The sequence below is a fragment of the Planctobacterium sp. AWM4_229 genome (assembly GCF_056160305.1).
On sequence record NZ_JBSWWX010000007.1, the window covers coordinates 173015 to 288357 of the forward strand.

General features: G+C 45.2%; 100 protein-coding genes and 5 tRNA genes (1 of these 105 cut by a window edge). 42 read left to right on the top strand and 63 right to left on the bottom strand.

Annotated elements, in window-relative coordinates:
• The 4 genes in view from ACXAGP_RS16600 to ACXAGP_RS16615 are tightly spaced (each overlapping or abutting the next) and all read left to right on the top strand, a layout consistent with a single transcriptional unit that may run on beyond the window.
• Window positions 1-550, top strand: partial view of an ABC transporter permease gene (locus tag ACXAGP_RS16600; protein ID WP_475262678.1) — the 3' portion only. The gene continues 482 nt to the left of window position 1, outside the view; 550 of the gene's 1032 nt are visible here — the last part of the coding sequence; the start codon falls outside the window, past its left edge; the stop codon is at window positions 548-550.
• Complete coding sequence (locus ACXAGP_RS16605; RefSeq protein WP_475262679.1) at window positions 537-1430, top strand: ABC transporter permease subunit; 894 nt, start codon at window positions 537-539, stop codon at window positions 1428-1430. Before ACXAGP_RS16600 ends, ACXAGP_RS16605 begins: the two co-directional genes overlap by 14 nt.
• Entirely contained in the window at window positions 1430-2425 is a 996-nt protein-coding gene (locus ACXAGP_RS16610; RefSeq protein WP_475262680.1) for a peptide ABC transporter ATP-binding protein, read from the top strand. The genes ACXAGP_RS16605 and ACXAGP_RS16610 overlap by 1 nt, the downstream gene beginning before the upstream one ends.
• Window positions 2422-3216, top strand: a complete 795-nt coding sequence (locus ACXAGP_RS16615; protein ID WP_475262681.1) for a peptide ABC transporter ATP-binding protein — start codon at window positions 2422-2424, stop codon at window positions 3214-3216. Before ACXAGP_RS16610 ends, ACXAGP_RS16615 begins: the two co-directional genes overlap by 4 nt.
• A 53-nt stretch (window positions 3217-3269) precedes the next feature.
• On the opposite strand, the gene ACXAGP_RS16620 is transcribed toward ACXAGP_RS16615, so the two are convergent.
• From ACXAGP_RS16620 to ACXAGP_RS16670, 11 genes are all read right to left on the bottom strand, one after another.
• Window positions 3270-5153 (bottom strand): SurA N-terminal domain-containing protein, encoded by a 1884-nt coding sequence (locus tag ACXAGP_RS16620; RefSeq protein ID WP_475262682.1) that lies wholly within the window; start codon window positions 5151-5153, stop codon window positions 3270-3272.
• Between the two features lie 206 nt (window positions 5154-5359).
• Entirely contained in the window at window positions 5360-5656 is a 297-nt protein-coding gene (locus ACXAGP_RS16625; RefSeq protein ID WP_338294813.1) for an HU family DNA-binding protein, read from the bottom strand.
• A 217-nt stretch (window positions 5657-5873) separates the two neighbouring features.
• On the bottom strand, window positions 5874-8234 hold the full coding sequence (gene lon / locus ACXAGP_RS16630) for an endopeptidase La (RefSeq protein WP_475262683.1): 2361 nt from the start codon (window positions 8232-8234) through the stop codon (window positions 5874-5876).
• A 114-nt stretch (window positions 8235-8348) separates the two neighbouring features.
• Window positions 8349-9626, bottom strand: a complete 1278-nt coding sequence (clpX, locus tag ACXAGP_RS16635; RefSeq protein ID WP_475262684.1) for an ATP-dependent protease ATP-binding subunit ClpX — start codon at window positions 9624-9626, stop codon at window positions 8349-8351.
• A 96-nt stretch (window positions 9627-9722) separates the two neighbouring features.
• Window positions 9723-10379 carry an ATP-dependent Clp endopeptidase proteolytic subunit ClpP gene (gene clpP / locus ACXAGP_RS16640; RefSeq protein ID WP_475262685.1) on the bottom strand — a complete coding sequence of 219 codons (657 nt, stop codon included), beginning with the start codon at window positions 10377-10379 and terminating at the stop codon, window positions 9723-9725.
• Between the two features lie 88 nt (window positions 10380-10467).
• The gene (tig, locus tag ACXAGP_RS16645; protein ID WP_475262686.1) at window positions 10468-11772 is read right to left on the bottom strand and encodes a trigger factor; all 1305 of its coding nucleotides are present in this window, start codon (window positions 11770-11772) and stop codon (window positions 10468-10470) included.
• A gap of 257 nt (window positions 11773-12029) precedes the next feature.
• Window positions 12030-12106, bottom strand: a tRNA-Pro gene (locus tag ACXAGP_RS16650).
• 35 nt (window positions 12107-12141) lie between these two features.
• Window positions 12142-12217 (bottom strand) — tRNA-His (locus ACXAGP_RS16655).
• Window positions 12218-12254: 37 nt separating this feature from the next.
• Window positions 12255-12331, bottom strand: a tRNA-Arg gene (locus ACXAGP_RS16660).
• A 19-nt stretch (window positions 12332-12350) separates the two neighbouring features.
• Window positions 12351-12427 (bottom strand) — tRNA-Pro (locus tag ACXAGP_RS16665).
• Window positions 12428-12591: 164 nt separating this feature from the next.
• A complete protein-coding gene (locus ACXAGP_RS16670) occupies window positions 12592-13230 on the bottom strand; it encodes a hypothetical protein (protein ID WP_475262687.1) in 639 nt (212 codons plus the stop codon).
• A 151-nt stretch (window positions 13231-13381) separates the two neighbouring features.
• Here ACXAGP_RS16670 and folD point away from each other — a divergent pair, with 151 nt between their 5' ends.
• Both folD and ACXAGP_RS16680 read left to right on the top strand, forming a co-directional pair.
• Window positions 13382-14236, top strand: a complete 855-nt coding sequence (gene folD, locus ACXAGP_RS16675) for a bifunctional methylenetetrahydrofolate dehydrogenase/methenyltetrahydrofolate cyclohydrolase FolD (RefSeq protein ID WP_475262688.1) — start codon at window positions 13382-13384, stop codon at window positions 14234-14236.
• Between the two features lie 2 nt (window positions 14237-14238).
• Window positions 14239-14787, top strand: a complete 549-nt coding sequence (locus ACXAGP_RS16680) for a DUF1415 domain-containing protein (RefSeq protein ID WP_475262689.1) — start codon at window positions 14239-14241, stop codon at window positions 14785-14787.
• Between the two features lie 58 nt (window positions 14788-14845).
• Here the strand turns inward: ACXAGP_RS16680 and rpsO are convergent, their stop codons facing one another.
• The 8 genes from rpsO to ACXAGP_RS16720 form a co-directional block, all read right to left on the bottom strand.
• Window positions 14846-15115: a 30S ribosomal protein S15 gene (gene rpsO, locus ACXAGP_RS16685; RefSeq protein WP_229528720.1), complete on the bottom strand. Its 270-nt coding sequence runs from the start codon at window positions 15113-15115 to the stop codon at window positions 14846-14848.
• A gap of 116 nt (window positions 15116-15231) precedes the next feature.
• Window positions 15232-16134 (bottom strand): tRNA pseudouridine(55) synthase TruB, encoded by a 903-nt coding sequence (gene truB / locus ACXAGP_RS16690; protein WP_475262690.1) that lies wholly within the window; start codon window positions 16132-16134, stop codon window positions 15232-15234.
• Between the two features lie 5 nt (window positions 16135-16139).
• Window positions 16140-16553: a 30S ribosome-binding factor RbfA gene (gene rbfA / locus ACXAGP_RS16695; RefSeq protein WP_475262691.1), complete on the bottom strand. Its 414-nt coding sequence runs from the start codon at window positions 16551-16553 to the stop codon at window positions 16140-16142.
• Between the two features lie 114 nt (window positions 16554-16667).
• On the bottom strand, window positions 16668-19277 hold the full coding sequence (gene infB, locus ACXAGP_RS16700) for a translation initiation factor IF-2 (protein WP_475262692.1): 2610 nt from the start codon (window positions 19275-19277) through the stop codon (window positions 16668-16670).
• Between the two features lie 25 nt (window positions 19278-19302).
• Window positions 19303-20796, bottom strand: a complete 1494-nt coding sequence (gene nusA, locus ACXAGP_RS16705) for a transcription termination factor NusA (protein WP_475262693.1) — start codon at window positions 20794-20796, stop codon at window positions 19303-19305.
• A 45-nt stretch (window positions 20797-20841) separates the two neighbouring features.
• Window positions 20842-21297: a ribosome maturation factor RimP gene (gene rimP / locus ACXAGP_RS16710; protein WP_475262694.1), complete on the bottom strand. Its 456-nt coding sequence runs from the start codon at window positions 21295-21297 to the stop codon at window positions 20842-20844.
• A 203-nt stretch (window positions 21298-21500) separates the two neighbouring features.
• Window positions 21501-21577 (bottom strand) — tRNA-Met (locus tag ACXAGP_RS16715).
• A 226-nt stretch (window positions 21578-21803) separates the two neighbouring features.
• Window positions 21804-22142 (bottom strand): P-II family nitrogen regulator, encoded by a 339-nt coding sequence (locus tag ACXAGP_RS16720; protein ID WP_475262695.1) that lies wholly within the window; start codon window positions 22140-22142, stop codon window positions 21804-21806.
• 145 nt (window positions 22143-22287) lie between these two features.
• Here ACXAGP_RS16720 and ACXAGP_RS16725 point away from each other — a divergent pair, with 145 nt between their 5' ends.
• Entirely contained in the window at window positions 22288-22854 is a 567-nt protein-coding gene (locus tag ACXAGP_RS16725) for a GspH/FimT family pseudopilin (protein WP_475262696.1), read from the top strand.
• A gap of 13 nt (window positions 22855-22867) precedes the next feature.
• Here ACXAGP_RS16725 and nrtS read toward each other — a convergent pair whose 3' ends face one another.
• The 11 genes from nrtS to ribF form a co-directional block, all read right to left on the bottom strand.
• Window positions 22868-23035, bottom strand: coding sequence for a nitrate/nitrite transporter NrtS (gene nrtS, locus ACXAGP_RS16730; protein WP_475262697.1), 168 nt, complete (start codon window positions 23033-23035; stop codon window positions 22868-22870).
• Between the two features lie 126 nt (window positions 23036-23161).
• Window positions 23162-23656: a type IV pilin protein gene (locus tag ACXAGP_RS16735; RefSeq protein ID WP_475262698.1), complete on the bottom strand. Its 495-nt coding sequence runs from the start codon at window positions 23654-23656 to the stop codon at window positions 23162-23164.
• A complete protein-coding gene (locus tag ACXAGP_RS16740; protein WP_475262699.1) occupies window positions 23643-27716 on the bottom strand; it encodes a PilC/PilY family type IV pilus protein in 4074 nt (1357 codons plus the stop codon). Before ACXAGP_RS16740 ends, ACXAGP_RS16735 begins: the two co-directional genes overlap by 14 nt.
• 12 nt (window positions 27717-27728) lie before the next feature.
• Window positions 27729-28307, bottom strand: a complete 579-nt coding sequence (locus tag ACXAGP_RS16745) for a pilus assembly PilX family protein (protein ID WP_475262700.1) — start codon at window positions 28305-28307, stop codon at window positions 27729-27731.
• Window positions 28304-29176, bottom strand: a complete 873-nt coding sequence (locus ACXAGP_RS16750; RefSeq protein ID WP_475262701.1) for a PilW family protein — start codon at window positions 29174-29176, stop codon at window positions 28304-28306. Before ACXAGP_RS16750 ends, ACXAGP_RS16745 begins: the two co-directional genes overlap by 4 nt.
• Window positions 29173-29823, bottom strand: coding sequence for a type IV pilus modification protein PilV (pilV, locus tag ACXAGP_RS16755; protein WP_475262702.1), 651 nt, complete (start codon window positions 29821-29823; stop codon window positions 29173-29175). Before pilV ends, ACXAGP_RS16750 begins: the two co-directional genes overlap by 4 nt.
• A 210-nt stretch (window positions 29824-30033) precedes the next feature.
• A complete protein-coding gene (ispH, locus tag ACXAGP_RS16760) occupies window positions 30034-30975 on the bottom strand; it encodes a 4-hydroxy-3-methylbut-2-enyl diphosphate reductase (protein WP_475262703.1) in 942 nt (313 codons plus the stop codon).
• A complete protein-coding gene (gene fkpB, locus ACXAGP_RS16765) occupies window positions 30976-31416 on the bottom strand; it encodes an FKBP-type peptidyl-prolyl cis-trans isomerase (protein ID WP_475262704.1) in 441 nt (146 codons plus the stop codon).
• The gene (gene lspA / locus ACXAGP_RS16770; RefSeq protein WP_475262705.1) at window positions 31417-31929 is read right to left on the bottom strand and encodes a signal peptidase II; all 513 of its coding nucleotides are present in this window, start codon (window positions 31927-31929) and stop codon (window positions 31417-31419) included. It lies immediately after the preceding gene.
• Window positions 31922-34750 (bottom strand): isoleucine--tRNA ligase, encoded by a 2829-nt coding sequence (gene ileS, locus ACXAGP_RS16775; protein WP_475262706.1) that lies wholly within the window; start codon window positions 34748-34750, stop codon window positions 31922-31924. Before ileS ends, lspA begins: the two co-directional genes overlap by 8 nt.
• Window positions 34751-34792: 42 nt before the next feature.
• Window positions 34793-35722 (bottom strand): bifunctional riboflavin kinase/FAD synthetase, encoded by a 930-nt coding sequence (gene ribF / locus ACXAGP_RS16780; protein ID WP_475262707.1) that lies wholly within the window; start codon window positions 35720-35722, stop codon window positions 34793-34795.
• Window positions 35723-35908: 186 nt separating this feature from the next.
• Here ribF and ACXAGP_RS16785 point away from each other — a divergent pair, with 186 nt between their 5' ends.
• Window positions 35909-37480: an amidohydrolase family protein gene (locus ACXAGP_RS16785; protein WP_475262708.1), complete on the top strand. Its 1572-nt coding sequence runs from the start codon at window positions 35909-35911 to the stop codon at window positions 37478-37480.
• On the opposite strand, the gene murJ is transcribed toward ACXAGP_RS16785, so the two are convergent.
• Window positions 37477-39045: a murein biosynthesis integral membrane protein MurJ gene (gene murJ / locus ACXAGP_RS16790; RefSeq protein WP_475262709.1), complete on the bottom strand. Its 1569-nt coding sequence runs from the start codon at window positions 39043-39045 to the stop codon at window positions 37477-37479. The two genes, ACXAGP_RS16785 and murJ, sit on opposite strands and share 4 nt — an antisense overlap.
• Window positions 39046-39247: 202 nt before the next feature.
• Between murJ and ACXAGP_RS16795 the strand changes: the two genes are divergently transcribed.
• The 4 genes from ACXAGP_RS16795 (at window position 39248) to ACXAGP_RS16810 (ending at window position 42994) form a co-directional block, all read left to right on the top strand.
• A complete protein-coding gene (locus ACXAGP_RS16795) occupies window positions 39248-39880 on the top strand; it encodes an EF-hand domain-containing protein (RefSeq protein WP_475262710.1) in 633 nt (210 codons plus the stop codon).
• Between the two features lie 261 nt (window positions 39881-40141).
• The gene (locus tag ACXAGP_RS16800; RefSeq protein ID WP_475262711.1) at window positions 40142-41299 is read left to right on the top strand and encodes an ABC transporter substrate-binding protein; all 1158 of its coding nucleotides are present in this window, start codon (window positions 40142-40144) and stop codon (window positions 41297-41299) included.
• Between the two features lie 2 nt (window positions 41300-41301).
• On the top strand, window positions 41302-42186 hold the full coding sequence (locus ACXAGP_RS16805) for a TonB-dependent receptor (protein ID WP_475262712.1): 885 nt from the start codon (window positions 41302-41304) through the stop codon (window positions 42184-42186).
• 10 nt (window positions 42187-42196) lie between these two features.
• A complete protein-coding gene (locus ACXAGP_RS16810) occupies window positions 42197-42994 on the top strand; it encodes a crotonase/enoyl-CoA hydratase family protein (protein WP_475262713.1) in 798 nt (265 codons plus the stop codon).
• A gap of 110 nt (window positions 42995-43104) precedes the next feature.
• On the opposite strand, the gene ACXAGP_RS16815 is transcribed toward ACXAGP_RS16810, so the two are convergent.
• The 12 genes from ACXAGP_RS16815 to ACXAGP_RS16870 form a co-directional block, all read right to left on the bottom strand.
• Complete coding sequence (locus ACXAGP_RS16815; RefSeq protein WP_475262714.1) at window positions 43105-43725, bottom strand: immunity protein Imm33 domain-containing protein; 621 nt, start codon at window positions 43723-43725, stop codon at window positions 43105-43107.
• A gap of 17 nt (window positions 43726-43742) precedes the next feature.
• Window positions 43743-45593: a transposase gene (locus ACXAGP_RS16820; protein ID WP_475262715.1), complete on the bottom strand. Its 1851-nt coding sequence runs from the start codon at window positions 45591-45593 to the stop codon at window positions 43743-43745.
• Between the two features lie 126 nt (window positions 45594-45719).
• Window positions 45720-46271 carry a YkvA family protein gene (locus tag ACXAGP_RS16825; protein ID WP_475262716.1) on the bottom strand — a complete coding sequence of 184 codons (552 nt, stop codon included), beginning with the start codon at window positions 46269-46271 and terminating at the stop codon, window positions 45720-45722.
• A gap of 117 nt (window positions 46272-46388) precedes the next feature.
• Window positions 46389-48827, bottom strand: coding sequence for a zinc-dependent metalloprotease (locus tag ACXAGP_RS16830; RefSeq protein ID WP_475262717.1), 2439 nt, complete (start codon window positions 48825-48827; stop codon window positions 46389-46391).
• 102 nt (window positions 48828-48929) lie between these two features.
• The gene (locus ACXAGP_RS16835) at window positions 48930-51239 is read right to left on the bottom strand and encodes a 7TM diverse intracellular signaling domain-containing protein (RefSeq protein ID WP_475262718.1); all 2310 of its coding nucleotides are present in this window, start codon (window positions 51237-51239) and stop codon (window positions 48930-48932) included.
• 155 nt (window positions 51240-51394) lie between these two features.
• Entirely contained in the window at window positions 51395-52027 is a 633-nt protein-coding gene (locus ACXAGP_RS16840; RefSeq protein ID WP_475262719.1) for a CatA-like O-acetyltransferase, read from the bottom strand.
• Between the two features lie 26 nt (window positions 52028-52053).
• Window positions 52054-52665, bottom strand: coding sequence for a LysE family translocator (locus tag ACXAGP_RS16845; RefSeq protein ID WP_475262720.1), 612 nt, complete (start codon window positions 52663-52665; stop codon window positions 52054-52056).
• A 58-nt stretch (window positions 52666-52723) separates the two neighbouring features.
• Window positions 52724-53164, bottom strand: a complete 441-nt coding sequence (locus ACXAGP_RS16850) for a DUF3106 domain-containing protein (RefSeq protein WP_475262721.1) — start codon at window positions 53162-53164, stop codon at window positions 52724-52726.
• Window positions 53161-53448 carry a hypothetical protein gene (locus ACXAGP_RS16855; protein WP_475262722.1) on the bottom strand — a complete coding sequence of 96 codons (288 nt, stop codon included), beginning with the start codon at window positions 53446-53448 and terminating at the stop codon, window positions 53161-53163. The genes ACXAGP_RS16850 and ACXAGP_RS16855 overlap by 4 nt, the downstream gene beginning before the upstream one ends.
• Before the next feature lies 1 nt (window position 53449).
• Window positions 53450-53857, bottom strand: coding sequence for a hypothetical protein (locus tag ACXAGP_RS16860; protein WP_475262723.1), 408 nt, complete (start codon window positions 53855-53857; stop codon window positions 53450-53452).
• The gene (locus tag ACXAGP_RS16865; RefSeq protein ID WP_475262724.1) at window positions 53841-54446 is read right to left on the bottom strand and encodes an RNA polymerase sigma factor; all 606 of its coding nucleotides are present in this window, start codon (window positions 54444-54446) and stop codon (window positions 53841-53843) included. Before ACXAGP_RS16865 ends, ACXAGP_RS16860 begins: the two co-directional genes overlap by 17 nt.
• Window positions 54447-54584: 138 nt before the next feature.
• A complete protein-coding gene (locus ACXAGP_RS16870; RefSeq protein ID WP_475262725.1) occupies window positions 54585-55193 on the bottom strand; it encodes a hypothetical protein in 609 nt (202 codons plus the stop codon).
• Window positions 55194-55561: 368 nt separating this feature from the next.
• Here ACXAGP_RS16870 and rpsT point away from each other — a divergent pair, with 368 nt between their 5' ends.
• The 5 genes from rpsT (at window position 55562) to olsF (ending at window position 60873) form a co-directional block, all read left to right on the top strand.
• On the top strand, window positions 55562-55825 hold the full coding sequence (gene rpsT, locus ACXAGP_RS16875) for a 30S ribosomal protein S20 (protein WP_475262726.1): 264 nt from the start codon (window positions 55562-55564) through the stop codon (window positions 55823-55825).
• Between the two features lie 193 nt (window positions 55826-56018).
• Complete coding sequence (locus tag ACXAGP_RS16880) at window positions 56019-57401, top strand: M28 family peptidase (protein WP_475262727.1); 1383 nt, start codon at window positions 56019-56021, stop codon at window positions 57399-57401.
• Window positions 57402-57568: 167 nt separating this feature from the next.
• Window positions 57569-57919, top strand: a complete 351-nt coding sequence (locus tag ACXAGP_RS16885; protein ID WP_475262728.1) for a hypothetical protein — start codon at window positions 57569-57571, stop codon at window positions 57917-57919.
• A 194-nt stretch (window positions 57920-58113) separates the two neighbouring features.
• Window positions 58114-58926 (top strand): UDP-2,3-diacylglucosamine diphosphatase, encoded by an 813-nt coding sequence (locus tag ACXAGP_RS16890; RefSeq protein WP_475262729.1) that lies wholly within the window; start codon window positions 58114-58116, stop codon window positions 58924-58926.
• A 165-nt stretch (window positions 58927-59091) separates the two neighbouring features.
• Entirely contained in the window at window positions 59092-60873 is a 1782-nt protein-coding gene (olsF, locus tag ACXAGP_RS16895; RefSeq protein ID WP_475262730.1) for a bifunctional ornithine lipid synthase OlsF, read from the top strand.
• Between the two features lie 133 nt (window positions 60874-61006).
• On the opposite strand, the gene ACXAGP_RS16900 is transcribed toward olsF, so the two are convergent.
• Window positions 61007-64681: an FG-GAP-like repeat-containing protein gene (locus ACXAGP_RS16900; RefSeq protein WP_475262731.1), complete on the bottom strand. Its 3675-nt coding sequence runs from the start codon at window positions 64679-64681 to the stop codon at window positions 61007-61009.
• 171 nt (window positions 64682-64852) lie between these two features.
• Here ACXAGP_RS16900 and ACXAGP_RS16905 point away from each other — a divergent pair, with 171 nt between their 5' ends.
• From ACXAGP_RS16905 to ACXAGP_RS16940, 8 genes are all read left to right on the top strand, one after another.
• Window positions 64853-65800 (top strand): ABC transporter ATP-binding protein, encoded by a 948-nt coding sequence (locus tag ACXAGP_RS16905; RefSeq protein ID WP_475262732.1) that lies wholly within the window; start codon window positions 64853-64855, stop codon window positions 65798-65800.
• Entirely contained in the window at window positions 65797-66564 is a 768-nt protein-coding gene (locus ACXAGP_RS16910) for an ABC transporter permease (protein ID WP_475262733.1), read from the top strand. The genes ACXAGP_RS16905 and ACXAGP_RS16910 overlap by 4 nt, the downstream gene beginning before the upstream one ends.
• A 27-nt stretch (window positions 66565-66591) precedes the next feature.
• Window positions 66592-67686 (top strand): sensor histidine kinase, encoded by a 1095-nt coding sequence (locus tag ACXAGP_RS16915; protein ID WP_475262734.1) that lies wholly within the window; start codon window positions 66592-66594, stop codon window positions 67684-67686.
• Window positions 67679-68290 (top strand): response regulator transcription factor, encoded by a 612-nt coding sequence (locus ACXAGP_RS16920; RefSeq protein ID WP_475262735.1) that lies wholly within the window; start codon window positions 67679-67681, stop codon window positions 68288-68290. Before ACXAGP_RS16915 ends, ACXAGP_RS16920 begins: the two co-directional genes overlap by 8 nt.
• A 371-nt stretch (window positions 68291-68661) precedes the next feature.
• Entirely contained in the window at window positions 68662-70410 is a 1749-nt protein-coding gene (locus tag ACXAGP_RS16925) for an EAL domain-containing protein (protein ID WP_475262736.1), read from the top strand.
• 103 nt (window positions 70411-70513) lie between these two features.
• Window positions 70514-70720, top strand: coding sequence for a hypothetical protein (locus ACXAGP_RS16930; protein ID WP_475262737.1), 207 nt, complete (start codon window positions 70514-70516; stop codon window positions 70718-70720).
• Window positions 70721-70806: 86 nt separating this feature from the next.
• Window positions 70807-72552 carry a methyl-accepting chemotaxis protein gene (locus ACXAGP_RS16935; RefSeq protein WP_475262738.1) on the top strand — a complete coding sequence of 582 codons (1746 nt, stop codon included), beginning with the start codon at window positions 70807-70809 and terminating at the stop codon, window positions 72550-72552.
• A 118-nt stretch (window positions 72553-72670) separates the two neighbouring features.
• Complete coding sequence (locus ACXAGP_RS16940; RefSeq protein WP_475262739.1) at window positions 72671-73252, top strand: cytochrome b; 582 nt, start codon at window positions 72671-72673, stop codon at window positions 73250-73252.
• Between the two features lie 38 nt (window positions 73253-73290).
• Here ACXAGP_RS16940 and dapE read toward each other — a convergent pair whose 3' ends face one another.
• Window positions 73291-74526 carry a succinyl-diaminopimelate desuccinylase gene (gene dapE / locus ACXAGP_RS16945; RefSeq protein WP_475262740.1) on the bottom strand — a complete coding sequence of 412 codons (1236 nt, stop codon included), beginning with the start codon at window positions 74524-74526 and terminating at the stop codon, window positions 73291-73293.
• Window positions 74527-74649: 123 nt separating this feature from the next.
• Between dapE and ACXAGP_RS16950 the strand changes: the two genes are divergently transcribed.
• Window positions 74650-74820: a hypothetical protein gene (locus tag ACXAGP_RS16950; protein WP_338291646.1), complete on the top strand. Its 171-nt coding sequence runs from the start codon at window positions 74650-74652 to the stop codon at window positions 74818-74820.
• Between the two features lie 41 nt (window positions 74821-74861).
• Here ACXAGP_RS16950 and ACXAGP_RS16955 read toward each other — a convergent pair whose 3' ends face one another.
• From ACXAGP_RS16955 to ACXAGP_RS16965, 3 genes are all read right to left on the bottom strand, one after another.
• On the bottom strand, window positions 74862-75995 hold the full coding sequence (locus tag ACXAGP_RS16955) for a sodium ion-translocating decarboxylase subunit beta (protein WP_475262741.1): 1134 nt from the start codon (window positions 75993-75995) through the stop codon (window positions 74862-74864).
• Between the two features lie 13 nt (window positions 75996-76008).
• On the bottom strand, window positions 76009-77793 hold the full coding sequence (oadA, locus tag ACXAGP_RS16960; protein WP_475262742.1) for a sodium-extruding oxaloacetate decarboxylase subunit alpha: 1785 nt from the start codon (window positions 77791-77793) through the stop codon (window positions 76009-76011).
• A gap of 79 nt (window positions 77794-77872) precedes the next feature.
• Window positions 77873-78127, bottom strand: coding sequence for an OadG family protein (locus tag ACXAGP_RS16965; RefSeq protein WP_475262743.1), 255 nt, complete (start codon window positions 78125-78127; stop codon window positions 77873-77875).
• Window positions 78128-78463: 336 nt separating this feature from the next.
• Between ACXAGP_RS16965 and lepB the strand changes: the two genes are divergently transcribed.
• From lepB to ACXAGP_RS16980, 3 genes are all read left to right on the top strand, one after another.
• Window positions 78464-79120, top strand: coding sequence for a signal peptidase I (lepB, locus tag ACXAGP_RS16970; RefSeq protein ID WP_475262744.1), 657 nt, complete (start codon window positions 78464-78466; stop codon window positions 79118-79120).
• 83 nt (window positions 79121-79203) lie between these two features.
• A complete protein-coding gene (locus tag ACXAGP_RS16975; RefSeq protein ID WP_475262745.1) occupies window positions 79204-79980 on the top strand; it encodes a type 2 periplasmic-binding domain-containing protein in 777 nt (258 codons plus the stop codon).
• Window positions 79981-80046: 66 nt separating this feature from the next.
• On the top strand, window positions 80047-80253 hold the full coding sequence (locus ACXAGP_RS16980; RefSeq protein WP_475262746.1) for an NF038104 family lipoprotein: 207 nt from the start codon (window positions 80047-80049) through the stop codon (window positions 80251-80253).
• Window positions 80254-80272: 19 nt separating this feature from the next.
• On the opposite strand, the gene ACXAGP_RS16985 is transcribed toward ACXAGP_RS16980, so the two are convergent.
• Complete coding sequence (locus ACXAGP_RS16985) at window positions 80273-80638, bottom strand: response regulator (protein ID WP_475262747.1); 366 nt, start codon at window positions 80636-80638, stop codon at window positions 80273-80275.
• A 351-nt stretch (window positions 80639-80989) separates the two neighbouring features.
• On the opposite strand from ACXAGP_RS16985, the gene aceK reads away from it, so the two are divergent.
• Window positions 80990-82705, top strand: coding sequence for a bifunctional isocitrate dehydrogenase kinase/phosphatase (gene aceK, locus ACXAGP_RS16990; protein ID WP_475262748.1), 1716 nt, complete (start codon window positions 80990-80992; stop codon window positions 82703-82705).
• 12 nt (window positions 82706-82717) lie between these two features.
• Here aceK and ACXAGP_RS16995 read toward each other — a convergent pair whose 3' ends face one another.
• On the bottom strand, window positions 82718-83119 hold the full coding sequence (locus ACXAGP_RS16995) for an MAPEG family protein (RefSeq protein WP_475262749.1): 402 nt from the start codon (window positions 83117-83119) through the stop codon (window positions 82718-82720).
• Between the two features lie 79 nt (window positions 83120-83198).
• On the opposite strand from ACXAGP_RS16995, the gene ACXAGP_RS17000 reads away from it, so the two are divergent.
• The gene (locus ACXAGP_RS17000; RefSeq protein ID WP_475262750.1) at window positions 83199-84107 is read left to right on the top strand and encodes a 1-aminocyclopropane-1-carboxylate deaminase/D-cysteine desulfhydrase; all 909 of its coding nucleotides are present in this window, start codon (window positions 83199-83201) and stop codon (window positions 84105-84107) included.
• A gap of 26 nt (window positions 84108-84133) precedes the next feature.
• On the opposite strand, the gene ppgK is transcribed toward ACXAGP_RS17000, so the two are convergent.
• From ppgK to ACXAGP_RS17020, 4 genes are all read right to left on the bottom strand, one after another.
• A complete protein-coding gene (gene ppgK, locus ACXAGP_RS17005) occupies window positions 84134-84934 on the bottom strand; it encodes a polyphosphate--glucose phosphotransferase (protein WP_475262751.1) in 801 nt (266 codons plus the stop codon).
• A gap of 92 nt (window positions 84935-85026) precedes the next feature.
• Window positions 85027-85503 carry a DUF192 domain-containing protein gene (locus ACXAGP_RS17010; RefSeq protein WP_475262752.1) on the bottom strand — a complete coding sequence of 159 codons (477 nt, stop codon included), beginning with the start codon at window positions 85501-85503 and terminating at the stop codon, window positions 85027-85029.
• Window positions 85504-85546: 43 nt separating this feature from the next.
• The gene (locus ACXAGP_RS17015) at window positions 85547-86005 is read right to left on the bottom strand and encodes a hypothetical protein (RefSeq protein WP_475262753.1); all 459 of its coding nucleotides are present in this window, start codon (window positions 86003-86005) and stop codon (window positions 85547-85549) included.
• Window positions 86006-86008: 3 nt separating this feature from the next.
• On the bottom strand, window positions 86009-87025 hold the full coding sequence (locus ACXAGP_RS17020) for a 2-dehydropantoate 2-reductase (RefSeq protein ID WP_475262754.1): 1017 nt from the start codon (window positions 87023-87025) through the stop codon (window positions 86009-86011).
• Between the two features lie 261 nt (window positions 87026-87286).
• Here ACXAGP_RS17020 and ACXAGP_RS17025 point away from each other — a divergent pair, with 261 nt between their 5' ends.
• Together ACXAGP_RS17025 and ACXAGP_RS17030 are read left to right on the top strand one after the other, a co-directional pair.
• A complete protein-coding gene (locus ACXAGP_RS17025; RefSeq protein ID WP_475262755.1) occupies window positions 87287-88651 on the top strand; it encodes an Lcl C-terminal domain-containing protein in 1365 nt (454 codons plus the stop codon).
• Window positions 88652-88664: 13 nt separating this feature from the next.
• Window positions 88665-89183: an Lcl C-terminal domain-containing protein gene (locus tag ACXAGP_RS17030; protein ID WP_475262756.1), complete on the top strand. Its 519-nt coding sequence runs from the start codon at window positions 88665-88667 to the stop codon at window positions 89181-89183.
• A gap of 78 nt (window positions 89184-89261) precedes the next feature.
• Here ACXAGP_RS17030 and ACXAGP_RS17035 read toward each other — a convergent pair whose 3' ends face one another.
• The gene (locus ACXAGP_RS17035; RefSeq protein ID WP_475262757.1) at window positions 89262-93440 is read right to left on the bottom strand and encodes a S8 family serine peptidase; all 4179 of its coding nucleotides are present in this window, start codon (window positions 93438-93440) and stop codon (window positions 89262-89264) included.
• Between the two features lie 266 nt (window positions 93441-93706).
• On the opposite strand from ACXAGP_RS17035, the gene ACXAGP_RS17040 reads away from it, so the two are divergent.
• Together ACXAGP_RS17040 and ACXAGP_RS17045 are read left to right on the top strand one after the other, a co-directional pair.
• Entirely contained in the window at window positions 93707-94468 is a 762-nt protein-coding gene (locus tag ACXAGP_RS17040; protein WP_475262758.1) for a hypothetical protein, read from the top strand.
• Between the two features lie 117 nt (window positions 94469-94585).
• Window positions 94586-96451 carry a di-heme-cytochrome C peroxidase gene (locus tag ACXAGP_RS17045; protein ID WP_475262759.1) on the top strand — a complete coding sequence of 622 codons (1866 nt, stop codon included), beginning with the start codon at window positions 94586-94588 and terminating at the stop codon, window positions 96449-96451.
• Window positions 96452-96547: 96 nt separating this feature from the next.
• Here the strand turns inward: ACXAGP_RS17045 and acnB are convergent, their stop codons facing one another.
• Together acnB and ACXAGP_RS17055 are read right to left on the bottom strand one after the other, a co-directional pair.
• Window positions 96548-99160 (bottom strand): bifunctional aconitate hydratase 2/2-methylisocitrate dehydratase, encoded by a 2613-nt coding sequence (acnB, locus tag ACXAGP_RS17050; protein WP_475262760.1) that lies wholly within the window; start codon window positions 99158-99160, stop codon window positions 96548-96550.
• 268 nt (window positions 99161-99428) lie between these two features.
• On the bottom strand, window positions 99429-100616 hold the full coding sequence (locus ACXAGP_RS17055; protein WP_475262761.1) for a tetratricopeptide repeat protein: 1188 nt from the start codon (window positions 100614-100616) through the stop codon (window positions 99429-99431).
• A 197-nt stretch (window positions 100617-100813) separates the two neighbouring features.
• Here ACXAGP_RS17055 and ACXAGP_RS17060 point away from each other — a divergent pair, with 197 nt between their 5' ends.
• Window positions 100814-101617, top strand: coding sequence for a hypothetical protein (locus ACXAGP_RS17060; RefSeq protein WP_475262762.1), 804 nt, complete (start codon window positions 100814-100816; stop codon window positions 101615-101617).
• A gap of 351 nt (window positions 101618-101968) precedes the next feature.
• On the opposite strand, the gene ACXAGP_RS17065 is transcribed toward ACXAGP_RS17060, so the two are convergent.
• Window positions 101969-102289: a hypothetical protein gene (locus ACXAGP_RS17065; RefSeq protein WP_475262763.1), complete on the bottom strand. Its 321-nt coding sequence runs from the start codon at window positions 102287-102289 to the stop codon at window positions 101969-101971.
• Between the two features lie 122 nt (window positions 102290-102411).
• On the opposite strand from ACXAGP_RS17065, the gene ACXAGP_RS17070 reads away from it, so the two are divergent.
• From ACXAGP_RS17070 to ACXAGP_RS17095, 6 genes are all read left to right on the top strand, one after another.
• Window positions 102412-103245 carry a helix-turn-helix domain-containing protein gene (locus ACXAGP_RS17070; protein WP_475262764.1) on the top strand — a complete coding sequence of 278 codons (834 nt, stop codon included), beginning with the start codon at window positions 102412-102414 and terminating at the stop codon, window positions 103243-103245.
• A gap of 70 nt (window positions 103246-103315) precedes the next feature.
• A complete protein-coding gene (locus ACXAGP_RS17075; protein WP_475262765.1) occupies window positions 103316-104056 on the top strand; it encodes a substrate-binding periplasmic protein in 741 nt (246 codons plus the stop codon).
• Window positions 104057-104154: 98 nt separating this feature from the next.
• Complete coding sequence (locus tag ACXAGP_RS17080; RefSeq protein WP_475262766.1) at window positions 104155-105627, top strand: WS/DGAT/MGAT family O-acyltransferase; 1473 nt, start codon at window positions 104155-104157, stop codon at window positions 105625-105627.
• A 6-nt stretch (window positions 105628-105633) separates the two neighbouring features.
• Window positions 105634-106431 (top strand): esterase/lipase family protein, encoded by a 798-nt coding sequence (locus ACXAGP_RS17085; RefSeq protein ID WP_475262767.1) that lies wholly within the window; start codon window positions 105634-105636, stop codon window positions 106429-106431.
• 6 nt (window positions 106432-106437) lie between these two features.
• Window positions 106438-107400, top strand: a complete 963-nt coding sequence (locus tag ACXAGP_RS17090) for an alpha/beta fold hydrolase (RefSeq protein WP_475262768.1) — start codon at window positions 106438-106440, stop codon at window positions 107398-107400.
• A 98-nt stretch (window positions 107401-107498) separates the two neighbouring features.
• Window positions 107499-108203, top strand: a complete 705-nt coding sequence (locus tag ACXAGP_RS17095) for a hypothetical protein (protein WP_475262769.1) — start codon at window positions 107499-107501, stop codon at window positions 108201-108203.
• 557 nt (window positions 108204-108760) lie between these two features.
• Here the strand turns inward: ACXAGP_RS17095 and ACXAGP_RS17100 are convergent.
• The 5 genes from ACXAGP_RS17100 to ACXAGP_RS17120 form a co-directional block, all read right to left on the bottom strand.
• Window positions 108761-109747, bottom strand: a complete 987-nt coding sequence (locus ACXAGP_RS17100) for a substrate-binding domain-containing protein (RefSeq protein ID WP_475262770.1) — start codon at window positions 109745-109747, stop codon at window positions 108761-108763.
• A gap of 367 nt (window positions 109748-110114) precedes the next feature.
• Window positions 110115-110903 carry an SDR family NAD(P)-dependent oxidoreductase gene (locus ACXAGP_RS17105; protein WP_475262771.1) on the bottom strand — a complete coding sequence of 263 codons (789 nt, stop codon included), beginning with the start codon at window positions 110901-110903 and terminating at the stop codon, window positions 110115-110117.
• Between the two features lie 74 nt (window positions 110904-110977).
• Window positions 110978-111235 carry a DUF1289 domain-containing protein gene (locus ACXAGP_RS17110; protein ID WP_338291609.1) on the bottom strand — a complete coding sequence of 86 codons (258 nt, stop codon included), beginning with the start codon at window positions 111233-111235 and terminating at the stop codon, window positions 110978-110980.
• A 126-nt stretch (window positions 111236-111361) separates the two neighbouring features.
• Window positions 111362-112747, bottom strand: coding sequence for a YfcC family protein (locus tag ACXAGP_RS17115; protein WP_475262772.1), 1386 nt, complete (start codon window positions 112745-112747; stop codon window positions 111362-111364).
• Window positions 112748-112972: 225 nt separating this feature from the next.
• A complete protein-coding gene (locus ACXAGP_RS17120; protein ID WP_475262773.1) occupies window positions 112973-115060 on the bottom strand; it encodes a M13 family metallopeptidase in 2088 nt (695 codons plus the stop codon).
• Window positions 115061-115343: the final 283 nt, after the last annotated feature.

Sequence of the window (115343 nt, forward strand, 5' to 3'; positions counted from 1 at the left end):
ATGGTTTCCCATATCCGGTCGCATCAGTTTACTGTATGACATTCCTCCACAAACAGGCTTTATCCTTATCGATATTCTCAGCTCTGATTTGCCTTATAAGTGGGATGCATTTGGCGATGCTTTGGAACATCTGGTACTACCCACCTTATCCATATCAATAGTTACCAGCACGATTATCTTGCGCATAACGCGACGCTCAGTCATAGAAGTAATGAGCAGCGAATATATTAAAGCGGCAAGCGCAAAAGGCCTGAATCGCACCCAGGTCATATTACGCCATGGAATACGCAATACTATCATCCCAATCATGCCGCAACTGGCGTTGCAGTTTACGACACTGCTCACTAATGCCATGATTGTCGAGAGTATCTTTTCATGGCCAGGTATTGGTAACTGGCTGTTACAAGCCATCTATCAAGGTGACTACCCAGCAATAAGAGCCGGTATGCTGGCGGTTTCCAGTTTGGTGGTCATTTTCACTGTATTTATTGATATTATTCACAAAATTATCGATCCAAGAAGGCTGTACAGACAACGTGTTAAAATCTAGTCTTTACCAAGAGGAGCAGTTTCCTTCCCCACTGCGTCAAACCTGGTATGAGTTCAGGAAAAGCCATGTTGCCTTTATTGGTCTTTGTGTTCTTGCTTGTATCACCCTGTTCATTCTGTTTGGACCATTGATAACCCCCTACACACCACTGGTACAAAATACCGATGCCCTACTCGTTCCACCAGCTTGGGATGGCAATGGCGGCATAACCCATGTATTGGGTACCGATGGCTTAGGTAGGGATGTATTAACACGTGTTATCTATGGCAGCCGTGTCACCTTTGGCATCAGTGTCTTTTTAGTTCTGGTAGCCATGATTATTGGTGTCGCCATTGGTGCTTTTGCCGGTATGAATAGTGGTATGCGCAGTAGTATTTTAAACCACTTACTCGATTCAATGATGGCTATCCCTACCCTGTTAATTGCCATTATTATCGTTGCTATTTTAGGTCCTGGCTTAGTGAATTCCATGTGGGCCATAACCCTGGCGCTGATCCCACAATTTATTCATTACACACGAGACTTTGTGCGTGTCGAAATCAATAAAGAGTACGTCATCGCCGCTCGCTTAGATGGCGCGTCCCCCTTCAGAATATTTTTGTTTTCATTACTGCCAAATATGGTAGAGATATTGGTAGTTCAAGGGACTTTGGCACTCTCCATTGCCATTTTGGATATCAGTGCCCTGGGCTTTTTGAATTTAGGTGTACAGGCACCCAATGCCGAATTAGGAGCCATGTTATCCGAAGGGCTTGATATCGCTTATATCGCCCCATGGTGCATTGCCGCCCCCGGTGCCGCCATATTTATTGCAATCATTTCCATCAATGTGGTTGGAGACGGTTTAAGGTCTGCTTTGAGAAACAGGTTAAAGCACTAATGCCATTACTCGATATTAAAAACCTGACATTAGAAATAAACACCACCGGTGGTCGTGTCAAAGCACTGGATAAAGTCAGTCTCACCATTGATGAAAGTGAGATTCGGGCGCTAGTAGGAGAATCGGGTTCGGGAAAAAGTCTGATTGTAAAATCGATTGTGGGTGCCATCAATGACACCTGGCGGTTGACTGCCGATCGCCTCAACTGGAAAGGAAACGATTTACTTTCCATGACGAGAGAGGAAAGACGCAGGGCGATAAAAGATGATATTGCGGTAATATTTCAAAATCCGGTAAGTTCCCTTGATCCGACAGCTTCGTTGGGAGAGCAGTTGGAAGAAACCATTCCAGATCACCTCATAGGCAAAGGCTGGTTTTGGCAACGCCAGCAGAAACGCAAGGAAATGGTGTCCCGACAATTACACAAAGTGGGGATTAAAAATCACGAGCTTTGTCTTTCCAGTTTTCCGCATCAATTATCAGATGATATCTGTCAAAAATTCATGATTGCCATGGCATTGGTATCTGAGCCGAAACTCCTGATTGCCGATGAACCAACGATGGGCATGGAAACTACGGTAAAAAGTCAGATATTAAAGTTACTATCGCGACTTAATCAAAATCGCAACCTTAGCATCTTGTTTGTAAGCCATGACCTTTTAGCCATTTCTTCCATGTGTCACTCCATGACCGTGCTTTATTGTGGGCAAACCGTCGAAAGCGGCTTGATGACGAATCTGCGCAAGCGTCCTTTGCACCCATACACAAAAGCGCTATTGGACAGTGCTCCTAGTTTTAGCAAAGACCTGTTACCCAAATCTAATTTAATTGCGTTGGAAGGTACCATACCGACATTGCAACACTTGCCCATTGGCTGCCGTCTTGGCCCCCGTTGCCCTAGAGCGCAAAAAGAGTGTGTTAAAATTCCAGCGCCGAGACACATACATAACCATTACTACAGTTGTCACTTCCCATTGCACAGGCCTTTAAAATGAGCGCGCTTCTCACTGTCAAAAACCTGAAGTTCATGCGCAAAGAGCGCAAAAACTTGTGGCAAAAACCGGAAAAGTTTACCGTTGGACCGATTAACTTTGAACTAAACGCCGGTGAAACCCTGGCGATAGTTGGCGACAATGGCTCCGGTAAGAGTACCCTCGCTAACTTACTGGCAGGGGTCATTCCACCGGCTTCGGGGCAAATCCTGTTAAATGGTCAAAAACTCAGACACAGGAACCTCAAGCAACGCAGTCTGAACATCCGAATGATATTCCAACACTCTAAGGAATCCCTTAATCCTGCACTCACCATAGGGACGATTCTGGAAGAGCCACTGCGCTTGAACACATCACTGGATGCCAAACAAAGAAAAGACAAAATTTCTTCTACGCTTCGTCAGGTGGGCCTGTTAAGAGAGCACGCCCATTTTTACAGACACATGTTATCTGATGGTCAAAGACAACGCGTAGTGCTCGCCAGAGCGCTTATATTGAATCCACAGGTAATAGTAGCAGATGAGCCATTTGCGGCGTTGGATCCGTCAGTGAGATCGCAAATGGTTAACTTATTAATGCGCCTGCAACGAGAGCTAGGCTTGAGCTATATCTTTATTTCCCACAACCTGGGGATAGTGAGGCACATTAGCGACAGAATACTTATATTGCAAAATGGTGAGGTTATCGAATCCGGCAAAACTGACGTAGTCTTTAATTGGCCGAAAAGTGACTATATGAAGAAACTATTAGACGCTCATCAATCATTGGTTTTGAGCAAGTTACTGGAGAACTGATGATATCTGAGATCCGATACCTAAAGTGGTATCGAATCTCAGTAAAAAGTGAGTTATTGAGTTACTGACTCAACCTCAGCTTGATTATTCATTGCTTCGATTAATGCAGAAAACACTAATTGTCCATTATTCGAACTTAGATTTTGCTTAATTGCATTCAAGTCAGCTTCAGTTGGTGCTTCAGGTTGGTTGATTGCCAACAGCTGAACAACGCCCACATTGCCATTGTTCATTTCAACCGCTTTGGCAGCATCGACACTACCTAACTTAAACAACTCACCACTCAACGAACTGTTTAACTCACCAGAGTAACGCTCAAGTGATGTCAACTGAGTCCAATCGACTTCTTTCGCCTGCATTGCTGCTTCAAGAGCGGCTTGATTAGCAATATCTGCAACAACGGTTTCCGCCCACTGCAAAGCTAATTCTTGCGACTTTTCAGCAGTTAAGCTGGTAACGATTTGCTCTCTCACTTCAGCTAATGGCAGTGTTCTTTCGGGCTCATGTCCGGTCACCCTGAATACCACAAAATGCTCGTCATTAAGCTCGATAACATCACTGTTTAACCGATCTTCAAGCAACTCATCAGAGAAGGCTCTGTTTAACAAAATACTATTGTCAAATGGCGCTTGCACTGTATTTCGGGTAATACCTGTAAGGCTTTTCACCTGAGTATTGCCTGCTGCTGCGACTTCTTCCAGTGAATCGGGGATTTCAAATGCCAGCTGTGACATAGTTTGTTGCACGTCAAGGTACTCGCCTAGTGCAGCTTCTTGCTTCAATTGGGCTTCTATGTCTGCACGAACGGTTTCCAACGGCTCTACAGATTCGGCTTTGACATCTGTCAGCTTAATAATGTGAAAACCAAATTCGCTGCGCACGACGTCACTGACATCTCCAGCTGATTCAAGTGCAAATGCAGCCTCTTCAAAATCAGCATCCATCACCCCGCGAGTGAACCAATCCAGATCACCACCATTTTCGCCGCTGAAAGCATCGTCAGATTCGTTCTTTGCAACTTCAGCAAAGTCTTCACCGGCATTGATACGTGCCAGAATAGCCTCAGCTTTTTCACGGTCCGCCTGCTCATCATCGCCAAATTCAATCAAAATGTGAGCAGCACGTCGTTCTTCTTCAGTTTTGTAGTTACCCAGATTCTCTTCGTAGTACAGCGTAATATCGGCTTCATCTACAACTGCTTCAGCAACAAAATCTTCCACCTTAACTTCAACGTAAGCTACGTCTACTTTTTCTTCAGTATCGTACTGCGCAATGTTTGCCTGATAATAATCATTGATATCTTGCTCTGAAATTTCCACCTCAGCTTCAAACAATGAGGCTGGTACTTCAAAGTAACGTGCATCACGCGTTTGATTTTGGATATTCAGGAAATTTGTCGCTTCAGAAGGCAAAGCAAAGTCAGATTGCCCAAGGGCGGCACTGAGTTGTTGACGCGCCATTTGTCCACGCAGGTAATCTCTAAATTCTGCAGGTGTAAAACCCGCTTGCAGAAGCAATGCTTGATAGCGATCGTTATTAAATTGACCCGCAACTGAAAACTCAGGCATGTTAACGATAGTTTCGCGTAACTCGCTGTCGCTGACACGCAGTCCTAACTCTCTGACCTTTTGATCCATCAGCTTATCGTTGATTAGTCTTTGCAGAACCCCTTCCCTGAAGGTTTTCAGATACTCTGGATTAGCCGCCAGCTGATTAAAGGTTTCCCCTAACTGTGATTCCATACGGCTTCTTTCGGACTGATAAGCTTGCTCGAATGAAGAGGTTGTAATTTCCTCACCATTAACGGTTGCTGCTGCCGTGTCTGTACTGGAGTTGATATAACCACCGACTCCAGCAAATATAAAACTCAAAATGATAATACCGAGAATAATTTTGGCCGTAATTCCCGTGGCCCCTTCTCTTATTTTTTCCAACATTAGGCTTACTCTTTCATCACCTCAAAACTAAATTCGCGCGGGATTATACCGCAACCGCAACAGGAATTGCACATCAGAATCAGGATTAATTCCGGGCAGTTGACTAGAGCCGTAAACGAAATGTATTACTAGCGAATGAGGATTAGATTTTTGGATCAAAAAAGGGCGCTTACACGCCCTTTTTAACTTAAGCTCGAATAACTAAATTAGTTACACGCGTCTTTCAGAGCTTTACCAGCTTTGAAAGAAGGAACCTTAGCAGCAGAAATTTGGATAGTCTCACCAGTTTGTGGGTTGCGGCCACTGCGAGCAGAGCGTTCACGAACTGAGAAAGTACCAAAGCCAACTAGAGCAACTTGGTCGTCGTTTTTAAGAGCCTCTGTAACTGCGTCAGTGAAAGCGTCTAAAGCTCTGCCAGCAGCAGCTTTAGAAATGTCGGCGTTCTCTGCAATCGCGTCGATAAGTTGAGACTTGTTCACAATATCATCCCCTTCAATTGTTATTATTTGTTGTTCCGCATTTGTTGTTGCGGAACCGTTATAACAAGCTTGAACGCGAACTTCAAGCTATGTTTAACAATTTTTTAAAAATTAACGATTTACCGCCACCCCTTGCGTGGCAAGGGTTCTAGCGGGACACGACAAAAGGCTACCACAAGTTTACGGATTGGGAAGCCCCAAATGTGCAATTGTCATAAAAAAATTAAAATATGTACAATAATCAAGCAATATTTGCGGCAACAGGCTCAAATCCTTGCGGATTTTCCTGTAACGCCAGCTCTAAAACCTCATCAATCCACTGTACAGGGTGGATCGACAGATCACTCTTAACATTATCTGGGATCTCTTCCAAGTCTCGCTCATTATCCTTAGGTATGACTACGACTTTGATGCCACCGCGATGAGCGGCCAATAATTTTTCCTTAAGGCCACCAATAGCAAGCACTTCTCCACGCAAGGTAATTTCACCTGTCATAGCAACATCACACTTCACGGGATTGCCTGTTAAACTTGAAACCAATGCCGTACACATGGCGATACCCGCACTAGGACCATCTTTCGGAGTCGCCCCCTCAGGAACATGCACATGTATATCCCGTTTTTCATGAAATTCAGGGTTGATGCGCAACATGTCTGCACGACTTCGCACAACGGTCATCGCCGTTTGGATAGACTCTTGCATCACGTCCCCTAACGAACCAGTAAAGGTGGTTTTACCTTTTCCTGGCACAGAAGTGGCTTCAATTGTTAGCAGATCACCGCCAACCTGGGTCCAGGCTAAGCCTGTTACCTGGCCAATTTGATTGTTCTTATCAGCCTTGCCATAGTCGTGTCTTTGCACACCCAGATATTCTTTGAGATTTTCCTGATTAACGACAACTTTTTCCGACTTTTTGTTGAGCAGGATTTGTTTCACCGCCTTGCGACAGATTTTAGAAACCTCTCTCTCCAGAGCCCTGACACCTGCTTCACGCGTGTAATAGCGAATAATACCGATAATGGCCGACTCTTCGATTTCCAGTTCGCCCTCTTTCAAACCATTGCGGGACATTTGCTTTTTCACTAAGTGCCGTTGCGCAATGTTGAGCTTTTCGTCTTCGGTATAACCCGAAAGTCTGATGACTTCCATTCTGTCTAATAAGGGACCGGGTATATTCATACTATTGGAAGTGGCAACGAACATCACATCAGAAAGATCGTAATCCACTTCCAGGTAATGGTCACTGAAGCTGTTGTTTTGTTCCGGATCCAACACTTCCAGTAAAGCAGACGCAGGATCACCACGCATATCCGATGACATCTTATCGATTTCATCCAACAAAAACAGAGGGTTTTTGACTTCCACTTTAGCCATTTTCTGGATCAGTTTACCAGGCAAGGAGCCGATGTAGGTTCTTCTGTGACCCCGTATCTCAGCTTCATCGCGCACACCACCTAAAGCCATGCGCACATATTTGCGACCTGTGGCTTTGGCAATGGATTGCCCCAAAGACGTCTTACCCACACCAGGAGGCCCTACAAGACACAAAATTGGGCCTTTGAGTTTACGCACACGCTGCTGCACCGCGAGGTACTCTATTATGCGTTCTTTGACCTTATCCAAGCCATAATGGTCCTCATCAAGGATCTTTTGGGCGTTGCTCAGGTCTTTCTTCACCTTACTGCGTTTGAACCAAGGCACATTGATAAGCCAGTCGATATAACTGCGCACCACGGTTGCTTCTGCAGACATCGGCGACATCATCTTGAGCTTATTCAGTTCTGAAGTGGCCTTTTCTTTTGCCTCATCAGGCATTTTAGCGTCATTAATTTTTTTGTTTAACGCCTCAAACTCATCTGGTGCCTCGTCTAACTCACCCAGCTCTTTTTGAATGGCTTTCATTTGCTCATTCAGATAGTACTCGCGCTGACTTTTCTCCATCTGCTTTTTCACGCGTGTTCGGATTTTTTTCTCAACTTGTAACAAGTCGATTTCGCCTTCCATCAACGCCATGAGATACTCAAGGCGTTCCGCGATATCATTCATTTCCAACACTTTTTGCTTTTCAGCCAGCTTAAGCGGCATGTGAGCCGCCATAGTATCTGCCAGGCGCGCAGCGTCTTCGATGCCATTGAGGGATGTTAAAACTTCAGGTGGAATCTTTTTGTTGAGCTTTACATAGCCCTCAAATTGAGACACAGCTGAGCGAATCAAAACCTCTTGTTCAGACTCTGAAAGTGCTTCACTTTCGGACTTGAGCACATTGGCCACAAAATAATCTTCAGTTTGCAAAAATTCTGCAATGCTACCGCGAACCGTTCCTTCAACGAGCACTTTTACTGTGCCATCGGGTAACTTCAACAATTGTAAAATGGTTGCGATGGTGCCTATTGTGTAGATATCTTCTTCTTTAGGATCATCAATAGTGGCATCTTTTTGCGCCACTAAAAAAATTTGTTTGTCATTCTCCATGGCGGCTTCGAGGCATCGAATAGACATTTCGCGCCCTACGAATAAAGGAATGACCATATGCGGATAAACTACAACATCACGTAATGCCAATACCGGCATTTCTATGCGATCTTCTCGCTGTTCACTCATGCTAATTAACTCGTTTACTTTTTTACTTGAATATGGGGCTCGAAAGAGAAAGATCAAATACAGATTGAAGAGCCAACCAAATAAATAACAAAGGCTCCGCAGAGCCTTTAAGAATTATTCCGATGCGGCTTTCTTATCAGCCGTATTGTCATAAATTAGAATTGGCTTGGATTCTCCTTTAATGACACTGTCGTCGATAACCACCTTGCTCACTTCTTTCAGTGAAGGCAGCTCGTACATGGTATCCAACAGGACGCCTTCAACGATAGAGCGCAGACCCCTTGCACCAGTTTTTCTGTCCATCGCTTTTTTAGCAATGGCATTCAATGCATCGTCTCTGAACTCAAGCTCTACATTCTCCAAAGAGAACAAGGCTCCGTATTGCTTAGTCAACGCATTTTTCGGCTCTTTAAGAATTTGAATCAGCGCCTCTTCGTTAAGCTCCTCCAGGCTGGTCACTACAGGTAATCGCCCGATAAACTCTGGAATCAATCCATATTTTACCAAATCTTCTGGCTCAACTTGTTGGAACAGGTCGCTGACAGAACGGCTACTATCGGCACCTTTAACTTGTGCACCAAATCCTATGCCTGTCCCGGTATTAGCTCTTTGCTCAATAATCTTGTCGAGACCAGCAAAGGCTCCACCACAAATAAACAGAATCTTGGACGTATCCACTTGCAAGAACTCTTGTTGTGGATGCTTGCGTCCACCTTGTGGCGGCACTGAAGCTACCGTACCTTCTATGAGTTTTAGCAGAGCCTGTTGCACACCTTCACCTGACACGTCTCTGGTGATTGATGGATTATCGGATTTTCTGGAAATCTTATCGATCTCATCGATGTAGACAATTCCGCGCTGTGCTTTTTCGACGTCATAATCACATTTTTGCAGTAGCTTCTGAATGATGTTCTCGACATCTTCACCCACGTAACCCGCTTCAGTCAGAGTAGTTGCATCAGCCATTGTGAATGGCACGTCTAATAATCTTGCCAGTGTCTCTGCTAACAGTGTTTTACCGCTACCAGTAGGACCAATTAACAGAATATTACTTTTGCCAAGCTCGACGCCTTCATGTACATCGCCATTGCGCAAGCGCTTGTAGTGATTGTATACCGCTACCGACAATACTTTTTTCGCGTATTCCTGACCAATTACATAGTCATCCAAATGACTGTGTATTTCTTGAGGTTTAGGTAAGGCATCTTGCTTCTTCTTCGGAGAAATTTCTTTTATTTCTTCACGAATAATGTCATTGCACAGCTCGACACACTCATCACATATAAAAACAGATGGTCCGGCAATTAACTTTCTGACTTCATGCTGACTTTTACCGCAAAAAGAACAGTAAAGTAATTTGTTATCGCCATCACCACTTTGTTGATCACTCATTTACCACGCCTCTAGAGTCTTAGAGTCTAATTTCTAACATTTACCAAAATTAGGGGCGCTTTACAATCGAGTTGCCCCCTCTAACGAAAGTTTAGTCTAATCTTTCGCTTTTAATACATCTTCTCGACTGGAAAGTACCTGATCGACAATTCCATACTCCATCGCCTGGTTCGCCGACATGAAGTTATCGCGATCAGTGTCTTTTACCACTGTGTCATAGTCTTGTCCGGTATGTTCAGCGAGCAAACGATTTAACTTGTCTTTAATAGACAGCGTTTCTTTGGCATGAATTTCGATATCTGAAGCCTGCCCCTGGAAACCACTTAAAGGTTGATGGATCATAACGCGAGAATTATTCAAACAATAACGCTTGCCCTTGGCACCACCAGATAACAAAAATGCGCCCATACTGGCAGCCTGTCCTATACAAACAGTGCTTACATCGGGTTTAATAAAGTTCATGGTATCGTAAATTGCCATACCTGCTGTTACAGAGCCGCCTGGAGAGTTGATATAAAGATAAATATCTTTTTCCGGGTTTTCTGCTTCTAAGAATAATAACTGCGCCACAATCAAATTAGCCATGTGGTCTTCAACCTGACCTACCAGAAAAATAACGTTTTCTTTTAGCAGTCTGGAATAAATATCGTAGGAACGCTCGCCTTTGGCGGTTTGCTCCACAACCATGGGGACCAAGGCGTTATCAATTGAGGAATTAAGCTGATTCAGGGAGTTCTGAGGATTGTAGATCATATTTTTATACTGTCTCAAAAATAAAAATGCTCGGTATATACCGAGCATTTAAGCAATTTGCTGTTCAGAAAGTCAAACAATAAAACAATTACGCTGTTTTATTCATCACTTCGTCAAACTTTTTAGCAACTTCGGTGACATTCGCTTCTTCTAAGATAATGTCGATTGCTTGATCTTCAAGGGCTAAATTTTGCATTTGCTGCATTAATTCTTGATTGCTCTTGTAGTAGCTAATCACTTCTTGAGGATCTTCGTAAGCTGAAGCATTGGTCTCGATCAACGCGTCAACTTTTTCCTGATCAACTTGTAAGTCCTTAGACTTAATTACTTCACCTAGAATCAAACCGATGGATACGCGCTTCTTGGCGTTGTCCGCGAACAAGTCATCTGGCAGTTCCGGCATGTTTTCAGCTGGTACGTTGCCACCAAAACGCTGTTGCGCCTGACGCTTCAACGCTTCGATTTCTTGCTTAACCAGTGCTTCTGGTAAATCCACAGGGTTATTTTCAACCAAGCCAGAGATAACTTGCTCTTTTAATTGAGCGCGTAAAGTTTGGTCTAACTCACGCTGCATGTTACGAGTCACTTCAGCTCTCAGCGCCTCAACGTTACCGTCTTCAATACCGAACAACTTGGCAAACTCTTCATTGATTTCAGGCAATTCCTGAACTTCAACTTTCTTCAAGGTAATAGCGAACTTAGCGTCTTTACCTTTCAAGTTTTCAGCGTGGTACTCTTCAGGGAAAGTTACCTCAGCAACCAATTCATCACCGGCTTTCTTACCTACGATAGGATCTTCAAAACCCGGGATCATGCGAGACTTGCCCATTTCCAGTACGAAATCTTCAGACTTACCGCCTTCAAACTCTTCACCGTCAATAGTGCCTGTAAAGTCGATAACAACACGGGAGTCCGCAGCTGCTGCATCTTCTGACTCAACCCACTTGCCGTGTTGAGTACGCAGAGTTTGCATCATTGCATCGATGTCTTCTTCTTTGATTTCAACAACGGTCTTTTCAACGTTAATAGCGTCAAGGTTACCCACTTCAAACTCTGGGTAAACTTCAAAAGATGCTACAAACTCAAGATCTTCGCCGTCTTTGTCTGATTTCATTTCGAAAGCAGGCATGCCAGCAGGGTTCAATTTTTCCTGCATAACAGCCTGGTAGAAGTTACGCTGCATAACTTCGCCGGCGATTTCTTGACGAACCGCAGTACCGAAACGCTTTTTGATTACTGACACTGGTACTTTACCAGGACGGAAGCCGTTAATTCTTTGAGTTTTTGCGAGTTGTTGCAAACGGGATTTAACTGCAGAATCGATTGTATCTGCAGGAACAGTAATAGTGAGACGGCGTTCTAAACCTTCCTTTGCCTCGACTGATACTTGCATTCTTCTACCTCTATAGTGCCTGGATGCACATTACTAATTGTTATTTAGGCCAGATTAACTCTGCTCTTCGAAGCTTCGTTTTAATGAAAGTAATGAGCTTAAATTACGGGGAATCCGCATTAGCTTTTACCGGATCTGGCACGTCACCTGATAAAAAGACGCAGCATTATAGCGGCAGACAAGCAGTTAGTCGAGTCTGTAAGCGATTATATTTGCAGTTATTTAAGCAAAGTGTTGTTGAGAAAAAGAAATAAGAGTGGTCGGTGAGATAGGATTTGAACCTACGACCCCTTGGACCCAAACCAAGTGCGCTACCAAGCTGCGCTACTCACCGATGTGTATAGAGTATTATAAAGAGAGGAAGTCAAATGGGGTGGACGATGGGATTTGAACCCACGACAACCGGAATCACAATCCGGGGCTCTACCAACTGAGCTACGCCCACCATTTGGACTTACTTTTTTTGCCGAAGCAACATTGAATGGCGCGTCCGGCAGGATTCGAACCTGCGACCCACGGCTTAGAAGGCCGTTGCTCTATCCAGCTGAGCTACGGACGCACGGTCATTCCGTCAGGAGTGGTCGGTGAGATAGGATTTGAACCTACGACCCCTTGGACCCAAACCAAGTGCGCTACCAAGCTGCGCTACTCACCGTTTCCTGATTTAGCTTAGCATTATCTGCCTTGCTACGGGGGGCGCATATTACTGATTTGCCCCCCACCAGTCAAACGTTTTTTATCACCTTTTTTTCTTATGCTGAAAAAACCGACATTTCGAATATTTACTGTGCAGATTGAGGCTTTAACAAGAACCCCTTATTACTCTCCTAGATAGGTCCAAATTCCTTTGCCAGCCGGTTTAAAATTCAAAGTTTCCAAATACTGTTCGTGCTCCACACTATCTGCCTTAGCACCGATAAGTTGATAGCCAGTTAATTTTTTAAGCGCTTGTTCCTCGCCCAGAGCAAATACCCCCAGACGACAATCGCGATACTGCGGCACCACAAAGTCAAAGTCCACAATGATATGTTTAGGGTTATCAGCAGAATCAACGATACCTGAGATAACCCCGACCACCTTGGTACCGTCCAAAAGTACATAAAATTCACGATTTTCATCTTCCAGGCGCCTGAAAAATTTAGGAAAAAAACGCTTGATTTCAACTTTGTGGTAATCCAGAAAAAAAGTCATGTAGTGAGATCGCGCCTGGGTACGCAAAATCGTGAAATCATGGTTAGTGTGATAGACAAACTTTCTGATATAAAAAATATTTGTCAGGGTAATAAACGCGTTCAGAACAACCACAGGGTAAGCATTGATAACCACGCCATACAAACACATTGACGCAGCGCCAAACAAATTGATCCAACGCAGTTGCACCAAGGAGCTGCGAGTCAACGAAAAAGCAATGACTGCTGATGCACAATAACCAAACAGTTCAGTAAAATTAATTTCCAACTTACTTCCTTAAAATTGAATTCAGCTTGGCACCAGTAAAACCGCTATGTGTCAGCAAATAATTTGCGTTTAACACTGGTGAAGGGTTGGCTAATGACAAGCTATAATGAGACAATATTCCCCATCGTTATTTCTCTAGTATACCAAAAATATGTCAGCTCAATTAATTGATGGAAAACTTCACGCTAAACACATACGTCAAAAGGTCGCCACGCAGGTAGATGCCATTGTTTCTGCCAATAAAAGACCGCCAGGGTTAGCGGTAGTTTTAGTGGGCGCCGATCCTGCCTCACAAGTTTATGTACAAAATAAGCGCAAAGCTTGCGCTGAGGTGGGCTTTGTAGAGAAATCCCATGACTTACCTGCGGATACGACGCAAGAAGAATTGTTGAGTATTATCGATGATTTGAACAACGACCCGGAAGTGGACGGTATTTTAGTACAGTTGCCGCTACCCGCTGGATTAGATTCTAATCTTATCCTGGAGCGCATCCATCCCAATAAAGACGTAGACGGATTTCATCCCTACAACATTGGTCGCTTGGCACAACGTATGCCAGCGCTGCGCCCTTGTACACCTAAAGGTATCATGTCCCTCATTGACTCCACCAAGAAACCGGTCAAGGGCATGAATGCTGTGATTGTGGGCGCTTCAAATATTGTGGGCCGCCCGATGTCGCTGGAGTTATTGCTAGCAGGCTGCACCACCACCGTGTGCCATAAGTTCACTAAAGACTTAAAAAGCCATGTTGCTTCTGCTGATTTATTGGTGGTGGCGGTAGGCAAAGCAGAATTTATTCCCGGTAGTTGGATTAAGCCCGGTGCCATTGTTATCGATGTAGGTATTAACCGCACCGATGATGGACGATTGGTGGGTGACGTTGAGTTTGAAAGTTCCAAAGAGCGCGCGGGTTGGTTAACCCCGGTACCAGGTGGTGTTGGTCCAATGACAGTGGCCAGCTTGATTGAAAATACCCTGGAAGCTTACGTTAATTACCGCAATTAACAATGAGTTCCCAAGCTTATACCGAAGAGTCCAGCGCAGTGTTGCGCTGGCTTGAAGACATTATAATTGGCCTTAACCTTTGCCCCTTTGCTAAAAAGCCCTTTCTTGCCAATGAAATTCAGTTGCTGTTTGAAAGCAGTAATAAACTCAACAAGATTGCAGAACAGGTTTTACTAGCCTGCATTCAACTTGATCAACAACCAGAGATTGAAACCACTCTGGTGGTTTTTCCAAACTCCCTGAAAGACTTTAATCGCTATCTGGATGCCTTAGACTTATGCGAAGCATTATTGGCTCAACAAGGCTACTCAGGTGTCTACCAACTCGCTAGTTTCCATCCAGAATACGTATTTGAAGGCGAAAAATTTGACGACGTCAGTAATTATACCAATCGCGCTCCTTATCCCATTATTCACATTATTCGTGAACAGAGTATTGATAAGGTTTTGAAGACTTATCGAGAGCCTGAGGCGATCCCTGAACGAAATATCGCGCTAATGCAAGAAATGGGATTAGCGCAGATAAAAAAACTCTTTTCTACATTAAAATAGTTTTCTCAAGACGAAAAAAAAGCTGGTGAATACCAGCTTTTTTCTGCAATCAACGTGCTTAGCGACGTAGACCTAAGCGACCAATAAGCGACTTATAACGCTCTTGGTTTTTGCCTTTCAGGTAGTCCAACAACTTACGACGTTGGCTAACCATGCGCAACAAACCACGACGTGAGTGGTGGTCTTTTTTGTGATCGCTGAAGTGAGACTGAAGTTTGTTGATGTTGTGAGTCAACAAAGCAACCTGTACTTCTGGTGAACCAGTATCACCTTCTTTTACACCGTATTCAGCGATGATGTTCGCAGTTTCATTTTTACTTAGTGACATAATATTCTCCAATTAGATTTTAGACTTGCCGATCACTAATTCAGTCAAGTCGAAAAGAGCGGCGATTATAGCGATTTTTAGCTATAACACAAGCCCTGATTAGTATTGCATATAATTCAAGACACCAGTCTTTTGGGCTGCAATTTGCCTTTGTTGTTCTGGGCAACACCTAAGAAGCGTTCGCCGCTATATACTCTGACATCTTCAGCAACTATTGAAGCATCCGACTCAACCGCCTGGCCGTGTAAAAAGCGTTCACTATCCTTATTTGAAATCTCAACTTTCGGCAAATGCACAATGGGTGCATCAACCGCCAATTTGAGCTTGTCCAGGGCTGAGAAATCTCCATCAGCTTTCAAGCTCTCCAGATATTCAGGCGTGTACATGGGTAGTCCGGCGTAACCCGAAACCTCCGTGCGATGTAAACGGGTAACATAAGCACCGCAGCCCAACAATTGTCCTAAATCATCCACCAGCGAACGAATGTAAGTCCCTTTGCTGCACTTAACTTTCATACTGACTTCAGTACCAGTAAATTCCTGTAATAGCAGTTCATAAATAGTGATATCACGTGCCGGGCGGTCTATGGTAATGCCCTGTCTGGCGTAATAATAAAGTGGCTTGCCTTGATGCTTAAGAGCCGAAAACATGGAGGGAATTTGTTTAATCTCCCCCCGGAACGTATCGAGGGCCTCATTGAGCTGCAGCTCCGAGACCGCCACCGGCTTTTCTTCCACTACTTCGCCATCTGCATCAGATGTGGTAGTGCGAATGCCCAATTTGGCTGTTACTTCATAAGTTTTATCAGCGTCTAATGAATACTGAGCAAACTTGGTGGAGTTACCAAAACACACCGGCAACATGCCACTGGCAAGTGGGTCCAATGCGCCAGTATGGCCGGCTTTATTGGCATCAAATATCCAACGCACCTTTTGCAGCACTTGGTTAGAAGAGCCCCCTAAGGGTTTATCAACAAGGATCACGCCATCCAGTTTGCGTCCAGACTTACGTCTTCCCATATTATTTACGACTCACCTTTTTGCTCAGGATCTCTTCCCGACGTGCGGGCCTTTTCTTCATCAGCTTTGATGGTTTGGGTCACAATATTGGAAATGCGCATCCCCTCGGTGATCGAGGCGTCACGCATAAAGTGTAACGCAGGCACGGAACGCATGCGTATGCGCTTCGCTAACAAGCTGCGTACAAAGCCCTTGTTTTCTTCCAGTATCGCTAAATCCTCTTTAATTTTTTCTTCATCATCGGTGAAAAAAGTTACAAAGATTTTTGCATGGGCAAGATCACGTGACACATCAGCACCAGATACCGTGATAAAGCCGATGCGCGGATCGCGGTTTTTAAATTCATTTTGCAGAATACTGGCAACTTCTTTGTGAATTTGTTGCCCTACTCTGTCAGTTCTTGAGAACTCTTTCGCCATAATTTATACCAATTATCAGACACAAACGGAGGCTTATGCCTCCGTTTTATTAAACTTATCTCGAAGCTTTCAACAACACATCACAAGCGACGCATTGTGTCTCAACAGCAAGAATTAAAGCTCGCGCTTCACTTCAACTGTCTCAAATACTTCGATTTGGTCGCCAACCTTAACGTCGTTGTAGTTCTTAACGCCGATACCACATTCCATACCGTTACGCACTTCAGCAACATCGTCTTTAAAGCGACGTAATGATTCCAATTCACCTTCATAGATTACTACGTTGTCGCGCAGAACGCGGATTGGGTTGCTGCGCTTAACGTTACCTTCAACCACCATACAACCGGCGATTGCACCCAATTTAGGTGATTTGAACACGTCACGTACTTCAGCAAGACCAATAATTTCTTGTTTGAATTCTGGTGCAAGCATACCACTCATGGCCGCTTTCACTTCGTCGATAAGGTCGTAGATAACGCTGTAGTAACGAAGATCGACGTCTTCTGCTTCTAACACTTTACGAGCGGCAGAATCAGCACGTACGTTAAAGCCCACAACAATCGCATTAGATGCGGCGGCTAATGTCGCGTCTGTTTCAGTGATACCACCCACACCACTACCGATAATGTTTACACGAACCTCATCAGTAGACAGTTTAGTCAGTGAATCAGAAATAGCCTCAACAGAGCCTTGAACGTCGGCCTTCATTACCACGTTCAATTCTTTCACGTCACCGGCTTCCATGTTGGCGAACATGTTTTCCAGCTTAGCTTTTTGTTGCTTAGCAAGTTTCAGATCACGCTGCTTAGTATGACGCTTATTAGCAATTTCACGAGCCTTGCGATCATCCGGTACCACCATGGCATCCTCACCTGCTTGAGGTACACCAGACAAACCTAAAATCTCTACTGGCTTAGAAGGACCTGCGACCTTAACGTCATGTCCGTTTTCGTCGCGCATGGCACGCACACGACCATACTCGTTACCACATAACAAGATATCGCCGGCTCTCAATTCACCTTGCTGCACCAAAACAGAAGCAACCGGTCCGCGGCCTTTATCCAGGCGAGACTCAATCACGATACCTTTCGCGGCACCTGTTGGAATCGCTTTAAGATCAAGCACTTCAGCTTGCAATAGGATAGCATCCAGTAACTCGTCAACACCCATACCAGTTTTAGCCGATACGTTAACGAACTGGTGTTCACCACCCCACTCTTCTGAGATAACTTCCAGCTGAGACAATTCGGTTTTAACACGATCAGGATCAGCGGCTTCTTTATCCATTTTGTTAACCGCGACAATCAGCGGTACGCCCGCAGCTTTGGCGTGCTGCACAGCTTCTTTAGTTTGCGGCATTACACCGTCATCAGCTGCCACGACCAAAATAACGATATCCGTAGCTGTGGCACCACGAGCACGCATCGCAGTAAATGCTGCGTGTCCCGGTGTATCCAGGAATGTGATTTCACCATTGTCGGTATTTACGCTGTAAGCACCAATGTGCTGGGTAATACCACCCGCTTCGCCTTCGGCAATTTTTGCTTTGCGAATATAGTCAAGTAACGAAGTTTTACCGTGGTCAACGTGACCCATGATGGTTACAACTGGCGCACGTCCAGCTTCATCACCCTCGGCAATATTGGCCAACAATTCATCTTCTAACGCATTGTCATTGACCAGCTCATACTTCTGCCCCAGCTCTTCCAAAACCAGTACCGCTGTATCTCTGTCTAGTACCTGGTTAATGGTTACCATTTCGCCCATTTTCATCATCACTTTGATGACTTCTGTGGCTTTCTTGGCCATCTTGCTCGCCAACTCACCTACAGAAATGGTTTCGCCTAGTCGAACAACGCGGTTAACGGGTTGCGCGGGCATATTAAAGCCATGTTTAAGTTTATCGGTCGCCTTTTTCTTCTTGTGCATCCGACGTCTGGAGCTCTTTTCCAGCTCCATATCTTCTTTATCTTCGGCTTCCTGAGCATAGCGGTTGCTGTGCAGGTGTACTTCGGCGGCTTCTTCTTCCTTGCGCTTCTTCTCTTCTTCTTCCCAGCGAATGCGGTTTTGCTCAGCCAGTTTTTTCGCTTCTTCAGCTGCCTTAGCCGCTTCTTGCTCCAACTTGCGTTTTGCCTCTTCTTCTTGCTGCTGCTTCATTTTTTCAGCTTCTTCACGGGCTTTTGCACGCTCAGCTTTCTCTTCTGCAGTCAACTCAGAATCTGGATGATCATCAGCAGCTTGTTCAGCCTTGCGCTTTTCTTCACGGGCTTTTTGCTCTGCTTTGCGCTTTTCTTCAGCGGCTTTGCGCTCGGCTTCCAAACGCGCCTTCTCTTCAGCCGCTTTACGCGCAGCTTCTTCCGCGGCCAAACGGGCTTGCTCTTCCTGCTCAGCTTTTAATCTTGCTTCTTCTTCAGCAATTCGCGCTTCTTCGACTTCGCTGCGTTTAACGTAAGTGCGCTTTTTGCGAACTTCTACTTTTACCTGTCGAGACTTTCCGGCAGTTAAAGTACTGGTTGTTTTGCGCTGCAATGTCATCTTTTTCGGTGCGGCATTGGCGCTGCCACCATGTTGCTTGCTCAAGTGATCTAACAGAGCTGCTTTTTCAGTTTCTGTTACGTTATCCTGGCGCTGCTTGGGGATCCCGGCATCAGCAAATTGTTGCAGCAATTTCTCTACCGAAATACCGACATCTTCAGCTAATTTTTCTATCTGGACTTCTGGCATGTTGATTTGTGCTCCTATGCTGCTCTTATTCTTCGTTGAACCATACGATATTACGGGCTGCCATGATGAGCTTCCCAGCTTCTTCTTCCGACAACTCTTCTATATCACTGATATCGTCGATTCCTTGCTCTGCCAGCTCTTCGAGATCGGTAATCCCTTTGCTAGCCAACACAAACGCAACATGTCTGTCCATTCCTTCCAGGTTCAACAACTCTTCAGTGGGTTCAGACTTTTCCAGTGATTCTTCATTTGCCAAAGCTTTTGTGGTTAACGCAGCTTTTGCTCGCTCGCGCAACTCTTCAACGACATCTTCGTCCAGGCCTTCTATTTCCAATAATTCACTTACTGGTACATAGGCAACTTCTTCCAGAGACGTAAAGCCTTCATCTACTAACACAGCAGCAAAATCTTCGTCGATATCCAGCCCTTCCATAAACACGGTAAGTACTTCGGCATTTTCTTCTTCGTGTTTGGCTGATAATTCTTCGGTGGTCATCACGTTCAATTCCCAACCCGTTAACTGGCTGGCAAGTCGAACATTCTGACCGCTTTTACCAATGGCTTGCGCCAGGTGGTCGCTTTCAACAGCGACATCCATAGAGTGGGCATCTTCATCTACAACGATAGACGCCACTTCTGCGGGGGCCATTGCGTTAATAACAAATTGTGCTGGGTTTTCATCCCACAATACGATGTCGACACGTTCACCACCCAGTTCACCCGATACCGCTTGTACACGTGAACCACGCATACCCACACAGGCTCCAACCGGATCCAAACGCTTGTCATTAGTCTTTACTGCGATTTTCGCTCTTGAGCCAGCATCGCGAGCTGCAGATCGAACTTCTAAGGTTTCTTCAGCAATTTCTGGCACTTCGATGCGGAAAAGTTCAACCAACATATCCGGATGGGTACGACTAATAAATAACTGCGCGCCTTTTGCTTCAGGGCGAATGTCGTACAACAAACCTCTAACACGGTCACCCGGTCTGAAGGTTTCGCGTGGCAACATATCTTCGCGATACATAACGCCTTCGGCATTGTTGCCTAAATCAATGATGATATTGTCGCGATTCACTTTTTTAACGGCGCCGGTAATTAAGTCGCCAACTCTATCGCGGTATTCATCAATCATTTGCGCGCGTTCTGCTTCGCGCACTTTTTGCACGATAACTTGTTTAGCCGTTTGCGTGGTTATCCGGTCAAACGCGATAGATTCAATTTGCTCTTCAACAAACTCACCAAGTTTAATTTCAGGTTCGTCGATTTGTGCCGCCGACAGGGTGATTTCAGCGTACGGATTTTCTTGAGGTTGGTCGTCTTCGATAACTAACCATCTGCGAAACGTATCAAAATCTCCGGTGTTTCTGTCGATGCTGACACGCACCTCTATTTCACCTTCATTCTTTTTCTTGGTCGCACTTGCAATTGCGAATTCAAGCGCTTCAAAGATCTTCTCTCTTGGCACCTGTTTTTCATTTGATACAGCTTCTGCCACTAACAGAATTTCTTTATTCATTTCCGCCGCCTTCTCACTAATTAGTCGTTATTGTTATTTGAGCCACTAAAATTGAGGCACCAAATTGCCTTTTTCAATATTGCTGATCACTAGTTCAAACTGCTCATTGTCAACTTCAATGGTTAACTTATCTTCGGTAACACTGAGTACTTTACCTTTGAAGTTGCGTCTATTTCCTTGTGGAACGCGTAATCTAAGTGACACCACCTGTCCCGTAACCGCCTGATAGTGAGCCGCTTTAAACAAGGGTCTGTCCATACCTGGCGAAGAAACTTCAAGGTTGTATTCGGTGCTGATGGGATCTTCAACATCCATTACGGCACTCACCTGATGACTCACATCAGCACAATCATCAACGGTAATACCATCAGGATGATCGATGAAAACACGCAATGTCGAATGTTTTCCAGCTCGAACAAATTCAACACCTATTAATTCAAAACCGGCCGCTTCTACGGCAGGCTCTATTAAAGCATTCAATTTATCTTGAAACTGAGACAATTTGTTCTCCAAAAATAAAAACAGGGCATAAAGCCCCGTGATAAAAGTCCTGTATATTGGTTCGCTCAACCTCATTAAAACTAATCAAATGGATTTCCCTGAGCGAAGATAATAAAAAACCCCGGTCTAGCGGGGTTTTTTATTTTTGGACCCAATGTCCTTTTATTTTATTTAAGTTTGAGCAATAAGCCAACCTTAAAATTTGGTTGCGGGAGGCGGATTTGAACCACCGACCTTCGGGTTATGAGCCCGACGAGCTACCAGGCTGCTCCATCCCGCGCCTGAAATCTTCTGTGAAGCGGCTTTGCTGCCTTGCTTCAACGTGGGGCGTATTATACATAGGCATTAACCAGGCGCAACCACAAATATGAATTTTTTATGATAAAAACGTTCGTTTGCTCAAATAGCCAGCAAGGCGTTGCTTTTTCACGCTACCATTAACAAGCTGGCTACATTCCACTGACTATTTGGTCACATTTAAAGTAACCGTGCGATAAAAGCGACAATTACAACGCTTCTTCGTTTTCTTCACTCGTGCGGATTCGAATCGCCCGCTCTACCTCGTATACAAAAATTTTGCCGTCGCCAATCTTGCCTGTTTGCGCGGTATTAATAATTGCTTCAATGGCTTGCTCTGCAATTTCATCAGGGACCACCACATCAATCTTAACCTTAGGCATAAAATCCACTTGATATTCTGCACCGCGATACAACTCACTGTGGCCTTTCTGACGCCCATAACCTTTCACTTCGGTTACTGTCAGCCCTTCTACTCCAGCTTCGGCTAATGCCTCGCGCACATCGTCTAGTTTGAAAGGTTTGATAATTGCTTCTATTTTTTTCATGAGACTCCTCCGAACAACCTTTTAGCCCACGTATGCTGTTTATTGTTAAACATATCACAACCTGACAAGTTTTCAGTTGCTAATATTACAAACACAACCAATATTATTTATACACCACTATACCTTAATAAAGGTTTTGCTAATTTTGATTTCTACCAACCAGCCTCATCGACAATCAGGTGTAACGCTATTCGAACTTATGATCGCGATGGCCATTTTTTTTATAATCATGACTGTAGGTATGCCATCCATGCAAGCAATGTTAATCAGGACTCAAGTAACCTCGCAGATTAATGAGCTAAGTGCAGTGATCCAATTTGCAAGACACACTGCTATAAATGAGCAAGTAACCGCGATAATGTGTCCCACAACTAATTTCTCTACCTGTTCAGTGGATTGGAATGATCCTAAAATGGTGTTTGCAGATTTTGACAATGATGGTTCGCGGGGAACGGATGAGGACATGTTAGCGGGTGCAGGTAATATCCTGGAAAATTTCAATTTGACAGGGCCGAATGTTAGCATTAGTTTTCAAGGGAATGGAACCGTCGCGTCACCAGCAACTTTATTGCTTTGCCATATAGATAACGAAGCCGTTTATGCCAGAGCCCTCACCATTAGTCTACAAGGTAGAGTGAAACTCAGCACGGACTCCGACGAGGATGGCGTACATGAAGACAATTCAGGTGTAGATTTGAGTTGCAGTTCTTAAATTTAACCCATTTTCAATATTGCATCCTGGACTTTACCCCGGCATACGTTGCTACACAATAAGGCACTACGTAGGTCAAAACGACTTTCACATAATCTAAAGTTGCATTGCCAAACAAGGCATCCCACTGATTAATAACATTGAGCAATGACCCCACCACCAAAGCCGTGTTAAGAGACAACTTAACCTGCGAGGAAGAGCATGCCAATTTTAAGAATGTGGATGTGGTTACCAAACACCAGACCTTTTTTGGAAGATTCGATGATTAGTTGACAGGTAAGATACAAAAAGCATTTCAAATTTCATTTTAACACACCCAACAATACTCATTACTACTGATTGTGCCACTGCTGTTGCTATCCCATGCTTTGCGGCCATCACTGTAGTAATAGAGGGTGCCATCGCCTTCCGTAGCCGTACCTGTCACAGGACTTGCTGTCAAAACATAGCTATTCCCGGAATTAGAAACAGAGTTGATGGACAAATTATACTTTTTATTCGCTTCGGGTTCTGTTGAGGGTGACCAATCATTGAAGAATCCCGGAGATCCTGTATCTCCACCTCCTTCAGCAGCTCCGCTGTATGTAAAATTAGACGCCCTATGGCGCTCCATCCCTGCAGCAATGGACATTAGGTCAGATTGAGCACTGGCTCTGGCCGCTGAAGCTATGTACGAAGTATAGGCCGGATATCCGAACGAGATCAGTATTCCAATAATACTAATCGCAATCAGCAATTCCATCAGAGAAAAGCCAAGTTGGACAAATCTGTTACTAGCAAATTTAGAATTACTCTTTCTCATTTTCGCTTTTCCAGCTGCCCCGTCTGAGTCGTTCGTAATCGCCATAAATGTTTTCTGCAAGGCACTCAAAATCGGAACCACAATCACTATCTTCATCATCGACGATAGATGTACATTCAGTTCCCAAACAAATGGTCGGAGTCAGGACATCTTCAATCAGGATTTTTGTATCTGGGGCGATGCCGGTCTGAGCGAGATCCGCATAGCGATCCACATGCTCTAAAATACCGTCATTGTCCTTATCAAGGATAGCGTTACCTGTGACTAATTCAACAACGTATGCTCTACTCGTTCCGGTTGGCGGAGCACAAGCACTTTCAGATGCAGCCGCAGGGATATAGGTGGTAAAAAATAGTCGGTAATTTATGATCAGAGGCGACGCCAGCACTTTTTCGCCGACCCCCAATTCAATTAACCAACCGTGTTTATCGGCAAACTCACTGGCTGCAATTTCTCTCGCGTCGTTATCAGGCGATGTCAGCAAATGGTCTGTTGCATCGTACAAATCATCTTCGGTGTAGGGAGATTCCGGGAAAGTAAACAATCCATTCTCATCAATGAAGAAAACCCCTTCATCTTTCAACATATACATTCTATCTTGTATTGTAGTATCTAAAGGATGCGCTCTAAATCCGGTACCAAAGGCCACCGCATAATAATGTTCATTTGCCAAACTGATCTCTGAGACGTCAGGGCTATAGTAAAATCTTCTGGCGTCACTGGCTGAGTCGCCTCCAATATCGGCGATTAATGCGCCTTTCATAAAGTCAGACCCCGACTCTCCGTTGTAAATATCCAACCTGAATACCTGACCACCCATATCAGTCACGTACAGGTGATCGGCAAGGTCGTCATTATCCCTGTCAACGACTGCAACTCTCGCCGGTATACTGTAAGTCATTTCCTCCATGACCAAATCTGCTGCGCTGTTACTCACAGTCCAGAGCAGAGCACCGGTATCTGCATCAACGATAAAAACAGCATTTCCTGAGGTATCATCACTTCTTACCGTTTTACTATCCTGATCTTCGTTGTAACCCCCGCCGAAGATCAGCACATTTTTTGTCGCCGAGCCAATTTTGATCTTACTCACCACCGGACGGGACCAGGTCTGACCCAACTTTTCAAAGCCCGTACTGCCGCCTTCTATTTTGAAGACTAGTGAAGGGGAGGTTTTACTGGAAACATCAAATGCATAATAGTTCTCCCCACCTCTTCTCATTCCTACATAAAGATAGGTTGTTGAGTCATTCACTGTTCTTACAACCATATCGCCGTCCAGGCCGTAAATGTGGGTATAACTGGATGCATCCTCATAAATATCGTTTAGATTGGCCAGTAGTTCTTTTGGGATAATGGCAAAATTTTGCTCGCCTGTATCGGGATCGAATGAGTGTAAAAAACCGTGATTTGTAGCGACGAAGACGGCACTATCCGTCTCACTATAATTAATAATCACTGGCTGTGAATGAATTGGATCTCCCATTTGTTGCCGCGCATCAGATGTTGAGCCATCGCCATCCTCGTCTTTTAGATCAACGCCTCTGGCCCACTGCAACAATATATCTCTCAGTCCTTCAGGGTCTGCCTCAGACTCAATGGCTAAATTAGCTGTGGTGATGTTGGTATTGTCTTCGTGTAATCTATTGCCAGTTGAAACGATAGTACCGACACCGTCAAAATAATAAATATTCCTTACCAGATCTAAGGCACTAGCAGCTCCGCCTGAGCGGACGTCATTACCGTCCACATCGATAGACCAATAACTCTGGGAGTTCTCATTAAAAAAGCCGGTCGCTTCATCTATTGCTGCCGCACCATTTGCATCATAAATGGTATCCCCCCCCAAACGATATCGCTTCAGGTTACCCGGCCAAAGTGTCCCTTCAGATGGCTTAAAAAGGGCGAAGTACAACTCATCTTTATGGGTCAATCGATTCAGTTGATTGACAGCCACTCCGGGAGAAACAAAGGTGGCATTGACATCTTTCACCGAGCGGATAATTGTTTGAAAAGCGGTCACAAGATCTTCCGAATTATCGGCAGTATAAAACCCGCCTCCACTTTGGATAGCAAGCTGATTTAAAAAACTGTTGGCGGTAGAGTTTGCCGCAAAGCCAATGGTATGAGTGATGACTCGGGTATTTATGGCGGAATCGGAAGAGTCGCTGAGATTTCGTACTAAATCCAAACCGCATTTTTCACCACCGCTGCCTGAGCAATTTATACCTAACAGCGCTTCAATTTCGTCTTCACTGTGATTGTTATTAGCTTCACCGTCAGATAACAGAACAATGTGATTATTAGTCTGACACTGTAAGTCCGTGACTGGAGATATATAAGTTGCACCGTCAGGGATATACTCATTAATACAATCTGAATCTGATAAGTCATCCTCAGAGCAACCTGATGGCTTGACTGAGTCAGCTCCTGTATATGACAAGCGGTGACTCACTCGAGTATTGCGTCTAACACTACTGCTAACACCTGAGGTCCCTCTGGCAAGGCCATAATAAACGTCTAACCCGCCAAAATAACTGGCAGCTTCATATAACGTATCAACAATGGGAGTATAGCCATTTGCCGCCAGTTCATTCACCTTGTTTTGTAAATGTGACCGAACTGTAGCGGCAGAGCCCGGTTCAGCGTTACCCTGATATTCTATTATCAATTGCGCAGCACCTGAGGGTTTACCAGTATAAGTATAAGCGCCGCGATTGCCCGTCATATTTGAGATGATAATCATCAAATTGTTACCTGACGACCAATCCCCTCTATCAACTACTTGTTGCACAACCGAAGATATGTCTGGAGATTCATAGGTATTGTTCTTATCCCAACTGGGAATATTGCTCCAGGTAACTGCTGTGGTTTTTGCCTTGTCCCTCAATAAATGTCTGGTATAACTGCTAAAGTTATCTGGGTTCGATTCATTAGCTGCACTGATGGTGAAACCAGAGCCGCTAGTAGAGCGGTTGCGATAAGCAGTAAATATCAGGTAAGCATTACTAATGGTAGCTCCTTGAGGTATAGCAACCTCGTTGAATCGCATACCTATGTAGTTATTGCTACTGGGTTTAAAGGTTAGCTCACTACCAGTGGACTGATAACCATTAGTGGCTTCTTCAGCATTTTCAGATTGTGACTGCACTTGATAGGTCAAAGAGCCAGCAATGCACCCCGAAGCAGTATCAGAATCATATTCAACCACCAATTGCGCACCACTTCCGCTACCCTCATCTGCAGCAACGACTTCTCGATTACTACCAGCATTGGAGCTGGTCCCCTCAAGCAATACAGTCAATGCATTTCCACCACACCAGCCTCCTTGGTCAACAATCTCCTGGATGATGGCACTAATATCGGTAGTATTAATTATTTCGCCGGATACAGGAAATTCATTGTCAGTATTCCATGCAACACTCGCTGTTGTAGATGTTCGACTGGATAGATTGTTGGAACTTGTTTCAAATTCTGCAGAATTAGTGGCTAACTCTCCAGTTATAGTAAATTCTGTCGTTTCAACATCGTATCCAGCTGAGGTAAAACTCAGATAAGCAGAGGTGATTGTCGCCCCTTGAGGCAACTGTACATCTTCAAAACGAAACCCTGAAGTGATGGTATCTGTCCCAAACGATAACCTTACCTCGTTATCAGTGACATCTACTGAGCCGCTACTTTCATCAGCATCATCACCAGAACTTCCTGCACTGTATATGAGTTCTGGTTCAACCACCTCATCGAGATCACGGATTGGATAGAGAACCGGCCCTCCCCAATCGGAAAACCTCATTAAACCAGCATTAACATTTGTCGCAGAAGACAACACATCGTTTAAAGCATTTTGCACTCTCAACATGCGGGTTTCACTGCCACCGTCTTTGTTTCCCATGCTTCCGGAAGTATCCATGATGAAAAGCACATTTGGGTTATAAGTCACTTGAGAGTCTGCAACGCCTAAGTAAATTTCAAGGTCATCCGCAAAAGCAGAAAGGGCAATGCCTGCAGATAAAACGAGCGAGATAGAGAGAGTTATGAGTTTGCCGATTTGAATAGTCATAATACTGCTCCACTATTCAGTTGACGGAGCAAATGTGGCGGCCGTAAGTGTGTTAGCGACCGCATAGCGACTTCCTTCTAACTGCCCACATCCCCTTATCATAAAGATATGACAGCTGATGTTACCGCCTCCCTGTACGTTGCTAGATCCAAGACATGCTTGCTCCGTAACAAAAGCAGTTCTTGACCAGCTTTCTACAACGGGATTTTCGTTGTAATTGCCAGCGGCGGTATGATTTTCCCCGGCGCTTAACCCATCCACAGTTAAAATTCGGTTTGTCCAATTCTCATCTTCAAAACAACTCAGTTCGGTAGCTGTAAGATCTAATTCTGTCCCCTGTCTGGCTTGAGAAATAGGATCGGTCAACACAGCTTCAGATAAGAGCAAATTGTCTTCAGATTCAAAAGCCACTGCCGCTATTGCAGCTTCGGCTGCATCAAATGCAAGAGACTGTGACTCCATAGAAACTGCCATTCTGCTTTGCAATAGACTGCTGCTGACAGCCGTTACACCAAGTATGGTCAGACTGACAAGCATCAACAAGGCGATAACAAGCGCAACACCTTTCTCATTGAATAATGGCGACTTCATAACCTTCTATTCCTTACATAATGCTTCATATTACGGAGTGAAATTGTCGTCTCAAATTTCTTATACATACCGTTTCCATCTGGCGTGTAACTGGTTTCATTCAGAAGTTTAAACGTTGGAATTGGATCAATAACTACATCACCATCACCTTCCACCACAATTGCGATTTTTAAAGAAACAACGTTCGCTCCACTTGCTCTCTTGTTTGCCAGCTCAGATGCAGTAACGTAAGTAACCGCTTGACCTGATACTCCGCCAGAACCAGAGTCGCCACTCACGCCATATAAAACCTGGAAATTGTGCACCTGATCAAGAATAGTAAAAGCAGCATCTCCATTGTTGCCCGTAGCTATTTTCTGACCTCGCAAAACTCGCCCATCAAACCCTCGACACTTTAAAGTACTGTCCTCAACAAAATACTCGTTAACGACGAAAAATTCGACATCAGTTGCGTATCCTAATTTATAACCACGACAATCTCTTTCTCCCTGTTTCGCAATAACCAGGGTGTCATTCGCCCCATTTTCTCCTTGAATAGAGCCTAAACTTGCCCTATCTGCAAAATCTCCAGCAATAATGACCGGGCGATTTTGAATAAATGCCCCCTCTTCGACGATATCGACACTTGAGTCCAAATTGGGATCAAGTGGTTCATATCGGCCTGCGGCCAATAAGTCCTCCTTTAACCTCACCATAATAAATCGACCATTCTCCTGCGCAGACGCCAGAGCTCGATTTAGTCCATCCGATACTTGATTACTGATGACAATTTGAATAACGCCAGCAGTTAACATCAAACCGATAGTTAGCGTTATCATCGCCTCAACAATGGAGAATCCCTTTTGCACTTGAATTTGCGCGGTTCTCATAACGTAATGTCCATTACCACACAATCGTAATTACTCTCGTCCGACTCATTACATTCATCATTTTTTGATCGTGTTTTATTTTGCCAATTCTGCACTGGCCATTTAAGGATCAAGGTATGGCGCGAGCCTGCGCTACAAACTTCATCGTCCAGGACATTGTTGTCCTCACAACTAATGCTTAATTCGATATTGGGGTTGTTAGCTTCAGAGGAGCAACTCAATTCATAAGCATCAAACACCGCAAACTCAGCACTTGTGCAATCTTGAACTGTACAATCTGGAATTGATTCAGGCATGCTAAGACAATAGCAATCAAACTCACTGGTATTTTCCGACAAACAGGATAGGTTACTAAAATTGTAGATATCTTCTTCAAAATAAGTGTTATCCACCACCAGCCCGTTACTTGTGGTAGACATATCGCTACTTGCTCGCAATCGTTCAGCAAATTGCTGTGCAATCAACACTGATTGAGATCGATTAAGCGCATCACTATTAGCCATAGTTCCAACAAACTGTAGTGAGGCAATGCCAAGTAATCCAATTGCCAATACGAAGACAGTGACTAACACTTCCACCATACCAATTCCTTTTGATATTACTCTGGAAGAGTTGCCATTCAATTTGGCATCTGATTGAAAATACATCGAGACTCCAATTTCCAGCGAACGTGAAATTAATCTGCGAACACCCGTTAAGTTTTATTTATCCAAGTTAAATAAAGCACAATAAATTTAACTAGACCATTGAGGCCTCACATTTTTGTGAGCCAATTATCAGAAATCGATGAAAAAAAGAACAACATTAAAGGCATAAAAAAAGGCGCTTAGAGCGCCTTGAGAAATAAAAACAAAATATTAAATCTGCTTAACTTGCAGCTCTTTAGGCACCGCAAACTGGATATTTTCTTCTCTTCCCGCCACTTCAGTGACAGTAGCGCTAGAGATAGACTTCAATTTATCAATGACCCCCTGCACTAACACTTCGGGGGCAGAGGCACCTGCAGTCACGCCAATATTCTGGGCACCAGACACCCAATCATTTTGCAATGCACTGGCATCATCAATGAGGAATGCCTTGGTGCCCATTTTTTCCGACAATTCCCGTAATCGATTGGAATTAGAACTGTTTTTCGCTCCTACCACTAACAATAAATCGCAACTTTGCGCTAGTTCTCTCACCGCATCTTGACGGTTTTGCGTGGCATAGCAGATATCGTCTTTTCTTGGGCCTTCTATCTTGGGAAATTTCGCTCGCAAGGCGTCAATCACATCTGCGGTATCATCCACCGAAAGCGTAGTCTGACTGCAATAGTAAAGATTGGCTTCATCCTTCACGGTTAAACTAGCTACATCATCTGCAGACTCTACCAGGTAAATACCACCTCGGGGGTTGTCATATTGCCCCATGGTTCCCTCTACCTCAGGATGTCCCTGGTGGCCGATCAGAATACACTCGGTGCCTTTTTTGCTGGCTCGACTCACCTCTAAATGTACCTTAGTAACCAAGGGGCATGTAGCATCAAACACCTTAAGTCCGCGCTCTGTTGCTTCCCGGCGAACTTGCTGCGAAACCCCATGTGCAGAGAAGATAACAATGCTATCGTCAGGCACTTCATGGAGTTCATCCACGAATACTGCACCTCGATCTCTTAAGCTATTTACAACATATTTGTTGTGTACAACTTCATGACGCACATAAATAGGTGGCTCGAACAATTCCAACGCTCTATCAACGATGGTAATTGCACGGTCAACACCGGCACAAAACCCTCTGGGATTAGCTAGCTTTATTTGCATTTATTTAACCTCCAGAATTTCTACCGAGAATACTACGGTTTCTCCCGCCAATGGATGGTTAAAATCCACCGTAACGGAATCACCTGCTACAGCTCGGATTATACCCGGGATCTCTATTCCACCAGGTTGAGTAAAACCGATGATCATACCAACCTCCGCCGGCGTATCCATGTTAAATTTGCTGCGCTCCATATGGTGGATATTGTCTGGATTAGGCATGCCAAAAGCATCATCTGGTGGCAAAGTGAAGGTTTTCTTATCACCCGGCTTAAGCCCTCTTAAACAGGATTCAAAATTGGGTGTTAAACTGCCATCTCCCATCACCAGTTTCGCTGGTTTGTTATGAACTCGCGTGCTGTCGGCTGCCGAGCCATCTTCTAACTTCAAATCAAAATGCAGTAGTACTTCACTGTTGTCAGTGATAATCACAGAATCCACCATTCACTTAGTCTCTGTCGTTTTTTCTGAATCTGGCTCTTTCCTGAAAAAGGCATCATAAATCAGCAAAGCGGCTCCAATAAAAATGGCGCTGTCTGCAATGTTAAACGCCGGGTAGTGCCATTGCTGATAATAAAAGTCCAGAAAGTCGATCACATAGCCGTAAATCAAACGGTCAGTTACATTACCTATCGCACCGGATAAGATTAAACAGTAAGCAACCGGTAACAATACTTCATGTTTTTTGCTTTGCTTCAACCACCAAAGTAGCACCACACTGACCACAATAGCGATAGCGGTGAAAAACCAGCGCTGCCAACCACCAGCATCACTCAAGAAACTGAATGCCGCGCCATAATTTCGCACGTAAGTAAGATTGAAAAATGGCAGAACCTGTACCGACTCATACAGTTCAAAGGCCCGTATCACCCATTGTTTGGTGATTTGATCAAGTAGCAGTGCAAGCACTGCTACCCATAACCAACGCAAGCCACTTTGTTTGAATAAATTAAGCATAGTGTCTTACTTCGCCGTCACCTTCGACATTGTCCACACAGCGAGAGCACAGTTCTTCATGGTCACTGTGGCTGCCAACATCTTCGCGTATATGCCAGCAACGCGCACATTTGGTGCCCGGAGCCGCTTCGATTTGTACCCACAATCCATCTAGCTCACTGGCACTGAGGTCTTCGGGTTTATCACTAACGGATTTAACATCGGCTTGCGAGGTGATCAGTACAAAACGCAATTCGTTTTCAAGGCGATTAAGCACTTGATAATGAGCGTCGGACACGTACAGGGTTATCTTGGCCTCCAGAGAGCTACCAATAACCTTATCTTTTCTGGCCAGCTCTAGAGCTCGGTTAACTTCAGTCTTAATGCGCAGCACTTGTTGCCAGTAGGCGTTGTCAAATTCTGCTGATTCGCTGTAATTTTCAAAACCCTTATACCAGACACCCGTCAGTACAAACTCATCTCGTTGTCCGGGTAACGCCTGCCATATTTCCTGAGCAGTAAAGCTCATAATCGGAGCCATCCAGCGTACGAGAGCCTCAACAATATGATACAGAGCCGTCTGACAGGAACGACGTGCAATACCATCGCCCTTCGCGGTGTATTGACGATCTTTCACAATATCCAGATAAAAACTGCCTAATTCCACAGAACAGAAATGCATTAGCTTTTGAGATACCACGATTAAGTCGTATTCATTGTAGGCAGCCAGAATTTCCTGTTGCACGGTTTTGGCACGCTCAACAATCCAACGATCCAGAGCTACCATTTGCTCCGCTTCCAGCATATCCGCTTCAGGATTAAAACCCTTGATATTAGCTAACAAGAATCTGGCGGTATTACGGATACGTCGATAGCTATCTGCAGCACGCTTGAGAATTTGATCGGAAACCGCAATTTCACCGCGATAATCAGTGGAAGCGACCCATAGGCGCAGAATATCAGCACCAAGTTTGTTCATCACATCTTGTGGTGATACCGTGTTACCCAATGACTTGGACATCTTGCGCCCTTGCTCATCAACTGTAAAACCGTGAGTAAGTACTTCCTTATAAGGCGCATGTCCTTTGGCTGCAACCCCTGTCATCAGAGATGACATAAACCAACCGCGGTGCTGGTCAGAGCCTTCAAGATAAAGATCTGCAGATGCCGGAATGTCTTCTCTACGATCTACCACAAAATAATGCGTTACACCCGAATCAAACCATACATCTAAAGTGTCAGTCACCTTGATATATTGCTCAGCATCTTCGCCAATCAGGTCAGCGGCATTAATATCCCACCAGGCTTGGATACCAGATTTTTCCACTTCCTGTGCAACTTTTTCAATTGTAGCAACAGAATCAGGATGCAATTCACCAGAGTCTTTATGGATAAACAGGGTGATTGGCACACCCCAGGTACGTTGACGAGAGATACACCAGTCTGGTCGTCCTTCAACCATGCTTTCGATTCGACCTTGGCCCCAATCCGGGATCCATTTGGTCTTTTTAATCTCAGACAAGGAATCTCGACGCAAACCATTTTTATCCATAGAAACAAACCACTGAGGTGTGGCACGGAAAATAATAGGCGTTTTGTGGCGCCAGCAATGGGGATAGCTGTGCTCGTAGGCATGGTGATGTAATAAATTACCTTTCTCAGTCAGAACATCGACTACATGACTGTTAGCCTTAAATACGTGTTCGCCGGCAAATAAATCGGTGCCTTCAACATAAACGCCATTAGCTCCGACAGGATTAACTACCTTAAGATCGTAATGTTTACCCACATTAAAATCGTCAACGCCGTGCCCCGGTGCAGTGTGAACACAGCCGGTACCAGAATCCGTTGTAACGTGATCACCTAAAATCAGAGGCACCTGATAATCGTAGAATGGATGCTGTAGTTGCAGGTTCTCTAACTTAGCGCCCTTACAATAGGCCAGCGCGTGATAGCTATCAGCACCGAAGCGATCCATACAGTCTTTCACCAGGTCCGCAGCCAATAAAAGACGCTGCTTAACACCGTCCTTTTCCATCTGCACCAGTTCATACTCTAATTTTGGACTGACACACACGGCCTGGTTTGCTGGCAGAGTCCAAGGGGTTGTTGTCCAGATAACAACAGCCAGGTTACCTTCACCTTGATGGCCTTCTTTAAGCTCCATTTGCGCAAGCAGTGCAGCTTCATCAACCACCGGAAACGCCACATCAATGGAAGGAGAGGTCTTGTTTTGATATTCCACCTCAGCTTCAGCCAATGCTGAACCACAATCTGTACACCAATGCACAGGTTTGAAACCTTTTTCCAGGTGTCCTGCTTCGATAATCTTAGCCAACACACGAATGATGTCAGCTTCAGATTTGAAATCCATGGTTTTATATGGCTTGTCCCATTCACCCAAAACGCCCATACGTACAAAATCGGTCTTTTGACCCTCTACCTGCTTATTAGCATATTCACGACACTTTTCGCGAAACTCAGCTGCAGAGACTTTTTTACCTGGCTTGCCGACCTTTTTCTCCACCATGAGCTCAATAGGTAAGCCGTGACAGTCCCATCCGGGTACGTAAGGCGCATCAAAGTCGGAAAGGGTCTTCGACTTAATAATGATGTCTTTAAGTACCTTGTTGACCGCATGACCAATGTGAATATTACCGTTAGCGTAAGGAGGGCCATCGTGTAATACGAAGGGAGTTTTGCCTTTTTTGGCTGCCCGAATTTTGTGGTAGAGCTGTTTTTCGGTCCACTCTTTGAGCATGACTGGCTCACGTTGGGCCAGGTTGCCACGCATCGGAAACTCCGTATCGGGAAGATTAAGCGTATGTTTGTAATCGGTCATGTATTCCAGGTTCCAATCATTGATGCCAATCTGACATCCTCATTATCTATTATTCTGTAGCCACTCTCGGGCTTGCTTAGCGTCTCGCTGAATTTGCAATTTCAGCGCTTCAAACGACGCAAATTTGCGTTCTTGTCTGATTTTATGGTGTAAATCCACCTCAATAAATTGACCATACAAGTGCTGGTCAAAATCAAATATATGCACTTCCAGTTGCGGCTTTTCACCGTCCACAGTGGGACGATTTCCAACATTGGCCACGCCAAAAAACTGTTGTTTACCCAAGTTTACCGTAACTGCATATACTCCCTGTACCGGTGAGCGGTGTCGTTTGAGCAACAAATTCGCCGTCGGAAAGCCAATGGTTCGCCCCTTTTTAGCGCCGTGTACTACTTTACCGGAAATGCTAAAGGGCCTACCCAACATCGCAGCAGCTTCTTCTAGCTGATCCTGAACCAACAACTCGCGAATCGCCGAAGAGCTGACTCTTGCTTGATTCAGACACAAACTGGCGGTATTGATCACTTCAAAATTATGTTGTTTGCCGGCTTGTTGCAGGTATTCAAAATTCCCTTTTCGGCCTTTGCCAAAGCGAAAGTCATCACCCACAACTAAAAAAGCGATACCCAGTTGCTCCACCAGCAAGTGCTGCACAAAATATTCTGCGCTTTGTGCAGCAAACATGGGGGTGAAATTAAGACAAAGCAAGCGATCTACCCCAAGTTGCTGTAAGCGATGATATTTATCTCGTAATCGACTCAATCTGGCAGGCGCTTTATCAGGCGTAAACAACTCTTCCGGTTGCGGTTCAAATAGCATCACTACTGAAGGTAACTGCAATTCTTGTGATTTTGCCAAGAGTTGCCCTATCACCGCTTCATGGCCCAAGTGAACACCGTCAAACTTTCCTATTGTGAGCACACAACCGCGATGCGAATCGCGAATGTTATGCAGCCCCCTGATAAACTCCAAAACCGGCCCCTTAATCAAATGAATCAATTCTCAGCAACAATCATCTGATTCTCGCAAAAATCACCGGATTATAGCGAACCTGATAGGCAGTTTCAGCCTGTTTTCGGGCCAAAAAGGCGATTTTTCATGATTTGTCTAAAATGTTGAGTTAGTCTCTATCAAAAACAAACCTCATCAATGCCGAAAATGTCGAACTTCAAAGCCGTTCTATTTATCTATCTACTCAGTTTTCTTATCCTTGGCACGGTAAAAGCAGCACCGGGGGCGAGTGCACCGGACAGAGCCGAAGGTGAAGGTCCCTGGCAGCGACTGATTTTAAGAGGGGTTAACCTGATCAGCGGTGAAGGCGCGCCCCCGGTTGGGCCCGTTGATATTGTGATTGAACAAGACCGTATCAAACAAATTGTGGTTGTAGGTCATCCAGATGTACCTGTATTAGAGCACAAAAGACCCAAGGCTACCCCAGGTGATAAACAAATGGATTTGAAGGGTCATTACGTACTGCCCGGATTTGTGGACATGCATGCCCACATTGGCGGTTCCGCCGATAACATCCCGGCGGAATACGTATTCAAATTGTGGCTGGCTCACGGTGTCACCACAATACGCGAACCCGGCTCTTTCAATGGTCTCGACTGGGTAATGCCGCAAGTTGAGAAAGCCGAGAAAAATCAGATTACTGCACCTCGTATTATCCCTTACTTGGGCTTTGGCATGGAATCAGCCAAACCCATAGAAACAGCGCAAGATGCCAGAGATTGGGTAAAAATGGCGAAAGCCAAAGGTGTCGCCGGAGTTAAGTTTTTTGGTGCGCCGCAACCTATTATGCAAGCTGCACTAGACGAGGCTAATAAACAAGGTTTAGGCAGCGCCATGCATCATGCCCAGCTCAATGTGATGCGCACCAATGTATTGGATTCAGCCACACAAGGACTCACCACCATGGAGCACTGGTATGGTCTGCCTGAAGCCCTGTTTGAGGACAAAATCATTCAGCATTATCCGCATCACTACAATTATCAAAATGAACAACATCGCTTCGAAGAAGCAGGAAAGCTTTGGCAGCAAGCCGCAGCGCCGGGCAGTGAGACCTGGAATAATGTCAGAGACAGGCTTATTGCTTTGGATTTTACCCTAAATCCCACCATGACAATATACGAAGCGAGTCGCGATCTAATGCGAGAAATGAACGCCGACTGGCATGACGAATATACTTTGCCCACCTTATGGCAGTTTTTCCAGCCTTCGCGCTACGCCCACGGCTCCTATTGGTTTGACTGGACCACCCAAAACGAAATTAACTGGAAAAACAACTTTCGCTTGTGGATGACCTTTTTAAATGACTATAAAAATCATGGAGGTCGTGTCACCACCGGGTCTGATTCCGGCTATATATTTAAGATTTATGGTTTTGGTTACATTCGAGAATTAGAACTCTTACAAGAAGCCGGTTTTCATCCGCTAGAAGTAATTCAGGCCGCAACCTTGAACGGGGCACAAGCTTTGGGTATGGAGCAGGATATCGGCTCAGTTGTGGTGGGTAAAAAAGCCGATTTAGTGGTGGTGAAAGAGAATCCCATTCAGAACTTCAAGGTACTCTACGGCACAGGGCACTTTATGCTCAACGAGCAAAATCAAGCAATACGCACCAAAGGCATTCGCTACACCATAAAAGACGGTATTGTGTTTGATAGTCAGCAGTTGTTGCAAGACGTACGAAACATAGTTAAACAAGCCAAAGCCGAAAGCTCAAACTAACGAGCGAGCAAATGCTTGGGTCTGACGCCGGTGAATATCAATCCGGCGCCATATACCACAACAGCTATTGCCAATAACTCAGTCAATTTCCATATTCTCGCGCCTATTTGCATGCCAGCCCAATCAGTGGCAGGAATATTCAATGAATAAACCACCCAGCCCATTAAAGCGCTGAGTAACATTGCCCGCAAAATGAAAACCATCGTAGAGGAAGATAGGCGAAAAACGCCATCCCGATGCAGTCTTTGATAGAGTAAAATAACATTCAGCAATGCCGACGCTGAGGTTGCCATCGCCAAACCGATGTAGCCCATTTCATAGCCCAGCGGAATAACGAACATCAAATTAAAGCCCATATTCGCTGCCATGCACCAGACACCATATTTTACCGGCGTTTTAGTATCCTGGCGGGAGTAAAATCCCGGAGCAAGTACTTTCACTAGCATAAAGCTAAGCAGCCCGGTGGCATAAGCCATTAAGCTTAAAGAAGCAAAATGGGCATCGTCCACGCTGAATTCGCCGCGTTGAAACAATACCATCATCATGGGCTCAGCCAATACTGCCAAACCAACGGCTGCCGGTAAACCTAACAGGCATACCATGCGCACAGCCCATTCCATATTACGCTGAAAGGCACCGTCATCAGATGCCACAAAATTACGTGACAGAGAGGGCAAAATAACCGTAGCGATGGCAATGCCAAACAGCCCCAAAGGAAATTCCAACAATCGGTCGGAATAATAAAGCCAACTAATAGATCCCGTAATAAGACTGGTGGCAATAACCGTATCCAATAATAGATTTATTTGGCCCACAGATACCCCAAACAGCGCCGGGATAATGAGCTTACGTACTTTTTGCACGTTTTCGTCCTGCCATCCCCATCGGGGTCGCACTAAAGCACCTGCTTTAGCAAGAAAAGGAATTTGAAATAACAGTTGCAACAAGCCTCCCAAAAAGACCCCCCAGGCCAATGCATAAGCGGGCTGTGCAAATCTATCATGCAGTAGTATCGCACAACTTATGATGGCGACATTAAGTAACACAGGGGTAAAAGCAGAAACGGCAAATCGGTTTATAGAGTTAAGAATTGCACCAGCTAATGCCACTAAGGTAACAAACCACAGATAAGGAAAAGTAATCTTCAGCAGCTGTGACGCCAATTCAAACTTGTCGGCGTCGGGGCCGTCAGCTTGATAGTCAATCAACCAGCCCGGGGCGAAGATACTCACAATCAGTGGCGAGGCAATAACCCCCACCAAGGTTACTAAGGTGACAAGGGTGCCCAAGGTACCTGCCATGCGAGCAATAAAAAGTCGAGTATGATCCAAATCTTGTTGATGCTGAACTTCAGCCAACACCGGCACAAAAGCTTGGGCAAATGCCCCTTCTGCAAATAAACGCCTTAAGAAGTTAGGAATTTTATTGGCAAACAAAAACACATCAGCGGCATACCCTGCCCCCATGATATTTGCCACGACGATATCTCTGACAAGGCCGAGAATACGCGACAAAAAGGTCATAGCGCTGACCACTATCCCAGATTTTAAGAGTTTTTTAGACACGTGAGCTCAATAGCTAAGTCGCTGTTTTTAACCATATTATGCGCTTATTTAGCGGCATTATCAGTAATCCAGGTAAAATTCTGTGAGAATTTTTGTTTTAGCTTGTCAACGCCAGCCCCGGCCAATCGTTATAGCCCGTGAAGACAACGAAAACGCCTGTGCGACAGGCCCACTTAAATCCATCAAATTCAAGGAGTCGACTATGACCTCAAAACTTACTCAGCGCCCTTTAGCCATAGCCACTGCGACAATATTGGCCTCAATGCTATTTAGTTCCGTGACTTATGCTCAAAAAGGCCCCCGCGGCGGCGATAGAGACCGTGGACATTCTCTTGAGCTACGCTTTCAATCACTGGATATCAATGCGGATGAAGTCTTATCACTGGATGAGTTTACTGCCAATACTAGCGAACACGCAGAGAACAAGTTCAACCGCAAAGATACCGATGAAGATGGCTTTTTATCCTTAGAAGAAGCCACCAGTAATCGTCGTGGTGAAGCCGCGGATCACTCTGATATAGCACAAGACATTGTAGATTGCGTTACACTACTTGCTGAAGATAACGACGCGATCATCATCCCTGAGGCTTCTGATTTTTCTTCCCCAGAAGACAGATTCAACGCGGTGGACACCTCTGGTGATGGCCTGTTGTCTCTGGAAGAAGTGCAAGACAATGCACTGAATAAAGCCTCTTCCGCATTTGATTCAATGGATGCGGATGAAAGTGGCGATGTGAGCTTCGAGGAATTTGAAACCCACTCCCAGCAACGCAAAGCAACCCGTGAAGCGATTCGCAGCTGCATCCATGAGCTTGAAAGTGATGCCGTTGTTTAAACGGCCCCTGAAGTATTAGAGAGTGCGTGCCGATGCCGGCACGCCTGCTCCTTACCATCATTTTTACCTACCCGCATGAAAATTTTTGGGCATTCTGCGTTTAAATACTAAAATTTAATCATTCTTCTTAGCTCAATCCGGTTAGCGGGGCTCATCATCAAAGAAATTGCTCACTCAATTCTTTACAGGATATGGTTGTTACCAGCAATAATCGCGCTTTGCATACCAGTCAAGGCCACAGAGCAGGTCTCAACACTGAGGATGGCCTTACTGGTAACATCTGTTGAGCAGCGGGCGGCATGGCTAAAGGTCACCACAAGATTTAATCAGCTTTACCCCGATATTCATATCGAAGCCCAACATCTGGACAATGACAAATATCACCAGCTTATGAAAAACTGGTCTGATAGCAACATAGATATATTTTACGGTTTTGCGGGACAGCGATTGTTTGAATATGTGCAAAGGGGATCCGTGCACCCCATTACCCCACTTTGGCAGCAGCATAAACTCCACAACGAATTTGACGGATTACAGAATAGTATCCAAGTCAACCATGAAATCTATGCACTGCCCATCAGTTATTACCAATGGGGATTCTATTACAACCGCAAAATAGTGGAGCGCCTGGGCCTTAAACCACCCAAAACCTGGCAAGAGTTTATAGCGCTGTGCAAGGCGCTAAAGCGGCATGACGTTTATCCACTTATCTTTGGTATCAGAGATGACTGGCCCGCCGCCTCTTGGTTTAGCTATTTGAATTTGCGCTTAAATGGCATTGAGTTTCACCGAAGGTTACTCAATGGAGAGGAATCTTTTTCAGATCCCCGGCTGATACCGGTTTTTTCTCATTGGAAAACCCTCATTGATGCGGATTTTTTTCATTCAAAAGCATTGCGGGCATCTGACCGACAAATGCTGGTTTACCTTTATCGCGAAGAAGCGGTAATGGCGTTAAGTGGCAATTTCATTGCAAAACACATCGACAAGGAATACCGCAATGATTATGACTTTTTTGGCTTTCCTGTCATTAACCCTGACATTCCCCGAGCTGAAGAAGCGCCAACGGATATCCTATTTATCAATGCCCGCAGTCAGAATATAAAAGCCGCAGAAACCTTTATTCGCTTTATGGCGTCACCAGAGATCCAGGCAACATATAATGATTCTGTAGGTTATATCAGTCCTAACCACTTTTCACGGCAAACATCAGATCGCTTTATTCAAAAAGGTAGAGACTGGTTGCAATCTGCTAGCGACAATACTATGTTTCTTGACCGAGACAGCAACAGTGATTTCTCTGCAGAGGCATTTTCTGCTTTAGCAGATTTCATGCGAACACCTGACATAGACACAGTAACATCACGCCTGGAAGATATTCGAAAGAGGAGTTTTCCCGCGTCAAACAACGAAAAATAATAATGAATAAAAAGCAGTTAGTGACCTTGGCACTCCTCACATTCACGTCAGTAAGCCATGCCAGTTCGCTTTATTTGGGCATTGAAACCAGCGACACTCACATTTTCCTGGGAGACGAAAGCCATACCCTGAAGCCAAGCGGCGCTTCTCTCGCGTTGAATTATGACTTGGATGACAACTGGGGGGTGAACCTGGACTATGCCCAACTTGACGCAGCAGAACATATTGCCGCTCCTGTCAAAGTAGACTTTGAATCCGACAGCTGGGGAGCTGGTTTTAGTTATTATTCAGAAAGATGGAGTGCCTATTACCAGTTCAGTAAATATGATGACCAGCAATTAACTGACGACACGGGTCCCGCCCCTTCCTCCAATTCAGAGACAGAGTCAATCACTCATTCAATTGGTGCCAGCTATTATTGGCTGCTTGATGGCAACTGGCAAATCAGTAATTCACTTGGCCTGCATTATAGTGATTGGGAACAAACTCTCACCGATATGCCTGATGAACCTGATCGCCCGCCTTTGACAGTGTTCGATCCAGGTGATGCCACCTTGTTATCCGCTTCTTTAGGTATTAACAAAGCCTTGACCTTGGTTGAGGGTTCAGATCTCAATCTGGGAATCTATGTTAGTTGGAATGAAGTTTTATCGTCTGACAGTAATATTAATGACGTAGGCAATGAGCCCAACAGGTCTAATCCACCAGACAGAGATCGGAATCGCAATAACTTCGTTGCTTCAGGTTCAGAAAGTTATGGCTTATTAAGTGCCTACATTGCTGTGGATTTTGCTCAAAATTGGACACTAGATTTGGACACCAGTGTTGATTTTGGCATTGACGATTCCAGTCAAACCTGGCGCCTGAGTGTTGGTTATCAGTTTTAAGGAATAAATTATGAGTGCAACAAACAACAGGGTTATTTGTAACATCGAAAATGGCATTGCCAGAGTCCAATTGAACCGCGCGGATAAGCTCAATGCCATCGATATGCAAATGTTCAGAGAGCTAGACAGTACCGCACGAAAGCTGAAGAACAACAAAGCAGTGAGAGTGGTTATTGTCAGTGGTAATGGCGCTGATTTTTGCAGCGGTATTGATGTGCAGAGCGTACTTTCCAATCCTAATAACGCCATGAAACTATTGTGGAAATGGTTACCATGGCGTGCCAATCTGGCGCAGCGGGTGAGCGTAAATTGGCGCAAACTCAATGTGCCCGTCATCATGGTGCTGCACGGACGATGCTGGGGTGGCGGATTACAAATCGCATTAGGTGGTGATTTTCGAATCGCCCACCCCGAAACCAGCCTGGCAATTATGGAGAACAAATGGGGGCTCATTCCCGATATGGGCGGAACTCTGGCGCTCAGAGAAGTGATGTCTGCGGATCACGCAATGGAGCTAGCGATGACAGCAAAAGCAATAGATGCCCCATACGCCAAAGAAATCGGGCTGGTCAGCCATGTTGACGCAAACCCTCAAGAAAAAGCGCAGGCACTGGCAGAAGAATTGCTAAACCGAAATCCGGATACCATTGCTCACATTAAGCACTTCTACCAGCAAGCCTGGCACAAAAATGATGGTGGTCTTTTAGCCTCCGAAACAAGACGTCAGATCCAGATTATCAGTGGTAAAAATCAAAAAATTGCAGTATTAAGAGAAACCAAAGACCCAAATAAGCCTTGGCGAGTTTAGTCGCATCATTTAGCAACACAAACAAAAAAGGCGAGCTGGTTAGCAAGCCGTTTACTTAACGTGGATCTATAAAGCCCTCTAATGAGGGCTTTATTTTTATATCTCTTTACTTAACTTTCTTCGTAGGTTTTTGTCGATTGATTCCACGTATATTGCGTGTCATACGGTGCATCTAACAGATGGACAAACCTATCACATCTATTTAACACCGCACCAAGGGAAACGTAGTGCCAATTGTCACCGTTATCTAGGTACTCGTCAGTTTCGTGACCATTAATGAATGTCCAACCGCTGTAGTTATCTTGTTCTTCAGTTGGCTCCTCTCGATACATAACTTCAACTGACTGGCCGTCATATAGAACAGTGCTTGTTACAAAACATCTGGCGGAATACTTTTCTACGATGCTTGGTTCTTCGTCTTCTATGTCGGTCTGAATAATGTGATTGACGCAAAATTCTACTTCGTCGCCTGCTGTTAAATCTGGAATATAGCTTGGGTCATTATCAAGATTGCCTTTAAAGCGATCTCCGTCACGTTGAGTTATCTCAACCCACATCCTTTCTGCCGACCACCCATTTTCATTTTCAACATCGCAGTCGAAAATTAACTTAACGAAATTACCTTTTGATAATCTAGATAATGTGCTATCAGGAGGAATATAGAATGTATATTTTGCTTCATTGGCACGCTCTTTTGCGTCACCTAATGTCCATGTTCTTGTTGTATCCATGTCTTTATTTTTTAGTCCTATTTTTCATACTTTCCATAGTAAACTATTTTCTCCGTGGCTACAGGGCCATTAGCTAACCCCAGTCTCATAGCTGGCGTTTCTCGTTTGTCATTTATATTGACGTAGTTGTAATACACACGGTAGATATCGCCTAGTTTGGTGAGCATAGCAGGGTCATAGGGTGAATAACCATTCCAAACTCTGGATTGATTTGTTGCCGAGTGAAACGGCCTTTCTAACAAGTTTACATCTCGTCTGGCTACCATGAAAAACCTATCAATGGCGTGTAGAGATGCCTTTCGGTATAAGTGCGCTTTGTGTTGTAATTCGTATGTCGATATATCGGTAATGGCGGCAACTACTTTCTCTGGCTCAGGCATAGTCGCAATAGGGTAACGCAGCCACAGTTCAGGTGAATTACCAATTCTCACCATGTTATTCAGAGCCTCACCAACCAACGCCGTTACAACCCTGATAAAATCTCTGCTGCTAAGTTGCTTGCGAGGTACGCCAGTTAACCTGCGGATGAGAGCATTAGTTTCTGCCAGTGCTCTGCGCTTATCGTCAACGGTGAAGCCTTTTTCGGAGCGGACTAGGAAACCGTCACTATTGCCAGCCTTAATCTCATTGTGGAAAATGCTTAAGTACGCATTTTTCATACCTGCATCCTGATCCATATAGAAGCGTGTTTTACCCACATGTCGAAACAAATGCTTTAAGTGTAAGAAATGGCCTAGCATTGTATATTCGTTATGAACTAACACGCCTTTTGCGGGAAGCCTAGTGGACGAATCAAAGTCTTCTGACGCAAGATTTTCGTTAAAGGCTTCGTCTATTTTCGCCTTCTGCGCAGCGGCATCAATTAAGTCCATTGCAGCTACAGTAGGTGCTTTCATTGCCCTCTTAGCTGCTTCTTCAAACTCTTCCTCAAGCCATACTCTTGCAGTGTCACGGTGATGCTTAGGGCGAGCGCTATCGTTAACGAATCTGGCATAGGCTTCTATGTCTTCTTGAAGCTCGTGGTGATCAAAATTGAAGTTAAATGCAAACACGTAGCCTGTTTTCAAACAAGCTGTGCCAATGCCGTACAACTCTGTATTTCGTTTATCTTCGCGCTTAACCCAATTGGTAATTTGGACTTGTCTATCCGTAGAAAGATACAACCGATGTAGCTTGAGCTTTCCATCAAGTAGCCTCTGCTCCCTCTCCGCAACGAACTTCATACACTGGCTATGTATGAAGTCGATTTTGTCGTAGATGGTCTTCTGTGAAATGTGAAGTAACTTAGCAATTTTACGAAGTGGTACTTTGGACACTAACAGGTCGAACAGCCTCAGGTTTATCTCCGCTCTTCTGTGTGTTCTGGAGCCATCGCTATCTGTAAGGCTTTTGCCACAAGTTAAGCATTGGTAGCGCTGATGACCAGCTTTGGTAAACCCACGCTTTTTCAGATTCAGGGGCTTACCATTCAAATTGGTTGGGCATTCTCTATTTCGACACTTTAGCTCATCAGTTCCCAGATACGCAGAAATGCGCTGGTACTCTTCATTAACCGCTTGATTGCTCTTCATCATAAATGAGACTTGTACTGGCTCACCATCAGCTTTTCTTGCACTACATAGCTTACAGACTAGTGATGCTTCGCCCTTACCAGTACCTGATGTCTTATAAATGACGTGAGATTTCCTTCCTTGACCCTCCTTAAGACCATCAGTAACCTGTTGAATTTCATTATTTTCAACAACAACATTCAACTCAGGAGCCAGCCCAAAAGCAGGGCATGTAGGAGATTTGCAGAAATTGATTTGTAAGTCTTGGTGGGGTTCTGGGAACTGCGGCCAATCCTTCTGGCAAGATTTCTTTCTCAATAAAAAAGCACCATAACCGAAATAAGTATTTCAATTATAGTGCTTTTATTACCCAGCGCCAGAAATTAGATCCACGTTAAGTAAACGGCTTGGCTGGTTAGCTCGCCTTTTAATTTTTGAAAGAGATTACATTACGCGTCTGAAAAAGCTGCGCTTACCGGATGATTTGCGATCTTTACGCATGGAAGCGCGAATTTCTGAACGCGTGCCTGATAACCACGACTCGCGATCAACTTTTGCGGCATCGCCTCGACGTGCTTCTTCTGTTTTTCTGAAGCTGCAGAATTGACGATAAGAGCGCAAATCCAAGGACATATCCTGGATAACCAACTCTATCATGATGGCGTCATCCAAAAAGCCCAATACCGGGATGTCGTCTGGTACTAAATCTTGCGGCTCACTAAAGTAAATCAAAGACGTCATGATATCTTGCTTCTCATCTTCTGGCATTTGCCACTCTTCATCTTGCACTGCGGCAATCAAATCAGCCAGAGAGCTAACCCGCGACTTTACAAACTCGGGTTGATTGGAATCCGCCATCTCACTCACAACAGCCTGCGCTTTCTCCAGGATCTCCTGATCCGATAAGCCGCTATTTTTATCAATAGCACTTTGCATTAGTTGCTTAAAATGGGCTAAATCTGCGTCTGATAATTCCAGATTAATTTCGATGGTCACGCTAAATTCCTCTGTAACACTTTGTTGTAAATATTCTGATAATCCCAACCATAGTTAGCCAAAGGCCAACTGTCAATCGTTAAAAATCCTATCCTTAATTCTCCTACAACAGACTCATTATATTGGAGAGCCGGGTGGTAACTGTGGTAAAGGGACTGGTTGCCAACTTTCCGATGAAATACTCTGCTGTAGGCGAAACACCTCAAAATTAACAAATCGCTTTAGGACATTGTTGATATCAGAGCGGCCTTGCATCGCCTTTAACTTTTCCAGAATTGCAGTGATGACTTCGTAATAACTCGCTTTCAATGGTAAGGGGGTATCTGCCGCATGCAGCTTATTGAGATAATTACTATTGATCAGCGATAAGGTTTGCACCTGAATTTCGGCGGACATACCTGTGTAGAGCTTTTTGAACAGATTGTTGTGAATATTCAATAACAGTTGGGAAACCGATGGCAGATTCTGGTCTGCTGCGGCCTGTTGCGTCAAGCGCATTAACCGTTGGTTGGCCAATAAAATATTTAGGGTGTGTTGAACTGACTTATTGGCCAGTGCGAACCTGTCAAATACGCCCCCCATTTCACCGTGATTACTTTCTCGGGTTCGGTATTGCCCGTGAGCCTTGGGCGCAATCAATTGCGCTACCGATTCAGGTAAATTCAAAAACTCGGGTAACAAGGTTTTTAGCAATGCTTCTATTGCTGTATTTTGCTGTTTTGCGGATACTGCTCCGTGTTTCAGTTCCACTTCACCTTTTACTGCATAGTTGTAATTTACGCCGCCAATGAACTTCCCGGCAGCAATGGCCTGGTAGCGGTGGAAGTAATAAAGTGGGATCAATATCTCTTCAAGATCTGAAAATGGTCGCCCGGCATGCAAGCTTGCCTGACCAAAGTTGAGCAACGCTTGATGGCGCAATTTCATAACGCGGTTTAATTCTGCAACCGCATCTTCGCCATTGTCCCAAAGGCTGGCATAGGGATGAGCATCACTGATATCTCTGGAATCAGCATCCGAGATAAACCAATAACCATTTGCCTGATTGTGCTGGAGCATTGCCGCTCTTTGTTGTTCTGCATCCTGCCCGGTAAAATCCGAGTAAGCATATGCGATAGCTCTTTTATCCCAGATACCGATGTTATCTGTATAAGCATTCTCAACACTTATCTTTCCCGAATTCAACTCAAACAGTGGATGTGGATAATCCATGACAGAAGCACGGTCATAAGCGCTGGCAGCAAAGTTATGGGCCAGTCCCAAAGTATGTCCCACCTCATGGGCGGATAACTGCTTAATGCGATTGATAGCCAGTTGTTGTAGTGCCTGATCCTCGTGATTAGACTCAGCAAAAGGGGATAACATCGCTTGTGCAATTAAGTAGTCCTGGCGAATCCTCAACGAGCCTAATGAAACATGGCCCTTTATAATTTCTCCAGTGCGAGGATCCACGACGCTGGCACCGTAGGACCAGCCCCTTGTCGCTCTGTGAACCCACTGAATGATGTTGTAACGAACATCCATCGGATCCGCATCCGGTGGCAGAACCTCGACGCGAAATGCGTCCTGGTAACCAATCGCCTCAAACGCTTCATTCCACCAACGGGCACCATCCAAAAGCGCACTTCTAACGGGTTCAGGTACACCTGCATCCAGGTAATAAACGATGGGTTCCACTGCCAAGGACACCTCAGCTTCCGGCGTTTTTTTAGCAAGTCGATGACGCGGTATCCACTGCTGAGTAAGCGACTCGTTTATCGGCTTGCCATAATCCTGAAAGCTGTAATCAAAATAACCACTCAAGGGGTGATATTGCAGCGGTTCATATCCGGGCTCTGGCAACTTTACGAAACTATGGCGGATGCGCAAGGACACATTTTTAGGGTCAATGGCAACCTGTCGAACATATTTTCCTGGGGAGTTACCAATGAAGGTCAGGCGTGCTTCAAGCTCGGTATTGCGGGGAAAAGATTTGTAACTGTTTGCATCGACACTTGAACGTGACAAGTCTAACTTAAAACTGCCTTGTTTACGTCCTTTGAGCCTGTCTACGACTTCGTGAGTATCGCGTAGAAGAAAATCAGAAGCATCCAATAGCCAATACTCTTCATCACTATCGAGCAATGGAAATTGCCAAAGGATCGCGTTGGCAAATGAGTCCGCTATCGCTTTTATTTCAACGGGATTATTCGACGTTGCACGATATTGGGTGTTTTTTTGTTGCATCAGGAGTTTGTTGCCCGAGCGTACAAAAGAAACCAACCGAGTATCGCCTAATTGTCCTCTGTCCAATCCAATATCGTTGGAGCCTAAACCATGAGACAAACTGGTTTGATAAATGAAATCCCCCAGCCGCTTGGGTACTCTGAAGTAGGTTTTATCCTTTTCTGGCTCATACCAGACATCAATAAATCCAACTTTCACATCCGAGTACGATGCCATAGCAGACAAAGTTTGGTTTTTCTCATCAGCCAGAAGCGGGGCAGCGGCCAAACTCAAGGTTAACAAGCAAAATAAGCGGAAGATATTGAGAAATCGACAATACAAGTTGTGCATGAAGCAGTTCCATTTACCAATCAATTGCTGGTTATGATGGAGAGTCGCAACAGCGCTGTAAAGTCTGAAAGAAAATTTTCAGGAAGTTTCCAATTGAGAGGCTCAGTCTAACGCGGGTATCCAGATGTGAAAATGCAATGCAGGTAAAGCCAGCTCATCAATTTCCACTCTGCCATTTAAACGATTTTGTACTATGGTTTTCACTACAAACAGATCAAGCCCACTGACCTCCTGTAGACTCAGGGTTTTGGCGTAAAATGGTGCAAAAAGGTCCTGCACATTCACCTCATCAGACAAGCCTTTACCATTGTCTTTCACCACCAATTCATAGCCTTCAATTTGTTTATTCAAGGCGATGTAAACTTCATTCGCTTCTCCGTGATGCCATGCGTTTACGGCCAGTTTTTTAAGTACTTTTAAAAGAGGATGTACCGGTAATGAATGTACCTGCTCTGAAGTATCGTCCAATACAATACTTAACTCGTCTTTCAATTCTGCTGGCAATGAGGTTTTTAAGCCCTTGAGCAATTCGTTACTGCGAATTTTTTGAAATGTTACTTGTTGCTCTTCCGGATTCAGTTCTTTGAAACGCTCTACCACATTTATGGATTTATCCAGGCTGCTTTTAATCACTTTGCCACTTTGCTGCACTACATCCAAAAAGGAACGCAACCTGGCCGCGGTGAGTTTCTGCTCAGACAACTGTTGCTCCATTTCATCAGTTTTCCCCGTTACCAGGGTTTGCGCGGTATTTGCGGTTCCCAGCGGCGTATTGAGATAATGGGCAACTCCAGCGACTAATGCTTCAAGTTGATTTACTTCTCTTTTATGCGCTGCTATTTCAAAAGCCTGTTGTTCAACTTGTGCCGTGACATCAATACAGGCGCCCTCATAAATAATCTCATCATCATCAGCCACCGCACGCACCGAAATCCTCACCCAGCGCTCTTTGCCATCAAGTGTACGAATTTGAGTTTCCGCGTCTGCGACACCGTGATGCCGCAGATCCGCAACCAGATTGAGATAATCTTTGTTGCTGCAATAAACTGATTTACTCTCCACTTTCAATTCCACTAAGTCCCGCTCACAGGCAAAACCAAACAAGGTCAGAAAAGCTTTATTGGCCTCAATAAAATGATCCATTTTGTTCACTTTAAACATGGGAATAGGCGCATATTCGAACAAAGCCCGATAGTGTTCCATGTTTAACACCGCCAGATTTTTAGCACTATCGGCCTCTTCCCTGGCGACTTTTTCTCTCTCCTGAATATCCACAATGCGCGACGCCAATCCAAAGGCAATGAGTGCAAAATTAACGGTGATCCCCAAATCAAAACTGTGAAATAACATATCACTGTAGGGCAATAGCCCCAGTGCCACCATCGCCTTGGCAATAACACTTGCCATTAAAAACACCCAGCCCAACACCAGGTAAATCGCAGTTCGTTCCCCTCCCCGCCAAGTGCGAATTGCCAAAATCATTGAGTATAAAGCAAAGATGGCATTTGCCAGGTGGGTTATGATCTGAATCTGGTTGTACAACCCCAGTAAGGACAAACAAGCCAAAAATCCACATAAAATTGCATGCGCCTGACAAATTTTGTAATCCACCGGATAGCGTTTTTTCAGGGGAAGGAAAACGCTTAAAAATAACGCATAGGTTAACCCTCCTAGCTGTCCAAATAAGACGCCAAGTAGATCATTAATGTTCGGCCAAATGGGTAAGATATAAAAACGAAAATAGCCATTTAAAGTTAAGTTAAACAGGGTAAATGAAGCCGCAAACGCGGCGTAATACAAATAACCTGAATGTTTTAATCTCAAGCCGCCAAACAGATTCAACAACACCATAAACAGCGCACCACCGGCAAGCCCCGATAGCAGCATATTTTTCACTGCTTCAGATTGATAAAAACTGTCTTTATCAATTAAGACCAAAGGAACCGTGTAACTGGAACCAGTTTGGATGCGCACGTAAAACGAGTTATCACCCGGACTCAAATCCAAAGGTACCACTAACTTGCGATGCTGCACTTCGCGCTCAGCGGGAGGTAAATGATCGCCGGAATAGTGTACCTCCGCATTTTCATTTCGGCTGCTCAATGAATAAACGGCAATATTGTCCAAAATAGAGTAATCAAACAGCAGAAAGGCGCTAGAATCATTTTCAGCTGTCACATCAAATCTAAGCCATAGCGCCCTGCCCGGCTTGTATCCGAATGACGCCCCTTTGCCTCGCATAGCTTGCCAATTAGCGTTCGGGTCGCCGTTTACTTGTTTTAAAGTACTTTTAAGATCGGTAAAAGTGAATTGCGCAGATTGTGATAAATCAATCCGAAATGATGAATTATTGGGTAGTTGCGCAGCAACCGCTAATGAGGAAAAACAGCACGAGCTGACAATCAGAAACACACAGACAAGCAACCGCAGAAGAGAGCGGTATACCCGCCAGTTTTTTAACCATTGTGCTCTTGTAAATATCGCATCCGTAAATATTGTCACTGCCGCGTTTAATCAATATCAAGCGCCATAGCATAAAGCGTAAGAGATATCCGCCACTTGTCAATTTACAGCAGGGATTCAGGCTCAGACAAATAGCGCTGCATTGCATCAAATTGTCGGCCCACATGCAGTCCATCGGCAAGACCGTGATGTACCTGAACGGAAAATGGCATCATCATTTTGCCATCTCTTTCGTGATATTTGCCCCAGTAATAGCGAGGAACCGAGTCTACGGGTGAAAAATGCATAGCGTGACTATTACCAGTGAATGCCACCCAAGGCAGGCAAGACAAATAAATCACATCATCCTGTTTTTCTGTGTGTAAAGTTTTATCTTGCTTTGCCAATGCCGATTGCGCTTTCACATCCTCACAAAAAGCCAGCAAGTCATTTTGATAGCGAACCCGGCAGTGATAATAAAGTTCATCATCAGCCAAGACTGTAAATGCCGGATCGACACGAGAGTGGACACACACTTTGTCTGCGCGTATTCGGTAGCGCATGTTCTCTATCTCGTTGGCAGTGCGACTAATAAGGTAAAGCATCAGAGATGAGCTTGAAATATTGCGCTGTTTACAGAACGCCAGTGTTTGAGTGACCTCCAGGTCCGCGGTGATACTAAAATGTGGCATGTCCACTTGTTGAAACATGTCGAAGTGGCGCTTGCGAGGCCAGGTTTCCATTTCAATCCAATTCATTTTCTACTCTTTTAGGCAGATAGCAATCATTCTCGCCAAAGTATAACAGCCCCGGTACTTGCCAGCACTAGCGCAGCTCCTTGATTAAAGCGTTGCCGTAAAGGGCTGTTTAGAAAAGACTGGCCTAATTTGCTGGCCCAAAAGGCATAAACTAAAGTGATGCCGCCAACCGTTACAGCAGTAACCAGTAAAATGACACCTATATCCCAAAAAGTCAGTTGCTTTAGGTCCAAAAATGCTGGGAAAAAGCCTACGTAAAATAGAATGGCTTTGGGGTTACCCAGCGTTATAAATAATCCGGTAAAAAATCCTGATGAAGCTCCGGTACCGGGTATAGATGAAAGTGTACCTTGTTTTGCCGTTTGCAACAGTGACCAGGCAAGCCAAAACAAATACAGTGCACCGAGGTATTTTATAACGCTAAAGAAATCCCCTAGAAGTTGGGCAACAGCTAACAACCCCGCTAACGAAAGGCATACAAAAACATAGTCTCCCGCCACTATTCCCAGAGTCATAATGGCCGCAGGCTTAAATCCTCTTGCCATGGCTTGAGCACTTACCGCAAACACTGCGGGGCCGGGAATTAACGCCAATATGCTCATGGCAACGATCAAAGCCACGATTGCAGAGAATGTCATTTTTTTATGTCCTTTTGAGCAACCTCAACAAGTTGCTGTTGATATCACTTTGCTAAGCTCAAGGTTTACGTCGGGGTTTTCCCTTATGTCCTTGACGATTGCGATTTTTTTTTGCTTGCTGAAACTTCTCTCTTAGTTTGGCTCGTTGTTCTTTAGGCATTTTTTGAAATTTGTTAAACGCGCCTCTGATTTGCTGCCGTTGCTCTGGTGACATTTGTCTGAACTTCTTGAATTGCTCTCGCAAGTGCTGTTGTTGTTCAGGCTTAAGTGACTGCCAGCGTTCAAACTTAGATTTAATTTGCTGCCTTTGACCGTCGTTCATCTTCAACCAACGATCAGCTCCAGTAACCAGTTTCTGACGCTGCTCTTGAGGCATTGAATCCCAGCGCTGCTCGGCATTCTTAAGCACTTGCTGTTGCTTTTTACTCAAGTCTTGCCACTCAACCGCCGTTATGGAAGCACTAAATAACAGCAAGGTCAGCATGAGGAACTTACTCATTGCTCTTCCTCCCCATCATCAACGGCCTTCTCAGGCAACACGGATGGTAATGTTGCGCCATTCGCTTCGTTGTCAACTAACTGCCATAGCCTCAACCAGTGCTGCTGGCTCACAACACTGTCATCGGTTGTGATATCGGGAGCGGGCAATAAGTCCACAGGCGCCAACATGTCCCCTTCCACTTCTTCCATTTCAGCCAGAAACTCCAGAAATGCCAGATCAGGCAGCTCTGATGTTTTGTCTTTATCAGCCATAGAAGGGGTAGCGAGTAATGCCATCAACATACTAAAGATGACCCTCTTGCTGTTGTTCTGCCAACCAGCTCGCAAACTCTAAATCCTCTAACATGGCCAGCTCTTCCCCAGGCACGTCTCCAGTTAAGAGCGCTTCCGGCAGTACTGGCACAGTATTACTTTGGTTATAGCTTACTAGCACAGCAACGATTACCGCAACTGCTGCTGGTGCGACATAGCGAAATTGATGTGCCACCACTTCCCGATGTATTCGCTGCCACCATTGTATTAGTAGAGGCAATCTGCTCTTTTGGTCACGCTTGGCGGAAGCCGTTTGCAATGCGTTTAAACGAGCTTGGGTTATATCCGATAACACCTCATCACTTAATTTCGCATTAGCCTCATCCAGCATCGTATTCACTTTGCTGTTGAGTGTATTTTGCTCAGATTGTGACGTCATGTTGTTCCTCCAGTACAGCTTTTAGCTTCTGTACAGCTCTGTAAAAATGTGTTTTTACACTCCCTTGTGAGCAGCCCATTATGTCGGCTGTTTCGGCCACCGACAGTCCTTCCCAACTGCGCAGCAAAAAACACTGTTGCTGCTTCACGGGCAAGGCTTCCAGCACTTGCATCATATCTTGTTGTTGTAACACCCTATTCAAGGCCTTTGCGGGTTCTTCACTTTTCTCATCGGCTACCTGCTCACACAATGGCAGCTCTTCGTCTTCGCTATGTTTAGTACGCCAGAAAAACAGCATGTTGCGCACTTTTTGCTGTCGATGCCAATCCATAATACGATTGTTCAATATTCGGTAGAACAACGGTTTCCATTCATTGCCGGGGCGCTCAGCATAATTACTCACAAGTTTCATCATGGCGTCTTGCAGTATATCAATGGCATCCGCATGCTGCCCCACCGCGAGCAACGCCATGCGGTAAGCCTTTTTTTCGATATGAGCCAAAAACGCATCCAGTGATGCAAATTCGGTTAACTCATTGGTTTGCTGCTCATCCAAAATTGAAGTCGCCGGGTTTTGAGAACGATTCAATGGAAATGTTTACCTTGCGACACTGAAAAGACGCATCCTGCAAAACACCTTTTATCACCTGTTTTACCGTCATAACGTTCGACTTTGAGTATGGTTGACAAAAACTTAAAAAAAATTTTATTAAGCCGGAATAATTCGTTATTCACAGGCGTTTACTGGGGTTACGTTGGTTAATCCCGTCGCGGTATAACACTCCTCCAGCAAGGAGCAATAACAGGTTTGCAACTTAGTAACATGGCGGGCTTTGTTTAAAGCATCCCACAAAGGTTTATTCAGTTGATTTTGTTCATACAGCAAAAAATCATACTTCATTTGCCCGGTGACGACGACATCACTCAAGTCACTGCTAATCAGGTCAAATGGCAATAACTTTGTTTCGGCATCTTCGTTTTTTAAACTTTCCCAACGCGTACGTACCAGCTCCACTTGCGTTAAACAACAAGCTTCTATCCATGTATTTAAGTCGCCATAGACCTGCTGTTGATAGACAAATCGAACATCGTGTAAAACAGCCGGACCTGCACCGCCATTTTGCAACGAAAAAGTAAGTATGCTTTCTTCTTTTTCTTCATCCCAATTACTATGGTCAAACTGAAGCAATGGCAATGTCATGGCTCTAACCTGTTTTTCTGCCGCATCCGCTTGAATATAAGTGGCGTAAAAAGAAGCTGCTGAAATGAGTACGGCACAAACGGCAATGATAAAGTTTATGCGCTCAGTTCTGGAGGCGCTCGGTGTTGATGACATAATATTTTCTTCTACATATAAAACTAGTTTGAGTTTGCTGGCGTGTGAGCCATTATTGCAAGAGGCCTTAGTGTTGCGACAATAAAACAACCCTATGCGCCGTTCTACAGCCGAGCTTATCTGGCACGATAGATCAAACTCAGGTGCTGTAAATTGAAAAAGTTACCCGAAAGACGGGTAATTGCAATGGCAAAGTGAAAACCTTTTTCACAGCCTTGTTTGCCCTTGGAGCTGAGGCACAAACAGGTAACTGGAAAAGAAACTCAATTTTTATACGATATTTTTGATAAATACTTTGACATTCGATGCCAATCCCGGCAGAATTCGCACCCTCGAATTTACAGTTGAATCGTTTTGGGAGTGTTATCTTGGCTAACATCAAGTCTGCTAAGAAACGTGCGCTTACGGCAGAAAAGAGCCGCCAGCACAATGCAAGCCGTCGTTCTATGATGCGTACTTATGTAAAAAGAGTACGTGCTGCTATTGAAGCAGGTGAAAAGAGCGCTGCTCAAGAAGCATTTGTAGCTGCTGCACCTATTCTTGACCGTATGGCTACTAAAGGTTTGATCCACAAGAATCAAGCAGCTCGTACTAAGAGCCGTCTGAATGCACAGATCAAAGCTTTAGCATAAGCACATAAGTTTCACATAAAAGGCGTCGCAAGACGCCTTTTTTGTATCTGTTATTCCCCCCTTTTCCACGGCACGATAAATCGCCTGACGCGATACCCCTCAAGCAAAAATTGGGCTTCCATCCGCAAGACAAGCCGGACCTGATCAGTTATGATGCGGTCATCATAAAGCACCTACTCACAATGCCATTCAGATGATTAAAAAATTAATATTTTCAACACTTTTATTGACCTCCTATGTAGTCGCCGCAGACTCTGATTCAGAGCTCACACAATTAAAAAACGCATCACAAAACAGTCAATTAGCCTATGAAATTGTTGCCTCGTTGACTCGCGAAGTGGGGCCGCGTATTGCTGGCAGTGAGGGGGACAAAAAAGCGGTAGCTTGGGCGGAAGCAAAACTTCAGAGTTTGGGTTTTGACAAGGTATACAAGCAGCCAGTAAGAGTGCGTAACTGGTCTCGCGGTCTTGCCGATGCCAGCATACTCGCCCCTTTTGAACACCAACTGGTAGTTACAGCCTTGGGTGGCTCGGTTGCCACGCCAGAAAATGGCATAGTGGCAGAGGTTGTCATGGTGAATTCACTTGAAGATCTCAAAACTCGCTCAGTAGAAGAAATAAAAGACAAAATTGTATTTATCAATAAGCGCATGGAAAGAGACAGAGCCGGGCGCGGCTACGGTCCGGTAGTCATCGGTCGTTCCAGAGGCGCAATAGAGGCTGCCATGCTGGAAGCTCAAGCCGTTATAATCCGCTCAGTAGGAACGGCGCAGAGCCGCTTTGCCCATACAGGTGCCATGCAATACAACCCAGAGGTTGAGAAAATTCCGGCTGGCGCCCTGTCCAATGCTGACGCTGATACGCTGGAATATATGTTCAGTAAACAGCAGCCGGTAAAAATGCATCTTAATGTTCAAGCCAAAGAACATGGCTGGCAAACCTCTTACAATGTGATTGGTGAAATAACTGGCAGCGCCAAACCAGAAGAAATTGTGCTTATCGCTGCCCATTTAGATTCCTGGGATGAAGGCACAGGGGCACTGGACGATGGTGCAGGAGTAGGTATCGTTACGGCAGCAGCCAGCCTGATCAAGTCAACCTTAGGCGCCGCTGAGCGCACTATTCGCGTCGTGCTTTATGCCAATGAAGAATTTGGTTTGGTAGGAGCCAAAGAATATGCCAAAGCCAACGCAGCGGAATTGGGACAAATTATCGTTGCAGCTGAGTCTGATTTTGGCGCAGGGAAAATTTACCAACTGGATACTCGCTTTGCGCCTGATGCACTCCCGTTTGTAAAAGAACTGCTCAAACACCTGACACCACTGGGTATTGCTGAGGGGACCAACACCGCCACAGGTGGCCCGGATATATCCATGTTACCCGCTAAAGGCGTACCTGTCGTATCACTGCGCCAGGATGGCACCCATTATTTTGATTACCATCATACCCCAAACGATACCCTGGATAAGATTGCCCCTGACGATATTCAGCAAAATCAAACTGCTTATGCCGTATTTACCTGGCTAATGGCCAACAGCGATGTTGATCCGCGGCCTGCTCCGGCACTGATTAAATAATCATTATGATTCTCACCGGGAGTCCCGACTCCCGGATTAGCCCCATTTTTTACCCGCTGTATCTTTCTTCACAAAATCTCATCGCTATTGCCACAAAAGTTGTTGTATCCTATACCCGAGCATTCAATTTAATACCTGTTCTACAGTAACAATCAGGCATTTTTCAAATGGATAAGAAAAAAGTCAAAGCGACTTCTCAAAACGAAGGTTTTTTTATCACCCCTGTTCACCTCAAGCTCGCAGGTGCGGCGGTGTTGTTATTGCTGGTTATCCTCTTTCCCAAACCGCAACGCATCACATACGAATACGCCAGTATGGTATCGACAGGCACCTATTGGGATGGTTTATTTGGGCCGGGTATGTTGTTGGACTCCAATGCCAAATTTGTTCGCCTGGATGAAGATACTGAGCATTTACATGTATGCTACAGCAAAGAAAATGATAATTGCTTGCGCTACAAAGTCATTGATAACACCGGGTTCGGAGGCTACATAGCGTCCTGGTTTAGCGATGAATAAGAATCTTGACCGTCTATTTTCAATGCGGGTTCGGCTATAATATCGCCAATAATAATTGCTGCCTATAGTGCGCAATAATTATTCAAGGAATTGTCACATTAGCCCTATTGCTGTAACCGCAAGTTCATGTTCTTTTAACTGAACTGTCACTCCCAAAACCTACCATTGTGCAAACCAAAGAGGAACGAAGCACAATGGCAACTCAACAACACTTCCGTACTGTTTGGATCTCAGATATTCATTTGGGATACAAAGACTGTAAAGCCGACTATCTATTGGATTTTTTGCAACAAAGTAAAATAGACACATTGTATCTGGTAGGTGACATTGTGGACATGTGGGCCATGAGCAAACGATTTTTGTGGCCACAATCCCATAACGAACTGTTTCACTACCTGTTAACACTCTCACGTACTGGTACAAAAGTGATTTATCTGCCTGGGAATCATGATGAACCTTGCCAGAAATACGATGGCATGTGCTTTGGTGAAGTAGAAATTCACAGGGAGTACATCCATACAACAGCCGATGGCAAAAAACTATTGCTGTTGCACGGCGACATTTTTGACAATGACGTTTGTTTTGGTCCCATTACGGCCTGGATTGGTGATAAAGGCTACGAATTTTTGTTGTTTCTGAATCGCTGGTACAACAAAGCACGCGCCTGGTTTGGATTCCCTTACTGGTCATTAGCAGGCTATATTAAATCCAAGATTTCAGGCGCCAATGAAGCCATAGAGCGCTATCGGGTTGCCAGCACTGACCGCGCCAGAGAATTGGGATTAGATGGCGTGGTTTGTGGCCACATACATCACCCGGAAGTGGTTGAAGTCAATGGTATAACCTATTACAACGACGGAGACTGGATTGAAAATTGCTCCGCTCTTACAGAAGATAATGAGGGCAACATAGAGTTAATCACCTGGACTCAAAATACCTCAACAGAAGCCACAGTCCACACCTTACCTGAGCTTCAGGAAGGCAGTACCGGGCAAAAAGCAGCATAATTTTGCGGCGGAGTAACCCGCTCCGCTGTAACTCTCTGAGGGCATTGCATGAATGGAAATAACGCTCCCTAGGGTTTGTAACAAAATAGCAATGATTATTACCTAATATATTCATGAAAACGTCATAGAATTCCCGCGTTAAATTTACGAGGTCCAAAAAAGCAGATGTTTTCGGTTCACGAAGTTCTAAGTAATCACTTCCCCTCCATTGCGCAAAAGCCCATTTTGTTCAAGCCCCTTAAATTCCTGTTGAAGCGTTTGATGCACGAGCGAGAATTCGTTGAGTTTGCAGAGAAGTACCCGCATCTGCAGGGCATCGAGTTTATTGAACAAGCCTTGGAATACTTCAACTTCACCTATTCCACTCGAGACTCAGAAAAAGAGCGTATCCCCGCAACAGGACCATTGGTCATCATCGCCAACCATCCGATAGGCTCTTTGGACGGGCTGGCCCTGATAAAAATGGTCAGTGAAGTGCGCCCCGATGTCAAAGCCGTAGTCAATGAAATGTTGATGGCGGTGAAACCGCTGAACGAATTATTGCTGCCTGTTAATGTGATGTCCGGAAATACCGCAAAGCAAGATATTGCCAGAATTCAGGAGCACTTGAAAAATCAGGGCACTATTATCGTGTTTCCAGCTGGGGAAGTTTCTCGTCTTCGTCCACAAGGAATTAGAGATACCAAATGGAACACCGGCTTTGTACGCATGGCAAAAACGGCCAAAGCGGCTGTATTGCCGGTATTTATAGAAGGGAAAAACTCAGCCTTGTTTTACGGCGTATCCATGATCTACAAACCGCTCGCCACCATGTTGTTAGTGGATGAGATGTTTAAACAAAAGAACAAACATTTGCCAATGCGCATTGGTCAACTTATTCCCTATGAATCTTACGGTGAAGCGCGCTTTAACAATAAGCTGTTAACCAAATTGTTTAAAAGACATCTTTATCGCATAGGCAGCAATAAATCAGAGATTTTTGCCACACAGAAATCCATTGCAGCTCCTGAGAATCGTCAAATACTTACTCGAGCCATCAAAAAGGAATGTGAGTTGTTGGGCACTACCGCTGATGATAAGGAAATCTATCTCTATCGCTACAGTGGCAGCTCCGCCATTTTACGGGAAATTGGTCGCCTTAGAGAGATTGCCTTTCGCGCAGTGGGGGAAGGCAGTAATAAGCGCAGAGATACCGATCACTATGACAATGACTATTTCCACCTGATTTTGTGGGATAAAGATGATCTTGAAATTGTTGGTGCATACCGCTTTGGTGATGCGCAAAAACTGAAACAGGAAAAAGGCTTGAAAGGCCTTTATTCAGCGAGTTTATTTAAATACGACAAGGCTATGGACCCCTATTTCAGACAGGGCCTGGAACTCGGTCGCAGTTTCGTACAGCCTAAATATTGGGGCAAACGCAGTCTGGATTATCTTTGGTATGGTATTGGTGCGTTTTTAACCCGTTACCCGCAATACCGATATCTGTTCGGCCCGGTAAGTTTGAGTAACAGTTTCCCTCAAGCGGCGAAAGATCTGATGGTGGAGTTTTACCAACTACACTTTGGTACCGAGCAGGAAATTGCCACCTCTAACTATCCTTATCGCCTGCCAGAAGCTCTGCAAGGTAGCTTTACAGGCAACGATTACAAAGCAGATTTTGTGACGCTGAAAAACTTATTGGCTAATATGGGCGTAGCTATCCCCACGCTATACAAGCAATACACAGAATTATGTGAGCCCGGTGGTACCCAATTTTTGGGTTTTGGCGTGGACCCAGACTTTAATGATTGCGTAGACGGCTTGATTTTAGTGGATTTAATGAAACTAAAACCTAAAAAACGTCAACGCTACTTACCCGAAACAATAATTACTGAAGAATCCACCGAGCAGCAGACTATTGAGCCTTCGCCACAGGGAAATGTTGTGCGACTTAATGTTAAATAAACTCACTGTTCCAAGACCCGGAGTGGCGCCGGGTACCTAAGGCACGGATTCGGCGCATTTCAACAATTGCTGGCAGTCTACCTCCGCCAGGAGGAAAACTGCCATGTAAAACAACGTTCTATGAACCTGTTAATTACCAATTGAATGCCATGCCTGCAGGTAACCCCACAGGGACGTAAGCGTCACCGACGGGGAAAAAACGTTGCCAATCAGCTTTAGTTGCTGAATAGCGAATGGTTAACTTCCCTGAAACAGCAGAATACAATGCAATGTCATCTCTGCCATCGCCATCAAAATCAGCGGCAAAGGGTAACGCATCGCTTAACCCCTCAAACCAATTCTCAGATATCTCCAAACTCTGCGAGTTCCGGATAATCCAAACACCGGCAGAAGGACGCCAGACAGCCAGATCTGTTGCACCGTCACCATCATAATCCGCCGTCACCGGAATATCATCTTCAGCCAGGCCAAACCTTATTGATTGCACTTGCTCTGGGGCGATAGTACCGTTTTTAACTTTGCCAGAAGGATAAATATACCAGCGTCTCTCATCGGGATTCCGGTATGCTGCATCAGCAACACCATCACCATCAAAATCACCTAAAACCGGAATATCTCCTACTTTATAATTGGTTTTTACTTCAACAATATCAGATGTAGAAGATTGGCGAATAATCCAAATTCCTTTGCTGCTGCGGACCACAGCAAAATCTGTAATACCGTCTCCGTCATAGTCCGCCGCCACAGGATAATCATGAGTTTGCAAACCTAAGCTGACTCTTTGAATACCATCCAACTGTTCACTATTAAAGTTACTTTCGCTGGAGTTGAGTACTTGCCAACGTTGCTCATCGGGCACTCTCAAAGCCAGGTCGTTGAGGCCATCACCATCAAAGTCGCCAGTTACCGGAATATCCGTCGCGTATTCTCCGAATTCCAAATACCACTCTTGTTCTATTCCTGAAGGGTAGACTAACCAGGTTTTATCAAACGGAGCGTAAAACACCACATCAGCGCGATTGTCACCGTTGTAATCTAACTTCGCCCCTCGGTTGATATTATTAGTACTAATATGCAGCCTTGCCATTTCACCACGCAAATAATAACCATCCTTACGGATATCTGCGGTAAACCAGATATCCCCAGCAAATTGTGCCGTTTTACTGTGGCTAAGCCATAATTCTGAACCGTCAAAAGTTATCAAAGGCTGCTCTGCACCGACACGCCAGACACTATACAAAAATTGTTGGTCGCTAGTGGCCGGGTATTCTGGATTTATCATCCTGGAAAAATAATAAATGTCATCTGCAATTTGCTGAATACTCTGCAAGACAAAACTGTAATAATCGCCATTAAGGCTCTGCGCTATCGATTGGTTATACATGTCATCCATGTGATAAACAGAAAAACTGTATCCACTTTCAGCATCGACAGTTTCGTAAAAGAGTTTACCTCCCTGGCTCGCGTAATACCGAATCTCTGCCTCCAAAACGGGCTCCACATCTTCACTACCCGGCGTAACCTGCCACAAGGTTGATGAATAAGGCTCACCTTCATTGCGCAACAAAAACAACACTTCGCCATTAGTAAACAGGTCTTGTGCGCAACCCAGTTCTGTCACGGCCTGTGTAGTGGTATCGAAGCGCTTCAAATAGCCTTGCTCGGTGATCAAATACAAATCTGTTCCCACTTGCATAGATACGTTGCGGGTGTCACTCTCTAGTTGGGCTCCGTACCGCACGGAACTGCAATACTGTGTTGACTCAGAGGCTAAAAGTTTTAATTCTTGGGATACAACATCGTAACTGAACAGCCCGGGTCCCGCTTCGTTCTCGTGGGACAGAAACACCGTTTCCTCAAAAACATCAATAACCTTTCCCGGCCCGTTGTAGATCCGCTCGGCCAGACCCGTTTCGTGGTGATACTTTATGATTCGAGAATGAGGAACGCCGTCATGCCAGAAGCCTCTCTGGTAGTAAAGGACATCATCTTTTGCTTTGAAAAAGTTTAGCCAGGATAAGGACAGTTCGTTGATGGCATCAATAGCCACCACCGAGTTAGTTTCAGTATCGATTTGCCAAACTCGTCCAGCAGAAAAATAGACCTTATTGCCAATCACGGCATCGAACGAAACCTGATAGTGACTTACCCCCTCAGGCAACTCAAAAGGCAAAAGTTGGGGGGTCCCAGTCACGCCTGTTCGCCATATTTTCCTGTTTCCAATGCCCGACTCAGCAGCAAAGTAGTAGGCGTCAGAAGTCGCCAGCCCAGCCCTTGGGTACGAGGCGCTGTTTTCGTTGTCATTTAATATGAACAAGCGTTGTAACGACTGAGCTTGATCTACGCGCCAAAGCTTTACCCCCATACCCTCGGCGTAAGTGCTGAACAACAGTTCGCTATTCCCAGCAAAAATTTCAGGCGCTGTCAGTGGACGATTTTCGTTATCAAGTACTTTGCTGAGGTTGCTAGTATTTGCATCGAGCGCCCATAGCTGCATCGGTCCACGGTTAAATTGCGCTTGTCCTGACAGATATAACTTATCATCGATTTGTTTTCTTTTTCGATAATCAAAAAAACCATCTAATTGGCGAATAACAGACTCTTGCGGATCAAAGTGCCACAAATGGCCTCTTGTATGATCGCGTACAACAAAAAAGTACAGTTGCCCACTGAAGCTAACCAGATTGTTTATGCTTAATTCCCATGGCCAACAACTTGAATCCAGTACGCTGTCCTGGACAACGTCAGCGGTTATTTTCTGCTTAGACTTTTCGCTAATGTCATATTGCCAAACATGCAGACCTTGCTGCTCTTCGTTGGAAACATAGTAAATCTTGTTTTCGATAAGCGTTACAGATGTTTTTTTGTGAAAAGGAAAGAGGCCATCATCATCACAAACGCTGTAATGATTGAGGTCGGCGATCTTGTCCAGGCTTTCATTTGCAATGTTGTAATACCAAAGTTGCCCGCCCTGAGATAATCGAGTAGTAACAAACTCAAGTTCCACCACCATGTGTTCACCATCTACAGCGGCAATATGCGGTTTATAAAACTTCCTGTTTTGTTGCAGCAAGCTATTGAATTCGCTAACCTGGACTAACTGCTTTTCTTCCTGATGGTACTGATATACCTTTCTTTGCCCCCACTTATTGGTGGCTGTAAAATAAAGCTTGTTACCACTTGCCTTTAGCTCATCAATATCGCTTCCTGCAGCTCCGATATTGATGTCATACACTAATAGGTTTCGGTTTTGTTCCAAATCAGCTCGCCACAGTTCGCTACCATATTCGTCTGTTTGTGCAACGAAAAAAAGCTCTTCACCTGACACCGTGACATGCGATACATACTCAAACTCCCCCTCGAAAACCGAGGCACATAAGCACGCGATGTCAAAGCGCCAGAGACGTTTCTGTTGATTCCTGTCCCTTGCGAAAAAGTAGAGATTATCAGCGATTATCCGCAGGTCAGAGAAATCGGGCTGCGAGGAGCTAATACCATCAAGAGTCAGTGCCTGCTCAGCTTGAGTTTCAATATTGAGTCTTAACAAGCGATTACCCAAGACATTGTGGTTTTCCACGATAAAGATATCACCGCCCAGCTCAACGGCTTCAGAAACGGGCCTGGGATCAAGGGAAGGTTGTTTGTTCAAATCATAACTTGAGAAGCCCGGCTCAGTAGTCGTCGCCGCAGACCACATACTCAGTGAACAGAACACAATAAAAGTCAGTGCCTTAATCAAGCCTTGCCATGGATACCTGAGAGAAAAAATACATTGTAGCTTTTGATATTGCCTATCCCTAATAAACATATGCACTCCTGTTAGTAGTTCACAGTGATGACGATATCATGAGTCTTTTTATTCCCACCAATTCTTTATCTTATAAATTGTGACAAATGTCATCATTACATAGTGACAACAGCCTCTACTGAAAAACCACACAAATGCCCAAACTATTCATCACACAGCGAGGAAATAAGTATGAACAAGACAATAGTGACAGTAGAAAAGGTCTGCGTTAACTTCGATTCCACCAAAGCGATCGACAACGTTTCTTTCGATATCAATGCAGGCGAAGTACTTGCCCTGTTGGGTGAAAACGGTGCCGGAAAAAGCACGCTTATTAACTGTATTTTAGGGAGATTGAGGGTCAATAAAGGTTGTATCAAAATATTCGACGTTGCTCCGGGGGAGCAGCTGGCAAAGCAACGTACTGGTACGATATTGCAAAATGCCAATCTGCCTGACACCAGTACCGTTGAAGAGCAAATTACGCTGTTCAGCAGCTACTACCCTACCCCTATAGCAAAGGCGGAATTGATTAAACTCACCATGCTGGAAGGACTTGAAAAACGCCGCTTAAACACCTTATCCGGTGGTCAAAAACAGCGTCTTTTCTTCGCACTCGCAGTATGTGGTAATCCACAAATAATCTTCCTTGATGAGCCTACAGTTGGTCTGGACAGTAGCGCTCGTAGGGAGTTTTGGCAGTGCATCGAGAATCTAAAACGCAATGGGGTAGCAGTGGTTTTAACCACCCATTACCTGGAGGAGGCAGAAGCCCTTGCCGACCGTATCATATTGCTTAAACAAGGAAGCATCATCCATCAAGGCACGCCATCCGAAGTCAAAACCAAAGCTTTAGGGAAACGAGTCCGCTTTGCTTTGCATTCCCCACAGGAAATGTTTGAGGGGTGCTTATCACATTTACAGCAACAAAGTCCCAATGTCGCCATCAACAACCTGACGTATAACCGAGATGGAGTCAGCCTGATTAGCGCCCAACCGGAGCCTCTACTGGAGTTACTGTTTACGCAAGGGATCGCTATTTCAGAACTCACCATCGAAAGTGCTCGCCTGGAAGACGCTGTAGAAGTACTGAATCAACAATCAAACACAACCCAATTAGTATCGGAGGTAGCAGCATGATCAACTCACTGAGTGCTCAACAACTTATCAACACCTATCGACTTGAAGCACTAACTGATATTCGAAAAACCTTTCGCACACCGGGTTTTGTTTTACCTAGCCTGTTGTTCCCGGTGATGTTTTATATTTTCTTTGGCATCGTATTTGTGCCAGATGGAAATTCTGCTGTCTCTCAATATCTATTGGCTACCTATTGTGTGTTCGGCGTTATGGGGCCTGCACTGTTTGCCTTTGGTGCCGATGTCGCAGTGGAAAAGGACAGGGGTATGCTGGCACTAAAACAAATCAGTCCAATGCCCATCGCCGCTTATTTTGCAGCCAAGGTGGTTACTGCTATCGCCTTTGCCAGCATCATTATTTTTCTGTTGTTTAGTATCGCTCTAACTTTGGGCGGGGTAAGCATGGAGTTATGGCAATGGATGTGCACGGCGATCGTTTTGTTACCCGGCGTGTTACCTTTTTGCGCCTTGGGACTGTTTATTGGCTTAAAAGTTAAAGCGCAAGCGGCAGCAGCAGTGGTCAATTTGATCTATTTACCTATGTCTTTTTTGTCTGGATTATGGATACCGATAATGCAGTTTTCTGAGATGCTACAGCAGCTCGCTAAAGTGCTACCACCATTTCACTTCTCCCAGTTGGTTTTGAAAATCCAGGGAGCGGATATTGGTATGCCATGGTGGATACATGTCGGCGTGTTATTGGGTTACACTGCTCTTTTCGGCGGGTTAGCTTATCGCGCCTTTAAATCCATGGAAGTTCGCTAGCTTTTGGCGGCAAAAACAGAGTAAACAATGCCTCTATTGATTCAACGCATTCATCAGCGCCTGTTGCCCAAAGACTCTGATACAGGGTACCTGCCCTATTTTTGGCTGGTATACTTGATCATGTTTATTTTGCCTTTGAGTTTTGGTGACAGGCCCTTGTGGCATTACGCTGCAAGTATCTTGGTGTTACCCGTCTTTTTAACCTTGTACTTTTACACATTTTGGCAAACCGGGTCTCGCGCCCTGTTGTGCATTATCGCCATTTTGGGTTTAGGTTTGGGGACAGCTTGGTTCAATTCAGGAGCATCGGTGTTTTTTGTCTATGCCGCAGCATTTTGTGTACAACTGAAACAGCCTCGCAAGGCTTTAGTTATGGTGTTTTCCATCGCAACAGTTGCGGCTCTATACAGCTTTTTGATGGAGCTACCGGGATTTTTTTATCTGCCCGCAGTTGTTATTAGCATCCTGATTGGCTGCGTAAACATATATGAAGGCGAACTACGCCAGAAGAATCGGCTTTTAAAGCTATCCCAGGATGAACTGGCGAAGATGGCTGCCACTGCCGAACGAGAGCGAATTGCTCGGGATTTACATGACTTAATTGGCCACACATTTTCGCTAATTACGGTCAAAGCCCAGTTAGCTCATAAACTCGCTGATATTGACATAGATAAAAGTAAACAAGAGTTGAAAGACCTCGAGCATCTCAGTCGCTCAGCGATGGCAGAAATAAGGGAAACCGTGCACAATTTTCAGCAAAAAGACATGACCAGTGAGATAGCCAAGGCTAAAACGCTTGCAGAATCAGCAGATATAGAATTTAACGGTGAAATTAACGTAATACCGCAGCAGGAAAGCATCAATAATGCGCTCGCTTGGGTGATAAGAGAATCGTTCACCAACATGATAAAACATTCTGAAGCCACTTCTTGTCAGCTCAGTTGTAAGACAGCGGCAGGCCAATACCAATTGACCATTAGCGACAACGGTAGACCACAAGCTGAGATTACGGCGGGTGACGGACTGACGGGCATCAAGGAGCGCGTAACCGCCCTTGGCGGCAAGCTCACTGTGGCTACAAATGGTGGATTTTCAATTCAGGTGGAGGTGCCTTTTGCATAAAACGATAAAAATAGTGTTAGCAGAAGACCAAGCCATGCTGCTCGGTGCTGTGGCAGCGTTATTAGACTTAGAGTCAGATTTTACTGTAGTTGGACAAGCTAAAGATGGTGAATCAGCGTTGTCTTTGTGCATACAGCAACAACCTGATGTACTGCTGACGGATATTGAAATGCCAGAAATGACGGGCATTGAACTAGCAGAAAAACTACAACACTCTGGTTTCAACGGTAAGGTCATCATTCTGACAACCTTTGCTCGCAGCGGCTATTTGCGTCGAGCGATGGATGCGGGGGTAAAGGGTTATTTGTTAAAAGACACCCCTAGCGATGAACTTGCCACTGCCATTCGCAAAGTGGTATCAGGGCGCAAAGTGATAGCTCCAGAGCTGGTGATTGAGGCGTTTGATGAATTAGACCCACTCTCAGAAAAAGAGCGAAAAACCTTAAAATTGGCCGCTGATGGGCTGACTACAGAGCAGATAGCTGAGAAGTTATTTTTATCCAAAGGAACCGTGCGCAATTACCTGTCCAGCGCAGCGTCAAAACTCAACGCTCAAAACCGCATTGACGCGGCGCGTATCGCCAGACAAAGAGGTTGGTTGTAAAGCCCACTAAAGAATAGCCAAAAGCTACCCCAAGCTATGGTTGCTATTTACAAGCGTTTTACTCTTATTCAGACCTGCCAGAAGCCTAAGACATTGTCGAAAGAAAAAACGATATCATCACCTATCTTCATGTAAGCTAATTCCTACATTTCCGTCAGCAGACCACAACCAGCAAAACCCAACGCGTGAAAGCGTTGCAAAACAAGAAATATAATCCTTACATTTCAATTATCTACAATTAATCAAAGACAAAAAAATACTATTGTTGAGCTCATGTTACTGCAAATCCACACCATCACAAAAAGGTAAGTAATTTTTCCAAATCAAGTTCTGCTAACCTAGATTAAAAGCAGTTCCACCAAAGCAGTAATATGGAAAATACTAACATCAGAAATAGAGAGCAGATTTCAGATTGTGCGGAATCAGAACCGGATTTTGTTTATGGCTGTAAAATATTGCTTGTGGACGATCAACCCATCACCACCGATATGTTAGAGGCCATGTTCACCCCCCTGGGTTTTGACACTCTGGCCATTAATGACAGTTTAATGGTTTTAGATGCGTTACGAGAATTTGAAGCTGATTTAATCTTGCTCGATGTTGACATGCCCCATAAAACCGGGCTCGAAATCAGTACAGAACTAAAAAGTTCAAAACACTTTAGCCACATTCCCATAATATTACTTACCGCCATGGATGATAAAAACGCGGTTGTAAAAGGACTGTCCTGCGGCGTTCAAGACTACGTTACTAAACCGTTCCACAAAGCAGAGTTAACGGCGCGAGTCATCAATAATCTGCGACTCAAAAAACAACAAGACTTCTGGCGCTTAAATCACAAACTCATCAGGGAGCAATTTGATGCTTCCGGATTACCGTTGCAGTCAACCTTTCACCAATACCTGGAGAAATTTGCCACCCATAGCCACGAACCGCTGACCCTGGCCATTTTTAGTGTTTATGCCTTCGACGAAATCGCCGCATCGGTGAAAGCCAACAATATTAGAAGCACTATCAACAGTACAATTTACGAACGCCTGAATCAAAGCGACGCAAGGCAGGTGTTTATCGGTAACTTAGGGGACGGCAAATTTGGGGTGCTATTCCTTCAAAGCTCAAAGAATATCAATGCTGATTTACTGGAGTTACGGGAAAGTCTGGAGAGATATATTCTGATCTCTAATAGCCGAATTAAGCTCAAGGTAAATGTTGGTTTTTGTACAAGCCGATGTAACGCTGGAAATTGGCGCGAAATAATTGAAAAAGCGAAAATTGCATTACTTAAAGCAAAGCAGCCGGGTAGCCCGTCCATCGTAAAATACACCCCTAAAAGTCACGGGGAATTAAATGATAAATGGTGGGTTTTACATTACCTCGAAGAAGCAATTAACCAAAATGAGATAACAGTGCAATTCCAACCGCAATTTGATCTCTACAGCTGGGAGTGCACGGGTTACGAAGCACTTGCAAGATGGCATAGTAAGGTGAGAGGTGTGGTGTACCCCGACAAGTTTGTCCCGATTGCTGAGCAATATGGATTAATCGACAAACTCAGTTTTAAAATTTTTAATCAGACATTGCGTTGTATGCATACCTTACCCGGACCGAAAGTGGCGCTCAATATTTCACCTATGCAACTTCAAAATCCGGCCTTTCCCGTTTTATTAAGTGAATTATTGGAGAAACATGGCGTAAGCCTAAAACAGGTGGAACTGGAACTGACCGAATCAAGTATGATGGACGAACGGCTTATTGGCGTTGTAGAACGATTAATGAAAATAGGCTTCGATGTGGTCATTGATGATTTTGGTACTGGCTATTCCAATTTGAGCATACTCACCAAATTACCCTTTTCTAAAATCAAAATTGATCGCTCTTTAATTCAGCAAATTCATATATGTAAGAAGTCTGAAGCGTTAGTCGCCTCAATGGTTTCTTTTTGTGCCCAATTTGGTATGAAGATACTGGCGGAGGGCGTTGAGAACTCAGCTCAAGCTGACGTATTAAGGTCAATTGGGGTCGATGAGGTACAGGGCTTTCTATTCGGCAAACCCAGAGCCATGCCCGGAGGTAAGCACATAAAGGCCATTGACAATATTAAGGAGCCTTGCGCTCAGTGAAGCCGTTCCCCAAGGCAGATATCATAAATAAATTAATTAATTGAATTAAATCAATTTAAAGGTAATATTAAATACCGTTATTAGTTATTAAATGGATTTAAAATTGAATATTGACGCCACACTTTATGGGAAGGTCGTACTGGTTTTGGCCATTGTCATGACAATCCTGTGTTACTACCTTGGCAGCCGCAAAACCCATACTCCTAAACTGGTCGCAGCCATTGGTTGTGTAACCTGTATATTTCCTCCACTAGCGCTTGTTTACCTTGTTGTATTGGTGCTCAAAGATGATATCCGTGTTATCGAGTGACAACTGTAAGTGACGCCACTTTAGGTCAGGCTGAACTTTATTCTCAGAACTAACGTACAACTTTTGTCTTTTAGGTAGAGGTCAGTATGTTCAACTTATTCAATAACAACAGTAATTTCACCGAACAAATTCTTGAACAGAGTATTGATGCTGTCATTGCCATTGATGAGCACAACTGCGTTATGTTTTACAACAAAGCTGCGGAAAAGCTATGGGGCTTCGCCCATCATGAAGTCATAGGTAAAAACGTAAAGATGTTGGTGCCAGTTGAACATCGCAGTAATCATGACAATTACGTCAACCGCCATCGCTCTACAAATCAAGATAAACTAGTGGGTACCACCCTTGATCTTTACATCGAAACAAAAACTGGCCAGAAAGTCTGGTGCTCATTGTCACTGTCGAAATTTAAGGTGAATGGCAAGCAATGTTACTCGGCAATCGTCAAAGACATCACCAAAGAGAGAGAGCAAAAACTGCTTATAGATCAAACCCTAAACCAGTGTATTGACGGTGTTGTTACTATCGATGAAAACAACAACGTGGTGTTCTTTAATCCTGCCGCTGAGAAAATATGGGGGGTTAATAAAGAACAGGTACTAGGCAATAATGTCAAAATGCTAGTGCCTAAAGAAATCCGTCCCAGCCATGATGAAAAGGTCAACCGCAATCGCAGAACTGGCGAGAACAGAATTGTCGGTTCATCGCGAGAATTGCCGATAGAAACGTTCGACAACCGCAACATTTGGGTATCCCTTTCTCTTTCCAAAATTACCCTGGAAAGTAAGATCCTATACACAGCATTCGTGCGGGATATTACCGATGAATATAAGGCCAAAGAAGAAGTAAAACGACTATCCCTGGTAGCCAACAATACCAGTAATGCCGTAATAATCACCGATGCTAATGGCCTCGTGGAATACGTCAACCACGGTTTTTCTGAAATAACAGGCTATACGCTGGAAGATATCAAAGGCAAGAAGCCAGGAAGTTTATTACAAGGCAAGCACACAGATCCCGATACCATCGCCCGGATAAGTAAAAAGATTAAAGACAAACAGCCCTTATACGAAGAAATACTTAACTACGACAAGCAGGGCAACTCCTACTGGATTTCATTGGCGATTGACCCTGTATTTGATGCAAATAACAACCTGACAAACTTCGTTGCAATACAAGCTGACATCGATACGACCAAGCGTAGGTCACTGGAAAACGACATTAAGATGAATGCCATCAATGACAGCAGCTTAATGTTTGAAGCCAATCCGCAAGGCCACATTACCTATGCCAATAACCAGTTTCTTTCGACTTTGGGCTGTAATGACAAAGACGCAGCTAACGAACTACTGGGAAATATTGCCAAGCTTACAGGCGATGAAGTATGGGCAGACTTGGCAAAAGGGGAAGCGTTTAAATCAGACGTGAGCGTAAATACCTTGTCAGGTAAAGAACTCAAACTCACTTTAGAAGCTACCCCAATCACAGATGTCACCGGCAGCTTAACCAGTGTTTTGATATACGCTGAAGACATCTCCAGTAAAAATGCAGTGATCTCAGAAACTCATGAAGCCATGTCACAGGTTCTGGATCGCATCAGCTCCATAGTACAGTCAATCAATAATATCTCTAACCAAACTAACCTGTTAGCACTCAATGCGGCGATTGAAGCAGCCAGGGCGGGTGAAGCTGGTCGAGGCTTTGCTGTAGTGGCGGATGAAGTTAGAAATCTGGCCCAAAGCTCTACAGACTCAGCAGATCAAATCACCTCGCTGATAGAAGAAACCAAAGGCCATGTTGATCAGTTATCGCAATATCTTGGGAATAGTTAACACAAACTCGATAAAACATTCTATTTTTCAGACATATTTAGCCAGTATTTTGCGATTTAATATCGATTAAGTCATCGATAGTATGTATCTAAACAAGGTGCTTAAGAGGGCTTAGGTTATGTCTTTGCGAAATTCTGAAAACAACTATGGTTCTATTGCTAAGTGGATCCACTGGCTTACTGCGTTGCTGTTTCTGGTTGCTTATATCAGTGTCTATTACCGGCAATGGTTTACTGAAGCACAAACTCCAGAGAATTGGACAGCGTTGCAATTGCACCTTTCCTTCGGGGTTTCGATAGCTGTCTTGGTAATATTGCGCATTATCTGGAAGGTAGTTAATCCATCTCCAATTCCAGAGCCGGGAACGGCGCTCGAGCATCTGGCGGCAAAATTGGGACACATTGCCTTGTATGCCATCATGATAATCATGCCGATTACCGGTTATTTAGGTACAGGTGTTGCTACTGAGTTCTTTTATTTATTCGATATACCCAGTTTCAAAGATACTGCGTTTTTTGCAGAAACCTTTGGTAAACACATGGAATTTGCAGACTTTGAAAAGCCACTGGATTTTATTCACAAGGACATATTGGGTGCATGGCTGGTGTGGTTGTTGATTGTCGGGCATGCGGGTGCAGCGCTATACCATCACTTTGTAAAACAAGATCGCACTCTCAAGCGGATGACAACGGGAAAGTAGAGGGCATGGATTGGCGTTGCCCACTGCGGGCAGCGCCATTAATCAAAAAGTAAATCAGAGAGCAAATCGGTAAAAATATCTTCCAGCGTCACCAGATCAGAAATGTGAATGCGCTCATTAACCTGATGAATGGTTTTGTTGGGTACACCCACTTCCACAACTTGCGTATGCTCACTGGCAAAAAAACGTCCGTCAGAGGTGCCCCCTGCAGTAGATAGCACAGGAAAACGTCCAGTATTTTTGATGATGGCTTGCTCAACAGATTTAATCAGGCTGTTTTGCTGATCAACATGAGTAAAGTAAGGTACACAAGGACGCTCCCACTTGATATCAGCACTGGCCACCACAGCTTCAACCCTCTCCTGAATCAACGCTTCCAGTGACGCCATACTATACTCATGGCTGTAGCGGATATTAAAACAAATACTGCAGTTGGCGGGCACGATATTGTCGGTAAAATCGCCAGAATCAATGTGAGTGATTTGCAGGCTTGTTCCCGGAAAGTCATCGCTACCAGCATCGAATTTTATGGAACTAATGGCATCAATCACTTTTGCCATTTTGTGAATTGCATTATCGGCATATTGTGGATAGGCCACATGCCCCTGTTTGCCCTTAACCTGAATACGTCCGGAAATGGCACCGCGTCGGCCCACTTTGATGGTATCACCTGTGGTCAACTTGGCTGTTGGCTCACCAACAACAACGCAATCTACTTTTATATTGCGCTTATCCAGCCAGGCTTTGATCTCCTTACTGCCAAACTCCGCTTCACCTTCTTCGTCACTGGTAATGAACCACATGAACTTCGCGTTAAGGTGGCGAGATAGCCTGAATACTCGCTCTGATGCTGCGAGCATCGCGGCGACACCCGTTTTCATATCTGCAGCACCACGGCCAATCAACTCATTGTCCTGCACAACCGGTTCGAAAGGATCGCTGTGCCATTTTTCAACAGGACCTGGTGGAACTACGTCCGTGTGCCCGGCGAATGCAATCACACGGTCCCCTGCCCCAATTTCCGCTACCAGGTTTTTAACACCATTTATCTCAAATTGGTGGCATACAAACCCCAAAGTGGCGAGTTTTTCCGCCAACCAATCCTGACATCCTGCGTCTTCCGGTGTAATGGACCTCCTGGACATCAGCTCTAAGCTGTAAAGTATGGAGCGCGCATGCCCCGTCATGGCCTGACCTGGCAGCCCGTACAGCTCAGCTTGATGGCTTTGTCGAGCAACAATTTCTGACTTTTGCGGTGTAATCGGCATAGACATAAAAAGCGATCCTGAGATTAATAAGCTCAGTATTAGAAAAAAAAGTCATTACAATCTCATTTCAGATATGTAAAACTTTTTTAAAAACAACCACTTTTTTTGTCATTAAACGAGGATAAGGTTTTGATTAAATTTTTGTTTTTGATCCCGTTGTTGTTGTGCCTTGGTTGGTTTGTGTATCTTAAACACAACGGTTACACCCTGGAGCAGGGCAAGAAAGGTTTTATTTATATCCTGGTGATAAGTTCAACCATCGCACTGTTTTACGGATTGTTAATTCCCCTCACCCATTAAAAAAGGGAAGCCTGGCTTCCCCTTTTACAAACTAAAAAGAATTACGGCCCCACCAGTGCCAGCAAAATACCTGCAGCTACGGCTGAGCCCAATACCCCGGCCACATTTGGCCCCATCGCATGCATTAATAAAAAGTTATGAGGATTGGCTTCTAATCCAACCTTGTTAACCACTCGGGCCGCCATCGGCACTGCCGATACACCAGCCGCACCTATCAGAGGGTTGATTTTATCTTTGCTCAATCGTCCCATTAGCTTGGCCATCAGTACCCCAGCCGCGGTTCCAATTGAAAAGGCCACAGCGCCCAGCGCAAGAATAGCTAATGTTTGGGAAGTTAAAAACTGATCAGAAGAAAGCTTTGAGCCCACAGCTAATCCCAGAAAGATAGTGGTGACATTGATCAATTCGTTTTGTGCAGTTTTACTCAATCGCTCTACCACACCGCTTTCTCGCATCAGGTTACCCAAGCAGAACATGCCCACCAGCGGAGTCGCCGTTGGCAAAAACAAAATGGTCAAGCCCAGTACAGCTAACGGGAAAACTATCTTTTCTCGTTTACTGACGGTTCGCAGTTGTCGCATTTCGATTTTGCGCTCTTCCGGCGTGGTCAGTGCTTTCATTATTGGTGGCTGAATGATGGGAACCAGTGCCATATAGGAATAAGCCGCCACCGCAATAGCTCCTAATAAATGATCAGCCAATTGCGATGCCAAAAAGATGGCCGTCGGGCCGTCAGCACCACCGATAATGGCAATGGCCGCCGCTTCCTGCAGAGTAAAACTCAGCCCAGGCACCAGATTCAGTAAAATAGCACCAAATAGGGTAGCGAAGATTCCAAACTGGGCTGCAGCGCCTAAAAGTAACATGCGTGGATTAGCGATCAGCGCGCCAAAGTCGGTTAAAGCTCCAACTCCCATAAAAATTAATAATGGAAACACCGTTGAGCCGATGCCCACTTCGTAGACGTAATACAGCAACCCACCGGGTTCGGTAAAGCCGCCCAGTGGAATATTGGTCAATATTGCGCCAAAACCAATGGGTAACAGTAACAAGGGTTCATATTTTCGGGCGATGGCCAGATACAACAGCAAAACGCCGACGGCCATCATCAGTATTTGCCCTGGCTCAAAATTAGCCAGCGCAGTGGTTTGCCATAAAATTTGCAACTTTTCCATGGAGCCTGCTTCCTCAGCTAAAACTTAGCAAAGGCTGACCGGCCTGTACGGCATCACCTTCTTTCACCATAACATTGGCAACGGTACCAGCGTTAACTGCTCGCACTTCAGTCTCCATTTTCATGGCCTCCATGATCAATACCACATCACCAGCATTGACCGCCTGACCAACGGCAACATTAATTCGCACAATGTTACCAGCGAGTGGCGCATTTAGCGCCTCGCCTCCTGGTGTAGCAACAGAAGTCTGTGCCGCCGGAGCTGGCGCTGCTGAACTGGTGGGTGCAACGTCCGTTAAGCTACCATCAGGCGCCACTTCTACACGGTAGACTTTGCCATCAACGCGAACGGAATAGGCCTCTGCCTGGCCACTACCGGAAGCAACGATTGTTGGTTCTGCTGCAGGTTCACTACCAGGTGCGGGCTCAAAAGCATCTGGGTTATTGCGATTTTCAAGGAACTTTAATCCCACCTGAGGGAATAGTGCATAGGTAAGTACGTCATCAACTTTGTGCTCAGCTAATTGAATACCTTTGTCACTGGCAAGTGAATCCAGTTCGGATTCTAACTTTTGTAGTTCAGCCGCAATGAGATCTGCAGGTCGACAGGTTATTGCTTCTGTACCATCCAAAACTCGTGCCTGAAGCTGGGCGTTTACCGGTGCTGCCGTGGCACCATACTCTCCTTTGAGTACACCCGCAGTTTCTTTGGTAATACTTTTATATCGCTCTCCGGTTAATACATTCAGTACCGATTGACTACCGACAATTTGAGAGGTGGGCGTAACCAGCGGAATAAACCCAAGGTCCTCGCGAACTTTAGGAATTTCCTTGAGAACCTCGTCCAATTTGTCTGCGGCACCTTGTTCTCGCAATTGATTTTCCATGTTGGTTAACATGCCGCCAGGTACTTGTGCAATCAAAATTCGCGAATCAACACCTTTCAGACTGCCTTCGAACTTGGCGTACTTTTTCCTGACATCGCGAAAATAGGCAGCAATTTCTTCCAAAAGCGTCAAATTTAATCCGGTGTCACGTTCCGTTCCTTCGACAATAGAAACCATAGTTTCGGTGGCACTGTGCCCGTAAGTCATACTCATGGACGATACCGCCGTATCAAGCATATCAATGCCTGCATCAATGGCTTTTTGATAAGTTGCCGTACTCAATCCTGTCGTAGCATGGCACTGCATGGCAACAGGCACGGCGACGGTTTCCTTAAGTCGAGTGATCAACTCTTCACACTCGTAAGGTTTTAGCAAACCTGCCATATCTTTAATACAAATAGAGTGGACGCCCATGTCTTCCAACTGTTTGGCCATATCCAGCCACAACGACAATGTGTGCACCGGGCTAACAGTGTATGAAATCGTGCCTTGCGCGTGGGCACCAACTGCAATCGCAGACTTAATCGCAGTCTGCAAGTTGCGGATATCATTCATGGCATCAAAAATGCGGAAAACATCAACACCATTGCTATGAGCCCGCTCAACAAATTTTTCCACCACATCGTCGGCATAATGGCGATAGCCCAAAAGGTTTTGACCGCGCAAAAGCATTTGCTGCTTGGTATTTGGCATTGCCGCTTTTAATTTGCGGATACGCTCCCATGGATCTTCCCCCAAATAACGAATGCACGCATCGAATGTCGCGCCACCCCACGACTCCATGGACCAATAACCAACCTGGTCAAGTTTTGGTGCGATGGGTAGCATGTCTTCAAGACGCATGCGAGTAGCCAGCAAAGACTGGTGAGCGTCTCTCAATACCAACTCCGTTAAGGCCAGCGGTTTAGCCATAATAATTTCCTCTTCAACAAATGATGCAGTTTATTTTTTGTGCATTGGCACATTGAGCGTCGTTGATGCTTTATTATTTTTATTGTTTTTTATTTCGATACTGGTGCACGGCAGAGCTAATTGCGGCTAAGACTTGCGGACTAATCACCTCTGCTTGCGTCCCCGATACCTGAGGTTTTATTTGGGATTCTGGTGCATCGGGCAGCTTATTGCACACCCACTCAATAAGATGGATAGCGCCGATGAGTATTGTTAAAAAAACAAATACAACGGCCATCCCTACAAGGAGCAACCCCGCAGCATCGAGCAACACTGAATAAATATCGTCTGTCATAGATAACTGTTCTTTTTACACCAAACCTGAATAATAACCAGACAATCGCCTGAAACACAAACTCAAACTGCACAAAAAGCAATCACCATGCGACTTTTTATGCATTTTTTTAGCATAAGTAATCACGTACAAATCTTAATTTAATGCAACTTATTATGCCTTTTATCACTGAGTCTAGGACCGCCTTGTGGGTTTGGCAAACAAGCTGACAGGTGAACCGGAGATGCTGGCGAATCTGTTTTAAATATTTTGTAACAGCTCCACGAGTAATAAATTGAAACTCTGCATTACTATTGTTTGTCGAACTCAGTGTTTAACAAGCTAACAGGTAAGTGAATGAGTAAACTAAACGCAATATGGCAGGAAAATAAACTATTTTTATTGTTTATTGGTTTAATGGTGATGTTTCGCAGTGCGGTGGCTGATTGGAACCACGTGCCAACTGGCTCAATGCAACCCACTATTGAAATCGGCGACCAAATATTGGTGGATAAACTCGCCTACGACATTCGTTTTCCTTTGACCCACGTTTCACTACACAAGCTTAATGACCCGGCGAGAGGCGATGTCATTATTTTTGATTCCAAGGTATCTGATAAACGTTTGGTGAAACGCGTTATTGGCGTCCCCGGTGACCGGGTAGCAATGAAAAACAATCGACTCTTTGTCAATGGTGCTGCGCTCAAATACACCGCTGTTTCTGAGCAAGATGGTTTTAAAGTGCTAAATGAAGTCCTCGGGGAAACAACACACAAAATAAGAATAAGAAATGCCAATACCAGAGCTTCTAATTTCGCAGAAGTGACTGTCCCATCCGGACACTACCTGGTATTGGGCGATAACAGGGACAACAGCGCAGACTCCAGAGCTATAGGCTTTGTACCTCGCAACGAAATTGTCGGTAAATCAGAAACGGTGGCCTTTTCTTTGGATTACGACAATTACTATTTACCCCGCAGCCAGCGAGTCATCTCTCCGCTAGATGAAACGTAAACTCTCTGTTGAAACGGCCCTCAACAGGGCCTTACTTTTAATGCTAATATAAACCGTAATTATCCTTGAGCTAGTTATTCGATATGCGCCTGTATCCAATTAAATACCTTAGTGTGGGATTGTTGTGGGTTTTGTGGTCGAACTCTGTCATTGCGGCTCAGCAAGAAATACAATCTATTCAGCCTGAAACATATACCTTGGGCGTGCAGAATTTTGATTTTTTCCCCCATTACAATTTTGCTGACCAAGACAAAAATTCTTTTCTGGAAGAAGTAATCGCCCTGTTTGAGTTAAAAACAGCTATTGTGTTGCAACCGGTTGCTCTACCTACCAAACGACTGGAATACGCGTTTTTTGAAAGCCAGGAGGTGGACCTGATCTACCCTGCAAACCAGCGCTGGTACAAGGATAAAGCAGGTAGTGTAATGTACAGCGCCCCATTGGTAACTTCTATTTCCGGTACAATGGTGGCTGAAACCGGAATACCCCTGAAAAAGATCCGCGCCATTAGCATTCCCTTCGGCTTCACTCCGGTAAAATGGAATGAAGAACAGGAAGCCAGACAAATACAAATATTTGGGGTACCCGATGCCAAAATGGCATTGCAAATGGTGGTCAACAATCGAGTGCAAGCCGCTGACGTTGAATACAATGTTGCCGAACACCTCAACCTACAATACGGATTTGGTTTGGTACTCGATACCAACCTGCCGTTATCAAACCCTGAATTTCAATTTGCCAGTATCAAACACCCGCAGTTGATCAATCGATTGAATCAATTTCTGGCTGAAAATAAGGATGAAATTACTGCCATTAAACGTCAGTTACATATTAAAGAGTCGATAGCGTCGCTATATTAGTTTTTCGCCTTGCAAGTGCTCCCTCATTAGCGATACATTGCCGACCTTAGAAGGAGAACAATAATAATGAAACCCGTTTATCTTTTAATTCTAATCGTAGTTTTTTGCATTAATTTAACTGGCTGTGTCGCTGTAGCAGTTGTGGATGCTGCAGTAGGTATTACCACCACCGTAGTGGAAGGAACTGTTGATGTTGTTGATGCAGTCACACCTGATGTGTTTTCAGACGAAGATGATGAAGACAACGACGATGATGACGATGACGACGAGTAATAGTTACAAAGAGCAGTAGTTAGTATAAACCGTACATTTGCAAAGATTCTAAAAGCTTTTCCTGAGAAACGGGCTTTTTTATAAAATCCAACGCACCCAGCCCCAGTACTCTGTCGCGCATCTTAGGTTGCACATCGCCAGAAACGACGATAACAAAAACTTCGATACGCTCCGCCCGAATTGCCTCTAATACTTCAACGCCATCCATAACCGGCATGGTCAAATCCAGAAACAGAATAGTTATGGGTTTGGCCCGCAACAGCTCCATTGCCTCTTGACCATGGCTTGCCATATAGATCTCAGCGGCTAAGCCGTCAGGTAAACTGCGCTCTACCGATTTTCGACCAAGTTTTGAATCATCACAGATTAAAACGGGGAAACTCATACCTTATCAGGACTTCCATTATTGATTTATACCAATTCCAGTAAACATTTACTCTCCTCAGTGGGAGATGAAAAGCATTTAGGCAAGGCGGATGTTTGCAGGTCTAGTGGGCCTAAATCAAAAACATCCAACACCGTATAAATGCTTTTCAGCCCCATCGAAGACGCGCCTCAGAAACATTATTTCTTTGTTGTGCGAAGCTCACAAGACCACCAGTATTCTTTCATTCGCACGCCTCGAACTAATGTCCCTGAGGCTGCGCTGAGTGTGCAAATATTTACTGGAATTGGTATTATTACTATTATTGTCAGCAAATAGATGGACTGCGTTAACATACCAGCGGATTCTGACATGTCAATCGAGCAAGTAACCAATCAACAAATTGCCTACGAGATTCTGAAAGGATTTGAAAAGAGCTTCAGGCTATACAATCGCATCACTTCAGATGCCAAGAAACGCTTTGAAACTTCCCAGTGGAGGGCCTGCCAACAAGCCTCTCGTGACAGGATCTCGCTCTACGAAAGCATTCTCACCGAAACAGTAGCGCAAATATATACGCTTTTTTTACCACAACAGCAGCCCCCTGAATTCTGGCAAAGCTTGAAACAGGATTTCATTTTACTGCTGGATGATCATCCACAATTTGAACTGGCTGAAACCTTTTACAACTCAGTAATTGGTCGAATATTCAAACACCAGAGAATCGACGATAGTATGATGTTTGTGTTGCCCAGTCGCTGCTATTTATCAGGGGTGAACAGACCTCGAGTGATCAATATTTTTGATACCGACAAAACGGTTAAATCAACGCTGCAGCAGATGTTCACCCACTACCGGTTTAATGTACCGTTCGAAAACTATCAACGGGACTTGCATAACCTCACAAGCACTATTAAAGCGCGCCTCAGCTTCGAGCAACTAACCCAGGTTAAGCGTGTGGAAATGCTACAGTCTGAGTTTTTCCGTGGCCGAGCCGCATACCTCGTGGGCCGTATTTGCTTTGAGGATGGCTACAAGCCCTTTGTAGTGGCTTTGTTAATGAGTGAAGCCGGTGAGCTATATGTAGATGCCCTGCTTACTGAAAAACGCGATTTGAGCGTCTTATTTGGCTTTGCCCGCGCTTATTTTATGGTGGATACGCAGTATCCGGCGGAGGTAGTGGCTTTTTTACAAGAGTTGTTGCCCAACAAGAAGCACTTTGAACTCTACACGGCGTTGGGCTTTTATAAACATGGTAAAACCGTGTTTTATCGAAATTTTCTGCAGCACCTTGAAGAATCAGACGATCAGTTTGAGATTGCTCCTGGCATCAGAGGCTTAGTAATGATGTGTTTTCACCTCCCGTCTTACGGGGTCGTGATCAAAATCATCAAGGACGAGTTTGCAGAGAGTAAGAAGATCACCCGACAGCACGTTATCGATTGCTATAAATTGGTGAAGTCTCATGACCGTATTGGTCGTATGGCAGATACTCATGAATTTGCTAACTTTAGACTGCCCAAAAATCGAATACATCCAGATTTACTACAAGAACTGCAAGACACTTGTGGCAATAGTATTGAGATACTGGAAAACGAGGTACTCATTAAGCACCTCTACATTGAACGTAAAATGACGCCTCTCAATATTTATCTTGCCAATGAAACTGACCCCGACAAAATACGCAACGCCATATTAGATCTTGGTTTGGCTATCAAACAAATTGCTGCCGCGAACATATTCCCGGGAGATATGTTGCATAAAAACTTCGGCATCACCCGTCATGGTCGCGTGATTTTTTACGACTATGATGAAATTTGCTACATGTCAGAGCGCAATTTCCGCAAGATACCGCAATCAGATGATCCCTATGCGATGGACACCTTATCTGTGGCACCCAATGATGTATTCCCGGAACAATTCGAACACTTTATTATCGGCAAGCGGGAACTAAAAGCCATTTTTAAGGAGTTACACGCCGACCTGTTTACCCCCGAGTATTGGCAGAACGTGCAAAAGCAAGTGGCTAATGGCGATATTATTCACGTTATCCCCTATCCGGAATCGGATAAATTTCAACGCTCGTAATCCACTGATTTGCTACCAGGTAGCCACCATTGCCATGGCTTGCCATAACATTAATAAAGATAAGACAAAGCCCACGCCCCAAAACAAACTGCGCAATACGTGCTGATCTAACCAATACATCAGCAAATAACAAAAACGCACAAAGACAAACCCCATGGCATAGTATTCAGTCAGCTGAGTAACGGCGTCCACAGCGACAACGGCCAGGGCACCGGGCATATACATGATTAATGCCTCAAAACTGTTGTAATGGGCGGCTTTACAGCGCGCGCCAAAACCTTGTAATTGGTCTTGTTGTTGCCTGGGGTTGCGATTGTCGTAGCCTTTAAGTTTGTGCATTTCCAATGCCAATGGTGCCTTTGCCAAAATAGGCATAAGTGTGGCGAGGAATAAACTGATTAAAACAATTTCCATAATTAAACGGGTCTCAATTTGAATAATGTTAAGCTAAGACTTAGCATACTCCTGAATCTCAACCGCCGCCACCAAGGTTATGTCAGTAACACCCGCTCTCACCTTTAAACTCCCTTCGCCTTTAACACTTTTACCAGTAGAGGTATTTGGATGTGATGACATTCAAATTCAGGTTAAACGCGACGACCTTATTCATCCAATTGTATCCGGCAACAAATGGCGCAAGTTGCAGGCACTGTTTTCTCCTTGGCCACCCGATAAATACCGCGGCATAGTGAGTTTTGGCGGTGGTTTTTCTAATCATTTACACGCACTGGGTTATGTGTGTAAACAACATAACATCCCGTTTATTGCACTCGTCAGGGGTGACTATCGCAACAACCTGTCCCCCATGCTAAAAGATTTAAGCACCTGGCAGGCTGATGTTCGCTGGCTAACCAAACAACAGTATAAGCAGCGGCAAGACCACAACTGGCTGAGCACGCAAATAGCACAGCTTGAAGATTATTGCGTTGTCCCTGAAGGCGGCTCTGGTCAGCAAGTACACTGGGGCATGACACAGCTCGTTCAAGAATTACCGGAAACACTGGATGAGATTATTTGCCCTGTCGCCAGCGGTGGCACATTGGCCGGAATAATACAGGCGATGTGGCAGCTAAAGCGTAAAACTCGTGTGACTGGCATTGCCGTACTGAAAGGCCAAAACTATCTGGAGGATCTGGTAGCCGCTTGTGTAACAGAGCCCCTGGCTTTGTATCATCCATGGCAGATACGGCATGAATTTCATCACGGTGGTTATGCAAAAAGCAATGCCGAGCTGGACCACTTTTGTCGGCAGTTTAGTGAAAAAAGCACAATCCCTGTAGAGCCAGTGTATAGCGGCAAGCTATTTTTTGCTCTGCAGCAGCTACTAAAACAAGGCTATTTTAAACCACGGAGTAAAGTGGCATTGCTGCACACGGGCGGTTTACAAGGGGCCAGAGTGTGAAAACAGTAAAGCCCCTTTATCAAAGCTTACTGCGCCTTTTGTCGCTTTGCTAAGCGGGCTTTGCGGGCAATAGCTTGCTGGCGTTTTCGCTCGGTATCCGCATATACCGCAGCACCGATAATACCCGCCTCGTTAAGCAAAGAGGCGGCCACTACAGGGGTTTTCACTGTAAGCTGTGATTCAAATTTTTCCATCTTCTTACTGGCACCTCCGCCTAAGATAAAAAGATCTGGCCAAAACAGGGCTTCCATAGTGCTTAAGTAGTGATTAAAACGTGGCGCCCAATGTTTCCACTTCAACTCTTCCCGTTTTCGAGCAGAATCTGCGGCGTAGCGTTCTGCCTCATGGCCATTGTCCAGGTGAATATGCCCAAGCTCTGTATTAGGTAACAACTCACCGTTGGTGAATAGTGCGGTTCCCAATCCGGTGCCAACTGCAACAAAGATGACAATGCCTTCTTTATAATCTTTACCTTTGCCCAACTTAAACTCAGCCATCCCCGCAGCGTCAGCATCATTAACACAATAGACGTCACACCCGGTGGCTTTGGCAAAGAGTTTTTCGATATTGGTATCAATAAAGGCGTCATCGACGTTTGCTGCAGTTTTAGCCACCCCGTGCTGTATCGCTGCAGGGAAGCCACAGCCGATAGGGCCCTTCCAGTTGAAATGGATTACCAATTCATTGATGGTAGCAGCAACCGCTTTAGGTGTTGCCGGTTGCGGAGTGGGTATCCGATGACGCTCCGTCAGCATTTCTCCGGTAACCGTATCCACGATGGCCCCTTTGATACCAGAACCGCCAACATCAACACCTAAAATTCGCATAAAGCTTCCTTATATCGTTATCAGATTTGAATACAACTATCTCTGTTAAAGAGTACAAGGTTTAACTGAATTCGCAAATTCGATGACAACTTCTATTGCTTAAGCTCCTGTGTCGTTCCCGTCTCGAGTACTTCAATGCTATCCCCTTCCTTGACACCATTTGCAGCGAACCAGCCCTCATTCATTTCCAGAGCATAAAGCACAGGCCGGGAACTGGGAACAGAAGTCAAATCCAGTGGCTGCATTTGCTTGATATCAACAATTTCACCATTCTGCTTAAAAAACGCCACATCCAAGGGAATTAAGGTATTTTTCATCCACATGGATATTAACCTTTCGCGGTCGAATTTAAATAACATGCCACATTGCTGACAAAGCTCAGTGCGGTGCATCAAACCTCGGGCTCGCAAATCCCAGGTATCGGCGTATTCAACCTGCAATTTTTGGCCATTTATCAGCAAAACAGCTCGCTTAAATTGAACCTCCTGTAAAAGGGGTTCTTGCCCGGACAATGATAAAAAGCTCAGCATTCCCAAGAACACCAACATCAAGAAACTGGACTTGCGCATTATTTTCACACCTGTTTACGTTGTAATATTTAGAAATTCGTTATTATTGCTCACTAACATCTATCTGCTCTGGCAAGTATTCAAGGCACACTTTGTCTCCGTACTGAATCCCCTCAACCAGAGGACAAATCACTTCCAAAAGCTGGTCATTGTGAAAGTGCTGAGTTTTTGTCTCTGGGTGCGGGTAATACACATACCCCTTCACAGACTTCCCTCTAAACACCAACTTGCAGTCAGCAAATGAAAATGTTTCGGCATTAAACCCGGTAATCCATTGCAGTCGCTCAAAGGTACAGGAAGGACGCAGCATTTTAAACTTGTGCGGCGTTATGGCGATGTTTAATGTGCCGGGAAAGCAGTGGCTCAGATCCAGCCCCAGCTCTTTGAAAAATGGCATCTGCAAAGGAATGCTACCATCGGGATAGGGGCTGTCTTTCGCTTTCCCGGAAGCCACCTGATGGCCCTGAGTAACAACACCTGCAACAGACCTCCATTGTGCCATTGTTTATTTACCTGAGGTTGTAGAACGAGATAACCTCAGTAAGTCTTCCCCATTAATACCGGATTGACGATTACCAGATTCCACTTCGTTTATGAGACGTGTAATGGCTCGATTCGCCGGTGCTTGCATGCCTTGGGATTCGGCCAGACGAGCCACCGCACCATTGAGGAAATCAACTTCAGTCTTTCTGCCGCCTTGGACATCCTCCCACATGGAAGAGCGAGCCTGAGGATCAATTGCCAACATTTTTTGGGCAATGAGTTTAAACAGCCAATCGGGTAACTTTAGTATTCTTGGTATCATACCCGGAGATACTGCAGTTAGTTTGGCCAGTTCAATATTCATGGCGCGGCAATACGCCAGTAATTCCAACTGACATTGCGCTAAAACCAGCCGATAAGCTCTTTGCTCTAGCTGTGCTTTTAAAGGAATATCCGAAAGCGCATTGATGGCGTTATTCAAATTTAACAACAACTTGCCCCATACGATGGCGGTCAAGTTTTCATTCAGCTCGCAGCCCAAACCATAAGCTTGCCAGGCTTGCTGCAAAGACATCAAGCTAGAATAAATGGGCAAATGCAATGCGCCTTCAGTAGCGCGATGAAAACGTGCCCCTTGTGACTGCACCACATTAAAGGGTGTGATACCGGTTAATACTTTGTGATTTGGCAAAGCTTGTTGCACCAATTCAACAGCGCCGACACCGTTTTGCATACACACAATTAAAGCCGAAGGTGAGGCGAATTGTCGCAGTTCAGAAATTGCGGATTCAATCGCGGTGCACTTAAGTGTGACCAGAATAGTATCCGCTGTGCCAAGCACCTCTGGTGTGGTGGCAAAAGGCACATCTTCAACGCAGTCGTTGCGACCTTCATAATCAGATAAATAAATACCGCCTGCCGACTCAATTTCATCCTGAAGCCGCTGTCGTCCCAGCAAACAAACATCAATCTGCTGCTGGTGTAAAATGGCACCAATATAGCACCCGATAGAACCGGCACCGTAAATTACAGTTTTCAACTTCGCTCCTTAATCATTTCAGAGAAGCATGACTTAGCATTAAATTTTCACCAAGATATCATGCTTATGCCAATTCATTTAGCGCTTCATTCTCCCCGTCTGCTTTTATCGGCACAGTAAGAGTATCGTTTTAAGTGACTTTTTTGCTGCAAAAGAGAATAAATTTTCACCCACACACGTTAAGCTACCGGGAACAGCAAATACCTCTGCTCCACTTTAAGCCGCAAAAGACAAGACCGTTCAAATAAAAGGAGAAATTAATTGAACAGACTCACTAAACATTTAACTATTTTAATTGCCTCTACCCTGTTTTTTGCCTGCAGTTGGGACGGAGATGATCCCGGAGAGAATCGGCTACCTCGAATCGCCGCAATCCCCCTAACCCAAATAAATGAAGGCGAAGCAGTCACTATTGAGATTGAAATTACCGATCCAGACAATGACGAGTTCGAAATTACCTGGCAACAAATCTCCGGACCAACAGTTGAATTGGCAGGACACACAACGGATACCCTCTCGTTTACTGCCCCCTCTGTCACACTTGAGCAAAATATGATTCAGCTAGAATTCGAAGTTTCAGTGAGTGATTTCGATGTTGTACCAACTACCGCAACAGCTTCAGTAGAAGTTTTTGCCACCGAGTCTTCGCCTTTGGTGTCCTTTGATTCAGACACCATTGTCACCTACCCGGTGAAAAAAGCCATATTGGATTGCGAGGTTTCCGATATTGATGGACAGATCGACACAATATCCATTACTTCGACTCAAGGAGATCGCCTCGATTTTGAGGGATGCCCACTGCATCTTGATCTGAGGGGCTTTGAGCCTGGCTCAATGCCGCAATATATAGTGCAAGTAACAGACGACGATGGGCTGACAGATGAGGCGAGTCTCACCATCCAATTGTTGGCTTTACCCAAAATCAGTGATACCGGCATTTCCACCTGTATTGATGAAGTTGCACCAGGATTAACGAATGCCTCTTCCGGTCTTGATTGCTCGAAAGAAGTTGACGATGAAGGAGATCGAATCCCCAAAGGTCAGGACGGACATATCGGCTTGTCTGCACGTCAATATAATTTGTTGAACGATGGTTTTCAGTACACCAAGCTAGACGCTGCAGGAAATGAACTATCGGACGAAGCGACAACCTGGTCTTGTTTGAAAGACGAAGTAAGCCAATTAGTATGGGAAGTTAAGAGCAATGATGGTGGGTTGCAAGACATAGATAACACTTACGCTTGGTTCCCGAATCAAACAATGCTGGAAGCTGGCGTAGAAGGTACCGAATCAGCTGGAGTTTGTACTCTTGAAAGTTGCAACACGACGGCGTACGTAAGTGCCATTAATGCAATTGCGCTTTGCGGTCGGAGTGACTGGGATTTGCCCAGCATCAACGAACTCAATAGTCTTGTAAATTATGGAAAAATATCCCCAGCTATATCCAGCGATTGGTTTATCAATGAAGGCATGGGCCAAAACGTGTGGTCAAACACCCCCATTATTCCAACCGAGCACTTTTCAGGTTTTATCAAAATAGCTCAATTTCAATCAGGCAATATTGCCATGTATAGACATGACAACGCTTTGAAAGTTCGTCTGGTTAACCGTAACTTTACGCAATAAGGATTTGCCCAACATGAATAAACTGACAACTTTATTATGTGCACTGCTAATCAGCCATTTTACTCAGGCACAATCACAACAAACATGCTTAGATGCTGTACCAGCATCAACGCCAACAGAACAATTCATCATTCACGATAATGGCACGGTAACCGACACCAGTACCAATTTAATGTGGCAAACCTGTCTCTACGGCGAAACCTATGCCAATGGTACTTGCAACCCAGCAGGCGTAGCGGCTTACTGGAATGAAGCATTGGATATTGCAGAGAATGCTCAATACGCAGGTTATGATGACTGGCGCGTGCCAAATATCAAGGAGTTATTGAGCATAGTAGAAAACCAGTGCGTAGATCCCGCCATGAACCTCAGCGTTTTTCCTGGTGCAGTGGGCACAGCACTGTGGAGTTCATCCCCATTTAATGACAGCAATGAAATCTGGTTTGTATTTATGAACAGTGGCGATACCTGGCATGACGCTGAAGAATACGAACCATACGCCTTTAAATTGGTGCGAGACACAAACCCATAGAGCGAAAACAATCCATTATAAAACCAAAAAGACTGTTCAAAAAACGCGATGCTTCCTGCATCGCGTTCTCACATAAAATTACTCTTTAATCGCTGTGTAGAGTTCCCTGACGTTGGCACAAGAAAAACGCACCAGTAATGCCAATGCGATTAAGCCCAACAGCCAATACAGACTTCCACCTGAAGAACGCGGCTTTTCGACAGTTATTTCTATTGCTTGTGCTGCACTGCTAGTTTGTCCGTCATCTGCGCTTACTTCAAAGCGGAACAGGGTATCTTCACTGACATCTGGCGCAGTAAATTCGAAGCTCTGCTCGTTACTTGCTATCGGCACTATCAATCCAGCAGTCTGCACAATAGAAAAACTCAGCGCATCACTATCCACATCAATAGCCTGTGGAGCTATCACCACAGTTTGCCCTGCACTGACAGTTTGAGGCGAGAAAGCGGCGAGTTCAGGGGCATCGTTAACAGCTAAGACATTAATGTTTACTTTAGCTTCAGCTGAATAATGGCCAGCCCCATCGGCGATGCGATAGGTAAAAACATCATCTCCGAAAAAGTCCGCTTCAGGCTGATAAATCACCTGCCCTTCGTTAATCGAAACTGTGCCATGAGATGCACTATTGACTACCTCGATTGAGCTCATATTCAATCCTCCGGTCGCCTCAACCCTTGCAGTTGATATAGCTTTGTGGGTTTGTTGCAATTCTAATTCGGAGGTCAGGGTAACGGCACTGTAGCTGATATCATTGGCTGCAACGTCAATCGTTATACTGCTATCTTCTTCTACTTCCCGAAAATCCTCCTGTGCATAATCTTGTCCGTTGACAAGCGCAAGCTCAGTGTGAATCTGCACCTCCCCCTCTTCAGTGGCTAACAACTGCAATGCCATACCGGATGTGGGCACAGTGCCGACGGCCGGTGATGACTCATCGTAAAAGTAATAACTGTTGCCAATAGTGCCGTCGCTATTCTCCGCACCAACTGTCAAAAATGCCGGTGTCTCAGGGATGGTAAGGTAATTGAACCAGATATTGTCGCTGTTTTCCTGGATAATGATCTGGAAAGTGAAGCCAGTGTTTAGCGGCTCTTCTACGCCAGGTGTTGTGGGCTCATCCTCTTCAGGAAAGTCGTCTTCCGGAAAATCATCCTCTCCTTCCCCCAGCTCATTGGGATTGTAAAGCGCTACATTATCCCACTCCACCACGAGATAGTTGTTATCGTCAATAACCCTAATAGCCGCGCGCAAATACCCTGCTCCAGTATCGCCCGGTAAGTCATTATCTAATAAGTCGAACTCCGTCCAGAATGGCGCAATGATGTTATTGAGATTGTCAGCCTGTGGAAAATGCTGGTTAAACAAAGCAGTAAAAAAGCCAAAATTTCTACTACCGGGCACCACGAAACCATTGTCTGATATCGTCAAAGTCTGGTAGTCATCGCCGTTAAACTTAAAATCAAATTCAACAATGGTATTAAAACCGTTACAACCATCCGGACAAGGCAATGGCGCCACATCGGCAGCGGAAAGCGTGAAGTCATCCCACAACGCCTGCTGTTGCAAAGTCATGCTACCCGGCTGCAAAACTCCCTGCCAGTACAATGATTTTCCATCTTCAGACAGCGTTAACTCTGTGGTTTCGGCATTCTCCAGGGAAATACTTTCAGTCCCCGTCACGAAGCGTGCATTCTCAGGCGCACTTAAGGTGGCACTTGCTTGTGAACTGGTGCTGATATTACGGATACGAGTGGTAAATTCGATGTCATTTTGACTTTGTAAATCAATACCATCGTAACTCACCAATAAACTGCCCTCATCGCTGCTATCATTCGCGTAAATAACCACTGGCATGTGTTGCTGCTCACCATCGACATTAGTGGCAGTGAGCCTTCCAAACACCCATTTATCATACAATCTATGTTCTGGATTGGCTCTTGAGGCATCCACCACAATACTAATATCAGCACTGTCGTTTTCTTCCCCTGCCGCCGCCAGAGTGATACTTTCTGGTGATACCTGCCCTTGTGTTTCGCCATCAAAAAATTCGATTTCCAGTTGCCATTGCTGCGACTCGTCAGTTTCATTGTTCAGTGTATTTTGATAACTACAAGTGCCAATACATGCTGGAGACGACCACGAAGGCGAAGCAAAACGCAATTGGCTATTGAGTGCAGCGAAAGTATCTAAACGACCGGCCCCTTGTTCGAAAGCATTGGCGGGATCAGTTCCTAACCAGGTTTCAGTTGCAGATGTGGACATCAAAGCCGATTTTATTTGAGCGGGAGACCAATCAGGATATTGCTGCTTCAACAGTGCCGCGGCTCCAGTTACCTGTGGTGACGCCATACTGGTACCGGTAAGCATGGCAAATACTGCTGATGGGTCGTCATTACCACTTCTGAGCCCACCCGGTCCGTCCGGGAAAGGATTAAATACAAATTCATCAGGAGAATAAGCAGATAACACATGAGTACCCGGCGCAGCTAAATCTGGTTTAAGCACGCTTGGATCATTATTTGGCCCTGTAGAGCTGAACGGGTTAACAATGTCTACATATTGACTCTCAATACCCTGCTCAGCTTCACTGCTCAGGGTAAGCGTGTAATCACCTTCGTAAGCGTCATCGAAAATCTGATTACCATTTTCCCGGGAGAGGCCAAATACAGGAATACTGTATTGTCCTTCAAACGGAATGAAGGGTTCGTAAGTTCCCATGCCAAACGCTCCGGCTTGATAAATGAGCACCGCTTCACCGCCGCCATTTTTGATGTTGTTAGCCACCTCTTCCACGGTGCAAAAAGGTCGGTAATCCACCAAAACTATGGCTCCCGTAAAATAATCGGTATCCAATGCCCCACAGCCGGTATCATCCAATGGACTGAGGCTGTTTAAAGACATCAGTTTAAGTTGCAGTGGCGCTTGCAACTGATCGTTACTGCCCTGATAGGCAAGGAAACTTTTGCCATTCACTTCCAGGCGATGACCGATAAAGCGGCCGTGGGTAGTATTGGCCACTGCGATACCAGACTCAATACAAGCGGGACAATTAATGGTGGCACCGGGATGTCCCGTATTGCCAGCCGCATTCACTACCACAATCCCTGCCGCCTCGGCACTGGCAAACGCCTGATTGTAGATAGACGCAGCCGGGTCTTCCCCACTGCCCGCCCCCCAAGAATTGTTGATCACGTTCGCGCCGTCCAGAACTGCTAATTCAAGGGCTTCAAGCAACATGGTATCGGTACCAAAGGCCACGCCCAAATCACTCATATACAGGGCTTTATAAATCATTAATTGTGCGCCGGGAGCGACTCCTGAGATATCCAGAGTGGCTTTGTTGAATTCAATATTCACGGGATTGCCAGCAGCGATACCGGCAACGTGAGTACCGTGGCCATCAAAACCCAAAGGCGATGAGTACTCTCCAGCGTACACTTGCATACCGTGTTGAGCGGGATCAATGGCACGGGCCACCACTAACTTGTTATTACAAAAATCAGGCTCCCCTTCTGCTGCGCGACAATAGTCGGGGTTGTTATTTAAGTGGGTATTTTCCGACAAGTCCACAGCAGCAAAGCCCGTATCACTAAACATGGGATTTTCAGGCCGGATCCCGGTATCAACCACGGCTATTTTAATGCCTATACCCGCCTCACTTTGCCCACCAACGGATTGCCACGCCTGGATAGTTTGGGTGACCTGGTGACTGGCATCTAAATCCAGATAACGTTTCCTGACGGGATAAACAGCTTTAACTTCGGGTTGAGCACGGAGCTTATTTAACTGTGTGGCATTGAGTTCAACCTGAGCGCCATTGAACAATATCTGGTGTAATGTATGAACCTTCATTTCAGGAACTTGTGAGCTAATCCGGGCAAGTAAGGACTTTTGTTTGACGTGTAGTTGTTTTCTTAGAGACTGTGCAGCTGAGCCAGACACGCCTTGCTGTTTCGCTTGTGGGTTGCCACTGCTGGTCAAACTTTTAGCCACTGGTGCATCAAAGAACTCCAGCAAAAAACGATTGGCCACCAGTTCCGCGGGTCTGTTATGAGCGAGCTGTCGGATGTTTTTTTGCGTTACTTGCCCCTTACCCGTTGCAGCGGGCTGGGCGAAGCTTTGTTGTTGTAGTTTAACTGGCAGCAACTGTTGCTGAACTTTTGCAGCGCTTACAGGAGCAGCCAAGGCTGCAACACTTGAAAGCATCGAGCTCAATAACAGAATCCTGAACCGGTTAACACTAATGTATTTATTCATTCTTTTGTTCCTGAAAATTTCCCTCAGGCAAAATTATGACCAAACACATTGCTTAAAGACTCGCCATAAATGTTTAGAAATGTGATAAAAAGTAATCGATGCTCAATGCCTCATCATGGCCTGCAATCTTCTCCCAACACTAAGCCGAAACCTCTTTCACCCCACTAATTTCATTTCGCCATGCTGTTTATTGGGTAATTTTTAAAACCATCACTCAAATTTCAACTAAGCTTTAATTTGGCATCAGGAATATATGAGAAACACTTATGAGCAACTACATTCTGGGTGGCTGGACACAATCATTGAGTGAACGCCCTCCTGCAAGCTTTAGCTATACCATGTATGGCATGATCACTAATTTAAGCGGACTGACTTCTGGCACTGAGGCGAGTCCTGGCTGGAGCCCATCTCTAAGAACGCCTCCTCAAATAACCAACGGCAAAACACTATGGACCTACGGTGGCGGCCTGTGCTCACCTGATGCAATGCCCGAAAACGAGGGACAAATAGCCGACATTGTCTCAGCCACAAACAACCAAGGCTGGCAGGGGGTGGATTTTGATGATGAGTGCAACATGAATATTGATAATCTAATCACCACCATGCAACGCTTAAAACCAAAACAAACCAGCTATACCTTCTTAGCTGGCTGGGACTACAACAATCCCCTGGTTTCTAGCAAAGGGCAAAATATCAATGCCGCAGTGCAGAAGATCAGCAACACCGGCGCAGCTGATCGCTTTATCCTTATGTGCTATGCCTCGGCTATGTGGTCACAAGCAGATATTGAGGCCAATGTTGCTCAGGCTATCGATCGCACCATCAATGACAACGGTGTATCGCGCAAAAAAGTGATACTTGCTCTGACCCCAAGAGGGCTCAATAGCTGGAATCTGAATTTCTTTTTACAACAAGTATTGCACTTCGATATTGGTGGACTGTTTATCTGGGACTTTCCATCGCTATCTGATACTCAGCTGCAGACAATCCAAAACCAGCTCCACATAACAGAGCAGACCAATACCTAATGTCAATTATGATGGCAAACAATATTTTTTTACCTTTGATTTTAATTAAAAAATATTAACTACATTTAAACTTTCAAAGTACAGAACAGCAACCCGCCTAAAAGCGAAGGATTTAAGATGGGATATTTCACCAGGATTAGAGCCACAAAGGCAATATTAGCAGCATCGGTACTCAGTGTGTCTTTGCAAGTAACCGGGGCATCTCCTGAACGAGTTGAATTGGAGCAAGGCTGGACGCCTGAAATACGCGAACAATTCTGGTTTACCAGTCAGGGTTCTCAAATTATGCCTTACGACTGGTTTTTGGCACTGGAACAGCCCGATAATCAATCACTATTCCGAGATGACAGCCATTTCGACATGCTAGGGTATTTGCCAATGCCCGCTTCAAAGCTCAACCCGGACGCATTACCAGTGGGTTTTGTCAAAGCCTCTGACAAGGATTATCCGGCAGGTTATGTCGGTATGACATGCTCGGCATGTCATACTAATCAACTGGATTATAAAGACACAAAATTCCTCATTGAAGGTGCGCCAACATTGGCAAATTTCGTGTTATTTTTTGATCGTCTCGTAGATAGTCTCAATACCACCTATATCGACGATGCCAAATTCAATAGGTTTGCCCAGCGTGTTTTGGGTAATAAAGACACCCCGTCAAATTCCGAAAAGCTACGCAATAGTTTGCAAGAAGTCGCCCTGGCCGCCACTGAGCGACGTAATGTGAATGCCTTACCAGAGCATTATCCTGAAAACTTCACCAGTTACGCTCGCCTGGATGCCTTCGGAAACATCCAAAATGCCGGAACGGCATTTGCGCTAAGCGATTTAAATAATCGCAATACGCCTGACGCCCCGGTTTCCTATCCATTTCTGTGGGGAACCCATCAGTCAGACGTGGTGCAATGGAACGCTTCGGCTCCCAACACCCCTGTTATTGGGCCATTAGTGCGCAATATAGGCGAAGTGGTTGGGGTCTTTGGCAAGCTAAGCATTGAAGAAAGGCCATGGTGGGACATTCGTCGCTATTTTGGTTTGGACTTTAAATACCATTCTAGCGTGGATATCACCGGATTGGGCATGCTGGAATCTTGGGTTAAAACACTTAAATCACCACAATGGCCAGCAAATGTGCTGCCGGGAATCGATATTGAAAAAGCGGCTAAAGGCGAAGCGCTCTATCAAGCAGAGTGTTCATCCTGCCATCAAGTTATCGCTCGAGCCGATGAATACCAAAGGTACGATGCCATAAAAACCCCCGTTGTTGAGGTGGGCACCGATCCTCTTACTGCATGGAATGCCTCCTGTCATGAAGCGGATAGTTTAATTTTAGAAGGTTCCAAGGAGAAGATTGTCGCGGGTCAGAAGTTTGGGGAAACTACGGCGGCCATCAATGTCCCTGTTAACGGCGTAGTGGGTATGGTGTTAAAAGATCCGGTCACAGCACTTAAAGCGGGTCTGATTGCTGAGCGAGTCAAAACCGGTGATGGTGTCGTATTAAAGTCTAATGAAAAGTCAACCGAGCCGACTTATAGCCTCGATGAAGAAACCGCAAAGTCTTTGTTAAACCAACACGTACAGAAAAGAATAGCCTTAGCACCTGATAGCGACTCGAATAAAAACAAAAACCAATCAGAGTATGCCAACGACGCCTGTCCGAACGGCCTGGATGGCTTGGTATATAAAGCCAGACCATTAAATGGCATCTGGGCTACAGCGCCATACCTGCACAATGGTTCAGTACCAAACCTGTGGCAGTTGATGCTTAAGCCGGAAGAGCGGGTACAACAATTCAGCGTGGGCAGCCGGGAATTTGATCCGGTCAATGTCGGTTATGTTACTGACGAAGGCCCAAGTATATTCCGGGTTACGGGTCCTGATGGCAAGATTTTCCCGGGCAACTCCAACCTGGGTCACGACTATGGCACGCATTTAAATGAACAACAAAAATGGCAAATCGTAGAATATATGAAGACCCTGTAATACCAATTACTTCCCTCCAGAAATGAGGGAGCAGCAATAAAAACACAAAAAAGCCGGACTTAAGTCCGGCTTTTGCTGTTAAATGCGCTCAGTCAATTAAGACAGATTTAGCGTTGGAATGATGTTTTCCTTGGCTTTTTCTTCAGCAGCTTTAAAGTCGGGCATCTGATCAAAGTTCAGATAGCGGAACACTTCAGCACTCATCGACTGAATCTTACTGGCGTATTCCATGTACTCGTCTGCCGTTGGGATCTTACCAACTATAGCACCAACAGCTGCCAACTCGGCAGAAGTCAGATACACATTGGCACCATCACCCAAACGGTTCGGGAAGTTACGTGTAGAAGTAGACAATACCGTCGCACCTGCTTCAACACGTGCTTGGTTACCCATACACAGTGAACAACCAGGCATTTCTGTGCGCACACCAGCACGGCCGTAGATGTTGTAGTAACCTTCTTCCATCAACTGGGCTTTATCCATCTTAGTCGGTGGAGAAATCCACAAACGTGTGGACAGCGGCGCCTTGTTTTGCTCCAGCAGTTTACCCGCAGCGCGGAAGTGACCGATGTTGGTCATACAAGAACCGATGAACACTTCGTCCACTTTATCACCAGCAACATCAGACAGCGTCTTGGCATCATCTGGGTCATTTGGACAACAAACGATAGGCTCTTTGATGTCGTTCAAGTCAATTTCGATAACTTCGAGGTATTCAGCATCATCATCAGCACGCATCAATTCTGGGTTAGCCAGCCATTCTTCCATCTTCTGAGCACGGCGCTCAAGGGTACGCGGATCGCCATAACCTTCATTGATCATCCAGCGCAACATGGTGATGTTAGAACGCAAGTACTCGCTGATAGACTCTTCAGAAAGCTTGATAGTACAACCAGACGCAGAGCGTTCTGCAGAAGCATCGGACAATTCAAACGCTTGCTCAACCGTTAAGTCTTCCAGACCTTCAATCTCCAGAATGTTACCGGAGAAGATGTTCTTCTTGCCTTTCTTCTCAACCGTTAACAAACCTTGTTTAATAGCATATAACGGAATAGCGTGTACCAGGTCACGTAACGTGATACCAGGCTGCATCTCACCTTTAAAGCGTACAAGTACGGATTCAGGCATATCTAATGGCATTACACCGGTTGCGGCTGCGAAAGCCACCAGGCCAGAACCTGCAGGGAAAGAAATACCCAATGGGAAACGGGTGTGAGAGTCACCACCAGTACCCACAGTATCCGGCAACAACATGCGGTTTAACCAGCTGTGGATGATACCGTCACCCGGGCGCAAAGATACGCCGCCACGGTTCATAATAAAATCAGGCAGAGTGTGCTGAGTATCGATGTCTACTGGCTTAGGATAAGCCGCAGTGTGACAGAATGACTGCATGGTTAAATCTGCAGTAAAACCAAGACAAGCAAGGTCTTTCAATTCGTCACGTGTCATTGGACCTGTAGTATCCTGAGAGCCTACTGTGGTCATTTTAGGTTCACAGTAAGTACCGGGGCGAATACCTTCCACACCACAAGCTTTACCCACCATTTTTTGCGCCAAGGTATAACCTTTGCCGCTATCTTGAGGTTGCTCTGGTTTGCGGAATAAATCAGACGATTCTAAGCCCAATGCTTCACGTGCTTTTTCAGTCAAACCACGACCGATGATCAGGTTAATACGACCACCAGCACGGACTTCGTCCAGAATAACTTTAGACTTATAGCCAAACTCAGACAGGGTTTCACCCGTCTCAGCGTTGGTGATTTTACCGTCTAATGGGAAGATATCGATGACATCGCCCATTTCCAACTTGTCTACATCGGCTTCAAATACCAAGGCACCTGCATCTTCCATGGTGTTAAAGAAAATCGGTGCCACTTTGCCACCAATACAAACACCACCACCGCGCTTGTTTGGTACGCCCGGTAAATCTTCACCGAAATACCACAGAACAGAGTTGGTTGCAGATTTACGTGAAGAGCCAGTACCTACTACGTCACCAACGAAAGCAACAGGATGACCTTTAGCTTTCACTTCTTCGATTTGTTTCAGAGGACCCACTTCGCCGTGCTCTTCTGGCGTTAAACCATCGCGCGTCATCTTGTACATGGCACGTGCGTGCAATGGGATATCTGGACGCGACCAGGCATCAGGTGCAGGCGATAAATCGTCAGTATTGGTTTCACCTGTGACTTTAAATACCGTCATAGTGACTTTTTCAGGTACGTCGTCACGAGAGGTGAACCACTCACCCTCTGCCCAAGACTCAATGACTTCTTTTGCATGGGCATTGCCCGCTTTCATCTTGTCTTCTACATCGTGGAAAGCATCAAACATCAGCAAGGTATGCTTTAGCTCTTCTGCCGCTAATTCCGCAAGGTCAGCATCATCTAACAGCTCAACCAAGGTGGCAATGTTGTAACCACCGTGCATGTTACCAAGTAACTGCACTGCCGCTTCTTTGGAGATAATAGGCGAACTGGCTTCACCTTTTACAATCGCAGATAAAAAACCGGCTTTAACATAGGCGGCTTCGTCAACACCCGGAGGAACACGTTCGGAAATCAATTCTAATAAAAAGTCCTCTTCCCCGGCTGGTGGTGTTTTCAATAACTCAACCAGATCAGCAACTTGCTCGGGGTTCAGTGGTTTTGGGGGCACACCTTCAGCGGCGCGTTCCTCGACGTGTTTACGATATGCTTCTAACACAACAAGATCCTCATAAATTGTTTCGCACAGATGTGCTTATTGAGATGATAGCCATTCGCACTATGCCATTTGATGTTCCATAGCAGTGTGCTCGACTATCCCAACGATTGTCGGATAATAGAGGAACTTAGTATAAAGAATCCTAACAATAAAGGAAAACCAAAGCCGTTTTTTATTATCAATATCCAGTATAAATAGCAGTTATGTGATTGCTCACTACTATCATTGATTTAAATATAAACGACTTGGTGTCAATAAATCCTTTTTGTTAATCGAACTGACGGGCTCGCAAAGCGGACAATTTGGCATAATAAAGCTGCCTTTGGGATTGCTCCCAAGACTTCTCCGCCGCAGTACGCATGGCTTCAGCTGCAGCGGTAAATTCACCACGCTGATACAAACTTTTAGCCAAACCGAAATAGATTTCATCCAGGTAAGGAGCCAAAGCCATGGCTCGCTGATAATAACTAATGGCTCTGCCATGCTGGCCTTCCAGGAAGGCATCGTGTCCGAGTTTTATCCAGGCGTAAGGATTACTATCCGGAAATTCCAATAATTTTTGACGAATTAATTCTGCTTGTTCAGGTTTATTTTGCGCCTCCAATAACAAAGCGTAGTTACTCAACAGGTTGGTATTATTCTGAGCTGCAATCATCCCGTATTGGTAAAATGTCTCTGCCAGTTCATTCGCTTGAAGGCGGCGATATATGACGGCCAGCAGATTAATGTTTTCAGCATCTTGTGCTGCCAGTTGTAATGCTTTTTCCGTATACCAGAAAGCATCAGCCAACTCGTCTTGCAACAAGGCATCGGCAGCAAGGTTTCGGTAATACATGCCCATAAACTGTTGTTCACTGATCTCATCGCCGGGAACGTCATAGCGATTGGGGAAATAATCCACTATTAACCTCGGGCGAATAAGGGTGATCACGTCTTTTTTGGGCCGCCAGCTTGGATCATATAAAAACGTGCGCACGTGATAAGAAAGCAAAAGCACGTTATTTCGCTTCTTATATACCGGGGTCGCATTAACCAGTTGATAGCCCACTTCAACTCCAGCGATTTTAGCAAGTGCCGTAGTTATAATAGCCAGAGACAAACAATTCCCTGCCTTGTGGGTCATGGCTTGGGTCGCGTTGTACGTCTTACCGCGGTAATCGAAGCCATCGGTGTACATGTCCAGGTAATAGTAGACTCGATCATGAGCAGGTTCATCAGCTCTAATTGGGTCGTTGAACCAGGCTTTAAAATCAGCTTCTTGCTCGGCCGTTAACTGAAAAATGTCGGCCTCATTGAACAAACGTCTGGCACCGACATCATCCGGAACCACAATCTGATGAGCGACAGTTTCCTGGTTTGCCAGTTGATTATCTCGCTGTTGATTGTGGTTGCTGACACATGCCCCTAAAAATACAACACTCATGGTTGCCATGATGAACTTCTTCAATATTTTCATACCTTTATCTTGCTGCCGGTGTCACCTTAAAAAAAATTTCCCGGCAAGGCAATCAATGCTTTCAATAAATCCATGCCCCGCAAAACCACTTGTAAATTAATTGTTATGAATACGTATGCGTAATGTTTCAGTTTCTACCTATCCAGGATAAAACTTTAAAAGCAAGCAGAAACGCAACAGGGCCAAAACCGGATTTTATGACAAAACAGGAATTAATTGAGGAGCGATTGGAGCAAATCCGAGCAACTATCGCTGCGCAAAATCATACATTGGCTATGTTGTTGCCCCACTGTGATGGTCCGCTCCACGCTATGCGTATGGATGACTGTGATATTGGATTTATGCTACTTGTAGAGGCCGGTTGCAAGGAGTTGTTTTTGAGAGACATCGCCTGGCTTGCCGAAATCCAGCATATTGCTTTCGAATTTCGCCGCAGTCCGGGACATTTCCGTTTCCTCTTCTCAGATGGCATTTTTTGTGATCTGACCGTCATGGAGAAACACGAGCTGGAGAGGCAAGTAATTCCCTCTGATGAAATTGCCTGGCAACGCACCACCATGCATTCCGAGATTTTTGACGTGGCCGTGCCGCAAAGCTCCCGTTACTACCTTGATGACATTGTAGAGTACGATGATCCTGATTGGCTATTGGGCGAGCTGCTAACTAACCTGCTTATTGGCTTAAGAAGGTTCAACAACGGTGAAAAGCTATCGGCCTTTTACCTGATTCAACACCATGCGCTATCCCGGCTGCTCAGTCTGGTAAATCAGTGGGAGCCAAAACAATCTAACAGTAATGGCTCTAGCATGCCTCAGCAACAAAGTGTTGAACGCAACTACCCGCAATTATCCAATTTACTTCGGGAGTTTGCCTTGGGTTACGAGTCAACGCCGCGTTCAGCAATGGCAATATTGAAATACGTTGAACAACACGCAAGCATAAATTATTTCATTAAAGATCAAATCCTGAATCAGATTCAATCCCACAGCAATTTGCATTAATACCAATTAGTAATAATATTTGCTCTACTCAGTGGGAATTGAAACGCATTTATTCGCTGTCTAGCTAAAGCTGTTCTATGCTGTTCCAATCAGCATTTGTAAGACAAGGCTGATGGTTGAAGGTCTAGTGGGGCTCGATAACTGCTAGTGCGTTATTCTAATCACCTATATCCTTGTGGGGATAAGTCGAAAACATCCAACACAGTATAAATGCGTTTCAAACCCATCGAAGACGCGCCTCAGGAACATTATTTCTTTGTTGTGCGAAGTTCATAAGACCACCAGTATTCTTTCATTCGCACGCCTCGAACTAATGTCCCTGAAGCTGCGCTGAGCGACCACTTATTATTATTAATTGGTATAGGCCGTTTGTGTTTGTTTACTTTTCTGTATTTCCCTGACCAGAAGATAGACCAAGATGGCAATTGAGCCGGTGGCCAGAATTGCCAGTAGCCAGGGCCATGGATTAACCTTTCGGACTTTTGCATCGGCCAGCATCCAACTGCTAAACACCAGGCAGCTGATCACCAGGTCAAACAGAATTTGCATCGCCCCGGCGGATTCAAATCCGGAGGCCCAAATCCCAAAATATCCCACATCCAGTAACACCCACGTGCTAAAACCAGCAAAAGCCACCAGTATCACGCCCAATAAAATGATTCGCATATTCATAGTTCTCTCCTTTTGAGTTTTGCTGCTAGTCTAGCTTTTGGGGTAATACCGGCAATTACCTCAAAGGTAATTGTTCCTTTACTTGTGATAATTAAAATGGAAACAACCTCGGAGGTACCAACATGACCAACGCCACCACTAAAACCCATCAGGAAAAAACAGATTCGGCTTTTTCTGGCATGTTGAAGCGTTGGCGCAAATTTAAAAAGCTGTCTCAGTTAGACTTGTCACTAGAGACAGGCATTTCCCAGCGTCATATTAGCTTTTTGGAATCAGGCCGTTCCAGACCGGGAATGGAGGTCATTCTACAACTCGCAAGCGCCCTCGACATGACTCTCAGAGACAGTAACCAGCTGCTGAAAAGCGCGGGTTATGCACCGGCTTTCACTGAGCGAGAACTGGATGACAAAGCCATGGTAAGCATTAATAATGCGCTGCAAATGATGCTCGAGCACCACCAGCCTTTTCCCGCCCTGGTTGTAGACAGAAACTGGGATCTGTACCTGGCCAACCAGGCTACTAATACACTGCTTAAACTCATAGGCTCGCCTGACCCAGCCCTTTTCCACGAAGGAAAACTCAATATTTATCGCCTCACTTTCTCGGAAAAGGGATTCAGACCTTTTATCAGCAATTGGCAGGAAATTGCCAATCCATTGCTATTGCGTCTGCAGCGGGAAGTCAATAGTGACCCCGACAACACATTTTTAAGTGCACTGTTTGAAGAAGTTCAGCAGCTCTCCGGTTGCTCAGAATATTCAAGTACAGACATCGCGGCAACACTGGCTCCGGTACTCTCATTGCAGCTCAAAATTGGCGATATAGAGCTTAAATTATTCAGTATGGTTTCTTCATTTGGTACCGCGCTTGATGTGACTGCCGCAGAACTCAAAGTGGAGACATTTTTCCCTGCAGACCAACAAACCGAACGGTTTTTTAAGACTAATGGCCTATAGCCAAGTACATCGCAATATTTCAAACTAAACCTGTTGAAGGTTGAGAGAGCGGCTGATGGAGCTTCTGCAAATGCGATATTTTTTTCTGTTTCTCTGGGCACTGGTGCCCATATGCCGCGCGAATGTGCCGCTCACCGTCGCCGCCATAGATTGGTGCCCCTACATTTGCGATGTTAATTCAGAAAGACCCGGTGTGCTGGTAGAAATCGTTCGAGAAATTTACAAGAATACCGAATTTGAACCTGAATTTCTGATAATGCCTTGGTCAAGAGCCATCAGAGAGGTGGAATCAGGGAAATACATGGCATTATTGGCCCCATCAAAAACCGAAGCACCGAACCTGCTGTATCCAGACCATCCAATTGGGACGCAGCGTTTTTGCTTTTTTAGTCGCCCAGAGGATAACTGGCGATATCAAACACCTGAGGATATTGCGCAAAGAAAATTGGTCTACCCAGCAGATGGACTACCATTGGAGTTAAGACACCTTAAGTCACAAAGCAACCAGTTAAAAGGTTTATCTTATGATGGTAGTTTTGAAGAACAAACCAGCCAACTGTTACTGCAGGGTTATATTGACAGTATTTTAATCACTGAATTTTCCATGCTGTACTTTCAATTTGAACAAGAACTTCAAAGTAAAATACGCACTTCCGGCTGCCTGGCTGAGGAAGATTTGTACCTGGCATTTACGCCATCAGGACCACACACCAGTGAAGTGAAATTATGGCAAGACATTCACGATAGGGCCGCAGTTTCTCCTGAACATCAAAAACAGGTTGCTATGATTCTGGCCAGATACGGTTTATAGCCTGCCTTAATCTTTCACAGAATAATTCAAACAGGTGTTTCACTTCTTTCCATTTCCTTCATATACTGAGCTAATGCAAGCAACAAAAAGTGGACAACATGCAAGCTTTATCTGGTCTGGACGCCTCGTTTTTATTTCTTGAAACCAATAAAATCCCCATGCACATTGGCGGAGTCGCCATTCTCGAAGGAACACTCGATTTCGAGCACTTTAAACAGTTCCTGCAAGAGCGGGTGCACACGGTACCTCGACTTACCGAAAAACTGGTTACCTCGCCACTCAATGTGGATCGCCCCCATTGGACCTACGACAAAGACTTTGATTTAAACCTGCATATACATCGCACCGCATTGCCAAGACCCGGCGGCTGGGCTGAGCTGCGCTATCTGGCGTCCAAAGTATTCTCCTTGAAACTAGACCGAGACAGGCCATTGTGGGAATTCACCTTTGTGGAGGGCATAGACTGCATCCCACAAGTGCCAGAAGGCTCTGTGGCGCTGATCTCTAAAATCCACCACTCTGCATTTGATGGTAAGTCAGGTGCGCAATTGATGAGTATGTTATTCGACGTTTCACCCAAACCGCGCAGGGTCCCGCCACCAGTGGAGCGTGAAAAAGATAAAGTTCCCGGGGCCATTAGCATGTTAACCCAAGGCGCGTTTAATCTGGCTTCGCGCACCACCAAACTACCGGGATTACTTTGGGAGACGGGTAAAGCCACGGTAAAAACCAGCTACATCTCAAAAGTACACGGCATCGACATGCCTACCTTGCCATTTACTGCACCGCCTACGCGATTTAATGATATCGCCGGGCCTGAGCGAATTTGGGACTCCTCCATTCTTGATTTGGGACGGGTTAAAGCCATTCGCAAAGCGGTAAAAGACGCAACCTTAAACGATGTGGTACTCACTATTTGCGCTGGCGGCTTGCGCCGCTACCTGATGGAAAAAAACGAACTCCCTGAAAAACCTCTGGTGGCCATGGTGCCGGTATCTACTCGTACTGATGATCAAAAAGATGACATGGGTAATCAGGTTACCGCCATGTATATCCAATTGGCCACAGACGAAGCTGACCCTATCAAACGTTTAGAGACCATTCACATCAATACAGTGATTGGCAAACTCTATCACGAAGCGGTGGATGCCGAGAGTTTGATGGGCTTTGCTGAAGTTATCCCCTTTGGACTGGCAGGCGTTGCCGCGCGATATTACAGCCGCGCCAATATCGCGAAAAAGCACAACCCTATCTTTAATCTCATCATTACTAATGTTCCTGGTCCGCAAATCCCTTTGTACATGGCTGGGCATAAATTGCATGTCAACATGGGTACGGCGCCCATCATTGACGGCATGGGCTTGATCATGCCGGTATTCAGCTATAACGGCAGTATTTCTATCAGTGCCACATCCGCATCAAACCTGATGCCCGATATGAAGCAGTTTGTGCGCTATGTCAGGGAATCAGCCAATGAACTGGAAGCGGCCGCTATGGCAGTACTGCAACAACAACCGGCAGATGAGCCAATTGCTAAAAATACCACCGAAGACGAGGCAAACAAGAAGTGACACTGAATGAGTAAACCTCGACTGCATCACACCTTATTTGAAAGCCGCACCTTGGTGGAATTTGCCGCGGCAACACTCTCTTTGCCGTTTTTATTGAAATCCCCCTCAGGCAAACACCCGGTAATGGTACTACCGGGCTTCCTTGCCAGTGATGCCTCCACTCTGCCTTTGCGCAAATTTTTACGACTCAAAGGTTATCGCCCTTATGGATGGCAACAGGGGCGGAATCTCGGACAACACATCATCCCGGGTGCCACCATGATCCGGGAAGATTTACTGGAGAGGGTTCTGGCTGTAGTGGAGAAAGAACAACAGCCAGTGCATCTGATAGGTTGGAGTTTGGGGGGCATTTTGGCCCGTGAAATCGCGCGACTCATGCCGGATATGGTGGCGTCGGTGATCAGCTTAGGTAGCCCCTTTAATTCGCCTGAAGCCTCTTCACCGCTAGCGGCTGTGCTGTTTAAGCGCTTCAATCAAAAACGCATCGGCGCTGAATTTCAAATTCCCGAAACCATGGCGGCTCCGCCGCCTGTACCCTGTACGTCAATCTATTCTCGCTCGGACGGCATCACCCATTGGCAAGGCTGCCACCAGCATGGTGAAGAGCGTCATGTGGAGAATATTCAGGTCAATGGCAGTCATTTAGGTCTGGGCCATCATCCCACCGTGTTGTGGCTAATTGCTCACCGCCTGGCAGGTAACAGTGAACTCAAGTCACTGCATGATTGGCGTCCTCTTGATGTCAGCGCTGCCCCCCGTTGGTTAACGGGGAAAATCAGCACTCAGCACAATCATGATGAGTAATTAACTGTGTCATCTTCCCAAAGCGACGACAGCCATACCATCAACCCGCGAGAAGCCGCTGAGTTACAGAGTATCGAATACCATCCAGAAAACCTGTATCGCTGCGGCAATATTGATATCGCTTGTGATAGCTTCGGTGACCGGAACAACCCGCCAATACTGCTAATAATGGGCTTGTCCACACAGCTTATTCATTGGCCAGAAGAGTTTTGTCGAGAATTGGCGGCTAATGGCTTGTGGGTTATTCGCATGGATAATCGCGATATTGGTAAAAGCACTCGATTCTCTGAGCGACGTCCACCAAGTTTTGGACAACTGCTGGCCCATCGCTGGTTAAAAACCCCCATCAACGCCCCCTACAGTCTTGAGGATATGGCCCAAGATGCAGTGCATCTGTTAGACAATCTCAAGGTTAAAAAAGCGCATATCGTGGGGGTTTCCATGGGCGGAATGATTGCCCAGCTGATGGCTATCCACCATCCAGACAGAGTGCTTACCTTAACCAATATCATGACCACCACTGGCGATAAACGCCTGATGCATCCCAAAATAAATGCCTTATTGGCCATGGCGCGTAAACCCAAAAATACAGTGCAAAGCTATATTGATAATGGCTTGCGTCTTTGGCGCACCTTGCATGGGCCAAACCTGGAGTTTCCCGAGCAAGCCATTAAAGAAGTACTCCTGTTAGCTACGCAGCGCGGCGTCACCGCCGCGGGTGTATTGCGTCAACTCAGTGCTATCGCCACGGCTCCAGACCGTTCTTTTCATTTAAAAAAGCTGACCTTGCCCACCTTAATTATCCACGGCGATGCTGATCCCTTGCTTAAGGTGCACAATGCCCATGCCCTCAAACGGGTTATGGCACATGCCGATTTGCTTGTTCTAAAGGGTATGGGTCACACCCTGCCCCGAGAATATTGGCCAGATATCATTACCGCCATCGTCAATAAAACCCGAGATTCTTGACCTGTCACAAGGTTCAGGCTTTAAAACAACAGGGCGACTGTTTTTTTGAGTTGCGATATCACATAATCACATTGGCTATTAATTAAACGGTGGATATTATGCTGCACAGCTTGAATGCGCTTGAAGGGTACCTGGTTCTTGGCTCTGATGAGGAGTTGGGTTATTGCAAAGACTTTCTGTTCAACGACGAGCATTGGAATGCCCATTACATGCTTATCGATACCCATAAATGGTTACCCGGCGGCAAGAAAGCACTAGTGCACAGTAAATTAATCAGCCAGATTGATAGTGACAAACAAGAGATCCATTTGCAGGTCAGTAAAACTCAACTGAAACAAAGCCCGTCATTACTGAGCAATGATCCCATTGCCAGAGCTTATGAAAAAACCTACATGTGTTATTTCGACTACGCCACCTGGCATGTGGGACCAGAACCGCTGGACACCTATCTGACCGGCGTCCATCCAGAGCGGGTTAAACTCGTGGGTGCTGGTGAAGAGCCCGATTCAGAAAAAAACCACGTGCATTCCGCTAACTTTGTCGAAGACTATGAACTGGAATCAGACGATAAAAAACACGGCCACATCAAAGATTTTATCCTCAATGACGAGAACTGGGATATTGCCTACTTAGCCATAGAAATGAACAGCGTATTAGGTCACAAACAACCCATCCTGCTCAAACCCTCAGAACTGGAGCACATCGACTGGTCGAAACAGAAAGTGATTGTTGATTTACCGGAAAAACAGATCCTCAATAGCCCGGCCTATCATGGGAAAAGTTATCCCGCGAAGGAGGTATGAGTTCGCTGTACGCTGAGTGATTGGCTACGCAGCTTGTGGCTTGGTAATGAATGATGCCAATTTTAAAAAGCATACAAATCTTACAAATCGGTTCTCTGATGTTTTTTCTTCGAAGGGGAGATCCCCTTCAACCCCCTTTTGGCCCGGACGCGAGACGGCATAAGCCTTGTAGGTCGCGCTTTAGCTCGACAACGCTGTGAGATTCAACGATCTGTGTCCGACTGAAGTCGAACCATATATCCTTGTTGCCAATCTTCAGGTTTAATCTGCTCTTTCAGCTTATCTCGCGAAAGGGCCAAGAAATACCCGTACTTCGAACTAGCATTGGGGCATGGTTTAATAACTTGAGAATGAGTTTACTCAATCGCGGCTCATACACTTAAACCGTTTAGTCTATGCTCTGTTTGATACTAGTGAGAAAAAGCTCTGAAAGAGTTCAAGCGAAAAACAGACGAAACACTAGATCTATATTCAATTTCTCGTATTTCTCGTATTTCTCAAAAATTTAAGAAGGTTTTTCCCTGAGTTTGCTAATTTCGGGAGGGTGCGATCGCTTATCAATTCCCTGATACACAGCTCGCATAGTTTGTGGGAGTACAATTGTTAATCTTAGTGAAGGTAACCTTCTCTACATGTCCGTCATTTTTTAATTTCCATAACGCTTTGAAACTTTCAACCCCAATCTGATATGGATTCTGACCTACATTTACGGTCGATAGCCCACGTTCCAGAAATTTTAGTTGCTCAGGGATAGTATCAATACTTGCAATTACTAACCCTCCACTTGCCAACTTGTCTGAAAATGGAGCAATAGATTTTACATATAATTCCCCTGAAAACTGGGGTCCTCCACCGGTTATAATATAAACGTCTGGTGCTTTATCACTCAATATTCTGGACATTTGCCTGAGAGAGCGCTCTAAATCGCCATGAAATTCGGAAGGACAGCCAAATACACTTTGCCAATGGCTAGTTTGCGCCTCAAACACATCCAGAATGCCTTTCATACGAGCCATATGGTTAGGTGAATCAAGTCTGGATATTTGAATACAATAGGTTGCCCCATGCGGTCTCATTTTCACCAGTTCATTTGCAAGTGTAGTACCAAGAGCATAATTGTCAGTACCAATATAAGCTCTTGATAATGTAGCGGAGAATGGTGAATCGAAAGCAACAACTGGATTTTCCCAAACTTCAATATCTTTACTAACCAATTCCGCCAACTTTTGTTTTTCGATGGCTGAGAGTGCAATTCCATCAACATTCAGCTCAATTAAAGATCGAATTATTGCACCTTGAATTCTAATACTCTCTAATCTACTACCAACATAAACGCATTCCGCATGATGCAATTTTGCTTCATCTGAGCATCCTCTTGCAACCTCATCAAAAAAGAACTCGTGGGTATTTTTAGGAACTATTGCAAATACCTTCTTGCTTGAGGATTTGAGGTCCTTAATCATTCGTAATGAATCTACATACGAATCCACGGATTTCGCTTCAAAGCACAACAGGGATAGGAAGAGCAGAATTACCCTTAACATGTGGAACTCCTAAGGATTTACCTACGTAAAGGATAGCTCATTTGAGCAAATAAGCCGAAAGTGAAGAAGAACCTGCTAAAAGGTCATCAGGGATGATGTCTATACAACATTTGTAGGTTCGAATTGAGCTGCAGGGATGCAGTGAATGCCGTTTATGTCGGGAACATGTAAACGGCCAAGCGGACAATGGCGGTTAATTCATATTACGTTGTCGAACTAGTCTTTTTTGCTCCCTGCAAGTTGCGCTAATTGCGCAACATAGGTCAAATCAAAAACCTCGTCGAACTGAAGTTCGACCTACACAATTAATGTTTCTCGCTTCATGGACAGAAATGGTTTTAGAGGGTTCCTCCTAAAAATATTATGACTAAAACCGACTAAAAAAGCCACTTACGCCGCGCACCAACCACTTGGGATACAAGCGTGACCATTGCACCAGGGCTTTGTTGTGTAGCTTGTGCACATAAATGGTTTCGCTTTTCATCACAGATTTGTAGGCATCTTTTACCAGCGACTCGGGGGCGACTTTCATAAAACCGGGAATATTGTCTTCCAGACCATTGCCCTGCTGGATCATATTGGTTTTGGTGAAGCCCGGGCAGACACAATGGGCTTTGACATTGGTGTACTTTATCTCCTCCACCAGCGCTTCGGTAAAAGACAAAACAAAGGCTTTGGAAGCACCGTAAATGGCAAATTTGGGGGTGGGAATAAAACTGGCGATGGAGGCGACATTAATGATTTTGCCATTGTCACGAGACAGCATCTGCGGTAAAAACTGACGGGTCATTCTCACCACGGCATTAATATTCAGAGTCAGCAGCTGTTCCAGCTTAGCGGGCTCGGTAGTAAAAAAGTCTTGCACATACATCAAACCAGCATTGTTAACCAAGATATCTACCTGTAATTGCCGCTCTTGAAGTTGAGCCGCCAAAACTTCCGCCGCATCGGGCTGCGTTAGATCCTGTGGCAGCACGGTAACTTTGACGGAGTGCGCTTTGCGCAGCGACTCCGCAATAACCTCGAGTTTTTCCAGGGAACGCGCCACTAACACCAAATCGTGTCCCTGGCGGGCAAACTCTTCAGCAAAACACTTGCCGATACCTTCAGAAGCCCCGGTAATCATTGTGAGATTGAGATCAGCATGTACAGCCATGTAAGTATTCCACTTTAATGTTTGAAGTCTCAGTGTAGAGCGGAAGCGGAAGAATTGGTAGTGATCAACAGGCTCTAGTCTTCATCGCCAAACAAGGAAGACTGGCTATCTGCCTGTGGTGTGTTTTGTTGTGCTTGATTCTTGCGGTACATCACGCGTTTTTTACGCTGTTTGCAGGCGTTGAGTATTTGTTGTTTTACCGCATTATCTACCTGATGCCAGTAGACACGCTCATCCCGACTGCGAAAGCAGCCTTTGCAATAGCCCTTGTTATTCACCTGACATACGCCAATACAGGGGCTGGGGATTTCAAAAAACTCAAGTTGTTCCATAGCTGATTTATAGAGCTAATCGCGCGATTTAACAAGATGGATAAATGTTCAGTAGTGTGGGGCTAACACTCGTTAGCCCCTTTAAGATCATGTATTACGGGTTTGTGGAAACGTGAGTCGTAGCCTTTAGGTGCCATAACCAAACATAACTGCCAGTATCAATACTATCGAAGCAGCAGCCATGAGCTTAAGGATGAGTGGCATACAGAACTTGAACCACAAGTGATAAGGTACGCCCGCCATACCAATAATCCCCATCAGTACCGCATTGGTGGGAATAATCATATTAGAAAAACCATCACCAAACTGGTAGGCCAGCACCACTACCTGTCGGTTTACCCCCACCAAATCGCCCACCGGCGCCAACAGTGGAATAGTGACATAAGCCTGACCACTGCCAGAAGGGATAAACAAATTCAAAAAGGTTTGCATGATAAACATACCGACGGCCGCCAGCTCTGACCCAAGATACGACAAGGGATAAGACATGTTATACACCAATGAGTGCAGAATTTGGCCGTCTTCCATGATGAGTGCGATACCTCGCGCCACACCGATTAGCATAGCGGTGGTGGCTAAGTCCTTCACTCCTTCAATAAACTGTTGTGCCGCTGTATCTGCATCTAGTTTACCAATAACCGCAGTGAACACACCCCACAAAATAAACAAGGCACCCAGCTCATACAGATACCAGCCCTTTTGGGAGATACCCCACACTGCGGTAGCGATGGTAGCCACCAGGCCGAACAGGATCAGCTTATGGTGCAGCTTAAGTTCGGGGTAACCGACTTTGTCATTACCCGCCAATGGACAAGGCAAATCCGCCGTCATGGATTGAGCGGGATCAGCCAGGACTTTTTTGGCATAACTCCAGACGTGATGAAAACCGATAAGCACAAAAGGAATGAATATCGCCAGGCGCAACTCTATCCCTGAATACACCGGCACTTCTGCAACACTCTGTGCCACCATCACGGTAAAAGGGTTGAATGCAGAAACACCATAGCCAATACCATAGCCGGTTACCACCATACCTACAGCGGTCATGGCATCCAGTTTCATGGCTTTACACAAGCCCACCAATATCAACACAAACGGGATGTACTCCCCTGCCGTGCCAATGGCCCCGGATGTCATGGCAAAACAAAATACCACCATGAAGATCAATAAATTGGGCTTATGACCAAATTTGTGCAGCAGATTGCCAATAAGTGCATCAATAGTGCCGGTCGCCCTGGCAACCGCCAGTACCCCGCCCACAATAAAGACAAAAAAGATAATGTCTTGAGCTGCTGCTAGTGCTCTGGGGATGGCCACCAGAAAATCCATCGGTGTCAGCCGCACTTGTTCTTCACTGAGGGTAAAGGTTCCCGGTACTACCGATTGACGTCCATTTTCAAGGGTCACGGTTTCAAACGCCCCTTGTGGTACTAGCCAGGTGGCAATGTATGCCACCAGCATCATGGATAACAGAAGAATAAGGGTATGTGGAACTTTGAAACTATTGCTCATGGCCTTTTCTTGTTCTCCCTTTTATGTCGGGAGGTCCTTGTTTATTGTTATAACACAGGCTTGCGCTGAGGTTACGCGCTAACCAGACTGTGATTGAGCCGCAGATTAAACCCTCGCCTGGTGCATTTGCAAATCGAATTTTATAGCACAGTATTTCAGATTTGAGTGGTTTAGGTATAAACAAGGCCGCAAAAGCGGCCTTGGATAACACTCACCTGAGATTTACTACCAGATCTTAACTCGTGCTTCAGGTGGCAGATACAAGGCATCTTCTGGGGTTACGTCAAATGCCTCATAAAACTCCGGTACATTGCGCACCGAGCCATTCGCTCTGAAGTGACTGGGCGAATGAGGGTCGGTATCGATTTGATTGCGCAGTGCTTCATCGCGATATTTGTTGGCCCATACCTGTCCAAAACCTAAAAATACCCGCTGCTCGCCGGTAAAGCCGTCCATAACGGGAGCTTCTTTACCTTGCAGTGATAGCTGATAAGCTTTTAAAGCGATACTGATACCGCCTAAATCACCGATATTTTCACCTAAGGTAAACTCACCGTTTACGAACACTTCCGGTAAGGCTTCAAACTGATTGTATTGCTCTATTAATTGCGCGGTGCGATTTTCAAACTCGGCTTTATCGGCATCAGTCCACCAGTTGCGCAATACACCATCACCATCAAAGGTGCTACCTGAATCATCAAAACCGTGCCCTATTTCGTGTCCAATTACCGCGCCGATACCACCGTAGTTAACGGCATCTTCTGCTTCCATATTAAAGAAAGGCGGTTGCAGAATGGCTGCGGGGAACACAATTTCGTTCATAGGCGGATTGTAGTAAGCGTTCACCGTTTGTGGGTTCATGGCCCACTCGTGTTTCTGTACCGGTCTTTTTTGCTTCTCCAGCATTTGCTGATACTGCGCTTCTGAAGAGCGCATCAGGTTACCGTATAAGTCGTTTTCATCTACGGTTAACAATGAGTAGTCACGCCATTTATCCGGGTAACCAATTTTCGGTGTGAATTTGGATAGCTTATCCAGCGCCTCTTTTTTAGTCTCATCGGTCATCCAGCTGAGATTTTTAATGCTATCTTCATAAGCCAACAGCAGGTTGTCCACCAGCTTTTCCATACGTGCTTTCGCTTCGGGCGGGAAATGCTGTTTAACGTAAACCTTGCCAATAATCTCACCAACGTTTGAATTCAATAAGTTAACGGCTCTGCGCCATAACGGACGCGGCTCTTCTACACCGCGCAAGGTTTTACTGTAGAACTCAAAGTTTTGCGCATCGATTTCTTCGTTCAAACGAGCAGCGGTAGCATTAACAAGGCCCCATTGCAGGAAGGTTTTCCAGTCATCCATGCTGGTGCCGGTGATAATGTTGTTAAGCTCTTTCATATAATCCATCTGGGTCACCACCAGACCATCCAGATCGGACAATTGCGCCTCAGCAAAAAAGACATCCCAGGGGAAATCTGGCATAACGCTATCCAGCTCCGGCAACATCACCTTGTTATACAGCGCCACCATATTGCGGGTATCTTCTTTTTTCATATGATGACTGGCCAACATGGTTTCCAGTGCCATCACGGTTTGCGCATTCTTTTCGCCGTTGCCTAAACCCGCCAGTTCAAACATTTTTGCCACGTGCGCCACATAGGCATCACGGATATCCTGACTGGCTTCATCCTCTTTGAAATAATATTCGCGATCCGGCAAACCTAAGCCCGCCTGCCAACTGTATATCATATAGGTTTCGGGATTCTTGAAGTCCACATATTGACCAATAACAAAGGGCGCACCAAAACCGTACTTACTGGCGCGCGCGAAGTATTTTGCCAGGTCTTCTTGAGATTCGATGGCATCGATCATGGCCAATTCGTCAGCCAGCGGCGTAACGCCCAGCGCATTGCGCTTTTCCATGTTCATGTAGGAGTTGTACAAATCGCCCACTTTTTGCTCGTCAGAGCCTTGGGCAAAATTCCCTTCTGCAGAAGCGTTGATGATCTCCAACACTTTCTCCTGGGCTTCGTCGCGCAAAATTCCAAAACCGCCGTAACTGGCTTTGTCTGCAGGGATCTCGGTTTTGTCATACCAGGTGCCGTTCACATAACGGAAAAAGTCATCGCCGGGTTTAACGCTGGTGTCCATATTTTCAAGGTAAATACCCGAAACATATGCTTGTTTTTGTTCTGCTTTGGGGGTTTCAGCAGCCGGTGTTGAGGCGCTGTTTTCTTGCGGCGCCTGGCTGCATCCGCCCGCAATAAGTCCTAGCGCCAGGGCAACGCCCAGGGCCAGTTTGTTGACATTTTTCATGGTGTTCCTTAGTTATTTTTTCTGTTTTGATATCTGTCGCAGTGCAAGTGTACGTGCCCCTTTGCAAATAGGCAAAAGTGAACAGCGCAACATGCCAAATTATCTGTTACAAATCCTTAACAAGTCATATTTACTGGCAAATATCAGGTTATTTAGTTAACCAGTTCACAGCTTCACAGTAGTTGTGAATTACTTCACGTTCTCCATGCTGTCTTTGTGCCACAAGTGCGCCTATCTTACTTTCCATCGCAGGGAAGCCTCGCAATGCCAACGCACTCGAGCC

Bases quoted from the DNA above. Each gene is read 5' to 3' on its own strand.
- ACXAGP_RS16610 (WP_475262680.1), top strand. From the start codon at position 1,430: ATGCCATTACTCGATATTAAAAACCTGACATTAGAAATAAACACCACC.
- ACXAGP_RS16615 (WP_475262681.1), top strand. From the start codon at position 2,422: ATGAGCGCGCTTCTCACTGTCAAAAACCTGAAGTTCATGCGCAAAGAG.
- ACXAGP_RS16620 (WP_475262682.1), bottom strand. From the start codon at position 5,153: ATGTTGGAAAAAATAAGAGAAGGGGCCACGGGAATTACGGCCAAAATT.
- lon (WP_475262683.1), bottom strand. From the start codon at position 8,234: ATGAGTGAACAGCGAGAAGATCGCATAGAAATGCCGGTATTGGCATTA.
- clpX (WP_475262684.1), bottom strand. From the start codon at position 9,626: ATGAGTGATCAACAAAGTGGTGATGGCGATAACAAATTACTTTACTGT.
- clpP (WP_475262685.1), bottom strand. From the start codon at position 10,379: ATGATCTACAATCCTCAGAACTCCCTGAATCAGCTTAATTCCTCAATT.
- tig (WP_475262686.1), bottom strand. From the start codon at position 11,772: ATGCAAGTATCAGTCGAGGCAAAGGAAGGTTTAGAACGCCGTCTCACT.
- folD (WP_475262688.1), top strand. From the start codon at position 13,382: ATGTCAGCTCAATTAATTGATGGAAAACTTCACGCTAAACACATACGT.
- ACXAGP_RS16680 (WP_475262689.1), top strand. From the start codon at position 14,239: ATGAGTTCCCAAGCTTATACCGAAGAGTCCAGCGCAGTGTTGCGCTGG.
- rpsO (WP_229528720.1), bottom strand. From the start codon at position 15,115: ATGTCACTAAGTAAAAATGAAACTGCGAACATCATCGCTGAATACGGT.
- truB (WP_475262690.1), bottom strand. From the start codon at position 16,134: ATGGGAAGACGTAAGTCTGGACGCAAACTGGATGGCGTGATCCTTGTT.
- rbfA (WP_475262691.1), bottom strand. From the start codon at position 16,553: ATGGCGAAAGAGTTCTCAAGAACTGACAGAGTAGGGCAACAAATTCAC.
- infB (WP_475262692.1), bottom strand. From the start codon at position 19,277: ATGCCAGAAGTCCAGATAGAAAAATTAGCTGAAGATGTCGGTATTTCG.
- nusA (WP_475262693.1), bottom strand. From the start codon at position 20,796: ATGAATAAAGAAATTCTGTTAGTGGCAGAAGCTGTATCAAATGAAAAA.
- ACXAGP_RS16720 (WP_475262695.1), bottom strand. From the start codon at position 22,142: ATGAAAAAAATAGAAGCAATTATCAAACCTTTCAAACTAGACGATGTG.
- ACXAGP_RS16735 (WP_475262698.1), bottom strand. From the start codon at position 23,656: ATGAGAAAGAGTAATTCTAAATTTGCTAGTAACAGATTTGTCCAACTT.
- ACXAGP_RS16740 (WP_475262699.1), bottom strand. From the start codon at position 27,716: ATGACTATTCAAATCGGCAAACTCATAACTCTCTCTATCTCGCTCGTT.
- ACXAGP_RS16745 (WP_475262700.1), bottom strand. From the start codon at position 28,307: ATGAAGTCGCCATTATTCAATGAGAAAGGTGTTGCGCTTGTTATCGCC.
- ACXAGP_RS16750 (WP_475262701.1), bottom strand. From the start codon at position 29,176: ATGAGAACCGCGCAAATTCAAGTGCAAAAGGGATTCTCCATTGTTGAG.
- pilV (WP_475262702.1), bottom strand. From the start codon at position 29,823: ATGTATTTTCAATCAGATGCCAAATTGAATGGCAACTCTTCCAGAGTA.
- ispH (WP_475262703.1), bottom strand. From the start codon at position 30,975: ATGCAAATAAAGCTAGCTAATCCCAGAGGGTTTTGTGCCGGTGTTGAC.
- fkpB (WP_475262704.1), bottom strand. From the start codon at position 31,416: ATGGTGGATTCTGTGATTATCACTGACAACAGTGAAGTACTACTGCAT.
- lspA (WP_475262705.1), bottom strand. From the start codon at position 31,929: ATGCTTAATTTATTCAAACAAAGTGGCTTGCGTTGGTTATGGGTAGCA.
- ileS (WP_475262706.1), bottom strand. From the start codon at position 34,750: ATGACCGATTACAAACATACGCTTAATCTTCCCGATACGGAGTTTCCG.
- ACXAGP_RS16785 (WP_475262708.1), top strand. From the start codon at position 35,909: ATGTCGAACTTCAAAGCCGTTCTATTTATCTATCTACTCAGTTTTCTT.
- ACXAGP_RS16795 (WP_475262710.1), top strand. From the start codon at position 39,248: ATGACCTCAAAACTTACTCAGCGCCCTTTAGCCATAGCCACTGCGACA.
- ACXAGP_RS16800 (WP_475262711.1), top strand. From the start codon at position 40,142: ATGGCCTTACTGGTAACATCTGTTGAGCAGCGGGCGGCATGGCTAAAG.
- ACXAGP_RS16805 (WP_475262712.1), top strand. From the start codon at position 41,302: ATGAATAAAAAGCAGTTAGTGACCTTGGCACTCCTCACATTCACGTCA.
- ACXAGP_RS16810 (WP_475262713.1), top strand. From the start codon at position 42,197: ATGAGTGCAACAAACAACAGGGTTATTTGTAACATCGAAAATGGCATT.
- ACXAGP_RS16815 (WP_475262714.1), bottom strand. From the start codon at position 43,725: ATGGATACAACAAGAACATGGACATTAGGTGACGCAAAAGAGCGTGCC.
- ACXAGP_RS16830 (WP_475262717.1), bottom strand. From the start codon at position 48,827: ATGCACAACTTGTATTGTCGATTTCTCAATATCTTCCGCTTATTTTGC.
- ACXAGP_RS16840 (WP_475262719.1), bottom strand. From the start codon at position 52,027: ATGAATTGGATTGAAATGGAAACCTGGCCTCGCAAGCGCCACTTCGAC.
- ACXAGP_RS16845 (WP_475262720.1), bottom strand. From the start codon at position 52,665: ATGACATTCTCTGCAATCGTGGCTTTGATCGTTGCCATGAGCATATTG.
- ACXAGP_RS16850 (WP_475262721.1), bottom strand. From the start codon at position 53,164: ATGAGTAAGTTCCTCATGCTGACCTTGCTGTTATTTAGTGCTTCCATA.
- ACXAGP_RS16855 (WP_475262722.1), bottom strand. From the start codon at position 53,448: ATGTTGATGGCATTACTCGCTACCCCTTCTATGGCTGATAAAGACAAA.
- ACXAGP_RS16860 (WP_475262723.1), bottom strand. From the start codon at position 53,857: ATGACGTCACAATCTGAGCAAAATACACTCAACAGCAAAGTGAATACG.
- ACXAGP_RS16870 (WP_475262725.1), bottom strand. From the start codon at position 55,193: ATGTCATCAACACCGAGCGCCTCCAGAACTGAGCGCATAAACTTTATC.
- ACXAGP_RS16880 (WP_475262727.1), top strand. From the start codon at position 56,019: ATGATTAAAAAATTAATATTTTCAACACTTTTATTGACCTCCTATGTA.
- ACXAGP_RS16885 (WP_475262728.1), top strand. From the start codon at position 57,569: ATGGATAAGAAAAAAGTCAAAGCGACTTCTCAAAACGAAGGTTTTTTT.
- ACXAGP_RS16890 (WP_475262729.1), top strand. From the start codon at position 58,114: ATGGCAACTCAACAACACTTCCGTACTGTTTGGATCTCAGATATTCAT.
- olsF (WP_475262730.1), top strand. From the start codon at position 59,092: ATGTTTTCGGTTCACGAAGTTCTAAGTAATCACTTCCCCTCCATTGCG.
- ACXAGP_RS16900 (WP_475262731.1), bottom strand. From the start codon at position 64,681: ATGTTTATTAGGGATAGGCAATATCAAAAGCTACAATGTATTTTTTCT.
- ACXAGP_RS16905 (WP_475262732.1), top strand. From the start codon at position 64,853: ATGAACAAGACAATAGTGACAGTAGAAAAGGTCTGCGTTAACTTCGAT.
- ACXAGP_RS16910 (WP_475262733.1), top strand. From the start codon at position 65,797: ATGATCAACTCACTGAGTGCTCAACAACTTATCAACACCTATCGACTT.
- ACXAGP_RS16915 (WP_475262734.1), top strand. From the start codon at position 66,592: ATGCCTCTATTGATTCAACGCATTCATCAGCGCCTGTTGCCCAAAGAC.
- ACXAGP_RS16925 (WP_475262736.1), top strand. From the start codon at position 68,662: ATGGAAAATACTAACATCAGAAATAGAGAGCAGATTTCAGATTGTGCG.
- ACXAGP_RS16935 (WP_475262738.1), top strand. From the start codon at position 70,807: ATGTTCAACTTATTCAATAACAACAGTAATTTCACCGAACAAATTCTT.
- ACXAGP_RS16940 (WP_475262739.1), top strand. From the start codon at position 72,671: ATGTCTTTGCGAAATTCTGAAAACAACTATGGTTCTATTGCTAAGTGG.
- dapE (WP_475262740.1), bottom strand. From the start codon at position 74,526: ATGTCTATGCCGATTACACCGCAAAAGTCAGAAATTGTTGCTCGACAA.
- ACXAGP_RS16955 (WP_475262741.1), bottom strand. From the start codon at position 75,995: ATGGAAAAGTTGCAAATTTTATGGCAAACCACTGCGCTGGCTAATTTT.
- oadA (WP_475262742.1), bottom strand. From the start codon at position 77,793: ATGGCTAAACCGCTGGCCTTAACGGAGTTGGTATTGAGAGACGCTCAC.
- ACXAGP_RS16965 (WP_475262743.1), bottom strand. From the start codon at position 78,127: ATGACAGACGATATTTATTCAGTGTTGCTCGATGCTGCGGGGTTGCTC.
- lepB (WP_475262744.1), top strand. From the start codon at position 78,464: ATGAGTAAACTAAACGCAATATGGCAGGAAAATAAACTATTTTTATTG.
- ACXAGP_RS16975 (WP_475262745.1), top strand. From the start codon at position 79,204: ATGCGCCTGTATCCAATTAAATACCTTAGTGTGGGATTGTTGTGGGTT.
- ACXAGP_RS16980 (WP_475262746.1), top strand. From the start codon at position 80,047: ATGAAACCCGTTTATCTTTTAATTCTAATCGTAGTTTTTTGCATTAAT.
- ACXAGP_RS16985 (WP_475262747.1), bottom strand. From the start codon at position 80,638: ATGAGTTTCCCCGTTTTAATCTGTGATGATTCAAAACTTGGTCGAAAA.
- aceK (WP_475262748.1), top strand. From the start codon at position 80,990: ATGTCAATCGAGCAAGTAACCAATCAACAAATTGCCTACGAGATTCTG.
- ACXAGP_RS16995 (WP_475262749.1), bottom strand. From the start codon at position 83,119: ATGGAAATTGTTTTAATCAGTTTATTCCTCGCCACACTTATGCCTATT.
- ACXAGP_RS17000 (WP_475262750.1), top strand. From the start codon at position 83,199: ATGTCAGTAACACCCGCTCTCACCTTTAAACTCCCTTCGCCTTTAACA.
- ppgK (WP_475262751.1), bottom strand. From the start codon at position 84,934: ATGCGAATTTTAGGTGTTGATGTTGGCGGTTCTGGTATCAAAGGGGCC.
- ACXAGP_RS17010 (WP_475262752.1), bottom strand. From the start codon at position 85,503: ATGCGCAAGTCCAGTTTCTTGATGTTGGTGTTCTTGGGAATGCTGAGC.
- ACXAGP_RS17015 (WP_475262753.1), bottom strand. From the start codon at position 86,005: ATGGCACAATGGAGGTCTGTTGCAGGTGTTGTTACTCAGGGCCATCAG.
- ACXAGP_RS17030 (WP_475262756.1), top strand. From the start codon at position 88,665: ATGAATAAACTGACAACTTTATTATGTGCACTGCTAATCAGCCATTTT.
- ACXAGP_RS17035 (WP_475262757.1), bottom strand. From the start codon at position 93,440: ATGAATAAATACATTAGTGTTAACCGGTTCAGGATTCTGTTATTGAGC.
- ACXAGP_RS17040 (WP_475262758.1), top strand. From the start codon at position 93,707: ATGAGCAACTACATTCTGGGTGGCTGGACACAATCATTGAGTGAACGC.
- ACXAGP_RS17045 (WP_475262759.1), top strand. From the start codon at position 94,586: ATGGGATATTTCACCAGGATTAGAGCCACAAAGGCAATATTAGCAGCA.
- ACXAGP_RS17055 (WP_475262761.1), bottom strand. From the start codon at position 100,616: ATGAAAATATTGAAGAAGTTCATCATGGCAACCATGAGTGTTGTATTT.
- ACXAGP_RS17060 (WP_475262762.1), top strand. From the start codon at position 100,814: ATGACAAAACAGGAATTAATTGAGGAGCGATTGGAGCAAATCCGAGCA.
- ACXAGP_RS17065 (WP_475262763.1), bottom strand. From the start codon at position 102,289: ATGAATATGCGAATCATTTTATTGGGCGTGATACTGGTGGCTTTTGCT.
- ACXAGP_RS17070 (WP_475262764.1), top strand. From the start codon at position 102,412: ATGACCAACGCCACCACTAAAACCCATCAGGAAAAAACAGATTCGGCT.
- ACXAGP_RS17075 (WP_475262765.1), top strand. From the start codon at position 103,316: ATGCGATATTTTTTTCTGTTTCTCTGGGCACTGGTGCCCATATGCCGC.
- ACXAGP_RS17080 (WP_475262766.1), top strand. From the start codon at position 104,155: ATGCAAGCTTTATCTGGTCTGGACGCCTCGTTTTTATTTCTTGAAACC.
- ACXAGP_RS17085 (WP_475262767.1), top strand. From the start codon at position 105,634: ATGAGTAAACCTCGACTGCATCACACCTTATTTGAAAGCCGCACCTTG.
- ACXAGP_RS17095 (WP_475262769.1), top strand. From the start codon at position 107,499: ATGCTGCACAGCTTGAATGCGCTTGAAGGGTACCTGGTTCTTGGCTCT.
- ACXAGP_RS17100 (WP_475262770.1), bottom strand. From the start codon at position 109,747: ATGTTAAGGGTAATTCTGCTCTTCCTATCCCTGTTGTGCTTTGAAGCG.
- ACXAGP_RS17105 (WP_475262771.1), bottom strand. From the start codon at position 110,903: ATGGCTGTACATGCTGATCTCAATCTCACAATGATTACCGGGGCTTCT.
- ACXAGP_RS17110 (WP_338291609.1), bottom strand. From the start codon at position 111,235: ATGGAACAACTTGAGTTTTTTGAAATCCCCAGCCCCTGTATTGGCGTA.
- ACXAGP_RS17115 (WP_475262772.1), bottom strand. From the start codon at position 112,747: ATGAGCAATAGTTTCAAAGTTCCACATACCCTTATTCTTCTGTTATCC.
- ACXAGP_RS17120 (WP_475262773.1), bottom strand. From the start codon at position 115,060: ATGAAAAATGTCAACAAACTGGCCCTGGGCGTTGCCCTGGCGCTAGGA.